The sequence below is a fragment of the Nostoc sp. genome (genome assembly GCF_036917395.1).
GTDB lineage: Bacteria > Cyanobacteriota > Cyanobacteriia > Cyanobacteriales > Nostocaceae > Nostoc.
Genome location: NZ_JBALDI010000003.1, coordinates 1 through 115,343, shown reverse-complemented (window position 1 = coordinate 115,343; position 115,343 = coordinate 1). Strand labels below are relative to the sequence as shown.

The following is a 115,343-nucleotide window of genomic DNA, read 5'->3' as shown; positions in this document are numbered from 1 at the left end:
TTGAAGGATGCATTTAACCGTTTGATGAAAGTCTCTCTAATGGGAGAGGTAATTTCTGAGAAAAAAGTTTTTGCAGATATAGAATCAATCAAGACATTTGAAACTAATCTGCGGGAGTTGCTGCTGTCTGCACCAGCAGGAATGAAACCAACATTGGCAATAGATCCTGGATTTAGAACTGGGTGTAAAGTTGCAGTCCTCGACCAAACAGGGAAATTTTTGGAATACCAAGCGGTTTTTCCCCACCAAGCTGCTGAACAACGACTTAAAGCTGCACAAACTGTCAAAAATCTGATTGAAAAATACAAGATTGCGTTAATCGCCATCGGTAATGGTACAGCGTCCCGCGAGACAGAGGAATTTGTGACGCAAGTATTACAAACTATAGAACGCAAACCAGTTAAGGTGATGGTGAATGAATCTGGCGCATCTATATATTCTGCAAGTACTGTAGCGCTGGAAGAGTTTCCCGATTTAGATATTACCGTGCGCGGTGCTATTAGTATCGGTCGCCGTTTACAAGATCCCTTAGCGGAACTGGTGAAAATCGATCCTAAATCTATTGGTGTGGGACAATATCAGCACGATGTCGATCAGAAGTTGTTGAAAAAGAAATTGGATGACACTATAGAAAGCTGCGTTAACTACGTCGGCGTAGACTTGAACACCGCCTCCAAAGAACTTCTGACTTCCGTCTCTGGGATTACGGCAACAGTTGCCAATAATATTGTCGCCCAGCGCAACCAGCATGGAGCCTTTAAAAACCGCCGACAACTCTTGAAAGTTCCGAAGCTAGGGCCAAAAGCCTTTGAACAAGCGGCGGGTTTTCTGCGGATTCGCGGCGGTGACAACCCATTAGATAATACAGCAGTGCATCCAGAAAGTTATTCTGTAGTAGAAGCGATCGCATCTGATCTAAATGTGCCATTAAATCAGGTCACACAAATTGCTGAAAAACTCAAAAAGACCAACCTGAAGAAATACGTTACCGATAGCGTTGGCGAACCGACACTACGCGACATTCTCAACGAACTAGAAAAACCCGGTAGAGATCCTCGTGCAGAGTTTAAGTATGCCACCTTCAGAGAAGGAATTAAGGAAATCAGGGACTTAAAGCAAGGAATGGAACTAGAGGGAATTATCACGAACGTCGCCAACTTCGGCGCGTTTGTCGATATTGGCGTACATCAAGATGGCTTAGTGCATATATCTCAACTTGCTGATCGATTTGTAGACGATCCCAACAAAGTTGTCAAAGTTGGACAAGTAGTCAAAGTGCAGGTGTTAGAAATCAACGAGAAACTGAAGCGGATTAGTTTGTCGATGAAAGCAGTTAAACAATAATTAGAAACAGCAGATGGTAGTTTATCAAGTTCGATTCATCAATCCTACACTTGGGTTAGATCGCACCATTCAAGTACCAGATGATCAATATATTCTGGATATGGCAGAAGATGCTGGTATCCGCCTACCATCTGGGTGTAAGCAAGGTGAATGTTCTGCCTGTATCGCCAAACTGATTAGCGGTGAAGTTGATCAAAATGAGCAAAAATTTCTGCGCCCAACTGAAATACAGGCTGGTTATGTTGTTACTTGTGTAACTTATCCTTTGTCTGATTGCACTTTAGAAACCCATCAAGAACAAGTCTTGTATAAATCAGCCCTTTACTATAAGCCTGAGTCGGGAAAATCTGAAACCTCGATTCCCCCTAACCCCCCTTTTTAAGGGAGGGAACTAAGAATCGAATGCCCCCTTAAAAAGGGGGTTGGGGTATCTCTTTTGTGTAAGTCCTAACAGAGTAGGGACGCATAGCTGTGCGCCCCTGCAATATATTGCATCTATATAAGAACCGCGATATTTTTATAAATGATCGACCTAATGGTAGAAAGAAATTCTATCTTGCAAGAGAGGTTAAAACGTAGCACATAGTTAAAGATGAGATAAGAAGTTACAAACAAAAAATCTTTAGTGATTAGGTCAGAAAAATGTTAACACCATTATTAACCGCGCTAGCTACAGCTTTGAGCCTGTTGATTGTTGATTTAGTTGTTCCAGGCGTTAATATTGCTAATTTTCCCGCCGCTTTGATTGCCGCTTTAATAATTGGTCTGATTAACGGTTCGGTTAAACCAGTTCTGTCTACTCTTTCCTTACCACTTAACTTTCTATCATTTGGAGCATTTTCGCTCATCGTCAACGGTTTTTGTTTCTGGTTAGCAGCAGTACTAGTTCCTGGGTTCGGAGTTCGCGGAATTATTGGTTTCCTTCTTGGGCCAGTAATTCTAACTTTTGCTAATACCTTCATTAACAACTACTTTGTTGAAAAAAATCTTTTAGCCAGCAGTGGTGATGTAAAAAGCCAAGGTGAATTACCTTCTAGATAAATATTAGAGGGAGTAGAAATACAAATTTCATCACATCTCTACTCCAAAGAAAATATCCGAAGGTGGATTTCCTCATTCGGCATTTTCAAAAAAATGTAACTAAACAAAATCACAAAGTTGTAATATCATGAAAATAGTTCGTTTTCTTCTTGGTTTGTTAGTGCCTCCTTTAGGCGTTTTCCTGACAGTTGGAGTTGGCCCAACCTTGATTATTAACATTGTGCTTACAGTTCTAGGTTGGCTACCTGGTAGTATTCATGCAATTTGGGTGATTGCCAAGCATGAAGAACAAGTTAATGGAGAGGGACGTATTTACTAATTACTAATACGCAAGATTAATTTTAAGAAATCTTAATTAGGGTGCGTTATGGCTTTAGCCTAACGCACCATTTTACTACGAAAACTAGAATTTATAAGCTATTCCAATTTTAACCTGCATAATTAGGGTGGGTATCTTGCACACCTGATTAGAGAATTTAATTCAAGCAATTTAGATGTTTTTCAACTTATCAAGCGGTGCGTTAGCCTTTGGCATAATACACCCTACTAAAACTGAGTCTTTAATAATTATACAAATACGTTGGTAGGGCACGGCAATGCCGTGCCCCTACGAAAAATCATATTTATTAGGGTTTTTGTGAAAAAGCAGTCTAGTCTATTTATGAATAGTATCCCGCTCTTTATCAGCAGGTTGCTTTTCTTTAAACAAGTCAGCCGCCGTTAAGAGTAACTGCCTCAACGTTTGTTTGATTTGGCGCTCTTTTCTCGCTAAAGAGGTACCAGCTTCACCTAGTTGATCTTCTAGTTGCGATCGCTTTTGTTCTACCTGTACAGCCATAGATTCTGCTTGAGGACGAGCTTTATCATACCAGTGTTTAGCCTCGTCAAGATAATCTTGAACTTCCATAGAACGTCCGCCATAGCGTGCAGCTAAGTTAGCTCGGACAATCGCTAGCTGCGCTTGTAGTTGCGCGTAACGCTTCTTTAACAATCCTACTTCTTCACTATCTTTAATAGCATTGACAGCAGAATCAATTGCAGTTTTGGTAGTAGCAGGTTCTTGCTTACCTGTATTTTCAATCTCTGCCAAAATCACATCAATCTCTTGCTGTAGTTCTTCTTCTTCACCATCCAGTTGAGCCTGCAACCGGTTGATATCTGTCTGAGTTTGAGCAATGCTTTCATGTCTTTTGCTATTAATTCCTTCCAGCGCTCCTTCAATCGAAGCTGTCACTTCATCTTTGAGTTCACTACCTTTTTCTTGGAAGTTTTCTATTACAGCAGAAACTGCATCTCTAACAAGGCTACGAAGCTCAGTAGAACCTTGTTTAAACTCAGAACCTACTTGAGAAACTGCGGATTTGACAATTTCTCGAATCCGATCAGTTCTTAATTGTCCCGTTTCTTTAGCTTGTTGCAGGTCTGCTTGAATTTGTTGTTTGATATTGTTAGGCATTTTCAACTCTTGGGATTTAACTAATTTGGATAAAATTTTCTAGGCATGTTCCCACACCCATATTATGGCGTAGGCTGATATAGCTAGGCACTTCCTTTAGATAGAAAATAACTGCCCTAAGGAGGTGATGTGTAGCATGTTGACCATTTGTGAGATGATGAATATTTGTTGGTAATAATTGGGAGTGAAATATGTGGCGAGTAAACATTACTTGTTCAGGGGATGCTTGGAAGCTTTATGGGACTGAATTTAAAGCGATCGCCCAGAAGTATCAAGGTGAATTAATTGGTTCCAAAAAAATGCCAGATGGTACGCGCATCATGTCTTATAAAATTGAGGATGTTAGTGATGCAGAAGCCTTTCAAGAAGATTGTGCAAATTTTGCTGGATTTACAACTGACTTTGAATCCCTATAGTATTGGTTCTGATACTTATACCCACAACCAGTATGTCAAAATCGGGAGAAGTTAATTGAAAAAATTACTCACATTAGTATTAGTAACGTTTTGGTTATTAATCAGTACTTTTACTTTGCCTGCTAGTGCAGCAGATACAGTTAACGGTGAACAAATATTTAGTGTTCATTGTGCTGGTTGTCATATCAACGGCGGTAACATAGTTAGGCGAGGTAAAAATCTCAAAAAGCAAGCGCTGAAAAAGTATGGTATGGATTCAATAGAGGCAGTTACATCTATAGTAACCAATGGTAAAAATAATATGTCAGCCTATAAAGAGCGTCTTACTGAACAGCAAATTCAAGACGTTGCTGCTTACGTTCTCGAACAAGCTGAAAAAGACTGGCGTTAAAAAATTAGGAGTTAGGAGTAGAGACGCGATTAATCGCGTCTCTACAGGAGTTAGGAGTTAAGACTTTAGTAGTTATTAACTTTAGCAGTCTTAAATCATTCATAATAAAGTAGAAAAGTTAAAAAGGCTGTAAAAACCTGCTTGTCAACTCACTAATTATTAACTTTTCTCACTTTTAACTCCTGTACAGACGCGATTAATCGCGTCTCTACTCCTCAGACGCGATTAATCGCGTCTCTACTCCTCACTCCTGACTTGAAAATGAACTTACCCGCAGCTAGCCGTCTCCAATTCACTCCCGATTTTAACATCTGCCGCATATTAAATGGTATGTGGCAAGTCTCCGGCGGACACGGACAGATAAATCCCCAAACCGCTATTGAGACTATGTTCAAATATTTAGATGCAGGCTTTACCACTTGGGATTTAGCAGACCATTATGGGCCCGCAGAAGACTTTATTGGTGAGTTTCGTTGTGAACTAATTGATACTCGTGGTAAAGATGCTTTATCCAAGGTACAAGCCTTTACAAAATGGGTGCCTCGTCCAGGCAAAATGACGAAAAAACTGGTTGAGGAAAATATTGATATTTCCCTGAGAAGGATGAATGTGCAATCGTTAGATTTGATGCAATTCCACTGGTGGGAATATCAGGATAAAAATTACCTGGATGCCCTCAAATATATGGCAGAACTTCAGACTGAGGGTAAAATTAAGCATTTAGGTTTAACTAATTTTGACACAGAAAACTTGAAGATTATTACCGAAGCCGGTATCAAAATTGTTTCTAACCAAGTGCAATTTTCCCTTGTAGACCGCCGTCCTGAAGTTAATATGGTGGAGTTTTGTCAACAGCATGACATAAAGCTTTTTACTTACGGTACACTGTGCGGCGGTTTATTATCAGAAAACTATTTGGGTAAACCAGAACCGCGAGGATTTGATTTGTCCACTGCTAGTTTGAAAAAATATAAAAATATGATCGATGCTTGGGGTGGTTGGCAATTATTTCAAGAGTTGCTGGCTATCTTAAAGGAAATTGCTAATAAGCATGGGGTAAGTATCTCCAACGTGGCAGTGCGTTACATTTTAGATCAGCCAACTGTGGGAGGTGTGATAGTTGGTGCCAGACTTGGTGTATCTGAACATATAGAAGATAACGCCAAAGTATTTAGTTTTAGTTTAGATGCAGACGATCGCGATCGCATCAATGCAGTATCTCGCCAATCACGCGATTTGTACCAGCTAATCGGCGATTGCGGCGACGAATATCGGCGATAATTTCGGGAAAAAGGTGATATACGGTGAAGGTTACTGTGGAAACTACTGCTGTCAGCCATGCCCTTAAACTTCACCTTCGCCCTCAGTCAACAGCAAACTTTTGAATTGCGCTGTGATTATGGCTCACGTCGCCTGGATAAAACGGAGTTGGCAGCGCTGATTGATTTGTGTGAGCAAAATTACTATGCTCAACAAAGAGATTATCTACCCTATCTTACCCAGTTGGGACGGCAACTTTATCAATGGCTGGATGGTAAAGAAGGATGGCTGAGAAGGGCACTGGATGAGGCGGATGAGCAAACGATTCTTCTAGATTTGGTTAAAACCAGCGAAGCAAAGGGCTTGAACCCGGAAACAGAACGGGTAGCGTTGGGATTGGCACATTTGCCTTGGGAATTACTACATGATGGTGCAGGGTTTTTGATAGAACGTCAGAATTTTTCCGTTTTACCAGTGCGTTCTGTGCAGCAGCGTCAAACCCCAGTGATTGGCGTGCAAGATCGTCCATTGCGGTTGCTGTTCATGGCGACTTCTCCTGAAGATCCCAGAGTTCCACCACTAGGGTTTGAGCAGGAAGAAGCGAACATTTTGCAAGCAACTAAGGATCAGCCTTTGGCGTTGATTGTCGAGGAAAGTGGCTCGGTTGCAGAGTTAGCGAACTTGGTGAAATCCTACCCAGAAGACTATTTTGATGTCTTTCACCTCACGGGACACGGGATTATTTATACCCAAAAAGGTTACGGCTATTTGCTGCCAACAGGTGCAACGCTGGCAGACAATACCCCCTGCTTCATCACTGAAGATGAGGTGGGGAATATGCAACTGACTACCGTCAATGATTTAGCTAAAGCCTTTCGCGGACGCTGGCCGCGGGTAACTTTTCTCTCTGGTTGTCATACGGGACAGGTTCCTAACAAGGGGACAGTACCCTCGATGGCGCAGGCATTGGTGAAGGCGGGGGCAGGTATAGTTTTAGGCTGGGCGCGTCCGGTGTATGACCGCACGGGTATTGTAGCGGCACGGGCACTTTATCAAGCTTTGGCGACGGGGGCAACTGTTGAAGAAGCAGTCAAAGCGGCGCAGCAGGAAATGATTGACAAAGAATGCACCGACTGGCATCTGTTGCGGATGTATCGGGATACGCGTCCCATTAACCAACTAGTGACAGCGCTGAGAGGAAGCAAAAATCGTGAAAAGCTGAAGTTGACAGCGCCAGAGCAAGAATTTCTCGATGAGAATAATCAAGTTAAAGTTGCCAGTCGGTTAGAGTTTGTCGGACGCAGACGACCTTTGCAACGGTGTCTCAGGGCATTGCGGGAAACCAGTGACCAAATTGGCGTGTTTATTGCCGGGATGGGCGGACTGGGTAAAAGTACCCTGGCGGCGCGGTTATGTACGCGGGTGCAGACGCAGCGTGACAATTTTGCGCGAGTCGTGTTGATTGGCCCTCTGGATGAGTGGGGTTTGCTGAATAAGCTTTCTAATAAGTTTGAGCGGTTTGCAGATGTGCCCGCACTTTTGAATGGACCAAAGGTGTCTCTTAAAGGGCGGTTGCAAAACTTTTTTGAGGCAATTGAAAAGGAACACAACCAACCTTTGCTGCTGGTGCTGGATGATTTTGAGCAGAATATCCCCACAGCTAATATTGAAGATGGTTCGCTGCGGATGACGGCAGAGGCTTATGAAATTTTAGGGGCGATTTGTGCGGCATTGGAGGAGAACGGGGCAGAAAGTCGGCTGATTGTCACCTGTCGCTATTTGAAAGAAGACACTCTACCACCCCATCGCCTGCACCTGGAACGTCTGGAACAGATGAGCAGCAGTGATATTGATAAAATTTGCTTTCCTTTAGATAAAGAAGTTAGGCAACAGTTAAGAACTCAGCGAATTATTCACATTGCTGATGGTAATCCCCGGTTGCTGAAGTGGCTATTGCAGGTGATTCAGCAGCCGGGATTAGCGGCGGATGAATTATTGAATCGTCTGGAGGAGACTGAGCAGAAATTCCGCGAAGATATTTTGGCACAAACTCTGCTGGATGCTTTGGAACCGGAAGAACAAAAGTTTCTCGCACAGTTGAGTGTGTTTCATCTGCCAGTGATGGAGGATATTGTGAAGGCAATTTCTACCACCGGAGAATTGGCAGTTTTGGGCAAGTTAACCAGCCTTAGCCTAGTCGAGTCTGCCACCACTCACCCCAACCAGCCAGCTAATTATCGAGTGACGACAATTTTAGAACCGTTGTTAAAACCAGTGTTGAGTGAGGAAGAGTGGCAAGCAACGCGACAGCAAGCGGTGAGGGAAATCCATAAAGTTTGGTGTGAGGAGAATGACAACCTCACGGAAGCAGAAGCACTGGAAATTGTACGTTTGGGACTGCTGGCAAAAGAGCAGGAGATTGCTGTCAGCGTTGGAAATAGGATTGCAAGCTCTTGGATCAATAATTCACGGTTTGTAGAAGTTTTAGAGTTATGTGAGCAAATCTTGGCAGTTTATCAAGACTACCGCATCTTGAGAACCATTGCCCGTGCCGAAGAGGTTTTGGGTTTTGTGGAAGAGGCTGTTACCCATTATCAGCAAGTTTTAGACCTTTGCCCTGAAGAGGAATTGCAAGAAAAAGCCACTACCCTCAACAACATGGCACTGGTATTCGCCCAACAAGGGGACATCCCAAAAGCGATCCCACTCTACAAGCAATCCTTGAAAATATCAGAGCAGATTGGCGATCTCAAAGGTAAAGCCACTACCCTCAACAACATGGCACTGATATTCGCCGACCAAGGGGACATCCCAAAAGCGATCGCACTCTGGGAGCAATCCTTGGAAATATCTGAGCAGATTGGCGATGTCAAACTTAAAGCCACTACCCTCAACAACATGGCACAGATAATCGCCCAACAAGGGGACATCACAAAAGCGATCGCACTTTACGAGCAATCCTTGGAAATATCAGAGCAGATTGGCGATGTCCAACTTAAAGCCACTACCCTCAACTACATGGCACAGATAATCGCCCAACAAGGGGACATCACAAGAGCGATCGCACTCTGGGAGCAAAACTTAGAAATATTTGAGCAGATTGGCTATGTCCAACTTAAAGCCACTACCCTCAACAACATGGCACAGGTAATCGCCCAACAAGGGGACATCCCAAAAGCGATCGCACTCTACGAGCAATCCTTGGAAATATCTGAGCAGATTGGCTATGTCCAAGGTAAAGCCACTACCCTGAGCAACATGGCACTGATATTCGCCCAACAAGGAGACATCGCAAGAGCGATTGCACTCTGGGAGCAAAACTTAGAAATATCTGAGCAGATTGGCGATGTCAAAGGTAAAGCCACTACCCTCAACAACATGGCACTGATATTCGCCCAACAAGGGGACATCCCAAAAGCGATCCCACTCTGGGAGCAATCCTTGGAAATATCTGAGCAGATTGGCGATGTCAAAGGTAAAGCCACTACCCTGAGCAACATGGCACAGATAATCGCCCAACAAGGAGACATCGCAAAAGCGATCGCACTCTGGGAGCAAAACTTAGAAATATCTGAGCAGATTGGCGATGTCCAACTTAAAGCCACTACCCTCAGCAACATGGCACAGATAATCGCCCAACAAGGAGACATCACAAGAGCGATCGCACTCTGGGAGCAATCCTTGGAAATAACTGAGCAGATTGGCGATGTCAAAGGTAAAGCCGCTACCCTCAACTACATGGCACAGGTAATCGCCCAACAAGGGGACATCCCAAAAGCGATCACACTCTGGGAGCAAAACTTAGAAATATCTGAGCAGATTGGCGATGTCCAACTTAAAGCCACTACCCTCAACTACATGGCACTGGTATTCGCCCAACAAGGGGACATCAAAAAAGCGATCGCACTCTACGAGCAATCCTTGGAAATATCTGAGCAGATTGGCGATGTCCAACTTAAAGCCACTAACCTCAGCAACATGGCACTGATATTCGCCCAACAAGGAGACATCCCAAAAGCGATCGCACTCTGGGAGCAAAACTTAGAAATATCTGAGCAGATTGGCGATGTCCAACTTAAAGCCACTACCCTCAGCAACATGGCACAGATAATCGCCCAACAAGGAGACATCACAAGAGCGATCGCACTCTGGGAGCAATCCTTGGAAATAACTGAGCAGATTGGCGATGTCAAAGGTAAAGCCGCTACCCTCAACTACATGGCACAGGTAATCGCCCAACAAGGGGACATCCCAAAAGCGATCACACTCTGGGAGCAAAACTTAGAAATATCTGAGCAGATTGGCGATGTCCAACTTAAAGCCACTACCCTCAACTACATGGCACTGGTATTCGCCCAACAAGGGGACATCAAAAAAGCGATCGCACTCTACGAGCAATCCTTGGAAATATCTGAGCAGATTGGCAATGTCCAAGGAAAAGCCACTATCCTCAACAACATGGCACTGATATTCGCCCAACAAGGGGACATCAAAAAAGCGATCGCACTCTACGAGCAATCCTTGGAAATATCTGAGCAGATTGGCAATGTCCAACTTAAAGCCACTACCCTCAACAACATGGCACTAATATTCGCCCAACAAGGAGACATAGCTAGAGCGATCGCACTCTACGAGCAATCCTTGGAAATATCTGAGCAGATTGGCGATGTCCAACTTAAAGCCACTACCCTCAACAACATGGCACAGGTAATCGCCGACCAAGGGGACATCCCAAAAGCGATCGCACTCTGGGAGCAATCCTTGGAAATATCTGAGCAGATTGGCGATGTCAAAGGTAAAGCCACTACCCTCAACAACATGGCACTGATATTCGCCCAACAAGGGGACATCCCAAAAGCGATCGCACTCTGGGAGCAATCCTTGGAAATAAAGGAGCAGATTGGCGATGTCGGTGGTAAAGCCACTACCCTAGCAAGTATGGCTTATTGGGCTAGTGAAACTGGAGATAAAGCTAGGCAGTTAGAGCTAAATCTGCAAGCGGCTTTGGCATTTGCACAAGTTCGTGCTTATGTTGATTTGGTAACAGTTCTGAGTAACTTAGGCGTAGCAGATGAAAGCAACGGTTTAGTTTACCTAGCTCAAGCAGTCTGGCTGACGCTGAAAATTCAAGCCCCCTTAGCAAGTACCATTAAGTTAATCCATGCTTTATATAATGCAGTGCTTCAAGGTGATGAACTAGAAGCTGTGTTAGGAGCAACGGCAATGTTCTTTTGCAATGACCGAGGTGAAGGTCATCCGCAGTTAGAGGAACTCCAAGAGCATAGTAGGGAGATGATATCAGGTGCAGCGAGTGCCCAGGGAATTGAAACAGAGGAAGCGTTTGATAATTGGTTTACTCAGCAACGGCTCAACGAGCCAGATTATTTCCTCCCTCGACTCAATCAACGCCTAGAGGAGATAGTCGGTGATGGGTGGGTGTTTGAGCGTAGTCAGGTTGTGGGTAGATGAGGAGACAAGGGAGACAAGGGGGACAAGGAAATTAGGGAGTGCGATCGCGTTAATCTTAAATTAATTAGCGACAATACCACGTTAGCGAGTATCAAAGACTCATTAAAGGAGTTCAAAGCCTCATTAATGGAGTTCAAAGCCTCATTAATGGAGTTCAAAGCCTAATTAATGAAGCTCAAATACTCGCCCTGGCGAATGGAATATCGCGGCTATACAGACAAAACCCACCTCCGTGGGTTTCAAATTCCTGAGTCCGCGCAGGCGGACGAAAGTTTGTATAGCCGCAATTTATAATTTTTAGGTATATTTATTTACAAAGGTGAGATGCTCTCATACAGTTGTTTATGTTTGGCTAAAAGCTCTTGATATTTCTCGTTTATCTTTGCTTCTACCCACTTGGCTTTAAATATTGCTGCTGATTCCGCTTTAACTGGGTCTACTTCATAGGGAAGAATCTCTTTTTTATCACCTGAAGTTTCCGAATTTTGTTTATATTTCCTGCCGCTTTTATGATTAGCATAACGGCGGGAGCGAGTATAGCCCATTTGGATAAACTTCCTTGCCATATCCGCGCCGACAAAATCATCTTTCTCTAAATAATCAAGAAAAAGCTCGTAGATTTTTTCACTCGACTCTCTAGCAATATCAGGAGTTTTAAACCGCCAGTAAGGAAGAATTTCTGATTTGTATGGTTCAACCAAAAGTACACCCTGCTCACCCTTGCCAACACGATAGAGTTCGGGATGTTGGCGAAAATCGAGATTTTTAAAGTCTAAAGAATAATCAAAAGCCATGCGAAGTGTTTATTATGAATAATAAACTTTAATAAAAAAGTCGAGCTTCTATCTCTGTAGGTAAATTTTGTTTTATTATGCTATCTAGCACCCAATCCGTGAACAGTGTCCTTGCTCCGGGCAATCTGCGTAAAGTGCATCACATTGCCCTCAACGTCCAAGATATGCAAGCTTCCCGCTACTTTTATGGCACAATCCTGGGTTTGCACGAACTGACAGGCGACGAAGTACCCGCAACCCTGGTGGAACTTGTCGCATCTGGGAAAGTAGCCAACTTCATTACCCCAGATGGGACGATACTGGATTTATTTGGGGAACCAGAGTTATCACCACCAAATCCAAACCCAGAAAAGACATTCACCAGAGCGTACCATCTAGCCTTTGACATCGATCCGCAGTTATTTGAGCAAGCGGTGACAGTGATCAGAGAAAATAAAATAGCGATCGCTCATGGCCCAGTCACTCGTCCTACCGGTAGAGGTGTGTATTTTTACGATCCGGATGGCTTTATGATTGAAATTCGTTGCGATCCAGAAGCTAGTTAACTTAGAGGCGATCGCAAAAGTATCTACTATGAGCGGGAAACTTATGCAAATATTTAAACTAATTGAAGAGACGATCACAAAACCACCAATTCCACACGAACCATACAAGCAATCATTGAAAGCTTGGGCGATGTATTGTTTGCGAGACAAAGGTTTTAAAATCGTTTATGCTCAAAATGCTGACTTTGCCATTGAAACTAAAGGCGCAGAAAAGCTGTATTTTAAGGTTTCAAATAGCGCCGATGATTTAGATAATTCTCTTAGCTGGATTGTTTGGGATAGTGTAACCAAAAGCGCCAGTCTCATTCCCAAAAAATAGACTGATGTCAAAAATCGCTGTGACTATCTTCCTTCTCCAGACAACTGCTGCACAAATATTTGATGTTCTTGCGAATTTAATCCCAACTGCAATACAGTCAATACTTGCTGCATATTGCCAGCAAGTAAATCTGACATTGACAACCACAAACCAGGAAATACTTGACTTTTGATAATTCCATCTGTATCCACTTCTAAAGACACATATTCTCCTTGGTGCAGGCGAAACCAATCTAATCTATTTTCAAATATTTGCCAAACAATATATTCTTTTACCCCATTCCGACCATAGACTTTTTTCTTGTCATGTAAATCAATAGCAACACTGCTAGCTGCTATCTCTATTACGAGTTCTGGCGCACCTTCTATGTAATCATCATCGCTGAAACGAGATTGTCCTTTAGCTGTTGGTGTTATTAATAGCACTCCATATGGTTGCGGTTCATTGTCTCGATCTAAGCGGACTGTTGGCTCAATTCCCAATCTCACACCAGGAGTTGATGCTTCATAAACTCCCAACCAAGTGATTGTATGGCCATGTGGTTCAGCATGACTTTCAAAGCGTAATGGGGATGCCAAGTATACAACTCCTTCAATTAATTCTGCCTTTTGATGACGGGGCATTGCTTGATAACGGCGTTCAAATTCGTAGCGAGTGAGGCGATCGCCATTCTCTAAAGGAGGAATTCGCTGCTTGAGTGATAGGTTAACCATGATTTTCTGTTCTGGCAAGGAGTTTTACTTTATTATGGCTTGGTGCATATTTTTCTTGTGATCCACTGCCTAAGCCTCATCTTGTCAATAAATCGCTAGAATCAGGTTTCTCAAATACCATTAAATGCTGTTGAGGTAACAAGTTTTTGGTTTCCCGCCAAACCAAACCAACAGCTTGCATTTCTTTACGCACTTGCTTTTGAGTCATCTTGTGCAAACCTTTAATCAGAATAAAGGGATTTTCACCCCGGTACTCAACCAAAACCACCCTACCACCAGGTTTCAGTGCTTTCACAATCCCTTGCATCACTTCTTGGGGATACTCAAGTTCATGGTAAGCATCCACCATCAGAGCCAAATCGACACTTTTAGGTGGTAGGTTTGGGTCAGTAAGGGTTGCCAAAACAGGCTCAACATTGGTGATGTTTTTCTCTTTTTTGAACAACTCAATGATTTCCAACATTTCTGGCTGAACATCTACAGCCAACACTTTACCTGCTGTTAATAGCGGCGCGATGCGAAAGCTCAAGTAACCTGTACCAGCACCAATATCTGCCACTACATCATTAGGTTTTAGATTGAGGACGTTGACTACCTTACTTGGCTGTTCCTCTGCCTCTCGGCTGGGACGTTCTAGCCAACCAGCGCCTGTGTGTCCCATAACTTGAGCAATTTCTCGCCCCATGTAGTATTTACCAATACCATTTAGATTATGGATTTGTTTTTGTTGATAAACAGTGGCAGATGGAGCAGCTGCAAGTGCTGTAATAGTTGGAGCAAGCAGTAAGCACTCCAGTATTATTAAGAGAATTATTATAAAATTTAACTTTTGCTTATAATTCATATCTTAATCTGATTGAATATAGCTATACTCCCATAGATTGCCAATTCCAAGAGCTATAAATACTTATAAGCTAATAGGTAATAGAATTTTATAATTCTAGAACTACTTATGATACTGAAGAAGGTACGCGCCATCCGCTAGAAGCCAATATTTTACTTGAAACTGTCCCACTTCAAAGTGGACAGAAAGTCCTTGATGTTGGAACCAGAAAGGGTTTAGTTGCGATTCTTGCAGCTTCAAAAGTTGGTTTAAAGGGCTATTTCACCATAAACTTATAAATGTGTTCTGTCTGTTATTAAAGCTCTTTACTAAATTGAGGCTATATTCATGCCTGATATCGTAGATACCGCAATCAATGCGGGAACTTTCAACACGCTCGTAACGGCTATCACAGTTGCTGGTCTTGATACAGCGCTAAAGGGCCCAGGGCCATTTACAGTTTTTGCTCCAACCGATGAAGCTTTTTCCAAGCTACCATCAGGGACTGTTGAATCACTACTAGAAGATATCCTTCAACTCAGAAAGATACTAGAGTATCATGTCGTCTCTGGCAAAGTAACGGCAGCTGAAGTGGTAAAACTGAATTCAGCAACCACAGTAGCAGGTTCAGATGTCAAAATTGATGCCTCCAACGGTGTCAAGGTGAACGACGCTACAGTTGTTACACCAGATGTCGAGGCGGACAACGGTATCATTCACGTTATTGACACAGTGCTGATACCTCAATAAGCACGTTGCTTATTTGTATAGCTTTGTCAAACAGTAGTTTACAGTGTTCGTGGCAGATCAACTCAATGCCTGCGAGTGGTGAAAGTAGAGAAAGCTGAGGGCTGCTGTAGCTTAATAAGTGCAGCAGTTCTAATATCATAGTAATTCGTAATTTGTAATACCTGCGGTCAGTCACCCTTCGCGTATCTACGTAATTTGTAATCAAGGGACGCCAGGCAAGAGTGCCAATACTCAGATTTTATCTGGGTTAACAATATTAAATCTGTAACTTTCTTTTCAAATTACAAATGGTTCAAGCTGACGACTGTACCACTATTGCTCAACGCATTCGGCTACTAACGGTCTAAGATAAACTTAGGTGGACACTTGTACTAGCGCTAATCTCCACCACTAGATCATTAGGTTTTAGATTGAGGACATTGACTATCTTACTTGGCTGTTCCTCTCCCTCTGGCCTTGGACGTTCTAGCCAGCCAGCACCTGTGTATCCCATAACTCTGGCAATTTCTCGCCCCATGTAATATTTGCCGATCCCATCTGGATTATGGATAATCCGTTGTTCGTAAACTGTGGTAGATGAAGACGCAGCTTGTACTGTCAGGTTGGCTTTAGCAGTGAGCAACTCAATATCATAACAAGAGTTACTATAAAGTGGAGAAAATTTGACATTTGGTTATGACTGATCTGGATAGCTATAAGCAGCAACTAAAAGAATTTTATGGTAGTAGAACGACTTATGACTATGAGGAAGGTACTCGCCATCCTCTAGAAGCCAGGCTTCTACTTGAATTTGTACCGCTAAATTCGGGGCAGAAAATCCTTGATGTGGCCACTGGAACAGGTTTAGTTGCGATACCCGCAGCTGAAAAAGTTGGTTCAGAGGGTTATGTGATTGGGATTGACATGACCCCTGGAATGTTGCATCAAGCAAGACTTAAGATTGCAGCAGCAAGATTGCAAAACATCGAGTTGATTGAGGCAGATGCAGAATACTTCAATTTTAGTGATAACAGTTTTGATGTTGTCTTTTGCTGTGAAGCAATTGTACTTTTTCCTGATATCGTTACTACTTTGCAAAAGTGGTACGGTTACTTGAAAACAGGAGGGTATGTGGCATTTACCTGTCCTCCCGAAACTGCTTATATGGCATCTCTTCAGCAGAGGATCTGCGCTAGAGTTTTGGGCGAATCATTACCACATATCCTTGAACCACTGGGGACTCCAGAAAAATGTCGGAATTTGCTCAATCAGGCGGGTTTTAGAGATATCGAAATTAAGATTGAACCATCAGGACGTTATCGCCCTCTTAGGGATAGCAGATTATCTGAGATAGCAATTAATATAAATTTTAAAGGTAATCCTTTGTTGTCAAAATTATCACAAGAACAATTAAATCAGTTGCAAGTTGAGTACAAAGCAGAAATTGAAAAACTAGCAACTGATCAAGGTCTTTGGGAAGACACTACAAAGTTCTTTGTTCGCGCTCGAAAATAAGTTTATAAGCAAAGCTTTAGTCCTAACCTGACCAATGATTACTTGATAGTATAAAGCAAGTGCAATACGCTTGGGTTAAGGCTAAAATCTTTTGTCAAAGTCAATTTTTTTATCGAACCACAGAGGCGCAGAGAACACCGAGAGAAGAAAGAAATGCTTAACTGAACTGTATTGAGACTTGCGGATTTATCCGTGAGGTCAATTCCATTATCCAAAATCTAAAATCCCAAATTGTCTGACAGTTTAACCTCCTAGACTGATGTAGAAGTAAATATTTTTAGGATTTACTTGAAGCAGCCCCATTAAAAATTCGGAATCCAACCTTTGGACGCTTATATGCAAAACCTGTCCCTAATGTTAGTGCCTGTACTCGCTGCACAGAAAGTAGGAGGTGACGGTTTAATTAAACCTCTTGGTCATCATGAGCTGCTGTTGGTGCTGGTGCAACTGTCACTATTGCTTCTGGTAGCGCGGGGATTAGGTGAGTTGATGCGCCGGATTAACCTCCCGCCTGTTGTCGGGGAATTACTGGCAGGTGTGCTGCTGGGCCCTTCTCTATTTGGTTTGCTCCTTCCAGACTTACAGACACACATCTTTCCCAAAAGTCAAGAACAATCTAATTTACTTTCGGTGATTTCTTGGTTAGGCGTGTTATTTTTGCTGATTGTGACTGGGTTAGAGACGGATCTCAAGCTGATTCTTCGTAAGGGTAAAACGGCTCTGCTGATTTCACTGGGCGGAATTATTATCCCGTTTATTACCGGATTTGGACTGGGCTGGCTATTGCCAGATACTTTTTTAGCCGACCCACAAAAGCGACTAGTATTTAGTCTGTTCATAGCCACAGCAATGAGTATTTCGGCAGTACCAGTGATTGCTAAGGTGCTGATGGACTTAAACCTGATTCGCCGTGACATTGGTCAAGTCACCTTAGCTGCTGGTATGACTGACGACACCATCGGCTGGATTTTACTTTCTGTAGTTTCAGGTTTAGCTACTAGTGGCAAATTTGACTTTGGAACAATTTTCCATTCCGTGAGTGCAGCGGTATTATTTCTAGCGATCGCCTTCACAATTGGGCGTACCATTGTAGACCAGATTTTGCGCTGGGTTGATGACTACGTTGGCGGAATCGCCGCTAGTATGTCGGTTGTGCTGATTCTTTCGCTCTCAGCAGCAGCACTTACCCATGCGTTAGGTCTAGAAGCAGCATTAGGTGCTTTCGTGCTGGGGATTTTAGCAGGTCAATCCCGCCGCTTTAGCAATGAAGCTGGACACATGCTAGAAGTCTTCACAGCAGCCTTTCTAGCGCCAATTTTCTTTGCTTCAGCTGGCTTGAAAGTTAACTTGCTAACCCTGTTAGTCCCCCAGACGTTGCTATTTGGCTTGATTGTTCTTGTTGTTGCCTGTGTTGGCAAATTTACAGGTGCTTACATTGGTTCTCGCGTCGGCGGCTTGAGTCATTGGGAAGGTTTAGCGATGGGTTCCGGGATGAATGCTCGTGGGGCGATGGAAATTGTCGTTGCCACGATTGGTTTATCTTTGGGAGTGCTGAATCCACAGATGTACTCGATTATTGTCATGGTGGCGATCGTCACTTCCCTAATGGCTCCACCCCTTTTGCGCTGGTGTTTGTCGAAGGTGGTTATGAGTGAAGAGGAAGCTCGACGTTTGGAACAAGAAGAGCAGGATAGCCGCAGCTTTATCAAGCAAATTCAGCGTGTCTTAATACCTACTAGCGGTGGCCCCAACATTCAACTCGCGGCGCAATTAGTCGGGCACATGGCTCACCAAAACTCGATAGAAGTTACATCTCTATATGCCCTGAGTGACAAGCAGCCCCAAAACAAAGCCCGCCGGACGGCAACCCAGGTAAAAGACACCGCCGCCGAGCAAGCTCTTGCCTCTGTGACTGAGGAAATGCAGCTACCTACTGATACCATTTTGCAAACAAAAACGGAGTCTGGGCGTAGTAAAGCGGAGGTAATTCTGAATGAAGCGAACAAAGGCTATAACTTGATTGTACTGGGAGCCTCTGAACAGATACGCCCCCAGAAAGCATTGTTCAATTTGCTTGTAGACAAGGTAGTACAAGAAGCGCCTTGTGCAACAATGGTGGTGAAGTCGCACCTACCCCAAACCAAAGGCGAGATATGCAAAATCGCTCAACAAAAGCTGACAAAGATTTTAGTGCCAACGGTGGGGACAGAATACAGCAAAAATGCCGTAGAGATGGCAAGTACGATCGCTGCTCAAACAGGGGCATTAGTGATGATCGTTAACGTGATTAATTTGCCGCAGGTCGAGTATATTCTTTACGAACAGCGATCGCTAGCTCCAGTCAAGGAAATTGCCCATGAACTACTCGAACAGCAAGCAGCAACTGGTCGCAATCTCGGTGCTGATGTCAAAACATATATTCTTCAAGGAACCAGCCCAGAAAAGGAAATCCTCAAGTTTGCCCAAACCAAGGAAGTTGACCTAATTATTCTCGGTAGTAGTATCCGAATGGTTACGGGTCGCGTTTTCTTTGGTCACAGAGTGGATGCAATTCTGAGTAAAGCTCATTGCCCAGTAGCGGTAATTACTATACCATAGTTGTATTAATTAGATGCATTCAGTTTGCTTTAATATAGCTATATTCACATAGATTACCAATCTCAGGATCTAAGCAAACTTTTCTTTAATGATTTGACCTTAGCGCGAAGCCCTAGAAGTGACTGATCTTTGCAAATTAGCTAGAGCGCGATTGTAATCTAAAATAGCTGCGACTCGATTACCTTCTGCTCTTGTCAGGTCATTTTCAGCATCAATCACCTCGGTTTGAGTGCCCACACCAGCTTGGAACCTCAGCCTTGCTAAATTCACAGCTTCCCTAGCTTGATTTAAAGCCACACTAGAAGTTTGCACATTATCTAAATTGGATTGCAATTGAGAATAGTACTGTTCTACATCAAAGCGAATTTGGTCGCGCTGGCTAGCAAATTGAGACTCTGCGATCCCAATATTAGCTCTCGACTGATCCGCACGCGCTTTTGCTACTCCCGCATCAAACAAACTTATATTTCCTTGGAGTCCCGCTGAATAACCATCAGTAATGCTGACGCCATCATTATACCGATCTAGCACATTGTAGGTGCCTACCAAACTAATTTGCGGCCCTAGCTGTGAAAGCGCCTGTCGTCGCCGTTGCTCGGAAATATTACGTTGTGCCAAATACTGTGGCAATTCTGGACGATTTTGAAACGCTTGGACAATAGTTTCTTCCAGTGTTGGCTGCCAAAGACCAGCTAGTTGTACGGGATCTGCTGCACTGATATTAACTGACTGCGACAAACTTAACAAGGTGGCAAGCTGACGACGGGCAATTTGCTGCTGTGAGATAGAATTAGTCAGGTTTTGTTGGGCATTTGCTAAATTCACCTGAGCTTGCAGCACATCAAACCGCGTACCCACTCCAGCCTGTTCTCTGGCTTGAGTATCCCGCAAACTAGCCTGGGCATTTGCCACAGCAGACCGATTAATTCTTACTAATTCATCAGCTTGTTGCAAATCGTAATATTGAGTGCTGGTATTCAACCTAATTGTAAGAGACTGAGTTTCAACATCAAATTCATCCACACGTAGTTGTTCTTCAGCTGCTCGGATACTTGCCTCTCGATTACCGGAGGTATAAAGATCATAATTCAGTTGTGCTGAACCATTGAAAGTGGTGCTGCTTTGAGATGAATTGTTAGTAAAACCATTCCCATTATTAGTCACACGACTGTCAAGACCAAGAGTAGGAAACAAGGCAGCTTGAGACTCGCGTAGCGCCGAGCGACTGCGTTCTAACTGTAATAGGGCTATCTGTAAGTCTCGATTGTTGCGTTTTGCTAGTTCCAAAGCCTGTGCCAAACTGATTGGCACAGTTTGCTGAATCCTTACTTCCTCCGGTTTGGTAGGAAATTGGAGAGGATTGGAATTGGGGTTGAGAGAATCGGGAACATTTACAGAGCTTGAGGAATTCTGCGCTTTTGGGGGAGTTACTGCACTTGCTGCATTTGGAAAAAGAATAGCGATACCTGATGGCAAGGCTACCGCCAACGCTACAGTAACCCAGGTAGAATGTACGGAGAATAAGCTGAGATTCATAATAATGATGTAGTCATTAATTAGGTTTCTTTGAGGATACAATCACCTGATTGACCTACAGAGGTTTAAATTTTAAATTCCTCCTCAAAAGGTTGATATTAACAAATTAACCTACAATCAAACCATCCTGAACTCGAATAATCCTGTTGGTTTGAGCAGCGATATCTGGCTCATGAGTGACAATCACAATTGTGATCCCTTGGTCATTAAGTTCTGTTAACAAACTCATCACCTCATAAGATGTTTCAGTATCTAAAGCTCCTGTTGGCTCATCTGCCAAAACTAATGCAGGTCGGTTGACTAAAGCACGAGCAATAGCTACCCGTTGTTGTTGTCCGCCAGAGAGTTGACTGGGACGGTTAGATATCCGTGCGCCTAGTCCTACCTTTTCCAAGGCTTCTAATGCCCTTTGACGGCGTTTTGGCTTGGGCAAGTTAGCGTAAATCATTGGTAACATGACGTTTTCCAGCGCTGTCGCCCGCGCTAATAGGTTAAATTGTTGGAAAACAAAACCTATTCTTTGGTTGCGGATATAGGCTAATTCATCATCATCAAAAGTCGTCAGGTTTCTGCCTTCAAAAATATAGTCTCCAGTTGTGGGACGATCCAGACATCCCAAAATATTCATCAGCGTGGATTTACCCGAACCTGATACACCCATAATCGAGACGTATTCACCTTCCTCTATGGAGAGTTGAATTCCCTTGAGTATTGGAACACTAACTTCTCCCAAGTGATAGGTTTTGGTAATCGATTCCATCCAAATCATAGTTGTCATATTGATTTCGGCTTAATAAATTGTTAGTTGTTGGTTGTGAATTTTTCAAGAATTACATTGACTGTATAACCTGTGAATAATTAAAATTTAGTCCCCAGGTTATTTACAAATAAGCTGCAATATTAGGATGTAGAAATATTAGTAAATAGAATGTATTTCTTGCAATCAAATACCATAATCACCATCTAATTAAAATTGGTAGTTACGAGCCAAAATGCAGTTAGTATATCTGCTGGTGGTGCTTCTGGTTCAACACAGACAAAGATATAGGAATTCTACTTGAATCTTGCTCAGTATACTGAGAAGTCAAGCTTATAGGCCAATACGCTTGGGTTAAGGTTAAAACTCTTTATCAAAGTCAATTTTTTTACCGTAGACGCAAAGCGGCTTACCGCAGGGTACCGCAGAGGCGCTGAGAACACAGAGAGAAGGAAAAATTGCTTAACTGAACTGTATTGGCTTATAAACAGCTTGATTGTTCAAAAATCTAATAGTAGTCCTATATGATCTAGTTCAAGTTGCATATATTCACCTGTTTTAAGAGAAGCTTTTAATTTTTAAATTTTATTTTTTTGAATTATTTAGTCACTACGTAAAGCGGTGATTGGATCTAATTTTGATGCGTTACGGGCTGGAATTACCCCAGCGAGTAAGCCAACGGTTAAGGAGAGTACAAAGCCAGCAATGATCGACAATAAAGAAATTACAAACGGAAATTTGAAAATGTTTGCAGCTACAAAAGCTAATAAAACGCCAGTTGCCATACCAATACCTCCGCCGACAATGGAAATCACGATCGCTTCAGCTAAAAATTGATTAAGTATTGCAGAGTTGGTGGCTCCTACAGCTTTGCGAATCCCGATTTCTCGCGTCCGCTCAACTACAGAAACTAGCATAATATTGGCAATGCCAATTCCACCAACCACCAGGGAAATTCCAGCGATCGCTACCACCATAACTGTAAATAAACCCACAATACTAGTGAAGGTACTAACAATATCAGCTTGATTAGTCAGCCGAAAATCATCAGCTTGCGGCGGATAAATGTTGTGACGCAGCCGTAAGAGATTGGTGACTTGAAACTGAGCGGCTTCTAACTGCTCCTGATTCGCGCCTTTGACTAAAATTCCACTTACAGAAACGCCTACCAGGGCATTGTTACCAACCAGTCTCTTAGACATAGTAGTTAGAGGGATGAAAATCTGGTCATCTCGATCCATCGGCCCCTGAGCGCCTTTAGGTTCCATCACCCCAATTACTTCATAAGCCTCTCCCTGAATCCGAATTCTCTCACCGATCGGATTTACACCCTGTGCAAAGAGTGTTTTTTGAACTGTCGGGCCAAGAATGGCAAGCTGTGCGGCAGTATCTAGTTCTTCCTGAGTAAAATATCTCCCTTGTTGGGGGTGAGTATTTCTGACTTCTGGGTAGTTCAAATCAGTGCCATAAATGGTTGTTGAGGTGTTCTGTCCTGCATATACAACTTGGGCACTGCGTTGGAGATAAGCAGAAACCATCTGTGCTGATGGCGCTTGTGTAGCGATCGCCTTTGCATCTTCCCAAGTCAAGGTGCTGCTAGAACCTACTCCTTGACGGACATTCCCGCTTCTTGCAGCACCCGCTAAGATTTGGATCACATCTGTACCCAATGCTTGTATCTGTTGCTCAACTCCCTTTTGCACTCCCTGACCGACAGAAGTAATGGCAATGACCGAGGAAATCCCAATAATCACGCCCAACATAGTTAGACCTGTGCGTAATTTGTTACTCCACAAAGTCTCTGCCGCCATCGTCAATATTTCCAGCAATGGTACTGTGCGGGTATTCTTAGCTTTGTAAAAGCCCTTAAATATCTTAAACATAAAGTTTTATTTGAAACTCAATACAATTCAGTTAAGCATTTCTTCCTTCTCTTCCTTTGCGTCCTTTGCGTCCTTTGCGGTTCGTTATAAAAGTTGAGCCTTTTTACTCGACAGTTGAGCCTTTTTACTCAACAGTTGAGCCTTTTTACTCGGCAGTTGAGCCTTTTTACTCGACAGTTGAGCCTTTTTACTCGACAGTTGAGCCTTTTTACTCGACAGTTGAGCCTTTTTACTCGGCAGTTGAGCCTTTTTACTCGGCAGTTGAGCCTTTTTACTCGGCAGTTGAGCCTTTTTACTCGGCAGTTGAGCCTTTTTACTCCCCTTTCTGTTCCATCCCCTTGCTCCCTTGCCTCTTTTTAACTAAACCGTATTGATTTAAAACTCACTTTAAGGGGAACCACCAGCAGAACCACCGCCTGAACGACCTCCGCCGCCACTGCCTCCTCTTCCTCCACCTCCACCACCACCTAGACCAGGAAAAACCCCTCCTCGTGGTGTTGATTGCGGACGTGATCCTGGTGGGAAACTGAGCAATACCCTTTCGTTTCCTGTCAATCCAGACTTAACTTCGGTAAAGTTATTCGCGGTGACGCCAGTCTCGATGGGAGTGAACACAGGTCTGTTATTCTTTCCTGCTACAAACACACCTGTGGCATTTTCTTGGCGCACCACTGAGGCTGTTGGCACTACTAGAACATTTTCAACTTGACCGACTTGAAAATCTACTTCCGCATTCATCCCAGACCGCAGTAGTCTTTGAGGGTCCAAAAGTGATACTCTCACTTCAAAACTGGTGACGTTTTGCTCTACTATTGCTTGGGCAGCAATTTGGCTGACTTTACCTTCAAAGGTTTTTCCTGGGTAGGCATCTGCTTTAATCGAGACTTTTTGACCAAGGCGGGTTTTGGAAATATTTGTTTCCGCTAAATTTGCGACAACTTCATTTGTTGAAGCTAGAGACAAGATTGAAGAAGAAGAAGAAGAAGCTACTTCACTACTGGCTGTTGTAGGTGTGACGAAAGCGCCTGGATCAGCAAACTTCTTGGTCACCACACCATCAAAGGGGGCGCGAATTACCGTGTCATTGATTTCGGCTTGGATGTTTTGCAGCGATCCGCGAGCAGATGTTACCTGGGCGCGGGCTGCGTTAATATCTTCTTGGCGCGTTCCGGCTTTCAGAAGCGCCAAAGCTTGCTGTCTCTGCTTCACTACAGCTCGGGCTTGCTCGATGTCTTCTGGACGTGACCCGGCTTTTTGCAATCCCAGTGCTTGCTGTACTTCATTTACACTAGCTTGGGCGCTGTCGCGAGTGGCACGGTTTTGGTTGAGAGTCTGAAGCGAGATACCACCAGCATTGTAAAGTTGCTGATTACGAACAAAATCATCTGCTGCTTGGCGAAGGGTGGCTTGAGCGCTTTGCAAGCGGGCCTGTGCTTGGGCAATATCTTGAGAGCGATTGCCTGCTTGTACCTTTTGCAGATTCGCCTGGGCTTCGTCTAATACTCCTTGTGCTTGAGCAATATCTTGAGGGCGATTGCCTGCGATCGCCTTTTGCAAATTCGCCTCGGCTTGTGCCAATTGTCCTTGAGCGGAGGTAAGCTGCCCCCGCAGGTTGGAATCATCCATGTAAGCTACAATCTGTCCTTGTTTGACGAGATCCCCTTCCTTTACCAGCAGTGTTTTCAAGATGCCGGAATTTTTCGGGCTGAGGTTGATTGACCGCTCAGGCTTCACCGTTCCATTGGCTGAAACTGTGATTGTTAAACTCTGCCTTTCTACAGGCTTTGTCAGCACCCGGCGTCTGGCTTCTTGACGAGAAACAACTGTTACTTGGTGATAAACTCCATAGCCAATTCCACCTAAAAGGCAAAGAGCAATTAGCCAAGAGAGCCAATTACGTCTGCCCTTTTTTCTCTTTACCTCTGGAACCAAAAATGATGAATCTACGGTATTTGGTGTATCAATTTTCATATCCGCTTTGTCTATAAAGAACGGCTACCGAGCTAGTTATTCACGGCTAAAACTATAACCTGGTAGCCCTATACTGACAATGATTTTGAGTTATTGGTGTTTTAAAGGTTTATTTGCAGTACCAATCCACTAGGAAGTCTGTAGTAACCATCACGCTCTCTAACTAATCTCCCAGCAGGAACAATTTCCTGATTGGGAAGAAGAATATCCCCGTTGGGAAGTCTGAAATAACCTTGATTACGCAGTCTGGCTATGGATCTAGCAGGAATAATTTGCCCATTGGGATATCTGATGTCACCATTACCAAGTCTGACTACTCTGCTATAGGGTTCGTTGTCACGGTTCCAATTGCCCCGATCTCTAGAGTTTCTGACTTCTCCAGGATAGGGTCTGCCATCGCGGTTCCAATTACCCCTGTCTCTAAGGTTTCTGACTTCTCCAGGATTGGATCTGCCGTCGCGGTTCCAATTGCGCCTGTCTCCAGGGTTGCTGTCTTCTCTATAGTTGCGTCTGCCGTCGCGATCCCAATCTTGATCACGTTCACCAACTACGTAGACTTTCGTCTGGGCACTTGCAGGCGCAGTTAAGATAGTGGGAACAATGATTAGAGCAGCAGCAGCTAAGACTATCGATACACGGTTTGCTTTTAACATGGAATTGACTCCTTATTTACATTAAAGTTCTATTTTGCTGAGGTTCCAATTCAGTAATTTAAACAGTTGCTTTTGTTTTGGCATCAAGATGTCTAATATTTACTGTTTCGTATAAATTCATACATAATAATTATGGCTCAAAAACTCCCAACCGATGTATGACCAAAGTCACTAGTAATTCCAGACTGATGTATGACGAAAGTCATCAGTTTTTATAATAGGTACTGGGCAAGGGGAGACGCGACTAAATATTTCTACAAATCTCTTTGCGTCTCGGTGTAAGAGCGTCCCGGCGTCGGTTTACTTAATCTTAGCTTGGTGCAATTCCTTGCCAAATAACATCCACAATACCCAGGATAAATACTGATACTTCAATAGTAGGCTCTCCAGAATTTAAGTAACTTCCTATTGTTAATTCGGCAGTTGGCATACTGACTTGGGAGGACATTTGTTCTACGAAAACGTAGTTCATCACCGATCCTAGTAAAATATGAGCCACTGTCTGGGGATCGCAAGGGCGAAGGCGATCTTGGTTGATCTCACGCTCTAGGAAAGCAGTTAGTACTTTGACATCTCGCATGGGTTTTGGTTCTTTACCTCCAAGTTCTGCTCGCGCATTGCCTTGCGATCGCAGCATTATAATCCGAGGCAGCACCTCGCGATAAAATTCCATAATCTGGAGACAAATATTGATTAGGTTTTCTTTAAGATCGCCTTTGCCACAAAGAGATTCCAACTCGTTCATCCACAGGGGTTTTTCTGGAATTCTCATCGCTGCAAAAAATAATTCTTCTTTGGTTGAGAATCGCTTGAAAATTGAAGCTTCAGAAATACCAGCTCGTTGAGCAATTTCTAAGGTTGAAGCACCAAATCCTTGTTGTAGGAAAACTTGCCGAGCCGCTTCTAAGATTTGCTGATTGGTGATTCTGGGTATCCGAGACATAAATAAGTAAGTAGATACTTATTAAATTATTGCCTTTGTGATCGCGATGTCAAGAACTAATGACGTAAGATTTTACTGCCGTCAACAGCGGAGATCGTTTAAGCTAGCTGAAAGATTCTTTGATTAGTGGCTTAAAGGCGGTAGTGTGCCTAAATATGTTCGTTTGATTTCTCTTCTAATGGTTTGTAGTTTGTGGAGTATGCCACAAGCCGCTAACGCGCAGGCATTAATACCCCATACATTGCAAGTAGATTCAGAGAAGCAGGGGTTGAGGTTGGCACAGGAAGCGGCTCAACTCGCTCAGTTTCAACAGGTTGAATTAGCTTTGCCACTAGCGCGGCTGGCTAGTAACCTGGCTTCTAAAAATGAGAAGGTGTGGTTGCTCTTAGGTGGATTGCAGCTACAAACTAAAGAGTTTGACGCGGCGATCGCTAGCCTGAAAAAAGCTCAATCTATCAACCCCAAAAATGGTGAGATTCTGTTTGCTTTGGGTTCAGCTAATTTTCAGCAGAAAAATTACCAGGCATCTGTTGTCAATTATCAAGACGGTTTGAAGTTAAAACCCAATGATCCAGAAGGGTTATTTAATTTGGGTAATGCTTACTTTCTGCTGGGTCGATTCCCAGATGCGATCACACAGTACGATAAAGCCGTCTCCCAAGATAAAAAATTCTGGCCGGCGCTGAACAATATTGGCTTAATCAACTACGAACAGGGTGATACCCCTGGAGCAATTAAGCGATGGCAATCTGCTATAACTCTTGAGAAGCAAGCCGCAGAACCTTTATTGGCCTTGGCAGTGGCACTGTATACTAAAGGCGATCGCCAACAAGGACTAACCTTTGGAGAAGCTGCACTCCGCATCGATCAGCGCTATGCTAGTTTGGATTTTCTCAAAGAAAATCTCTGGGGCGATCGCCTACTGTCTGATACGAAAAAATTCCTAGAATCACCCCGTATTCAAGCAGCCCTACTGCAACGAGATAACTCATCATCAGCCCCTGAACAACAGCCTACCCAATAGGAATGCTGAGTTATGAGTGCTGAGTTAGGAGTTAAAAGTTAAGAGTTAAAAGTTAGGAGTTGGCAGTTCAATATTTCAACTCATAACTCATAACTTTCGGATTACCACTTGCTTAATGGCACCTTTTCGTAGTACATATATACTAACAAAATTCCAGAATACTCGCCCAAAAACGTTTTTGGGCGAGTATTCCTGAAATAAGTCGTTAATTCTCAGTGGTCATCTGTGGGTAGAAGTGCGATGATTTGGTCAACAAACAGTTGATGGTCAACAACTGGCTTAGAAATGTAGCCATCAGCGCCGCTTTGCTTGAGAAAGTTCTCGCGATCGCCTTCCATAGCATGTGCCGTCACCAAAATAATAGGTAAGTTTGCTGTTTTTGGATCAGATTTTAACATTTGTGTAATCTTGATTCCATCAACGGACTTACCTTGGTAAACACTTCTAGACAAAGAAACATCCATCAAAATTAGGTCTGCTTCTCCAGATTGGGCAATTTTTATGACTTCTTCGACATTTTCAGTGTGTTTCACACCTAAACCGCCACGCTTGGACAAAATCTTGGAAAAAACGCGAGCATTAATTAAATCGTCTTCGACAATTAAAACAGTTTTCATGAGAATTTTACTTATAGAGGTGAGGGAATTCAAGAATTCAAAAATTCAAAATTAACAAATCCAATCATGGTAAGTATCATGGCTACTAAGTGTATGTAGATTATACTCGCGTGCATCCTTTTTAATAGTCATCGTCATCAAGGATGATACTACTGCTTTTTCTTCTGTAACCATCAGAATTTTGTTATGAATCCTATTTGATCCGTTATGCTGTGGTTGCTGCAATATTGGGTTCCGCCGGCTTTTGTGTAGTTAAATTTCAGGGAAAAAACTCATGGCAAAACAGTTAAACCTTCTCTCAACGGGACAGGTCATTACAACAGCCCTGCACACCGAGATGCAACGGTCTTATCTAGAATATGCCATGAGCGTGATTGTCGGGCGAGCGCTACCAGACGTGCGTGATGGCTTAAAACCAGTGCATCGTCGCATTCTGTATGCAATGCACGAACTCGGTTTAATACCAGATAGACCCTATCGAAAATGTGCCCGTGTGGTGGGTGATGTGTTGGGTAAATACCATCCTCACGGCGACCAATCAGTTTACGATGCTTTAGTGAGGCTGGTGCAGGACTTTTCTAGCCGCTATCCTTTACTAGCGGGACACGGTAACTTTGGCAGCGTCGATAATGACCCGCCGGCGGCGATGCGCTACACAGAAACGCGCCTGGCACCCATCAGCCATGAGGGAATGCTGACAGAAATTGGCGAAGAAACTGTGGAATTTGTCGGGAACTTCGATAATTCCCAGCAAGAACCAACGGTGCTACCTGCTCAGTTGCCGTTTCTGTTGCTCAATGGCTGTTCTGGTATTGCCGTGGGCATGGCGACAAATGTACCACCGCATAACTTGGGGGAAGTTGTCGATGGGTTAATTGCCTTAATCGACAACCCAGATTTGTCAGATGAAAAGTTATTTGAGTTAATTCCAGGGCCAGACTTTCCCACTGGTGGAGAAATAATTGGTGAGACTGGAATTCGGGAAGCATACACCACAGGTAAGGGTGGGATTTTGCTGCGGGGAGTTGCGACTCTAGAGGAAATTCCAGCAACTAGGGGAAGCAAGCGACGGACGGCAATTATCATTACAGAATTGCCATATCAAGTGAATAAGGCTGCCTGGATTGAGAAGGTAGCGGACTTAGTAAATCAAGGTCGCCTGCAAGGAATTTCTGATCTTCGGGATGAGAGCGATCGCGAAGGGATGCGGGTAGTAATTGAACTCAAACGCGATACCAATCCCCAAGAAGTTCTCCAGCATTTATATCACCAAACTGCTTTGCAAATGACTTTTGGGGCAATTCTCCTAGCAATAGTAGATGGACAACCCCGCCAGTTAAGTTTGCGTCAACTGTTGCAGGAGTTTTTGAGTTTTCGAGAACAGACGCTGAACCGTCGCTACAATTACGAGTTGGGGAAGGCCCAAAGTCGTGTGCAGTTGGTAGAAGGTTTGCTCAAAGCACTGTCTAATTTGGATCAGGTAATTGGAATTTTACGCCAAGCTCCCGATGGAAGTACGGCAAAAATTAATCTTTGTAGCCAACTGGATTTGAGTGAGGTACAAGGAGATGCAATTTTGGCTATGCCATTGCGCCGCCTCACCAGTTTAGAACAGCAAAATTTGCAGCAGGAATTTGAGCAGCTAAGTGAACAAATTAGATTGTTAGAGCAATTGCTGAACGATCGCCGAGAATTACTCAAGGCGCTGAAAAAAGATTTGCGATCGCTCAAGCGCAAATACAGCGATCCCCGGCGGACAAAAATTGGAGAGGAGCAAAAGTTTAGGGCAGAGGAGCAGAAGAACAGAGGATCAGAAGATGATGAAGACAATCCAAAATCCAAAATCCAAAATCCAAAATTAGAACAGCCAGCAGAAGAAGCAGTTTTAGAGTTTACCCAACGGGGTTATGTGCGCCGCACTCAGCCATCTGGGAGAAAGTCAAAAGCTGAAAATGGTCTACATGATAATGACTTCATTATCCAAACTGTTTTAACTGACACAGAGAAAGACTTGCTAATACTAACTGCTGGCGGCAAAGTCTATCCGGTGAAGGTGGGAGAAATTCCTCCAACCACTGGACGTTCTCCACGGGGAAAACCTTTGATTACTATGCTCAGTAGTACTGCTCAAGGCGCTCAAGAAGCTGTGGTCAGCCGCTTTTTGCTGCCGGAAAATCTCGAAACTAAGCAGATGATTCTCTTAACAAAACAGGGACGGATTAAGCGGCTGTCTCTGGGAGAATTTACTGACTTGACTCGGCGCGGAATCACGATTTTGAAGCTCAAAGACGATGATGAATTGTCATTTACCCAGTTCACCACTCCAGGGGAGCATCTGATTTTAGCTAGTTCAGGTGGGCGACTGTTGCGCTTTGCAGTCAATGATGAACAATTAGCGATTATGGGTCGCACAGCGATGGGTTTACAAGCATTTCGGCTATTGAAAAATCAGCAAATGGTTGGCTGTGTGACTGTCGCCAAAGATGACCAGCTGCTGCTAGTTACTCAAGAAGGATATGCCAAGCGAATGGCTGCGAGTCAGTTAAGAGCGGCTAATCGCGGTGATTTAGGCACGCAAGCGCTGAGATTTGCCAGCAAAACTGACAACTTAGCTGGTATGGTCATGGCGATCGCCTCTGGTGAGGTAGCTTTAGTGACGAATAAAGAGCGAGTGGTGCGGATACCTGTGGAAACAGTGCCGATCTTAGGTAGAGATGTCAAAGGTGAAAGCATCCTCCAACTCAACCGCGATGAAAAAATCATCACCGTCGCCGAAGTGCGAACTTAATCAAGGTGAGTTTCTATTTTTGTAGGGTTGCCCTCAAAAAGAAGTCTCCGACTAGAAATGCCTTTTGAGAGGGCTGCCGCCTCCCAAATTGGCAGCATAAAATATTGAGATAGTGCTTACCTAAGCTAGATTTACATCCCCGACTTCTTGAATAAGTCGGGGATCTGGACAGCAACTTTTGCTTAGGGATTTCCAACAAATAAATTATCTAATCTTGTGGGAGATTTTTTTACTTGGAAGTCCCTTAAGTAAACTTGACACTCTGCAGTCTGTTCGCCCTTGGCGTCTCCCCTTCTCCCATTCGTGAAGAGGCTAACGCCTGCCGTAGGATGCCCAAAGGGCTGTAGAGAGAAGACGCGCAGATTCTTTAAAATACCCTTAAAAGAGATAGTCAAATATCCCCCTAGACGCTCAAAACAACTACCAATACGACCAATCCAAACAAATATTTGATAATTAATATCAATAAGCTAATATTGTCTATGACGGGAAAAATTCAAATAGCATTTTTCTACCTCTGTAAATCTAACTGAAGGCAGATGTTTTAATCTGTATAAATCGCTATCTCTATTTATGTCAAGCTATGGAAACAAAAATATCAAAAATGTTGCTTTTACGAAAATATTTGTTATATTAGTTTACATAAAGCAACAAACCTTAAGAATTAAATTTGGAGTCCCAACTATGACAAATGTAAGCACAACAAAAGTAACTACTCCGGTAATTGAAGATCGCAACGCTTGGCGCTGGGGCTTTACCCCACAAGCAGAAATCTGGAACGGTCGCTTGGCAATGATTGGCTTTTTAGCAGCCGTTTTGGTTGAGCTTTTTTCTGGTCAAGGCTTTCTACATTTTTGGGGCATTCTATAAGTTTTAATATTCAAGATGACCTATAAATAAAAAAACCTGGAGTGCTAATTCACTACCAGGTTTTTTTATTTGTTTGTGATTAGTCATTCGCTTTAAACAAATGACTAATGACTAATAATTACCGAATATATTCCTTGAGGACGCTGTTGCGATTTGGATGGCGCAACTTGCGGAGTGCTTTCGCTTCAATTTGACGAATCCGTTCGCGGGTGACGTTGAAAATCTGTCCGATTTCCTCAAGGGTCTTCATCCGACCATCATCCAAGCCGTAACGCAGTCTGAGAACATCGCGTTCACGAGGACTGAGACTGTCGAGGACTTTTTCAAGGTCTTCGCGCAGAAGATTTTTGGAAACTTGGTCTTCTGGCGTCTCACCATCGGATTCAATAAAATCGCCCAATCGAGAATCTTCTTCTTTGCCAATGGGCGTTTCTAGTGAAATGGGTAACTGGGCGGATTTAGCAATAAACCGCAACTTCTCAATGGTCATTTCCATACGAGTGGCGATTTCTTCTTCGGTGGGTTTGCGACCCATTTCTTGAGACAGCAGCTTGGTAGTTTTCTTAATCCGAGAGATGGTTTCGTAGAGGTGAACTGGAAGACGAATAGTGCGGGATTGATCTGCGATCGCGCGGGTAATTGCTTGACGAATCCACCAGGTAGCGTATGTAGAGAATTTGTAACCTTTTTCGTGGTCAAACTTTTCAGCGGCGCGAATCAAACCGAGACTGCCTTCCTGAATTAAATCTTGGAATGACAAACCACGATTCATGTATTTCTTAGCAATTGAAACCACAAGACGTAGGTTAGATTGCACCATCTTGTCTTTCGCCCTGCGACCAACATGCAGGCGATAACGAAAGGCTGGTAGTGGTAGTTGCACCGCTTCTGCCCATTCACTATCTCGAGGATCGCGATCCAATTGTTCTGAGAGTCTTTCCCGCACCCTCTCTAATTCCAGCAAATCGGCTATTTTCCGCGCCAATTCAATTTCTTCGTCTGCCCGCAACAGCCGAATTCTACCAATTTCTTGCAAGTAAAGCCGAATTGAATCTTCAGTGTAGTGCTTTTTCTTGCTTTGTGTCCGACGACGCGATTTAGCGGCTTTTCCAGACTTTGCGTCGTCCTCATCAGACTGAGGCTCTAAAAATTCATCGTCACCTTCATCGATGATCAGCAAGTCCTCTTCATCGTCTATTAAGAGTTCTTCTAACTCGAGCTCAGGCTGATTCATTATTTCTAGGTCAGGCTGATAGCTTTCGAGTACGTTGTTAGCCTGGTTCATGCCGCGTTCCTCATGCTCCTTGCAGAATCAATTACTCAAGATGTGTTTACTGCTCTTTTAAACGAGCTAGTTGTCAATCGAAAATAAGCTTTTTGGCAGATTTGCCAGAAATATTTTCGGACGTTTTGCACCTCCAGTCGGAGGGTTTTTTACTTTAGTTTAAGCAATTACTAAAGGTAACTTACTCCCCTTAGTAAATGTTATATGTGTTGCTATCACATACTGCTTTCAACTAACTGGTCAAAAAAAAGACTCACCTTTATCAAAAAACTTGCCACTCTATACAAACAAATTCAGACTTTTGGCAGATTTCCCTATAAAGACTCTTCCGATTGTAGCCTGTTTCACAGAAATTGCACTTTTTTTGTGTATTAATCATGAACTCCCACAGCAATTGTTAGCCACCATTACCAAAAAGACATTAAAAACGGGAATTATACCCTGAAATTTTTTCTCCACTTTTTGGAATTGCAGTGACGCTCTTATTACATTACGAAGTAAGTACGCTTGCTCTTGCCGAATTTCATGTATTTTACACAACATTAATTACTTAGAAAGAGGGCATTGGATGTTAACTCAGACGACAAGTCTTAATTTATCCATTTTTACATTTCCTTCATAAATTAAGCATTCCTTAGACTAAAGCAGGTCTTGACCTTGGGTAAATACAACAAGGGTGACGGTGCTTGCCTGAAAGCAGTTAACCTTCTGCGTACTAATTACCTTAACTGAGGAGTTGAGGCTATGGCATAATCAACCTGATAGCAGATCAATTTAGGTTTAACTAATTCGGCCTTATTCACAGGTTAGCGCACTGTGGCGATTTCAGCCCTATGAAACTTGACAAACTCTTCTTATTGTATACAAAGATATTTTAATCAATTCAAAAACGATTTGTCTGCAAACTTACCAATATAATCCTATTTAAGACAAAAGTTCATTAGATACATACGATACAATAGCGATCGCGACCGTAGTACATGAAGATATTAACAAGTTTTCAGCCAGATGGTGTCTGCTTCCAACAGCCATCACCCCGAATAGAGAGAACCCAGAAGATTGCCTGATGATTTGGTTACAAAGCTTTTTTTCGTAAATAAATTGTAAAATTAAATACTTTTGTTTCAGTAAGTATTTTTCATTTTATTATGAGAAATCCTCAAGATATTTAATTAATTGTTATTTGATAGATAATATTAAGTTATTTTATTAAAGCATAACAAATGTGTTTATAGCTGGTAAGCGAAATTAATTAGCCAGTCAGTGCAAAGAGTATTGTCTGACTAAATTTCCAATAAAGTTGGTAGTTTCGCTAGCAATAGAAATTGAATTTTTGTAAAATATTGACAATAAGTAAATTATATGGGTATGAGCACTCATCTAACGCGCTTCTTACATTGCCAGAAGCTAGCGCCTGCCGTAGGATGCCGGAACGCAAAAGCGTTTCCTGTCTTGAAAAGGGCTGTAGGGAGAAGACCGTGCCCGTTCCCCTTAAAAAGGCTTGCTCTAATTCCCTCCTTTTTAAGAAGGGTTAGGGAGGATCAAACCTTAACCCAGGCGTATTGAGATATAAAGTCTTTACCAAAAGTCTGTTCCAGGAATCTTAATCAATACTTGAAAGCCACAGATTCCCGACAACTTTTACGAAGTCGGGGATCTTCTTTTTTAGGAATGATTTAGGACTGCTATAGATTAAATGGGGATGTAGACACGATAAAAAAGGTAATGGGTGATACGTTTTCACCCATTACCAATGTCACAAATTATTGGAGTAGTGTTAGGGAATTGATATTAGATATCTAGATCGGTGAAGTTGAGTTTAGAACCATAGGTTTCGATGAATTCTCGTCTGGGTGCGACACGATCGCCCATTAAAATTGTGAAGATGCGATCAGCTTCTGCGGCATCCTCAATTTCGACTTGCTTCATTTTGCGAGTCTCTGGGTTCATGGTAGTGTCCCAGAGTTGTTGTGGCATCATTTCACCCAAACCTTTGAAGCGTTGGATGGTGTAGTTGGCGTTAGCAGGGAATTTGGCGATTGCTTGATTTTTTTCGCGATCGCTATAGCAGTACTCATGATTACGTCCCCGTTCTACTTTATACAGTGGAGGACAAGCAATATAAATAAAGCCTTGTTCGATGAGCGATCGCTGATATCGATAGAAGAATGTTAACAACAAAGTCCGGATGTGCGCTCCATCTACGTCAGCGTCCGTCATGATCACTATGCGGTGATAACGCAGTTGGGTGGAATCGAATTCATCACCTTTGACACCTAAACCGAGGGCTGTAATTAACGCTTGGACTTCGTTATTTTTATAGATTTTAGCATCATCGGTTTTTTCAATGTTGAGAATTTTACCACGTAGAGGCAAGATAGCTTGAGTGCGGCGATCGCGTCCTTGTTTGGCACTCCCACCGGCTGAATCCCCTTCCACGATGAATATCTCAGATTCGCTGGGGTCACGAGAACTGCAATCTGCTAATTTGCCAGGTAATGGCGAAGATTCCAGTACTGATTTGCGTCGAACTAATTCCCGCGCATGACGGGCTGCTTCTGCGGCTTTGAAAGCTTGGATAGCTTTATCTAAAATTGAGTCTGCGATCGCAGGATGAAATTCTAGGTATTCGGTGAGGACTTCTCCCACCAAAGAATCGACAATTCCTCTAACTTCAGTGTTACCGAGTTTGGTCTTGGTTTGTCCTTCAAATTCTGGATCGGGGACTTTAACGGAAATTACGGCAGTTAGACCTTCGCGGACGTGTTCACCACTGAGGTTAGGTTCATTCTCTTTAATTTTATTGCGCTTGCGGGCGATCGCATTTAATGTCCGAGTCAGAACTGCTTTCAACCCTTCTAAGTGCGTACCACCATCAACGGTGCGAATATTGTTGGCAAAACCTAGTACATTATCCGTGTAAGCATCAGTACACCACTGCAAAGAAACTTCCACTTGTACATTGTTCCGTTCCCCCTGCACATAGATAATTTCTTCATGCAGCGGCTGCTTCTCACGGTTCATGTAGGCAATATATTCTTTAATGCCACCCTTGTAATTGTAGGATTCTACTTTTGGTGTATCGCTTTTTAGTAGTTCTAAACGATGGTCAGTAAAGGTAATTTTGACACCTGCATTCAGATACGCCAACTCCCGTAGGCGACCTGATAAAGTGATGTAATCAAACTCAATGCTAATTGTAAAGATTTGCGTATCCGGCTTAAAGGTGACAGAAGTTCCGGTTCTAGCTTCTTTGTAAGACTTGACTTGCAGTTCTGTAACTGGGATACCGCGTTCATAGCGTTGGATATGAACCTTTTTATCTCGCCAAACCGTAACTTCTACAACCTCAGATAGGGCATTAACAACAGAAATACCAACCCCGTGCAATCCTCCAGAAACTTTATAACCACCGCCGCCAAACTTACCACCCGCGTGCAGTACCGTCATCACGGTTTCCAAAGCCGATTTCCCCGTGCGCGAGTGAGTATCGATGGGAATACCGCGACCATCATCTGTTACAGTCACCGAACCATCAGCGTTGAGATCCACCTCTATATGGGTGCAATAACCCGCCAAAGCCTCATCGATTGAATTGTCCACCACCTCGTAAACTAAATGGTGGAGTCCTCGCGGCCCGGTAGTACCGATGTACATTCCTGGTCGTTTGCGGACGGCTTCCAGACCTTCCAGAACTTGAATCTGATCGGCACTGTAACTGCTCGTCATGTAAACTCTCCTGATGCGTGGGGTTGAACTCGCCAAAAGGCAAATAAAAGTCAAAACACTCCAAAATTGTAACACAAAAGCCTTGCTGGCGTCTGTAGGGCATTTTCAAGAGAAGTTTATACAGGGGTTGCACTGCCGTAGAAGAGGGGGAGGATGAGCCGGATAAGGGAGATGGGGAAGAAATGACTAAATTAATTGTGATATGTGGGGCGACGGCAACGGGTAAGTCAGGTTTGGCTTTGGCTTTGGCGATGCGGTTGGGTTCTCTAATTCTCAGTGCCGATTCTCGTCAAGTTTACCGTGAGTTTGATATTGGTACGGCTAAAGCAACTGTGGCTGAACAAAAATTAGTGCCGCACTATCTAATAGATATCTGCGATCCAACAGACATGATGACAGTAGCAGACTACCAACAGCAAACACAAGCTTTAATTGCTTCTGTTGATGTTACACCACTTTTACTAGTTGGTGGTACTGGTTTATATATACGCTCCATTGTCCAAGGGATGAGAATTCCTAGAGTCGCACCGCAAATAGAATTGCGATCGCAACTTGAATCTCTCGGTCAGCCTCAACTCTACGCCATGTTACAACAAGTTGACCCTGTTGCAGCACAAAAAATTCATGCTCATGATTCAGTGCGAACTTTAAGGGGATTAGAGGTATATTATGTTACTGGATATCCAATTTCAGAACAACAAGGGGAGAATCCACCAAATTATCCAATTTTGCAAATTGGTTTGGATTGCGATGTTGAAAAGTTGAGAAATCGGATTAAACAGCGTACCGAGCAAATGATAGCAGATGGTTTGGTCGCTGAGGTAGAATATCTTTGTCAAAAATATGGCGCTGATTTGTCTTTGTTGAATACTTTAGGTTATCAAGAAATTAAGCAATATTTGGCTGGAGATATTTCTTTTGATGAAGCGAAAGAATTAACAATTTTGCATACACGGCAATTTGCCAAGCGACAACGCACTTGGTTTCGAGCATATTCGCAAATTGAATGGTTTGATGCAAATGATCCTGATTTATTAAAGAAAGTTTGGCATCGGATAAATGAGTTTATAAGTTGTACAAGTTCCTGAAAACTTTTTTGCTTATGTAAAGACGCAAAAAAACCTTGCGTCTTTACAGTGAGTCTTCTAGAGAGTGTCGGGATCTACGCCCATAGCCCGTAGCCTATCTGCTAATAATTGGATGCGTTGTTCTGCTTGTTCGGCACGTTGTCGTTCCTGTTCGCCACGTTGTCGTTCCTGTTGGGCGCGTTCATCCCCAGTCAGCAAAACAGTACCATCTTGGTAGCACCAGCGTAACCAAGTATCTTGTCTATCTTCAAATGTACTTTCCCACAAAGTTACGCCTAAACCAACTTGTTCTAACCAATTTTCTGAAGTTTCAAAGTAGCGCCTTCCCCTAAGTTCATAAACGCGTAGTACTTGTTCTCCTAATTGCTGATTTGGATCATATACGATGTAGTAACTTGCCCGTATATGTTCATAAATTTGCAGCTTTTTGCCCAGTTCATCACCTTCTTTGTTAGAGACAATTTCGAGGACAACTTCTGGTGGTTTGCCAAAACGCCAAACCATATAACAACGATTTTGTTTCTCCCACCAATTTTCAGGTACTTGGACATCTAAGCTGAGAAATATATCAGGTACAATTGCAGGTTGTCCGTCTGTATGGTAGATGCCAACATTTGCTGCTGCTAAAAAAGTCTGCTGCTGTAGAGAACTATAAAGAGATCCAACCAAGAGGCGTTGTTGTTTTTCCGAAGCAAAATTGTCTACGGGTGTATCATCTTCAGTCACTAGCTGGTTGGCATCTGGCACATAGTAATCATCATTATTGATTAGAACTTGCTGAACCATGATTTTATCCAGTATTTGAGAGCGTTATTTATAGGTTAGTTTATTGAAGATAAGAGAGTACTTATAACAACAAAGATGCTGTTATTGGATATAATTGTGCCAAAATCTACACAAAGGGGTCTTTAGCAGGCAGGTAAATTAGTTATTCAAGTGCAGTTTGACATAGCTCGCGACTTTTCTGAAGGATGGGCAGCAGTTAATATTGGTGGAAGGGAGAGCTTATTCGGTGGTGAAAAGTGGGGCTATATTGACAAAAGCAGTTCTTGGGTAATTAAACCTATGTTTGATATGGCTTTTTCTTTTAGGGATGGACGAGCAAAGGTCAAAATTAATGGGCAAGAGCGGATTATCGACAAAACAGGTATGTTTCTTAATTAGTATTTTGTCAAGCTTTAAGCACTAATTTGCAATTGATATGATAATCATTTCTTGATATGGCTTAAATGCATATCCTCCATTAATAAATACAAGTGATGCGATCGCCTACTCTCCACCTATCCAAATTATTGCTGAAGATGAGTGCGATCGCACTTACTCTACATCAAATGCGTAGACGCAGAGCGGCTGGTCATCAGACATCGCTTTTTACTCACCCTTAAGTGCTATTTTTGCAACAATAGTAATTAAAGCCCCCCAAAAAAGCAAAAGCCTGCAATACGCCATACATCTACCTTGAACTTTAAAAAACTATGCTTACCCAAGATAAAAAACAACTCAACTGGAAACCGATTCTCAAAGCATTCGAGGCTGTCCTTGGCAAAAATGGTGTTGTCCAACGCCGTGAAGAACTCATTACCTATGAATGCGATGGTTTAACTGGCTATCGCCAACGTCCGGCTGTGGTGGTGTTACCCAGAACTACAGAACAAGTTGCCCAAGTGGTGAAAATATGCAATCAATATTCTATACCCTTTATCGCTCGCGGTTCTGGCACTGGTCTATCTGGTGGCGCTTTACCATTAGAAAACTCTGTTTTAATTGTCACTTCTCTAATGCGGCAAATCCTCAGCATTGATTTGGAAAATCAACGGGCGATTGTTCAACCAGGGGTGATTAATAGTTGGGTAACACAAGCTGTTAGTGGTGCTGGTTTTTACTACGCTCCTGATCCATCTAGTCAAATTATCTGCTCTATTGGGGGTAACATTGCCGAAAATTCGGGTGGCGTCCATTGTCTCAAGTATGGAGTCACGACTAACCACGTTTTAGGATTAAAAATTGTCACGCCGTTAGGAGAAATTATCGATTTAGGCGGACAAATCCCAGAAATGCCTGGTTATGATTTAACGGGTGTGTTTGTTGGTTCTGAAGGCACTTTAGGAATTGCCACAGAAATTACTTTGCGAATTCTCAAAAGTGCAGAATCAATTTGTGTGCTATTGGCAGATTTTACTAGTATTGAAGCTGCTGGAGCAACTGTTTCTGATATCATCAGCGCCGGAATTATTCCTGGTGGTATGGAAATGATGGATAACTTCAGCATCAATGCAGTTGAAGATGTTGTAGCAACTAATTGTTATCCCCGCGATGCTACTGCTATTTTAATAATAGAAATTGACGGTTTAGAAGTGGAAGTTGCAGGAAATAAGCAGCGAGTTACCGAAATTTGTAAAAAGAATGGGGCGCGTAATGTCACTTCTGCTATTGATCCAGAAACAAGATTGAAATTATGGAAAGGACGCAAAGCAGCTTTTGCAGCAGCTGGACATTTAAGCCCAGATTATTACGTACAAGATGGTGTAATTCCTCGGACTCAATTACCCTATGTTTTGCACGAGATTAAGACATTAAGTGAGCAATACGGTTATCGTGTTGCTAATGTATTTCATGCAGGCGATGGCAATCTTCACCCGCTAATTCTTTATGATAATTCTGTACCTGGAGCATTAGAGCAAGTAGAAGAAATGGGTGGGAAAATTCTCAAACTTTGTGTCCAAGTCGGTGGTAGTATTTCTGGTGAACATGGCATCGGTGAAGAGAAAAAGTGCTATATGCCACAGATGTTTAGCCAAGTTGATTTAGAAACTATGCAATGGGTGCGGCAAGTTTTTAATCCTAAAGGGTTAGCAAATCCTGAAAAGATATTTCCTACACCACGAACTTGCGGTGAAGCAGCAAATGCATCGGCACTCAAGCAGTTTGAAGGTGTGGAAAGATTTTAATTTTCTGCAAAGGTGCATTCGCAATTGCTCTCGTTCCCTGGCATAGCCAGGGAATGCACTTATAGGAGGCTCTGCCTCAAGTTAGTATAGCAGCCAGAGCCTCATTACCTGCATTCCCAGTCGGAGACTGGGAACAAGAGTTTGAGGGGTGCGCCTAACGTGGGGAAACCACGCACAGCATGGCCTGTTGTAATACCATTTCTTTGTGAGGCTGCGCCAAATTTTCTTGGCTTCTTATTTCTTTCTTTGTGTCCTTCTCTACGAGACGCTGCGCGTAGCTTGCTTCTCCGTAGGAGTATGCGGTTCGTTCCTCATGTAGTTTGGCGCATCTTCATACAGAATTGGTATAAGTAGATAGACGTAATTAAATGTAAGATAAAACTTTTGTTCATAGTGAGCGATTTATCGCTTGGTATAAGGTTTTAAGGGGCTAGAGCCGCTTACTACGAGCTTTGATTTAATTAAGCTCTTCTACTTATTTCACAGAATTAAAAATAGCGAGAATAGTCTCCTAAGGTACATTTATTAATTTACATTATGGCGTAAAATCATCATTTGTTTACATCATCCGGAGGATTACAAGTTTATTTTGTAGTTATATATATTCCGATCGCACTAGGTCACACTTATAAATGAATCGGGTTGTTCGCCGTTATATTTCTTACTTACTGTGTTTGGGATTAGTAGTCACTTTAACAGTTTTTTCACTCTCTTCAGTCTCTTCACTCCCAGTCTATTACCAAAAAACAAGTCCTTTAACTACAGAAATTCGCGGCGTTTGGCTCACTAATGTTGCTAGTGGTGTACTATTTGTACCTTGGGGTATTAACCGTGCTGTAAATCAATTATCGGCTCTCAACTTTAATACAATTTATCCTGTAGTTTGGAACCGAGGACATACTTTTTATAAAAGTGCTGTAGCTCAAATGACTACAGGCTCAGACACTCAACCTTTGCTCAACTTCATGCACGCTGGACAGGATGTTTTAACAAAGATAGTCACACTTGCTAAAAATAAAAATTTGAAAGTCATCCCCTGGTTTGAATACGGGTTTATGACGCCCCATTATTCACAATTAGCAAGGCGTTATCCCGACTGGTTGACAATTGGGCAACAAGGTATAAAGTCTACCCAAGATGCCCCACCGGAAGAAATTGACAATGTTTTAGTAAGTAAGCTGGCTTGGTTGAATCCCTTACATCCACAAGTACAAGAGTTTATCCAAGGGCTAATTTTGGAAGTAGTTAGGGATTATGATGTGGATGGTATTCAGCTTGATGACCACTTTGGAATGCCAGTACAGTTTGGTTACGATCGCTTCACTATTGAACTCTACCAACAAGAGCATCAAGGCAAAAATCCCCCAACTGATCCTTTTAACTCAGAATGGATGCGTTGGCGAGCAGATAAAATTACTGATTTTATGGCAGGAATCTATCAAGCTGTGAAGGCAGTTAAGCCCAAAGTCAGAATATCACTGTCTCCAAACTATCAAGCTTTTGCCTACAAATACTATTTGCAAGATTGGGAAAATTGGGTAAAAAAAGGTTTAGTTGATGAGTTAATTTTGCAGGTTTATCGAAATGACAAAAACTCTTTTATCGCTCAACTGGAACAACCATCTGTGAAATTAGCTCAAAGTCTAATTCCTGTAGAAATTGGTATATCAACAGGAACGGTGCGTAATCCTGTGAAAATCGCACAAGTTAGAGAACAGGTTCAAGCAGTGCGCGATCGCAATTTTAATGGTATCTCTTTTTTCTACTGGGAGAGTCTGTGGGGTTACATCGTACCGGAATCACCCCAACAGCGACGCAAAGCTTTTTTTGATATGTTTAATACTAAAACTGTCAAATCATTAAAAATAAAGAAAGTTTGATGCCATTCGCGCCAGAAAATCCTAGATTTAGCTTTACATTGCTGTGGACTTTCGCTACTTTTAGCGGTTTTTTATTAAGTTTACTCTTAATTGAAGTCGGCGAAAAACCAGATGTTGGAGTGGTAGAAGCAGCTATCGGCGGATTTGCAATCGCACTTCCTCAAGGTTGTCTTCTCAAAGAACCTGTATTTTGTATCAGGTGGATTTTGTCAAGTCTTTTGGGTTGGAGTATCATCACTGCTATCGGTATTGGTGCAGTGGGTTGGATAGTACCTAGCACTCAGATTTTCCCTGTAAGAATCCTGTCTGGGGCGATTTATGGGGCACTTGGCGGCTTGGGGATTGGATTGGCACAATGGTTGGCAATTCTCCAGCCTATGGCGTGGCGATGGATATTTGTCTCTTCGGCAAGTTGGGCTATTGCTGTCCCTGTGGGTTCTGCTGTGGGGATGATCTTGCGCCACTTGACGCAGTTATTCTTTGGCGAAGTCATGGGATTAGCTATCACTTGGTTGTTGGTTGGTATCCTCACAGGAATGAATGCTCACAAATTGCGATGCCTGCGGCGGGCTACGCCTACATAAGTTCCCATTTCCCTACTTCCAGATATACTCAGGACTTACGCAAAATTATGAATAAACGAACCGCAATCGCGCAGCGTCTCGTTAGAGAAGGACGCATTCGCGCAGCGTCTCCAAGAGTTGGACACATAGACGCAGCAGCGGCTTCCCGCAGGGTAGGAATAAGAGTTTCAGAGAGTTATTGCGTAAGTCCTAATACTAAACAAAAACTTGTTAAGAAATATAAAATTAATTAATGTATACTGATATTTACACTTAGATATATGCAAAAATCCTAAGAAACTGCCAAAAATTAACTTTTAGTAAGTTTGCCCCAACCTGCAAATGTATTTTCGCCTTCAAAAAGCAGGATTTGTTAAGCTGACTCCTATTAGCTTTCCTAGATTTCTGACAATAAGTAGAGAAAGATCCAAATTTCGATGAGCAACAGCTGACAATACTTTGCTGTAGGCGCTAAAGTGCATCTACTACAAGCGTAACGACAAGAGAGCGCCTAGAAGAGTCAGTAATACCAGAAAGGGACTCTCGCATGAACATAAATCCAGCGGAATCAACTATAGAGTTGACAAAATTATCACCACCTCAGATTCTCTTCGGCATCGAAGTAGATAATAAAAGCAGTAGTGAGCAGTTTCTACTAAGCATGTACGATTCTGTGCAGGCATCAATATTTGTAGTAGATGTTCTGGAAGATGGAGATTTTCGGTATGTGGCACTTAATCCCACTCATGAACGGTGGATAGGCATTCGCTCAAATGAGGTTCGAGGCAAAAAACCAGAGGATATTCTCTCCCCCATCGATGCTATTAAGGTGCGTCAGCATTATGCCGAGTGTGTGCACTTCGGTCAAACTATTTCTTACGAACAATGTTTGCAATTCCAGGGGGTTCCTACTTGGTGGAGTACGACTCTCACCCCACTAAGGGATGCTAATAGGATTTATCGACTGATTGGTACTAGTAGCAATATCACCCCCGTTAAGCAAGCAGAACAAGCAGTCGGACTCCAAGTTGAACGGGAACGATTGCTAGAAGCGATCGCTGGACGAATTCATCAATCTGTAGAATTAGAGACAATTCTGCATCAGACAACAATTGAACTGCGGCAGTTTTTGAATTGCGATCGCGTGTTAATTTATCGCTTCGAGGCTGATGGAAGTGGGGTAATCATTGCCGAATCAACTGTGGCTGCGAGTGATCCACTGTTGCGAAAAAAGATCACCGATCCCTGCTTGGGTGGCAAACATCGAAAAGATTACGAGCGAGATTGGATTCAAGTTGTCGAGGATATTTATGTAGCCGGGTTGCATCCTTGCCATATAGATTTCCTGGCATCTTTGCAGATCAGAGCCAATTTAGTCGTGCCAATTTTCAAAGAGCAAGATATGTGGGGACTGTTGATTGCCCAGCATTGCCACCAATCGCGTCAATGGCAGCAAACAGAAACTGACTTACTCAAGCAGTTGGCAACTCAAATCGGCATTGCTGCTGGCCAAGCAGAACTTCATCAGCAGATCAAGGATCTAGAAGCAAAGTTAGAGTTGCAAAAACAGAAGCACATAAATCAGTTGCAGCAGGTGCGAAACTTTGAAGCCTTGGTGCGACGCATGACAGAACAAATCCGCGACAGTCTGGATCAACCTCAGGTGTTGCAGACAGTGACTCAGGAATTAGCAGAGTTACTGAACCTTGCTCGTTGCCAAATCGAACTCTATAGCAGCTGCCAAACCCTGGTAACTATTACTTACGAGCATACCATTAATCTACCCCAGTCTCAAGGATTGACCAGACAGATTGCAGACCGTCTTGAAGTTTATCAGCCGCTGTTACAAAAACAACCATTGCAATTTTTGGAAATTGTGCCGGGATGGCAACCAAATCTATTGGTTATGTCCCAGATGGCTTGTCCAATTTTCGATCCTCAAGGGATTTTGGGAAATATTTGGTTGACAAGACCGACACAAGAGGGCTTTGATAAATTTGAAATCGAGTTAGTGCAGCAGGTAGCAAATGAATGTGCGATCGCTATTCGTCAAGCCCAGCTTTATGAAAAAAACCAGGCACAGGTAAAAGAACTAGAAAAACGCGATCGGCTCAAAAACCAATTTCTCAGAAACCTGTCCCAAGAACTGCGGACACCAATAACTAGCATCAGCCTTGCAGTCCAAACCCTCGAAAGTGTCCTCACACCAGCAGATATATTAGATATAGAAATAGTTCCACAACTCTTGCAAATTCTGCATAACGAGTGTGCGCGAGAAACTAAGTTAATTAACGATCTACTCACACTCACATATCTCGAAGCCGAACCCGATCCCCCAACTTTGATTGCCATTGACTTACAAAGCTGGCTTCACCCCATTGTTGAGTCTTTTCGAGACCTCACCAACTGCCAGGGGCAACAGTTAAACCTGAGTATTGATCATCCACTGCCGCCTTTAGAGACAGATATCACAGATATGGAGAGGATTATCACTGAACTACTCAACCATGTCTGCAAATATACCCCAGCAGGTGAATTTGTCACAGTTTCTGCTCACCTGACAGGGGATGCAGTAGAGCTTAATATTAGCAATTCAGGACTAGAGCTTACCAGCAGTGAACTGTCACGGATTTTTGAGCCTTTCTATCACCTTTCCAAACATGATCCTTGGAAACATAGCGGTACTGGACTGGAATTGGCATTAGTGCAGAAAATGGTCAGACATTTAGGCGGCTCAATTTATGTAGAGAGTGGAGCCGGTCAAACCACCTTCACCATCAAATTTCCCCTTTAATTCGTTTTTTAAGCGTGCCACTAGCTAAATTGTCAGAAGTCTGCTATGATTGTTATTCGTGCGGGTGACTAGCTCAACGGTAGAGCAGTAGACTCTTAATCTATTGGTTGCGGGTTCAAATCCCTCGTCACCCACTCTTTCAGCCCCTAGCTATTTATCGTTGACTAAATCTTGACTAAATTGGTCTTGTACCAACCTCTGAAAGCCCCGATTTTTGGGGATAAACAGCGATAAAGTTTTGACTAATTTAACTAAAAACCCCCTTCTGCTTTTTAGCAGTCCAGTGGACACAGTGAACGTGTCCACTGGAGGCTTTGAATGTGACAAAAAGGGAATTGCAAGTATGAACAACTTGGCTCAGAAATCCTACCAATCTGTTGCAGAAGTTTTGAAAAAATCAAATAAAGTAGTCCCCTCGTGGGAAGAGATGTCTGAATAATTTAGAAATAAATTTGAGGCATAACTCAACGAGGGATTAAGGAAATTAGGGTTGAAGTGACAAAAAGGGAATTATGCATCCAGCAGCCGAGTTAGTAGCTTTAGAAAATAGATGCCCAGAATGTACAGACGATAATTTAATTTTCGGGCGTTGCTGAATCAAAATATGAATCAAGTGATCGCTGCAATCAGGCAAGTATCTCACATCTTCAGTGGCACTGAACCATACTTGATCGCTTGGTCTACCACTACTTGTGACTTAAGTGTATGCTGTTTCTTTTTTCCACTGTAAAACTTTTTTTGTTTTGCAAGGCTTGGCGATCGCACTATCTCTAGCATCTGGTTAAAAGTCTCTGGACGTACACCACACAAGCGTTTAAAGTCTTCCGGCTTTAGGTTCTTTACTTGTTCGTAGGTCATGAATGCTACCCAACTCTAACCTACTTCTCCCACGCATCTGGGACTTTTGCAACAGGTCTCCTAATTTCAGTTACTTCTCTTCAAGATACTGATTAATTTATATTGCTTTTAGAGCGTTCGCATACTTCTCGATTCTGAGTTTCAATGGCCCAAACTATTACTATATCTACTTTCTACACTTTCACTCTTTTGTTAATAAAGATGTGACTAATGCATAGCTTAACAAATGTGCAATTACCTTAACCTCTCACTGATGAGCTTTCTTCCTCCTGCTTTCTCACTTTCCCTATTTGTTGCTCGCTTCTCTAGCGCTCCTTCACCCTTTTTTTGTCCAATTCTCGTATTCTTGGACAAATTTTGATTCACTTGTTAATTCATATGCCACTGGGTTCATTGCCTGCATATCTTCTCTATGTCGATCGCCGACTTTCCATACCCCTTTCTCTTTGCCTCTATTTTCTGCTGCTTTATGCATTGCTGCACTCCTAGCTTCCATTACCTCTTTCATATTCCCTTTTGTTCCTAACGTCTTTTCTATCATATATATCTTGTCGGTCATCCCCTTTATCGCCGTCTTTATTGGATCCAAGTCTAATAAATCAGACTTCGTGATCACTTCATATTCTTTTTGTAACTCATCAATTTCTTTGCTCAGATTTTTTTCTCCTTCTTTTCCGTTCTTTATCTTCCAAGTAAAACCATTAAATCCTAATTTTAATAATTCATATTCCTCTTCCATATTTTTCACGAATGTTTTCATCGTTTTCTGTATGATATTCATAGTCTTTTCCTTGTTCCAATTTTCGACAGTCTGTTCACATATCATCAACGCATATTTTTCGAGAATCGCACAATTTTGCTGCATTCTTAGCTCCCAAGGATCAGCCGTTTCACGTTTATCGTGAAATGAATCCTTCAATAGATTATACTTTCTGTCTCGAAATTCTTGCTCAGTCCAATATTTCTTGCTACCTGTTTTCTCGTAACAGAACTGTCTCTCGTTATCCCTTCCTCGGTCTTCTGACTCTTTATGTTTCTCGCCTACCACATTCAATTTGTTATTACTTAAAGCTCTCCTTACTATCATCTCATTGCCCCCTTTACCTGCCTGTAGCTGTCGCTGTAACATTGGCTTCCTTTGAATTTCTTTCTCTTCAACAGACATTTCCTCTCTGTGTAGTTTTTGTTCTGCCTGCTGAAAAACAGGTGCATGAGTTTCTTTATCTAGTTCTTCTGCGAATTGGTGGGCTTCCTTTTCATACTTATCTCCCGTCTGTCCAATCGTAAGTTTCGTTTGAACCGGAAGCTGTGATGGTGCATCAGGACGACTTATAGGAATATTGGCAAAGTTGCTACCAAAACTTAATGCGTGTTTCAGTCTCCTCTGTAACGAGTCACTCATCTTTGCTTGCAACACAGTCAGCCGTTCTTGTCCCTCAGGCGTTATAGTGTCATACTTCGCCTGGAGCTTTAATCTCGTAGCCTCAAACTTCTGCTGTTGAAATTCTTGATTCTCTATTTGGGTCTGCGTGAGATGCTTTTCAGATTGCGGTTGAGCTTGGGCAATTAAGGGGCGCGACTGCAATTGACTCAGTACTGGGTTTGATGCAGACGAGTCAGCTTTTTTGTGGATGTGCGATCGCTTGTTCATTGCTAACCTCAGAACTCAACTGTGGGTAATCAAAATATTATCTCATCCATCATTGCCTTAATCTATTAGACATTAAGTAAGTCGGCGGAAAAATTTATAGTTATGTAACAAAAAGTTAAAAAGAATGGTTGGAGTAAAATTTAACACGTTCTGTAATGTTTTAATTGCGGATGGTCAGGTAGTATTTCGTTAGCTGACCTTATAGCCAGTGGCTTTCACCCTGAAATATTTGACGATGTAAAAGCTACTCCCCACTAATTGTTAGAGTGAATCCCCAGAGACACAAGTCAAGCAATAATACTCAGCTTATAGTGATAACAAGGGAATTTTACTAAATTGTATGGACAGAAGCAAATTTGAATCTGTAATAGAAGGGCTTTGGAATTACTGCGCTTACCATAAAATAATTTTTATGGCTGAGACTCAGTTAGAAATTGATAGTTCAATTATTTGTCTCCCTCTACAACAAACTTCAACAGGAATTAAAGTCGCAAATACTAAAAAAGGTCAATGATTCTCCTACCAATGAACCGAATCATTGTGAGTTAGAAATAGGCGGGTGAACTGACTACACTCAAGAAGCACCGAAACGATAGCCTTTGCCGTAGACTGTGTGAATCAGCGCAGTTTCTCTACCTACCTCAATCTTACGGCGCAGCAAACGAATTAATGCCGCGATCGCATTACTACTGGGTTGTTCTTCTTGCCACAAATTTTGCATAATCTGGGCATGAGTCATTAGTTGTCCAGTGTGTTCCATAAAGTATTGCAGCAGCTGGCTTTCTTTTTGCGATAGCTCAATTATTCGTCCTTGGCGATAGGCTACTTGATTTTCACAATCGAGTTCTAAATCAGCTACAGTTAGGCGTCCAGTGGTGGTTTCATAGGTTTGGGAAACGGAACGACGCAATAAAGCCCGGACTCTGGCTAGTAACTCCCGCAGTTCAAAAGGTTTAACCAAATAATCGTCAGCACCAGCATCTAAACCCTGTACGCGGTCATCTAGAGTATCTTTGGCTGTGAGAAACAGCACGGGAGTGGTTTTGCCTTGGCGTCGCAATTCCTGACAAATCTCTAACCCCGTTTTTCCTGGCAGCATCCAATCTAAAATTAGTAGGTCATAACTGGTTACTTGTGCATGTTCGCTGCCACTTGTGCCATCGTAAGCAGCATCCACAATGTAACCCTCGCGAGTTAACAAGCGACTCAAAGGTTGAGTTAGTTCAACTTCATCATCAACTAATAAAATTCTCATGCTGCTTGTGGTAAGCATATAGAGATATTCTCAATATTATTCAACTGCCAAGACACCAAGGATACCAATAAAAAGAATGCTGACTGTTGCATTGCCTAAAGGGGAACTACTTAAAAATAGCATCCGCCTGCTACAATCTGTAGGATTAGATTTTAGTGCTTTTTTAGATTCAGGAAATCGCCAACTTCAAATTCCTGACACTAAGGGACTTGCGAAAGGTTTGCTGGTGCGGGCGCACGATGTGCCCGTTTATGTGGAATATGGTCAAGCACAACTGGGTATTGTTGGTTACGATGTGCTGCGGGAGAAGCAGCCACAAGTTGCTCACTTGGTGGATTTGCAGTTTGGGCATTGTCGGATGTCGGTGGCGGTAAAAGCATCTAGTTCTTACCGATCGCCTTTAGATTTACTACCGCATGGTAGAGTTGCTTCCAAGTATGTGAATTGCGCTCGTGAATATTTCCACAGTCTGGATTTACCTGTGGAAATAGTGCCGTTGTATGGTTCAGTGGAACTAGGTCCGATTACTGGAATGTCAGAAGCGATCGTGGATTTGGTTTCCACTGGGCGGACTTTGAGCGAAAATGGTTTGATTGAAATTGCTACTCTGTATGAAAGCACGGCGCGGTTGATTGCCCATCCTCTAAGTTACCGCCTGGATACGGGTAATTTGAGTGATGTGATTGCCAAGCTGCGGTCAACCGTTTTAGTAGGGGTTTAACAGTTCCAGTCAAAGGGGAATTTTGCACATTTGGGATACTCCACAGCTTTTATTAGCAAAATCATGATTTCATCACTAAATTCACGATTTTTTCCTTAAACTCACAATTTTTTCCTTAAATTCACGATTTTTTCCTTAAACTCACGATTTTTTCCTTAAACTCACGATTTTTTTCTTAAAATCATGATTTTTTTCTTAAACTCGTGATTTTTTTCTTAAACTCGTGATTTTTTTCTTAAACTCACGATTTTTTTCTTAAACTCACGATTTTTTTCTTACAACAGAATTCAAGTATTTGAACCACATCTGTCTTAGGGGCGCAAGACCTTGCGCCCCTACGGCGTGGTCTATTTACCTGAAAATAGCTATAAACTCACGATTTTTCTAACGACATTTGGCATAGTGACAACTGACTAGCCAATAGTCTGCAATAACTGAATCTCTTCATGCACAGTGAATATAGCGCTTCTGTGTTGAGTCCAATACAGACCTAACAAGAACAGCCCCAATTGTTGTAGCGTTGGGGAGTAAGATTCAAAGCCTCTCTGCTTTTAAGAGAGGTCAATCGATTTTGGATGCAAGGATTTTGGATTGACCCCATGCATTAATGCACTTGCTCTAGATGATGAAATTTTTTGATTTCACTCGCGTCTGAAGTCGCTTGCTCTGAAACCTTTTAATAGAAGCTAGATTTTAATTTAATCCAAAATCTAAAATCTAAAATCTAAAATTGTCTCGGTCAGAGTTTATTGCATACAAACGAGCGATCGCTATAATATCAGTCCTAAATAGGACTTAGGCACTGTACAAATTACTCATGGTATGCTTGTATAAAAAATGGGTCGTTTCAGCCTTTTATTAATCGTTCCGTTCCTTAATCGCAAGTAAACCCGCGCCGTAGGGGTAAAGCGCATTGCTAAACCCCTACGAAAAATATGTTTGTTTGTCTCGTTTTGTCTCGTTCCCAGTCTGAGACTGGGAATGCCTAATGAGAGGCTCCGCCTCCCTGACTCGCGGCAGAGCCGCAATTGATTTGCATTTCCAGCCAGAGGCTGAAAACGAGGTTTTAAAAGGCTTTGGGTTTAAGTTGACACCTATGAGCAATGTGCTTTACCCCTACGAAAAATATGTTTTTTTAAAATAATACATATTTAGTATTTTCTGTCAATGGGTAAGTTGTACTAAATTTGTTTATACTAAGATTACTGCGATGTCTACGACGGGCTACGCCTACGCAATAACTTTGCGGCGTAAATAGGGAATTAGGCATCGCTTTGAATATGAATGTAGTATTTTAAATAGACTTTCTTGAAAAGCCAAAGGCGGGGGAAAGGACTAATAATTATTAAAAAAGGTTAAGCTATTCTTGAGATAGCCACGCTGCTAACTGAATATTATATTTAGACTTATTAATAAAAGTTAATGAAAGCTGGACACATTGATACAGAAGTGGCAAGGCTAGAAGCGCTTCGCCAGTATCAAATTCTTGACACCGAACCCGAAGAAACCTACGACAATCTTGCTCAGTTAGCGGCATTTATTTGTGGCACTCCCATATCCTTGGTAAATTTTATTGATGAAAACCGTCAATGGTTTAAGGCAAAAGTCGGTTTAGATGTATCAGAAATGCCCCGGAGCGTTGGGTTCTCTTACCTTTGCCAAGAGCAGCGTAACGTTGTAGTAGTTTTGGATACCTTAGCTGATGAAAAATTAGCCAATAATCCAATAGTAACTGGCTATCCATATGTGCGGTTTTATGCAGGTGTACCCCTAATTACTCTGAGGGGAGATATGCTAGGAACTCTGTGTGTAATTGACCAAGTTCCACGGCAATTGAGCCAAAAACAAGTGGAGGCGCTTGTAGCTCTGAGTCGTCTGGTAATCGACCAACTAGAACTCAGGCGTCATGTAGTTGAAGTATCTCAAATTAGCGAGAAACTATTGACGCACGAGCAAGCAGCCCACGCCCAATCTGAAGCCGCCAGAACCCGGATCAATAATCTGCTCGAAAGCATCACTGATGGTTTTTTTACGCTGGATAAACAGTGGCGATTCACCTACATTAATGGTCAAGCAGAACGGCTTTTGCAAAAAACTCAGTATGAGTTTTTGGGTAAAAACATTTGGGAGGTGTTTCCAGAAATCATCGGCACAACATTTGATCGTGAGTATCACAAGGCAATATTAGAACAGGTGAGTGTGGAATTTGAGGAGTTTTATCCGCCACAGAAGTGCTGGCTTCAAGTCCACGCCTATCCTGCAAAAGATGGCTTGTCTGTTTATTTCCAAGACATTACTGAACGACGCAAAACAGTAGAAGCACTACGAGAGAGTGAAGAACGTTGGCAATTAGCATTAGATGGTAATAATGATGGCATTTGGGATTGGAACCTTAAGACTAATGAAGTGTTCTTCTCGACTCGGTGGAAGGAAATGCTTGGCTATAAAGACCACGAAGTTTCCTACGGTTGGGATGAATGGAGAAAACGAATCCATCCCGATGAGCGAGATTCGGTACTTCAAGCTTTCCAAGACCACTTTGCCAAAAAAACACCGTTTTACGTCTATGAATATCGAGTCCAATGCCAAGACGGCAGCTATAAATGGATTCTAGATCGAGGACAGGCACATTGGGACGCATCAAGTGATGTGGTACGGATGGTTGGTTCCTATACTGATATCACAGATCGCAAGCGGGTAGAAAAGGAATTAAAGCAGCAGAATCTCCGATCGCAACTATTTGCCGAAATCACTCTGAAAATTCGAGAATCTTTACAAATAGACGAAATTCTTCAAACCACGGTTACTGAGGTACAAAAATTATTAAAAGCTGACCGAGTTTTGATTTTTCAACTGGAGACTGATGGTTCGGGAACAGTAGTGCAAGAGGCGGTGCTGCCTGGTTGGCCCGTAATTCTAGGAGAAAATATTTTCGACCCCTGTTTTAAAGAAGAATACTTAGAAAGATATCGCCAGGGAAGAATCAGTGCCATTGAAGACATTGAAGCTGCTCATATCCAACCCTGCCATCGAAAATTTCTTCAGCAGTTTGCTGTCAGGGCTAACCTCGTAGTGCCGATTCTTGTCAGAGAAGGTATTTGGGGCTTGTTGCTAGCTCATCAGTGTGCCGCACCTCGACAGTGGAATAACTTTGAAACAGAGTTGTTACAGCAACTGGCTAACCAGATTGGGATTGCTTTATCTCAAGCGCAACTATTAGAAAAAGAAACCCGCCAAAGTCAGGAACTGAAGCGTTCCAATGCGGATTTAGAACAGTTTGCCTATGTGGCTTCCCATGACTTGCAAGAGCCGTTGCGGATGGTAACGAGTTATTTACAACTACTGGAGCAAAGATACAAAAATAAACTGGATGCGAATGCTGATCAGTTTATCACTTACGCAGTAGATGGGGCGCGCCGGATGCAGACGCTAATCAACGATTTGCTGAACTATTCCCGCGTCAGCACTCGTGGACAGCCTTTTATGCTAGTTAATTGTAATGTTGTCTTAGAGGGGGCGATCGCTAATCTTCAACTGGCGATCGCAGATACTAAAGCAGTTGTCACTCATGATCCTCTACCTGAAGTGATAGCTGATGCTACCCAACTGACACAAGTATTTCAAAACCTAATCGCCAACGCGATCAAATTTTGCCAGAATCAGCAGCCACAAATTCACATCGGAGTAGTCAAGGGAGATGCAAATCTAGATGGAGAAAGTTTAAATGTTATCCCGTCGGCAGATGAGTGGTTATTCTGGGTGTGCGATAATGCAATTGGTCTGGAATCTCAGTATGCTGAACGAATTTTTATAATCTTTCAGCGCTTGCACGGTAGAGGCAAGTATCCAGGTACTGGGATTGGCCTGGCAATTTGTAAGAAAATTATAGAACGCCACGGCGGACGCATCTGGGTTGAGTCAAAACCGGGTCAAGGCTCGACTTTCTACTTCACAATTCCAGATAGAGCTCTTAAGCAATGGTGAAAACCATAACAGCAATTATGCCTATTCAGGTTTTGTTAGTAGAGGACAATCCTGGCGATGCCCAACTCACACGCATCGCCCTGGAAGATAGCAAAATCCCAATCCACTTGAATGTGGTCGAAGATGGTGTGGAGGCAATGGCATTCTTGCGAAAACAAGAAAAATATGTCAAAGCAGCCCATCCAGATATTGTGTTGCTCGATTTCAACCTCCCTAGAAAAGATGGGCGGGAGGTATTAGCAGAAATTAAAGCAGATGAAAACCTCAAACGAATTCCTGTAGTAGTTTTGACGACTTCCCAAGCTCAAGAAGACATCCTCAAAGCTTATAATTTATCTGCAAACTGTTACATAACTAAACCAGTAGATTTCGATCAATTCGTTAAAATTGTCCAATCAATAGAAAATTTTTGGTTTGCGATCGTAAAACTGCCACCGGAGTAATGAAAATGGCAGGTACAAATATTAAAGTTTTATTAGTAGAAGATAACCCTGGTGATGTCTTTTTATTACAAGAGTTTTTAAAGGAAGTTACCACAGTTGTAGTTGATTTAATGCCCGTTGTGCGGCTTTCGGAAGCACTCAACTACCTAGCAAAGGAAATTTTTGATGTAATTCTGTTAGACCTATCGCTGCCAGATGGACAGGGACTGGAAACCTTTGTGATCACTCACAATCACGCAAAAGCCACTCCGATAATTGTACTCACGGGTATAGACGATGAAACCCTGGCAATTAGGGCAATGCAGCAAGGAGCGCAGGATTATTTGCTCAAAGGCCAAGTAACTGGCGACTTGCTAGTGCGCTCAATGCGTTATGCGATCGAACGTCAACGGGCAGACAACGCACTGCGACAGAGTGAGGAACGATTTCGGGTTGCCCTGAAAAACTCTCCAATCTTTGTCTACAACCAAGATATGGAGTTACGCTACACCTGGGTTTACAATCCCTCCAATGGATTGACAGTTGAGGAAATGTTGGGCAAACAAGACTTGGATATCATCCCAGTTGAAGATGCTCAACATTTGATCACAATTAAACGTGGGGTGTTAACCACTGGCATAGGAACGCGAGAGGAAGTATCAATTACAATCAAAGATTCAACTAGATATTACGACTTAACTGTGGAGCCATTGCGGAATGAGTCCCAAGAAGTTGTCGGGGTGACTTGCGCCAGTATCGATATTAGCGAACGGCAAGCTGCGCTACGCGAACGCAAATTAGCTGAAGAAAAAATCCGCGAACAAGCAGCATTACTAGATGTCACCACAGATGCCATTTGCGTCCGAGATTTAAACAATCAAATTATCTTCTGGAACAAAGGTGCAGAAACACTTTTCGGGTGGCAAGCTACAGAGGCTTGCGGCAAAAATGCTAGTGAGCTTTTGTTTGACGAACCTTCACCAGAAATCGAAGCGGCTCTGTTGCAAGTTATTAGTAAAGGTAAGTGGCAGGGCGAGTTAACTAAACTTACCAAAATGGACAAAGAAATCCTTGTTGCTAGTCGCTGGAGTCTGGTATGCGATGAACAAGGGAAACCCAAATCAATTCTCACCGTTGACACAGATATTACCGAGAAAAAACTCCTAGAAGCCCAATTGTTTCGCACTCAACGCCTGGAAAGTATTGGCACTCTAGCTAGTGGCATTGCTCACGACCTCAACAATATCCTGACACCGATTCTGGCAGGAGCGCAACTATTACCACTCAAATTTCCCAATATAGATGAACGCACCCGCCATCTACTGGAGATTTTGGAAATCAACGCTAAACGCGGCGCTGATTTAGTCAAGCAAGTGCTGTCCTTTGCGCGGGGTGTAGAAGGGAAGCGGATCACTTTGCAACTCAGACATTTGATAATGGAACTTGCCAAAATTCTCAAAGAGACATTTCCTAAATCCATAGAAATCAGCACTGATGTACCGCAAGATTTGTGGATGGTTTCTGGAGATAGCACTCAATTGCATCAAGTACTAATGAACCTCTGCGTTAACGCCCGCGATGCTATGCCCAGTAGCGGTATTTTGAGTATCTCTGCTGAGAATCTGTTGATTGACGAAAATTATGCCCGCATTAACCTGGAAGCCAAACAGGGCCCATACACAGTGATTACTATCTTTGATACTGGAGTTGGGATTCCTAGAGAAATCTTAGATAGAATTTTCGAGCCATTCTTTACCACAAAAGATGTAGCACAAGGCACAGGGTTAGGACTTTCCACCGTACTTGGGATCATTAAAAGTCACGGAGGTTTTGTGAACGTGTATAGCGAACCGGGAAATGGCACTAGCTTTAAGGTTTACTTGCCAGCAGTGGAGGGAATGGAAACAATTACTCCAGAAGAATTGCTACCACAGAGAGGACATGGAGAATTGATTTTGGTTGTGGATGATGAAGTTGCCATTCAAGAGATTACCAGAACATCACTAGAAGCTCACAACTACAAAACCTTAATTGCCAGTGATGGCATGGAGGCGATCGCGCTATACGCTCAATATAGGGACAAAATTAGTGCCGTACTGATGGATATTATGCTGCCCTCGCTGGATGGTTTAACTGCCATCCGTACCCTGCAAAAAATCAACCCCCAAGTCAGAATTATTGCCAGCAGTGGACTTACGTCTGACAATAAGCTCAGTGCAGTAGCTGCTATTGGTGTCAATACATTTTTGTCGAAGCCCTATACTGTCAATGAATTATTGTTTTCTTTACAGAAAGTACTATCATGAGTCAAGTAATTACGTAAGTAAGCTGATAGCTCGGAGTACAAAAGGCTGCTTTATTGATGTGGGTGCGAATTACCTGGATTTGATATGATTGAGCATCCGCTAACACACTTCTCTAACCGATACTCACAGCTTGGCTAAATCAATATGCCTCGGTTTCTTAAGTTAATCATCAATACAATAATCTTGGGTACATTGTTACTCATATCTGTGCAAGTTTGGGCGCAAGATTGGCGTCCGGTTCGCGGTGGTATTCCTTTTGGTATTGGTGGTATAGCTTCGATACAGCAGCAAAGCAATAGGCTCGATTTTCTGATTGTCCATGACAACAAACAAAAAAACCAAGGTCGTTTAGCAATCATCAGCATTAAGGGTAAGAACCAACCGGAATATTTCCCATTGAACTGGCCAAGTAACATAGAATTACCCATCGACTTAGAAGCTTTAACATCTGTTCCAGAGAAAACAAAATCCTCTTTTATCGCTTTAAGCAGTTCTGGAAAAGCTTATTACATCAGATTAGAGCCTGCTAAGAAGACCATCTCGGTTCTTAAGGAATTCAATCTACCAGGAATTATTCAAGGAAATAATTTTGAAGCATTTGGATTACAAAATATAGACGGCAAATTAGTTGCTATTTGGGGACATCGCGGTGAAGGAGAACAACCAGCAACTATTTTTTGGGGAGTGTTTGACTTAGCTAAATATCAAATTACTCTTGCAGGTTCTACCAATCTGAAAGTACCCTTTCCATCTGGCAACGTGCGTCATATTTCAGATATAAAGGTAGACCCCGTAGGAATTGTCTACATCACCTCAGCAAGTGATGCCGGAGATGATGGCCCATTTCAGTCAGCTGTGTATATCGCAGGTTATCTGGGATTACACGGTGACAAAATTGCATGGCGGCAAAATCCTCAACTTGTTCCCCTCTACCGCTCTAATTACCACAAAATTGAAGGTATAGAACTTGTTCCTGGTGCAGAAGGCGGTGTAGTGGTTGGTACAGATGACGAGAATTTGGGTTCCTATGTATACATTCTGGGTGGAAGTAGCTGAAAAGTATGTCCTTTGATGGCACAGCAAGTCAATCGGTTAGCAGGCACTCAATAGCAGGAGGTTTCGACCTACACGCAGATTTTAGCAGGATTAAAATTTAAGAAAGACTTGATTCGTTGAATATTTCGAGAGGGTATGATGTGCGAACCGGTTTTCTACCAACATGCGATCGCGGATTAAGCATGTTGGCAATGAAAATAAAAACTATTGCGTTGCCGATAAATTTTGGTTATCCCTGATATCGTAATGCGTAAGTAACATGAAACAGAAAAAGACAAACTAACTATTGGCAAAGTTGGTAGTTAGTCTTCCACTTTATAACTCAATACAGTTCAGTTAAGGCTAAAACTCTTTGCCAAAGTCAATTTTTTTAACGAACCGCCAAGGACGCAAAGGACGCAAAGAGAAGAAAGAAATGCTTAACTGAACCGTATTGCTTTATAACTGTCTGGTTTGCCCAACTGGATCATGCGATTGATATCTGCACATTGTAGGAATAATTTGACTCAAACGAATTCTGAAGTTAGTTGTCAGCTTTATTGTCATGAGAACGCAATAACTTTGGCACAGTGATTTCAAAGCTCGAATCTATAATGCAAGCCTAACTCCTTGCATCTTGAATTGAACCAAGCAAAGTTGCTAGTTCATCTAATTTTTTCAAGATGCTATTAATAGCAGCATAATAAAATTATGCTTTCAGGTAGCATGAACGAAGAGGAAAAAGAATACTTAGACTATGAAGATAATAATCCACTACTGTCTAAAGTCATACAACGCAACATTCGCACTCTTATCCGTCTTCGGGCCAAGGCTGCTAATAAGAGAAACTTGCAAGACCGAATTGCCGACGCTATTACCTCTTTTTCAGGACATATAGTTTTTGTTTACGTACATCTTGTCTGGTTTGGTGCTTGGATTATTTTGAACACTGGTAAGTTAGGTGTACATCCCTTTGATCCATTTCCCTACGGATTGTTGACAATGGTGGTATCGCTGGAAGCAATTTTTTTGTCAACATTTGTGTTAATTAGTCAAAACCAACTGAGTCAAGAAAGTGAGTATCGCGCCAACTTAAATTTACAAATTGCACTCCTGACTGAGCATGAAGTTACACGAGTATTGCAAATGCTAGATGCGATTCAAGATAAAATGGGCATTGAAAATGATGAAGACAGTGAACTTGCTGACTTAGAAATGGAAACTAAACCGGAAGATGTGTTAGTTGAGATTGAGCGACTTCAGCAGTTAGCACTTAAGAGAAAAAAGCTGAATAAACTCAACCACAGATCATAATCTACGATTGCAATAAAGTAGTGCGTTTCATCACACAATCGCAATAATTACTCCTTCTAAATGAAGAATATCTTGTGATCATTTTGAGGATTACTGGTTTATTTGCGATCGCCTCGCAACTTCCTCAACAGCAATATGCATATATTGAGTATTTTGTCAAGGTTTTTAGAGCGATCGCAATTTGGTATAAGTTGACCATTATCTGATTGATAACGGCCACTTAATTAATTACCCCTACACGTTAAATCGGAACAACATTACGTCCCCTTCCTGCACAACATACTCTTTTCCTTCACTACGAACTAACCCTTTCTCCTTCGCAGCATTCGTCGAACCAGTAGTTACCAAGTCTTTATAAGCGACTGTTTCGGCGCGAATAAATCCCCGCTCAAAATCACTGTGGATTACACCTGCGGCTTGAGGTGCAGACATTCCAGCATTAATTGTCCAAGCGCGGGTTTCTTTAGGACCGCAGGTGAAATATGTCCGTAAGCCTAGAAGCATGTAAGTTGCCCGAATCAACGACTTCAAACCGCCTTCTTCCACACCTAAAGACTCCAGGAAATCAGCTTTATCTGACTCTGGTAATTCTACTAATTCAGCTTCAACTTGGGCAGAAACTATTACAACTTGGGCATTTTCTGTGGCGGCAATTTGCCGCACTGTTTCCACAAAATGATTACCAGTTGCCAACTCATCCTCAGATACATTGGCAGCATAGATAATTGGTTTATAAGTGAGGAGTTCTAATCCTTTAATAATTACTGCTTCTTCTTCATTCAAGCTCACCTGACGCACCGATTTACCTTCATTTAAAACCGCAGCTAATTTTTCCAAGACTGTGATTTCAAACTGTGCGTCTTTGCTGGTACGAGCTTGTTTGCGAGTCCGGTCAATTCGCCGCTCAATTTGTGCTAAATCTGATAAGCCCAATTCTATATTAATGATTTCAATATCTCGCGCTGGGTCAACAGAACCAGCAACGTGGATAATATCATCATTCTCAAAACAACGTACCACATGGACGATCGCATCAACTTCCCGGATGTGGGACAGGAATTGATTCCCTAGTCCCTCACCCTGACTTGCACCTTTAACTAAACCGGCGATATCTACAAATTCCACCCGCGCCGGGATAATTTGTGCTGAACTGGCAATTTTAGCAAGAACATTTAACCGTTCATCCGGGACTGCGACAACGCCGACATTCGGTTCAATCGTGCAAAAAGGGAAGTTAGCTGCTTCTGCCTTGGCATTAGCAACTACAGCATTAAATAAAGTAGATTTTCCGACGTTGGGAAGTCCGACAATTCCGGCTCTTAGCATTTTGGATTTTAGATTTTGGATTTTGGATTACATTACCAAGGTAATTCAAACGGGTTCCGGTATGGTTTGGGGAATGGGAGCAGGTACTGTTTGAGGAATCGGAGCAGGTACTGGTTCTGGTACAGGTCCCGGTAAAGGTTGGGGTATCGCTGGCCCCGGTACAGGTTCGGGACTAGGTAGCGGATTCGGTTCAGGATTGGGACTAGGTAGCGGGTTTGGGCTAGGATTGGGAATTTGTGGTTCGGGTATAGAAATCGCAGTAGGATTAATCATGGTAAGTCTAAATTAAATTATTTAACCTTTCTAAAGTAGATGACAACCTCATCTGTTGACATCTCCCCAAATGGCTATACCCACGAACACTTCCTTTAATAATTTACCGCTCTTGTCATTACAGTTCTCTGTGTCCCTCTGCGCGACGGCAGTCGCTACAACGGGGGGAACCCCCGCAACGCGCTGCCTCCCCTCTGCGCGACGGCAGTCGCTACAACGGGGGGAACCCCCGCAACGCGCTGCCTCCCCTCTGCGTTTAAATTTCAACCCTCAATTCACTACGATTTACGCAAAGCTGTACTAAACTACTGCTCTTTTACCTTTTCTACCATTTCTGGCACTGGATCGTAACCACCTGGATGAAACGGATGACAGCGCAAAATCCGCCGAGTTGCCATCCACCCACCACGCAACACTCCAAATCGTTCAATAGCTTGAATGGCATACATCGAACAAGTTGGTTGAAAACGACAAGTCGGGAGAAACAACGGCGATATAAACATTCGGTAGCCCCGAATCAGCCAAATAAATAATAGTTTCATTGCAGTTACCCAAATCTTATAAATTAGTAACAGGTGTAAAAATTTTCATTTTGTCGCATCTTTGTTAATTACATTTTCTGACTTCACCTCAATTCCGGTTTTCTGGCTGCAAATTGCGTCGGCTGCAATTTGGGTGCTACTCATCCTCCTGATTGCATGGGTGGTAAACCGCTTCGCCGACAAGCCAGAAATCGTGCGGAAGATAGTTCATATTGGCACTGGGAATGTGATTTTAATCGCTTGGTGGCTCGATATCCCCGCCAGTGTAGGGATTACAGCTTCTATTTTAGCGAGTGTAATTACCTTATTATCATACCGATTGCCCATTCTTCCTGGTATTAATAGCGTCGGACGCCAAAGTTTAGGGACTTTTTTTTACTCTGTCAGTTTCGGTATTTTAGTTGCCTGGTTCTGGTACTTGCAACAACCCCAGTACGCAGCCCTCGGAATTTTGATAATGACTTGGGGAGATGGATTAGCAGCCTTAATTGGGCAACGCTTTGGTACACACAAGTATAAAGTTTTTGGGACGCAAAAAAGTTGGGAAGGCTCCCTAACTATGATGCTCGTTAGCTATCTCGTCAGTAGTTTGATTTTAGTTGGAACTCAAGGAAACAGTTGGCAAACTTGGGCGATATCCCTGTTAGTTGCATTTATCGCTACTGGTTTAGAAGCTGTTTCATTTTTAGGTATTGACAATTTGACAGTTCCCTTAGGCAGTGCAGCACTTGCCTTCTTTTTAACTCAGTTAGTTTTGTTGAATTAGTAATTGCCTTGAGTGCTATTTCAAACAATGTCTTAAAGAAAGTAGCACTACATTTTAGATTTAGAAAGGAAATTGGACGATATCTTTGAACTTAACAATACTTATCATTATGTCAAAATTTTATTCTAGAAGCAAAAAATGATGCTTATAAATCGATTATTTAAAGGACTAGCTGTTGTATTGACAGTAATGGGAGGCATAGTAATTATTTGGTTATTAGTTAACTTGGTACAGTCGCAGCTAATAATATCGTCCGCTCGTCAAGGCGGTTCTTTAGCAAGGCTTTATTTATTCGGTTTACAGGCTCCAAAAATTGAACTAAATTTCAGACTTGTGTTCATTGCTAGCGCAGTTGAGATTGCCTTATTCTGGCTACTAGTACTTCTTGATGTTGTCTCTCGACATCGTGGTTTAATAGCTACTTTAGTCCTCTTTATTTTCGTTGGAATTGTCGTCTTTATTGTTTACAGTCAGTATGCAAGTGTTTTTTAGCTGATTGACAAAATTTACACTATTCTAACTTCTCACAGATGATTACCGCGATCGCTCCAAAATCCAATCGAGTAAAATCGGATTGACTAACTCCGGCGCTTCATCTTGGGGACAATGCCCCACTCCCTCTAAAGGAATAAACTTTTCTACTTGCGGAAAGTTAGCTAATTCTCTACCTAAGTTTATTGGTTCCCACGGATCAGCCGTTCCCCACAAAATAATCGCAGGACAAGCTAACAGTGGTAAAAGGTCTTCTGGTAATGGCCCTGTGGAATAAGAAGTAAAAGCAAGAAAAACAGCCCCAGCCCCCGGATCACTTGCTGGTGAAGTGAGAATATCTACCAACTCATCTGTCACCATCTCAGCATTCGCATAAGCTTGCAGCAGAATTTTTCGCACTGTTTTCGGTTTGGCGAGTTGATTGAAAAAGAAATCGCCAACTGGTTTAATAGATAGTAAGCGTTGCAGCAAAGGCGCTCCGTAACGACGAGATAAAGGTAAAGTTACCCGTTTGCGATCGTGCAACAGCCGCAAAGAACAGTTGAGCAAAGCAACTCCCAAGGCAATATCTGGATTGCTTACTGCTGCTTGCATGGCTACAATACAGCCAATAGAATTTCCGACTAAAAAAGCTGGCTCACCCACAACTTCGCGGCAAAAATCTGCCACTTGCTGTCCCCAGGTTTCTAATGTGTAGGCAATTTTTTCACCAGGTTGAGGTTTTGCGGAACCGCCAAAACCAATCAAATCAATAGCATAAACACGGCAATTTTGTGCTAACACAGGAATATTTTTTCGCCAGTGCCACCAAGAAGCACCAAATCCATGCACGAGGATAACAGCTGGCCCTGTGGTTCCTTGGGTTTGATAGCAGATAGGGAAATCTTGCCAAAGCCAGGTTTTTGTAGGGCTAAGTGCTGTTTTTGAACTTGAGGTTGTCATGGGAAATTTGATGAATGCAAGGGTAAAAGCCTTTCAGCAGCAGGGTGTAAGGAAAATTGTTTGGGATTTGGATAAAATTTATCAGATTTTAAAAATAAATCTTTTGCTCTACTGATAGCTTAGACGTATACTACGAAAGCTTCTAGGCTGAAAACACTAGCATCAAGCTGATAGTTTTATCCAGCATAGAGAGTTTTAATCTTGTTGAGAGAGGTAATTTACTCACAACTTAGATTATGTCAGTATTAGGAATTATAACTCTTATAATGCGAGTACTATTTTCGCTATTTTTGATGTGGGCTAATTAGCATCAGTGTTAGATTCAGTAGTTTCACAATTTACGACAGCCAATACAAGTCTATAAGATTGTCGAATATGAGGCATCGGCTAAAGGGTGGTTTGCAACTGGAAACTGACGCTGAATCTAACAATATTTTTCTTGTTCCTAGTTCTGCGATCCAGAAAACATGAATATATTAGAAACAATTGATACTCCTGTTGGGAGCTACGCACCAGATTTTGAACTGCCAGGTATTGATGGTCAAGTACACCATCTCAGGCGTTATCTTGAGAAGTTCCGAGCAGTGGGCGTTATTTCCATGTGTAACCACTGTCCTTATGTAGAGTGGTATATAGACAGGTTGAAAAACATTCAAGCCAAATTTGCCCCAGAAGGCTTCACACTAATTGGCATGAATGGTAGTGATGGTAATTACCATACTAGGTCAAGCTTTGAAAATATGAAAGCTTTTGCTCAGTATCACCACTTGAACTTTCCCTACCTCTGGGACTCGACGCAAGATGTGACCCGCAGTTTTGGTGCTACAAAAACACCAATGGCCTTTTTAATAGATACTAATGGTATAGTACGCTACAAAGGACAAATTGACAATCATCCTCAAGATGCATCAGCAGTGGGAGAAGATTATTTAAAAACTGCGATCGCTTCTCTGTTTCTTGCTCAAGAAATAGACATACCACAAACAGAAGCAATAGGTACTACATTAATTTGGCGTAACTAGACATAGATAGTCCCTGTAACTGCTATCTTAAATTGGAGGCAATTGCAACTTTTTTGATAAAGCGTAACTTCATGGGAACGAATTACCGACGGGTTTTACTCAAACTGAGCGGTGAAGCCTTAATGGGCAACATGGGCTATGGCATTGATCCAGAAGTGGTCAAAGGAATAGCACAAGAGGTAGCAGAGGTGATAGCCACTGGGACTCAAATGGCCATCGTTGTTGGCGGCGGCAATATTTTTCGTGGCGTCAAAGCGGCGTCGGCGGGGATGGACAGGGCAACTGCTGACTACATAGGGATGATTGCCACGGTAATGAACGCCATGACGCTGCAAGATTCGCTAGAACGTATAGGGGTACAGACGCGGGTGCAAACTGCGATCGCTATGCAAGAATTAGCGGAACCGTATATCCGTCGTCGTGCCATCCGCCATCTTGAAAAAGGACGGGTGGTAATTTTTGGTGCTGGTTCTGGAAACCCCTTCTTTACTACAGACACCACTGCGGCATTAAGAGCCGCAGAAATTGATGCTGAAGTGATTTTTAAAGCCACCAAAGTAGACGGAGTGTATGACGCTGATCCTCATATTTATCCTGAGGCGAAGCGTTACAATAGCCTCACCTACGCGCACGTTTTAGCCAAAGATTTGCGGGTGATGGATAGTACTGCGATCGCCTTGTGTAAAGAAAATAATATTCCAATTCTGGTATTTGACCTAACGGTGCGAGGAAACATCCACCGAGCAGTCTTGGGAGAATCCATCGGCACCCTTGTGGGAGGTTCTTGTGAAATTAGCTGAAGCTGAAAGTACGATGCAAAAAACCGTTGAGTCAACTCAACGATCTTTTAACACGATTCGCACTGGTCGCGCCAATGCGAGTCTATTAGATAAGGTATCAGTGGACTATTACGGTTCGCCTACGCCCTTGAAATCACTGGCAAACATTAGTACACCAGATGCTACGACGATTTTAATTCAACCCTATGATCGCAAAAGTTTAAATATAGTCGAAAAAGCGATTTCCCTCTCAGATGTGGGTTTAACCCCCAGCAATGACGGTTCCGTGATTCGGCTGAATATTCCGCCCTTGACAAGCGATCGCCGGAAAGAATTCGTCAAAATGGCATCTAAATATGCTGAAGAGGGTCGTGTTGCTATTCGTAACATTCGCCGCGAAGCCATAGACTCGATTCGCAAACAGGAAAAAAATACTGAAATTTCTGAAGATGAGGCACGAGATCAGCAAGACAAACTACAAAAACTGACAAACAAATACACTGCAAGAGTAGATGAATTGCTGGCAGAAAAAGAAAAAGACATTACGACTGTTTAAAGTCTAAAGTCTGAAGCATAAAGGCTGAAGGATGATGGATAAATTCTTCAGCCTTTATCATTTCTTAGGTATCTAACAAAAATTGATCAAGTATTTCAATAGAAAATAAACTAATTCCGGAGCAAAAATTCAGCCATATGTACGACTGCATCATCGTCGGTGCTGGGCCAGCTGGTGGAACAGCTGCATATCATTTAGCCAAGCAAGGTCGCTCAGTATTAGTGTTAGAAAAAGAATCCCTGCCAAGGTATAAACCTTGTGGCGGTGGTGTATCTCCAGCGATCGCTCAATGGTTTGACTTTGATTTTAGCCCAGCGATTTCTGTCAAAGCCGACTCCCTTCGCTTTACTTGGAAATTGGGCGACCCCGTGGAAGCAAAAATCGCCACAAAAGAACCAGTCTGGATGGTGCGACGAGATATTTTTGACCATTTCCTAGTGCAGCAAGCACAGAAGCATGGGGCTGAACTACGAGATAATACTGAAGTAACGGGTATTGAGTTTAAAAGTGACCATTGGCAAGTTAACACAGCCAATGGGCCAGTTATAGGTCGCTACTTAATCGCGGCTGATGGTGTCAAAGGTCCAATGGCAAAATGGCTAGGCTTCAAAGAACGTAAACGTCGTTTAGCAGGAGCTTTGGAAGCAGAAGTTGCCGCAACTGTGAAGGACAAATCCACAATTCACTTTGAGTTTGGCTTGGTGAAAAATGGCTATATTTGGAACTTCCCAAAAGCTGATGGTTATTCCATTGGTGTCGGTACATTTATCGGTGGCGAACCTCAAGACTTTAAGAAGATTTTAGATGAGTACGCGCGATCGTTTAATCTAGATATCAAAACTAGCAAGCAGTATGGTTATCCCCTTTGCTTGTGGGATGGCAACCAAAAGTTGCATACTCAAAATGCAGTTTTGGCTGGGGAAGCTGCTTGTGTAGTTGATCCAATGACAGCAGAAGGCATTCGCCCTTCAATTTTTAGCGGTTTGATTGCAGCAGGAGCCATTAATGAGGCTCTTTCTGGTGATACCAATGCTTTAGAAAAATATAGTGAAGCCATTAATGAAGAATGGGGTACTGAGATGGCTTGGGCGCAAAAATTAGCTGGAGCATTCTATCGCTTTCCAGGCATTGGCTACAAAGTTGGTGTTAAGCGCCCTTCCGGTGCCCAAATCATGGGTAAGATTCTGTGCGGAGAACTGCGCTATGGTGATGTTGCCGGTCGCGCTCTCAAGCGTTTAATCCCTGGTTTTGGAGGTTAGGGATTAGGTAACGAATCTCTAAGGTAGGAGATGCCCACCTCACAAAATCAATCATCTTTTGTCGGGTGGGCGTCTACCCGCCCTATTTTCACTTTATTTATGCCTATCTACTTCCCATTTATCTAAACTAAGGTTTTAGATAAGGAACTTTCAAAGGTGTGCAATATAATTCCCAGAATCTGAGCGACTGCATTAACATAGTATTCAATTGAGTCAATGCAAACAATATTCTGTTCTAAAGTTAAGAATTTCCAAGCGGTTCCACTTGTCACTACTCCATAGATGACTGGAATCTCATTTCCTGCCCTTTGATTAAATATCTGAGCAGCAATCATTGTGGCTGCACATTGCCCCAGCCCTGCAATAATATTTTCGTTTTTCGCCTCAATTATTGTCACCACTGGAGCACTGATAAAATACTGTTCACCAGATGCACTGAGGATGAAGTCACAAAAACCTGAGAGTCCTTGAGCAGGATCAATATTGAACTCTGTACCTGAAAATAAGCTGATCTGATAATTTAACTGTCGCCTTACCTCAGACAGAATAGGAGCGATTAAGAATTCAGAACGAGCTTTTTCGCTGTTAATGGCAGTTGCTAAAATTAGGTTTTCATCCAGCAACCGCTTTAGCAGGTCAGAGGGCTGCACCCCGCCTACAGTCAGAAACAGATTATGTGTCTCTTGCAAAGTTAAGCCAAAGGCATCTCTGACTTTAACGAGACTAAAATCACTATATGCCATAGACTCATGCTCCAGTTCTATTTTAATTGTGCATGGCTTGCCCGTCTTTGCAAGATATTATTTGAAAGCCAAGCTTGGTTAGCAGGCTCGCCTCTCAAATATTGCACTTTAACGCGAGCAAAATTAAAAATACCTAGAGAAAAACCAGATAATTACTCCAGTTCCCAACACACAAATAATTCCTGCCAAGCCAGCTAGGGGTTTTTTATTCTTACCTGTAAACCAGTCAGAGACTTTACCTGTGTAAGTAATTAGTTCTGCTGTGTCCAGGGTAGCGATCGCCCATACCCATCCCGCGTGCAGTCCCCAAGCTAAACCTAAATTGCCGTTCCCAGCAAAGCGTGCCAATACCAGCACCATTCCCATCAGCCACAATCCAGGAAGTTGGGGTGCGGTTTCGCGTTGCTCCCAAACTAGGTGTAGCAAGGCAAAAATCAAGCTAGAAATTGCTGCTGCTATCCAAATTGGGTAATCCTGCGCTAATTCAGTGAACAGGAAACCGCGAAAAACTAACTCTTCTATCCCACCGACTAATAACGCTATCAAAAAAATCGGTAGCAAGATGGGTAGTAGTAACTTGAAATTCGTCTTTTCAAAAGAACACCAACCTAACCCAAATTGCCCACTAAATACAATAGCTAGGCTCACCACTCCCAAACCAAAACCTAGTGCTAAAGAACCAAAAGTTGAAAGATTCCCAACAAAGCCGTAATCTGAAAAAGATTTATTGGTTAGCCAACTAACTCCCCACAGAATCAGGGGAGCTAATAGGTAAAGTGACGCCAATAATGGTATTTTTTGCTCTGGCTGCAAAGGTTTGGGAGGTTGCCAATTGAGCAATATTGCTGATCCTGTTGCGATCGGCAACCAACAAACTATCCAGAAAATGAAAAATGCCATCACTACAACTAGTGCTGGTGCATTTTCCATAAACGCCAGTAAGGCGTTGACCGAAGGCTCAAAGAAAGTTATCAAAATAAACAAAAAAAACACGATAGACTTCTTGCACTATAGATTTCTTGCTGATTAATCAAGACTCTACTAAATTTGGTGACTTCTGCAAGGGGTCTAATCGTATTTTTTACCTGGGGCAAAATTTTTTAAATAGAGCTATTAGTGTGCTGTCAGGGTAAGGACAAGTTATCATCACCTGAAACTTATCCCTACCATCAGCAAATTTAGTCTTCGTCTTCCAAATCTTCGTCTGATTCGTCAGAATCTACATCTTGTGAGGTTAGTTTTTTATCAGTTTCACCGAGTTGAATCAAGTGAATATGCTTGTATCCCAGCCTAATTTCAAACTCATCGCCAGGTTTTAAACCCATTGCTTTGGTATATGTAGCACCAATCACAATTTGACCATTTTGATGGACGCTAACCCGATAGGTCGGTTCACGACCACGACCATCTTTAGGTGCTTCTGGACTTAGAGGAATTCCTCTAGCTGATAGCAAAGCGTCATAAAAATCGGTGAGATTGACACGAACCTGGTTATTCTTAGTAACAGTGTAATAGCCGCACTGTTTAGCTCTTTCTCGGCGTGGTAAAGTGGAAAGTTCTTTTACTTTAGCAAGTAGTGCTTTTCCAGTTAATGGTGCGGTTGCAGTTTCAGTCATTATGCTCAAATTTTCCTTACTCTCTCCAAACTGATAAACGATGTAGTCTTATGCCAGCATTTAGCTTTTTAGCATTTGCATAGAGCTACTGAAGACCCTAATGTAACGGGTGAATTCCTGCCGATAGGAGCCAAAAGCACTTCTATTATGGTTGTCTACAACCAACTAAAGGCCATAGTTGCCACAGACATTAATTTTTGTGATATTACGGCACTTTTAACCATTCTTCGCCATCAGAAAGAAAACTATTTTCTCCTTTGGCGCTACTGTAGCGGTGTAACTTTCAGCCACCTTTACAAATTGTGTTGGTTCTACTGCAAATAAGTCGTAGACCCAATAAATTGCAGGTTTTTCACTTTCAGTGCTTGCCTTTCTTGCCAATGAGCAAGTAGAGTTTTCTCTACTCGTCCTCTCAAGCTTTGGATAGCATAGTATTTCAATAGAGTCCTACGGGCTTATGCCCTTTTGTCCTGCCAGTAGAGACGCGAATTCTCTTGTCTCTACATTACGAATCAACAAAGCAGTAGTAACCGCGCTGATACGGCTCTTGATTCTGGTTTTGTCACTTCGTAATTTTATATCAAATACTAGCATGGACTAATAATAGCAAAATAGTTGTTTAATTTTGAATTAAAGTTGCTAGTAAATTTTTATTTAAATTTCTGGACTTAAAGAAGAAAAAAGCAGTGACGATTTTCGCAACCCTTTATTGCAAGCGTGAGTATTGGCCTATGGCTTTTATAAAAATTTATATAATTGAGACGAGCAGTTTTGACCAATGAGTTCAATCCAAGATTTTCTTGATTGAGAGGAAGCCAAAAAGCGAAAAGTCTCGTATATCCGGGTTTTTCGGTGCAAAAACTTTTATTTAAAAGTGGTGAGGATTTTTCCTCGGTTTATTATCCTAAGGTCAAAAGCGGTCAGAGGATTTTGTACGTCTGTCTATGGGAAGAATAAATTTCTTAACATCTGCCTAGCGCTTGATTGCTACTACTATATATTGAACATGTGGTTTCACACTTCTATATAATCAAAAAGTTCCGCCTTCGTTACCGCTTGACCGAATTTTCCAGCTAGGACTGCTTGACTCAAGTTGACATCAAGACGTGTTGCTAACCTAACATGCATTTAATTTGCATATTATCACCAGGTCAGAGATGAACGTAAGTCCCTCTCTCAGCAAACACTCTTTCCTTTACATTCCTAAACAGGTAAATTCAATGCAAAGCTACAATTACATTTTTGGCGTTTTATCTCAGATTTTGACACAAATATTGCTTACATCGGTGCTACAAGTTAAATTTTAATGGTTATCCTTAAACTAGAATCACTCGCTTTTTTGTCGTCGGCCAATTAACACCAGGGTTTTAATTAAAGGCAAAAAGAGGATAGCTTACTTTTTGCAACTACCTGCGTTGACTGATGATTGTTGAGGCTGGGAAAGCAATTTTAAAATTTTAGTTAGTGATTATGGAAGTCATTTTTAAGGTCATTCGACAGCAACAAAATTCCTCCCCTGTTGTGCAAACCTACCTTGTAGAGGCAGAACCAGGTAATACAATCCTAGATTGCCTGAATCATATTAAGTGGGAGCAAGATGGAACTTTGGCGTTTCGCAAAAATTGCCGCAATACCATTTGTGGTAGCTGTGCTATGCGAATTAATGGGCGTTCGGCTTTAGCTTGTAAGGAAAATGTTGGCAGCGAACTTGCTAGATTACAACAAATACCATCATCCCAAAGTAAAGTAAATGCCATTGCCGAAATCACGATCGCCCCTCTCGGCAATATGCCTGTGATTAAAGATTTAGTTGTAGATATGAGCAGTTTCTGGAATAATTTAGAGGCAGTTGCTCCTTATGTGAGTACAGCAGCCCGACAAGTTCCAGAAAGAGAGTTTTTGCAAACACCCCAAGAGCGATCGCGCCTCGATCAAACTGGCAACTGTATTATGTGTGGTGCTTGTTACTCGGAATGCAACGCCCGTGAAGTTGATCCAAACTTTGTTGGCCCCCATGCCCTTGCCAAAGCTTACCGGATGGTAGCAGACTCCCGCGATAGCGACACCCAAAATCGTTTAGCAAGCTACAACGAAGGTACTAAAGGCGTATGGGGTTGCACCCGTTGTTTGTACTGCGATTCAGTTTGTCCAATGGAAGTTGCACCATTAGAACAAATCACCAAAATTAAACAAGAAATTCTCACCCAAAAACAAGTCAGCGACAGTCGTTCAATTCGTCACCGGAAAGTATTGGTGGATTTAGTTAAAGAAGGTGGTTGGATTGATGAACGTCAATTTGGTTTACAAGTTGTCGGTAACTACTTTAAAGATTTAAAAGGATTACTCAATCTTGCACCCCTCGGTTTGCGGATGATCATCCGGGGTAAATTCCCCCTATCATTTGAACCTTCAGAAGGGACGCAACAAGTGCGATCGCTCATTGAATCTGTGCAACAGGTAGAAGGGAGTAGGGAGTAGGGAGTGGGGAGTGGGGGGCAGGGGGCAGGGGGACAAGGTGACAAGGCGACTTGAGTGAGAACTTGCAACAAGTCTTTCTCCTTGTCCCCAAGTCCTCTTACCCATGCCCAATGCCCCATCCCGCATTCCCCACTCCCCATTCCCCACTCCCCATTCCCCACTCCCCATTCCCCACTCCCCATTCCCCACTCCCCATTTTTCAACGTGGTTCTTGAGGGATATTCAACGGTTGTCCATAACGGTCATATACTAAAACATCCCACTGCCCATTGTTACTAGATTCAAAAGCAATCCTACTACCATCAGCGCTAATTGTAGGGTTGCGGACTTCCGCTTGCAGATTATTAGTCAAATTCCGTGATTGACGTGTTTCCCGGTCGTAGAGAAAAATGGCCGATCGCCCCTGACGACTAGCACCAAACACAATATAACGACCATCTTGTGAAACGCTAGGATGAGTTGCGATCGCATCAAAGGAGTTTAAACCTGGCAAATCAACCAAATCACGAGTCACCGTATCAAACATATAAACATCTTGGCTACCGCGTCGGTCAGTAATAAAAACAATGTATCTCCCAGAGATTTGGGGATTTAATTCTGATGCTAAACTATTGAGACTTCGACCCCCCGGATCAAAGGGATAACTCAAAATGCGAGGGTAGCCAAAACACCCAGTCAATAAACTTAAACATATAAATACAGGTATAAAAAAAATACGTTTCATATAATTAGTCATTAGTCATTAGTCATTAGTCAATAGTCAATAGTCTCACAACTCCTAACTCATAACCGGAGGCGGAGCGTCTCCGGCTTTGCTCCTAACTCCTAACTCTTAGGGAGGTGAACCTACAGTTGCACCATTAGGAATATCTAACTCAATATTTGGCCCCCGGTCTAGGACTTCAATATCCCACTGACCACGGCTGGCGGTTTCAAAAACAACATAACGTCCATCTGGGCTGATATTTGGTTTTCTCACCCAGCCGCGATAGATTGGCGTGACGATTTGTGACTGTTGCGTAGCGCGATCATAAAGCGCCACTACTGGTCTACCTTGGTCACTAGTAAGATAAGCAATGTAACGCCCGGTGTAGCTCAAACTGGGACTTTCAGCAATTGTTTCCTGTCGATTTATGCCCGGTGTGCCAATAAAGAGTTGCCTCTCCAAATCGTAGACTAGTAGCTGCTGATTACCATTTCGATTAGATACAAACGCTAAAAAGCGCCCATTTCCACTCAAAGCAGGCTGCTCCTCGGTGTAGCGACTATTGAGGGAAGTAGGCCCTATGGGAATATCGTTAGAACCGCAAGATACAAGCAAACTTGTTAAACTAAAAACCAGGCTCCAATGAATAGGTCTTTGGAGCCAAAATATAGGCGTAAATTTTTTCACCTCAACTGTTTTCCGTCGCCTCTAAAATTACCTCCACACCAACTGTTTTAAACATCGTCATCAAAATCGGTCGAATTATCTAGCCCCTCATTTGGCTTTTCAACCGGGTTGTATGGTACATAATCAGTTGGGATCGCCTCATCATCTTCGCGCCCTCTTCGAGGAGTTGAGTCAGTGGGTGGACGACGCCTTCTTGGTCTGGGAGCGACATCATCTTCACGACTTTCTGGACGCGCAGACCCGTTATTACTACGCCGAGAAGGTTTTCTGACCTCCCCTGCTGAACTTTCCCAATCATCAACTTGCCTAGATGAAGAACCCCAATTCTCTTCTTCAGAGCTTTCAGAAGGGCGATTCACAGTCCGCCCAGAAGTCCGCCGCCGCGTTTTATCAGTTGGAGCCTGTTTTTCACTACTGCTGCTGTTACGGCGTTCTGAACGACGGGGGGGTTGCTCCTCGTAGTAATCATCACGAGTTGAAATCTCATCCCTGCTACCCCGAATCCGGGGACGCACAGGGCGCTCCTCTTCTTCATAAGGTAATGGATCTAAGTCTGCATCCATCTCAGCTTGATACTTTCTGCGATCATTGTACGAATAGCGATCGCTAATCGGTCGGTCTTCATCCACAATCGGAGTGTTACGTTTTGCTTGCTGGGTAGCTATACTTCGCAGGCGGATACTTTCAACTGCAAAAAATACAGTTGTGCCAACTAAAAGCAATTGACCAAATTGTAGAATCGGGTCTAGCCGCCATCCTTGAAACACGAGAATGAAGCCGCAGAGCAAGCCGACTGCTGCAAAAAAGATATCTTGATCCCGTGACAATTCTGGACGCACAGTGCGGAGAAAATACAGTGCTGCCCCAGCCACAGCCAGGAAAATTCCTAGAATACTGGCTGAGTTTGCCCCAAAATTTACCTGAGCCAGAAAACTGGCTGAGTTCAGCCCAAAATTTATCATTGCTGTTTTCCCAATATCAAATCTATGTTAGCGAGTCACAATTAAAATCACTACTCTAATTAGTCACGATATATTGAAGCTTCAAAGCCTCTGGCAAAGAAGCTCTGAAGCCGTTGACCGAAAAATAAAAACACCTACTTCTATCAGCTACAACTGCTCCTAGCGGTAAACACTGCTGTTTTTGGTGCAATTAATCTAGATAGCTGACAGATAATCGATTATGAGAGTCAATTCAACTTTCATAAGCATTATGAACGCTGAATTTTATCTCTTTGGCTAATGAAAACTAGACCAACTATAACGGGTATCACAACAATTGCAGTACCCCATAGCAGACTCCAAAGAAAATTTGCTAAAGAAGGCGTCATACTTCTCAACCTTTTTTTACACACTTCATCCTAATTTTAATAGTGTATTACTTTCTTGAGAAGCCTCTAACTCGGAACTACTAAACTTGTTAACTGCTTTCACCAGTTGTTGAGTTAACCGCGTGAGCTAGTTCGCTTTTCTATTTCAGAAGGAAGTGACAGCATTTGGTTAAAATGATCATGAGAGTGCTTTACAAAGCTTAAAATTTTGTGGCAATGTCTACGACGGGCTACGCCTACGCGAACCTGAAGGGCTTGCCGTTGCCTAAATTTAGATAGATAGTAGCTTAAACCGATGACTGGTGTTGACCTGACTGCTTGGATTCTTGGCCCTGTGTTAGGGCTGATGACATTTTTATTTATATTTCGGATCATTCTCACTTGGTATCCGCAAGTGGATCTGAATCGTTTGCCCTTTAATTTAATAGCTTGGCCTACTGAACCATTTTTAGTGCCCTTGCGAAAGCTAGTCCAACCTTTAGGCGGGGTGGACATTACACCTATTATTTGGGTTGGTATCTTCAGTCTGCTGCGAGAAATCCTGCTAGGTCAGCAAGGATTGCTGACTATGCTGTCTCGTGTTAATTAAGGATGGGGCATGGGGCAGAAGAATTTTAGATTTTGGATTTTGGATTCAGCGTAAAGCCTTCTCTACCAGAGGCTGCGCCTAAGCGTAGCTATGCCGTAGGCTTTACGGCATGGCAACTCTTATAGACGCTCTTGCGTTCGCTTAGAGCAACTGTGCGTAGCGTCTGACTCGAAGAGGCAAATCCAAAATTGAGGAGGCATAGGGCATTGGTTATTTCCCCCCTGCTTCCCTGCTCCCCTGCTCCCCCTGACTTCCCACTCTCCACTCCCTTAACTGTTCATTTCCTGCACAAAATTTGTATAGACATTACCCTGCAAAAACTGTGGAGTTTCCATAATTTTTTGATGAAACCCGATAGTAGTGGGTAGTCCAGTGATAGCACATTCCCGGAGTGCGCGTTTCATGCGGTTAATAGCAGTGGGTCGATCTGGGGCCCAAACAATTAACTTGCCGATCAAGGAATCGTAGTAGGGCGGGATTTGGTAATCTGTGTAAACGTGCGAATCAATCCGAACACCAGGCCCTCCAGGGGGAAGATAGCCACTAATCCGTCCAGGAGAAGGGCGAAAGTCGTGATCAGGATCTTCAGCGTTGATCCGGCATTCGATCGCATGACCCCGCAAAACTACTTGCTCTTGGGTAAGCTTGAGTCTTTCCCCTTGAGCAATCCGAATTTGTTCGGCAACCAAGTCTATTCCAGTAATCATCTCTGTTACAGGATGTTCTACTTGAATCCGGGTGTTCATTTCCATAAAGTAGAATTTACCCGATCTATCCAAGAGAAACTCGATAGTACCCGCCCCACTGTAGTTAATGAATTGGGCAGCTTTGACAGCAGCTTGTCCCATTTTCTCGCGCAGGTCTTGGTCGAGAGCCGGACTTGGTGCTTCTTCTAGTAGCTTTTGATTCCGGCGCTGAATAGAGCAATCCCGTTCGCCCAAGTGGATAACATTACCATAATTATCCGCCAAAACTTGAAATTCGATGTGGCGGGGACGTTCAATAAATTTTTCTATGTAAACGCCAGAATTCCCAAAAGCTGCTCCTGCTTCCCCTTGGGCCGCCAGGAAAAGTTTGACAAATTCATCTTCAGAACGAACTAAGCGCATACCCCGTCCGCCGCCACCCGCTGTGGCTTTGATCATCACTGGATAGCCGATATCTTTGGCGAATTTTAATCCTTGTTCCTCAGATTCTACTAACCCCTCAGTACCAGGTACTGTCGGGACTCCAGCTTTTTGCATGGTTTCTTTGGCAGTGGATTTATCCCCCATCAGCTTGATAGCTTCTGGAGTTGGGCCAATAAAAGCAATATGATGATCAGCACAGATTTCCGCAAACCGGGCATTTTCTGCCAAAAAGCCATAGCCTGGATGAATGGCAGTCGCATTGCGCGTCAGTGCGGCAGCAATAATATTGGGAATATTCAAATAACTTTTACTGCTAGCAGGTTCACCAATGCAAACCGCTTCATCAGCAAGTTGGACGTGAAGAGCATTACGGTCAACGGTGGAGTGAACTGCAACTGTCGCAATCCCCATTTCTTCACAGGCGCGGAGAATGCGAAGGGCGATTTCTCCCCGATTGGCAATTAATATTTTGTCAAACTTCATTTTTTAGTTTCGATATCATTACCAGTAGATTGACATTTTCTCGCTATCCAACTTGAAACGACGCTTTCGCATTATTTCAAATTATCACAGGAGATTCGCCACCCTGATTCTAAGCAAACTTTCATATTGCAAGCTTGCTGCCTCTATGGATCTTAATTACTGTAAGTCTTAGCTAGCTTGGCAAAATGGGCTTTTGCGTAGGCGTAGCCCGTCGTAGACATCGCACCGCACCTCCTACAGTAGCTCTACCCTTTTTAATATCACTTGTGCAGAGGCTAGATTTCTGTCAGTCTGATACCGCCTTGAGGAAATTTATATTTTTGAGAAATATAATTTAGATATCACCTTACTATAATTATTTTCTTATGCTATAGTCTATGTTTAGACAACCCGTGCGGATGTGGCGGAATTGGTATACGCGCACGCTTGAGGTGCGTGTGGGCAATGCCCTTGCGAGTTCGAGTCTCACCATCCGCATATTTTGTTTATTAGTCAAGGGTCAATAGTTAAGGCTCAAAACACCTTAGATTGTTGACCCTTAAATCTGGGTAGAGCTAAGGTTTTTTATGCTTTTATAGAGATAGGTGAAGTTTTGTAAAAAGCATTGAGTATTACTTTTACGCCCACAAACAACTTAACATTGCCAGCAGCTTGGCATCGCCTCACTCCGATTTGGCAAGGAGGGGAGGAAATAATTCAACAAAGTTTACCTCATACTCAGTTAGCACCTGCTTGGCAACTAATGCTTTTGGGTGACGGCTCTCCAACACGTCACCTAGAATTGCTTACAGGTGAGCCTGTAGAAGTAGATGTGATTGATATGTCATTGATTGGCATGGATTTGGATGGTGCGCCTGAATTAATCCAAACTGTCCCAGGGCCACGACTACGGCGACAAGTATGGCTGCGTACAGCTTCAGGTCAACGATTAGCTTACGCCACTTCGTGGTGGGAAGCCAGTCATGTAGATGAATATTTGCAAAACCGTTCATTACCAATTTGGGCTAGTTTGGCTCGTCTTCGCACAGAGTTGTATCGGGATGTTCGAGGAATTTACTACGGTGACTCATCGGCGCTAGAGTCTGGTTTTGATGTAACTGGGCCTTTTTGGGGTCGCCATTACTTGTTTTGGCATCATGGACAACCACTGACTTTAATTTATGAAGTTTTTTCGCCTTATTTAACCAAATATTTGGGAGCTATGCAATTAAATTCAAAAAATCAGTAAAAAGCCTGAAGAGAATATTGCTTTTGAGTTTTGATTGCTATTTAGATAATTCAGGACTTATACCAATTCACAATTCGCAATGACGCTCGTTCGCTCTTAGCGTCTCCCCTTCTCCCAAAGGGAGAGGCTAACGCCAAGGGAGAAGACTCGCTCTAAGCGAAGCTATGCCGTTGGCGCAGCCTCTCGTAGAGAAGGCTTTACGCTGCGCTAACGCAATTCGTAATTAAAAAACTTAGATGTAGCAAGACTTTCATGGTTTACATCTGTTTCATTATTTTAGTGAATTGGTATTACGCAAAAATCGCCGAAAAGCTTAATTTAGCGTAGACACGTAGTGGCTTGCCGCAGGCTACCGCCAAGATGAGAAGTAACTGGCAGCGGTATCGTAAAAGACCTATGAGTAATTTACCTACACAAGCGATGCCTACGGCAACCCGTACCCCTTCTCCTTCTCCTGACAGAGAGGCTGCGCCAACAAAGACGCTAGCACGAACGTGGAAGCAAGCTACGCATAGCGTCTTTGACAAAAGAAGCGGGAATGCCTAAAAGTAGAAACAGGAAATCCCAGATGAAGTATTTGAGATCGGTAAAAATCTAAAATAGAGTCATCCCCCAAAACCAACCATGATTCAACTCAAAACCCAACTCACCCTCGAAGAATTTCTCGCACTTCCCGAAGGAGACATCATCTCCGAACTCATTGATGGAGAAGCTGTTCCCAAATTCAAAAACGATGTAATGTCACCAAAATTTTTTCATAGTTCTATAACAGGTGCGTTATTTCTACTATTGTCTGCATGGGCGCAAGGAAAGGGAAGAGTTGTAATTGAATGGGCAATTAAGCTAACACGAAATCAACAAGACTGGGTTCCTGTACCAGATTTAACATATATTTCTTATAACCGTCTTTCTACTGATTGGTTGCAAGATGAGGCTTGTCCTGTTGCGCCCGAATTAGTCATTGAAATTATCTCCCCTGGTCAAACTTTCGGAGAAATGACAGAAAAAGCAACTGATTATCTAAAAGCTAAAGTTCAACGAGTTTGGATTATTGATACTAGAGCAAAAACTATTACTATTTTATATCCTGATATTCTCCCTCAAACTAAACGCGGTAGTGATAGGTTAGAAGATTCCTTATTTGAAGGGCTAGAAATTACGCCTCAACAAATCTTCCAACAAGCAAGAATTTCCGACTGATGTTAGCAACAAAGGCACGAGGATAGGTTTAATGAATACTGTTGTGCTAAATCTAGAACCGATTGCTCATTTAACCGATGAGCAATTTTATCAATTGTGTATTGCCAATCGTGATTTAAGCCTGGAAATGAATGCAGCCGGAGAATTAATCATTATGCCACCAGTAGGAGGAGAAAGCGGAAATCAAGAAGCTGGACTGATCGCTGATTTAGAAATTTGGAATCGTCAAGCTAAATTAGGGAAAGTTTTTAGTTCTTCAACTATCTTTATACTTCCCAACGGTGCAAAACGTTCCCCTGATGCTGCTTGGGTAAAATTGGAGCGCTGGGAAGCTTTAACGCCAGAACAACGAAAAAAATTTCCGCCACTTGTACCCGACTTTGTGATTGAACTGCGTTCAGAGACAGATCGGCTTGCATCGATTCAAGAGAAAATGCAGGAATACATCAAAAATGGTCTACGTTTGGGTTGGCTGATTAATCCTCAAGATGCAAAAGTGGAAATTTACCGACTTTTGAAGGCTGTAGAAGTTCTGCAAATGCCAGCGATTCTTTCTGGAGAAGATATATTACCTGAATTTGAGTTGCAAGTATAGGTAGGCAATAAGCTTTCAGAGCATAGCCTTGCTTGCCGCATTCTCCCAAAAAATACTGCACTTATGATGTGGCGCGTAGGCGCAGCCCGCCGCAGGCATCGCTACCGAGCAAAACCAAGTAGCTGAAATCATACAATTAAATTATCAAAGGAACGTTGAATTATTGTTACAGCGATCGCCTCTGGTAGGAATGCCGTTAAATTAATGAGTTTTCGGTGATGATTTGCCGTTATTAGGCGAAACCAAGCGTGGTACTTATAGGTTAGAAGATTCCTTATTTGAAGGGCTAGAAATTACGCCTCAACAAATCTTCCAACAAGCAAGAATTTCCGACTGATGTTAGCAACAAAGGCACGAGGATAGGTTTAATGAATACTGTTGTGCTAAATCTAGAACCGATTGCTCATTTAACCGATGAGCAATTTTATCAATTGTGTATTGCCAATCGTGATTTAAGCCTGGAAATGAATGCAGCCGGAGAATTAATCATTATGCCACCAGTAGGAGGAGAAAGCGGAAATCAAGAAGCTGGACTGATCGCTGATTTAGAAATTTGGAATCGTCAAGCTAAATTAGGGAAAGTTTTTAGTTCTTCAACTATCTTTATACTTCCCAACGGTGCAAAACGTTCCCCTGATGCTGCTTGGGTAAAATTGGAGCGCTGGGAAGCTTTAACACCAGAACAACGAAAAAAATTTCCGCCATTTGTACCCGACTTTCTGATTGAACTGCGTTCAGAGACAGATCGGCTGGCACAGATTCAAGAGAAAATGCAGGAATACATCAAAAATGGTCTGCGTTTAGGTTGGCTGATTAATCCTCAAGATGCAAAAGTGGAAATTTACCGACTTTTGAAGGCTGTAGAAGTTGTGCAAATGCCAGCGATTCTTTCTGGAGAAGATATATTACCTGGATTTGAGTTGCAAGTATAGGTAGGCAATAAGCTTTCAGGGCATAGCTTTGCTTACCACATTGTCAATCTAAAAGATGCGATCGCTGATTAAAAATTATAGCCAAAGTACTTCATATTCCTTTTTCTGGAACGAACGGAAGCTTTGCCAACTCAGAGTAATGTCAGCTAATCATGACTTGCGGCTTTGTCCAGTTAGTTATATTCTCAAATTGCTTGGACTAACGGATTTACTTGCGGAAACTTTCCGACTGAGGAATTAATCTTAGGGAAACGTCCGACGAAATTCAACAAACCGTGTTAAAAATGGTAACTGAGCCAAAAACATAGCTTTTTAAAGACTTGGGAAGGTTTATTACAGAAATATCATCTGTGTCTAGGATGGAGAAATTTATGCAGTTAACTGCCCTAGATAACGAGAAAGTTTTTGGTTAACTTAACCAATCAAACAAGTAATGAGTTTGCAAGTATAAGGTATAGGTTTCAATGGCACCGCCTCTTGTGTCTGTTCCGATGAAGAAAAATAAGAAACCGTCTTTGGTGCTGACGCTCTCGGCTGCTGGGTTATTGATTGGTGCAGGGAGCGTGGCATACTGGTTGTTAAGCCAGAGACAACCACTTTCCAGCGAGCTAGTAGGTGCAAATATTATTCCTAGTGATGCCCTGTTTGCGGTTTCTCTGACAACAGATCCCCAGCAGTGGCAGAAATTGCGGCAGTTTGGGACAAAAGAAACCCAAGCAGAACTGGATAAAAATTTAGTACAATTGCGCGATCGCTTTCTGACTAATAATGGTTACGACTTCCAGAAAGATGTCGCTCCTTGGGTAGGCGATGACGTCACAATCGCATTTCTTGCCCCAGACACAGCGAGTAAACCTACACCCAAACCAGTTGCTACCACCGATGAAGATACTGCTAACGATCAGCAGTCGATGGTAATAGTATTGCCAGTGAAAGACCCAGAAATCGCCAAAAACATTTTGGCACGACCGAAAACCCTTAAACAAGGCAAATGGATTGACCGTACTTATCAAGGAATCGCCATCAAACAAAGTGAGGGACAAGCAGGGGAGAACTTCTCAGCGGCATTACTAGATGGGCGTTTTTTAGTCATAACTGATAGTTCCAAAGCCACAGAACGAGCAATTGACGCCTACAAAAATAAAACATCCCTAGCGACAACAGGGGGCTTTGCTGAGAATTTTCCGAAAATTGCCAATTACCAACCCTTTGCCCAGTTTTACGTAAATGTGCCAACAGCAGCCAAAATAGCCGCAGCTTCTCCAAACCGTCCTTTACCTGCTCAAGTTTTAGCTCAACTGCAAAATAACCAAGGTTTAGCGGGGACAATGACCTTAGAGCCAGAAGGAATTCGCTTAAAGGGCGTTTCTTGGCTAAACCCTAATAGTCAACGGGTGCTGGCGGTGGAAAACAAAGCTGGGAAAATGCAAAGCCGTGTCCCAGCGGAAACCTTAATGATGCTCTCTGGCGGTAACTTGCAGCGGTTGTGGGGAGATTACGTTTTAACATCTCAGGGAAATCCCCTCTCGCCGATCGCACCAGAACAGATCAGAGGTAGTATAAAATCTCTTACCAATCTCGATTTAGATAAGGATTTGCTCAATTGGATGAAAGGCGAATTTTCCTTATCAGTGATTCCTACCACTCCAAAACAAGGTTCACCGGATGATTTTCGTGCGGGTTTAGTGTTCATGGTACAGGCAAGCGATGCCGACGGCGGGCAAAGCCTACGCCAATCAGCTGAAGCATCGATAAAACAGCTTGATGAAGTGATGAGAAATCAATACCAGTTCCAAGTCCAATCGGCAAAAGTCGCAGGTCAACCCGTTGTTAACTGGGTTTCACCTTATGGTACGTTAACTGCCACCCACGGCTGGTTAGATGGAGATATCGCCTTTTTAGTAGTGGGCGCTCCGATCACTGATAAAATTGTTCCCCAACCCAACAACACACTAGCTAGCACTCTTCCCTTCCAACAAACAGTTCCTACAGAACCAAACCCGACAAATGGTCAATTTTTCTTGGATGTGGAACGAACTGTGAAAAATTTCCCTTTACCAACTCTAATTCCCAATCAAGAAACTTTGCTAGATGCAACGCGCTCAATTGGGATGACATCTGCTGTCAGCGACAGTCGCAGTAACCGTTATGACATTTTTATTGCACTCAAAAAAGTTACCAACATGACTACATTGCCTAGTCCAGAAAGGAGTAAGAGCAGTTCTGCTACACCATCTACAATTTCTCCATAACAGCAATTGGAAAAGACGCGATTAATCGCGTCTGTACTCCTAACTCATAACTCATAACTTTTCCCTGTTTCATGACCCTGTAAGCATATAGGATCAGAACAGTCAGAATCCATATTTAAAATCATCCACGGAGAGAACACTTTATGAATTTAGTTGTACTCCAGAACTGGCTGGACAATGCCTCCTTTGCCATATTATTCCTGACAATGCTGGTGTATTGGGGAGGAGCGGCTTTTCCAAATCTGCCTTATCTAGCCGCTTTGGGGACAGCTGGGATGGCGATCGCTAATTTGTGCATGGCTACTCTACTAGGGGCACGATGGATAGAAGCTGGTTACTTTCCCTTAAGTAATTTGTATGAATCTCTGTTTTTCTTAACTTGGGGAATTACCACAGTCCATCTAATTGCTGAAAGTAGTAGCCGTAGCCGCTTAGTAGGAGTTGTTACAGCTCCTGTGGCAATGGCGATCGCTGCTTTTGCTACTATGACATTACCATCCCAGATGCAAGCGTCAGAACCCCTAGTACCTGCCTTGAAATCAAATTGGTTGATGATGCATGTCAGCGTCATGATGTTGAGTTATTCTGCTTTGATGGTGGGCGCGTTATTAGCGATCGCTTTTTTAGTTGTCACTCGCGGTCAAAACATCCAACTACAAGGTAGTTCTGTAGGTACTGGTGGCTATCGCAGCAACGGCTACCGCTTACACAAAGCATCTGAACTAATTTCTCAACCACCAGCCCCTTCTGCTGAAAATAACGGCTTTGCTCGTTTTGAAACTAGTAGCAACGGCAACGGTAACGGTAATGCTAACACCGCTGTTTTGAATTTAGTATCTACCTCTGAGCCTCAAATAGCAGCATCTGCCGAACCCCTTTCACCCCAGCGCCTTAGCCTTGCCGAAACCCTTGACAACATCAGCTATCGCATCATTGGACTAGGATTTCCCCTGCTGACAATTGGGATCATTGCCGGTGGCGTTTGGGCTAACGAAGCTTGGGGTTCCTACTGGAGTTGGGACCCTAAAGAAACTTGGGCATTAATCACCTGGTTAGTGTTCGCCGCCTACCTCCACGCCCGAATCACTCGCGGTTGGCAAGGGCGTCGTCCTGCAATTTTAGCCTCAACGGGCTTTGTTGTTGTTTGGGTTTGCTATCTCGGTGTGAATCTGTTAGGTAAAGGTTTACATTCTTACGGTTGGTTCTTTTAGTAACCGTTTAAATAAAACTACCTCATCCACGATACCGCGCACCCTCCCCTTGGTAAGGGGAGGGGTAACGCGAGAATTATAGGCTAATTTACTGGACATTAAATTATTACTGAATTGTTATTTGAGCAGTATTAAATCTATAAAATCATCATTTTGTTTCGGATGAACTGTTATATCTCTGGAAAATATAGATTTATTGACAGGAGATTTTTATGGAAGATGGATTTCAGAGACTAAACCATGATGAAGTTGTGTCTATAGAACCGGACACTTTTAATAAGTTAAATATTGCTAAAACCTTTAAAGTCCGTGATTTGATTACAGCAATTAAGGAATTTATTGGAGCAGAAGAGACAGATGAAGTAAATTTATATACCCAAGGATTAAATTGTGAAGTTTTGCAATTTAGTACTTTGGGATGGAAAAAAGGAAAAGTTAGACTTGCTTTAGAATTTTGTCCTGATGAATCTGAGTCACCACTTGATGAAATTTTTCAAAAACTCAAACAAGTAGAAAACGAATACCCAATTAGCGATCACACTAAAGTCTGAGAACCTTAGTCACTTTCTGTTAGTCTACGGTGTAAACACAAGTCTTCTAGAGTTGCCTTATAAGTTTTTGATCCCCCCAACCCCCTTTAAAAAGTTACGGTGTACAAACAAGTCGGAAATATCTTACGAACCTGGGTTTGGACTCTCGTATTACCCCACCCTAACCCTCCCCTTAGAAAGGGGAGCCACTGCGTTGGGCGGGCAATGCCCGACTTGTTCGCGCAGCGTCTCCCCTTCTCCCAAAGGGAGAGGCTAACGCCAAGGGAGAAGCATGTGGCGTGAGGGAACCAGATTTCCGATCTCCCCCAATACATCGGGGGGATTAAGGGGGGTAATACGACTTGTGTATACACGGTAGCCTTAAAAAGGGGGGCAAGAACAAGCACAACTTGCCCAACAACAAGCTCAATTATTAGCAGAACAATTGCGTAAACGCGCAACGGCTTGTCGTTAGACATCGCTTGGCATAGATCCTGATTTAATCTAAAAACCTTCTGCTATATTAACAAAGTCTACACTAATAGAAAGTCAAGTAATCTATGAATATAAAAGTAGTATTAGAACCAAGTGATGAAGGTGGTTATACAGTTTTCGTTCCTACACTTCCAGGATGTATTAGTGAAGGCGAAACTGTTGATGAAGCGGTAGAAAATATTCGAGAAGCGATAAAACTTTACTTGGAACCACTGGAAGAAGAATTGATAATTGAACAGGGAGCAATAGTGAAGGAATTAGTTTTGTGACTAAAGTTCCCAGTTTGTCATACATTGAGATTATTACAGCTTTAGAGCGAGATAGATGGACAGTTGTACGTCAAAGAGGTAGTCACATTAGACTGCAAAAAAAAATCCCGGATGAAGTTTTGAAATTGACTGTTACTGCACATCGACCAGTCAAACGCACTACATTGGCTAAGATATTAAAACAAGCTCGGATCGACTTAGAAAAGTTTTTAGATTTGTTGTAGAGTCCAAACATTTAAATATTTTTATCGTTAGACATCGCTCGGTGTAGATCCTGATTATCTGTCCTGAATTGCATAGCATTTCACTAAAACCCTGATACATATAGATTTCGCGTAGGGGCACGGCATTGCCGTGCCCCTACCAACGTATTTGTATCATAATTCAAGTCATACAGTATAAAGACTCATTAACGAAGCTCAAAGGTTCATCAACAAAGCTCGGAGGTTGATTAACGAAGCTCTGAAGTTCATTAATGGAGTTCAAAGACTCATTCACGAGTATAAAAGACTCGTCCGCGAGTATAAAAGACTCGTCCGCGAGTATAAAAGACTCATTCACGAGTATCAAAGACTCATCCACGAGTATCAAAGACTCGTCCACGAGTATAAAAGACTCGTCCACGAGTATAAAAGACTCGTCCACGAGTATAAAAGACTCATTCACGAGTATAAAAGACTCATCCACGAGTATTAAAGACTCATTACAGCAGTTTTCATTTACTTAAACCGCACTCTTGCATTCTTGTCTGTGACAAAAAATCTTTCGGTATTCTTTCAACACCAAGCTGTAATTAAGAATTACGAATTAGTTGTAATAACCGCCTCAGAATTTATTCTGAGGCTAATAGTTAAAGTCGTCTAAAGACGACTGGTAAAAAATTACAGTCCACTTGAGTGGACTTAGGCTATTAGCACAGAAATTTATTTCTGGGCGGGCGATGGTGCTAATCGAGAATCGTGCAAAATATAAGCTAATCTTCTTCACTCTCTGCTTTGTGCTGCACTCTGGCAAGACTTGCACTCAACCTTTCAGCGTCTGGTGACTTCAATCGCTGCAAAATCTCTAAAGCTGGTTGTAAATAGGATATCGCTTTAGTGTATTCACCCTGCTGTTGTGCCAAATGTCCTAACCACCACAGAGTTATTGCTTTACCTTGGACATTTCCAATGCCTTCCTTTATTTCCAAAGACTGATTGAAAAGTGCGATCGCTTGTTCCACTTCCCCTTTGTTGGCGTAGATTATTCCCAGATTGTTCAACGTCGCCGCTTTGCCTTGGACATTACCAATGCGTTCTGCTATTTCCAAAGACTGATTGAACAGTGCGATCACTTGCTCCACTTCCCCTTTTTTGGCGTAGATTATTCCCAGATTGTGCAACGTCGCCGCTTTGCCTTGGACATCTCCAATGCGTTCTTTTATTTCCAAAGACTGATTGTAGAGTGCGATCGCCTGATTCACTTTCCCTTTATCGGCGTAGATACTTGCCAGACAGTGCAACGTCACTGCTTTACCTCGGATATGTCCAATGTGTTCTTTTATTTCCAAAGACTGATTGAACAGTGCGATCGCTTGATCTACTTCCCCTTTATCGGCGTAGATACTTGCCAGATTGTTTAACGTTGTCGCTTTGCCTTGGACATTACCAATGCGTTCATCTATTTCCAAAGACTGATTGTAGAGTGCGATCGCTTCATCCACATCCCCTTTGTTGGCATAGATACCTGCCAGACAGTGCAACGTCGCCGCTTTGCCTTGGACATTACCAATGCGTTCAAATATTTGCAAAGACTGATTGTAGAGTGCGATCGCTTGCTCCACTTCCCCTTTCTTGGCGTAGATACCTGCCAGTTGGTGCAACGTCGCCGCTATGCCTTGGACATTTCCAATGCGTTCTTGTATTTGCAAAGACTGATTGTAGAGTGCGATCGCTTCATCGACTTTCCCTTTGTTGGTGTAGATACCTGCCAGGTTATGAATTATTGCAGCTTTTTCTGTTTCGTCCGTTTCCAAACAAAATTCAAGCGCTTGCTGATAATACTGCTGTGCTTGTTCAACTTCACCGAGTTCTGCTTGAGAACAAGCTATTTGATGTAAAACGCGGTAGTTTGAAGTGAGTTCTAAGGTAGATTTGCACAGTTGCACTGATTCCCGAAATCGGCTTTGATTGTTCCAGCTATTTGCTAATGAACTAGCTATTTTCGCCGCAATTCCTTTATCCTTCCCCAACAAAGCCAAGCGATGAATTTCTAACCTTTGTGCTTCCATAGAACTTTCCACCTCTTCCCACCACAGACGATACAAAATTTGTGCAGCTTGTTTATACAACTCTTCACCCTTGGGGTTTTCTGGAAACTCTAGCAACGGTGACAAAATCCGGGGAACACGATACAACCTCTCTGTGTTGTTGGTAAGCGTAACTTCCAACAAACCCAAAATTTCAGCGCGTTGAATATGACTTTCCCAACTTGAGATATCCTCACAAATCGGGGAAATAGCAGCTAGAGGCACAGGTAACTCATACACCAACAACTTCCCCAGCATTTGACGCAAAGCTGGAGTTTGCTGTTTCAGCAATTCCTCTGCCAAAATATCCTCACGAAATTCCTTTTCCTTATCTGCCATCTTTTGCAGAATCATCTCAACTCCCCTCTCCGCTTCCGGCGACTTCGGGGAATTTTGCAAAATCTTATCTAACCATTCCAACAGCCGAGGATTTCCATCTGCTGCTTTTTTGGCACGTTCGGGCAAATCTGGCTGAAATTGCCAACTGCCATTAAACGAATCCAGACGATTATACTTTTTAATTAAATCTGCCCCACCCAAAGCCGCCAGAGGTTCGCGGTAGAGACGATGATTCAGTTCCGACAATGTGAAATTGTAGCGACAGGTAATAATTACCTTGTGGGGAAGTTGGGAATTTTGCATCGCCTTCAGCAACGCCAGCAGTACATCCACAACTTGTGGTTGCAAGACATAAACCCCATTTCGTAATTCCAAATTAGCCTCAAAGTCATCCAGCACAAAGGCAAAGCGCTGTTCTTTGGTATTCAGTCCTTCAGTGAAAAACTTGGTGAGGCGCTGCATCAAGTGTAACTTGCCATTGAGAATTTCATGCCCCCGTTCCGAGGTACATTGTTCAGCAAGGGTTTTGAGCAGTTTGTCCTCATCCAGTTGCCGAAAGTTCACCAGCCTGTCATAGCCAACCATCCTTTCCAGAAGTCGCGCCGTCACAGTACTCTTACCCACACCCCCCAGTCCGTGAATTAGTACCCCTAATGAAGTGCGAATAGCTTTGAGACAACGTTGCAAAGTCCGCCGTCTCCCAACAAACTCAGAGGGTTTCGCCACCCGCACCTGTTGGGTATCGGGATCTAAAAACTGTTCATAAGCAGGTTCCGGCGCAGAGGGTGGCACATCTCCCAACACTTCCACCAACGCACCCGGACATTCTCCCTGGATATATAACCGCAACAAATGCCAGTCACTCACTTTTTGTTTAAACAACTGCTGGTAAGTGCTAGCGAGTGCTTGGGCTAATTCATATCCGGCTGCCAATTTGCCGTAGAGGTGCGCGGCGGCGGCTGTGGCTGTCCGATCTTCCACAGGCCGTCCCCAACTTAAAACCGCCCTAGCCCCTTGGGCAATTAGTGCCTCAGCCATTGACGGGACAGCCCCTTTATCTGGTGCTTGTCCAGTCCGACACCCAGACAAAAACACCAATTTGGGAAAGCGAAACCGGAAGACTTCAGCAAGTTCTACGGCTGTGGTTTCGTGGCGTTCCCCGATTTCCGTCTCAGTGATAAAGTAAGGCGTGTAAGGTGCTTCATCTTTAATTGAGGCGTGTCCTGTGAGGTGAAACACATCAAAGTCATTAATATAGCGACTCCACACCTTACCCAACTCGCTAACGCAACCGCTTTCTTCCACCCGCAAATCTACAGCAAAATCTCGCGTATCAGCCAGAATTTTCGCTTCTTCTTGTTCAAACTCTAACTTTGGTTCCACGTCTTCCGGGTCGGTTGCCATAAACAATACTCGCAATTGTCGTGGTTCCACAGAAAACCCTTCCGTTTCTTTCTCAATCCAGCGCAGAGGTAACACCACTGGATTAACGCGCTTTACCAAAAAATCCTCACCATCATGCAGCACTTCCCAAGGTAGATGTGCCAGTTGTTTATCAGTATCAATGGCAATTACCAACCCCTCACCGCGACAGTCAGTAATTCCCCGACTCAACCACCGTCCATCCCCATCCAACCAAAAAAATAACTGCTGCCCGATTCCTGGTAAATTGGGCAGCAGTTTATAGTAATCTCGTTCTCCTTGCTTGAGGAAATCAGCGATTTCTGCTAATTTCAGACGACGTGATTCATAGTGATTTTTTTGAGGTAGCCAATATCTGAGTTCAACTGTTTCTTGCGTACTTTCCCGAAGTTGAATGCGGATAGTTTGCACTTATTTGCTGATAGATTTGAGGATTTCCGTGATTTCCTCTATGGTAGCTTCTTCAAGTAAAATCCTGTTTCCAGTAACAGGGTCAAGAATTATCACATCAAATTGCTTTCCTGGATGGGATTTCTGCCATTCTTGATACCATTTGCGGATTTGTTCACCTAAAGCAGCAGCACCACCCACAATGGTAATAATAGTTGCGATCGCAGCCAGAGTCCCCTCTCTTTGCGTCGGTACTTCGTAGCTTCCCGATATTCCGGGAATTTCTAGCAAAGCCTCGGCTGCTGCTGGTGCGTTTTCGCCTTCAATACCAACTTGAATTTCAGCCATTAAATTACCTACGAATTTATCCAAGATTCCGTATATTATCCATTGAATTGGGGATAAGATTCACGCACAGACGCAGAGAGGATTAAAATTAACTGTTTAAGAAGTTATAGCTGCAAGTCAAATCCAAAAACTATGAGAAGTTCCAAAAATGGTATGGACTCCCCTACATGCAAAAATACATCGCACCATCCGATCGCGCCACTTATTTGAGCGTAATCAGCGTCTATTAATCGCTGTCTCCGGCGGACAAGATTCTCTGTGTTTAATAAAATTACTTTTAGATTTACAATCCAAATGGGGATGGTATTTAGGTATTGCTCACTATGATCATCGCTGGCGTTCTGACTCCGAAGCTAATGCTAATCACGTCGAAAACTTAGCTAAAAGTTGGGGTATATCCTTTTATTTAGAAACAGCGAACCAACTTATAAATAGTGAAGCTACTGCACGCGATTGGCGCTATCAAGCTTTAAGTGCGATCGCCAAAGCAAATAATTATCAATATATAGTCACAGGACACACCGCCAGCGATCGCGCCGAAACTCTTCTCTACAACTTAATTCGCGGTACTGGTGCTGATGGCTTACAAGCTCTGACTTGGCAACGCCCCCTAACTACTGGCATTATGCTAGTGCGTCCACTTTTAGAAATCACCCGCTTACAAACAGAGCAATTTTGTCAAGAGTTTAAATTACCAATTTGGGAAGATTCTACCAATCAAGATTTGCAATATGCCCGCAACCGCATTCGCCAAGAGTTATTACCATATTTGCGGCATAATTTCAACCCCCAAGTAGAATCAGCCTTAGCCCAAACAGCAGAACTTCTCCAAGCAGAAGTGGAATATTTAGAAAAAGCTGCCCAGCAGTTGCGAGAAAAGGCGATGTCATGGGGAATGGGGGATGAAAAAGATTCCCTTACTCTTCTTCCCTTACGGTTAAATCGTCGGGTATTGCAAAAAGCACCATTGGCACTGCAACGTCGAGTGATGCGTCAGATATTGCAGCAAATACTGACTGATGCCCCCAGTTTTGAACACATCGAAAAATTAACGGCTTTAATTATAGCGCCAAACCGATCGCAAACTGATCCATTTCCTGGTGGTGCGATCGCTCAAGTAGAAGGCGACTGGATCTGCTTGAAATAGTTATTTGAAGTCTTTTTGTTATCAGGGACGATGCACATTATTAGTTTTAGAATCTTAAGAGAATATGCAGAAAACCATTCAGATTGTCAGGAAGCATTAAGCAATTGGTATAAAGTTGCCACTAAAGCGAAATGGACAAATTTAGTTGAAGTACAGCAGGTTTTTTCTAAAGCTGAAGCTGTTGGTAATTTTACAGTTTTCAATATTAAAGGAAATAAATATCGCTTGATTGTTAGTATAGATTATGAAGGGCAGTTAATTTATATTAAGTATATCCTCACCCATGCAGAATACGATAAGGATAACTGGAAAAATGACCCTTACCTTTAATCCAGATAAATACAAAGAATTATTAACAGCTTATCTTCCCAAGCTGATAAAAAGTGAAGCTGAAAATAATCAAGCTTTAGGGATAGTGGAAGAATTAATGCACCGGGAACGCACCCCAGAAGAAGACGAACTTTATCAGTTATTAATTACTTTAATTGAAAAGTTTGAACAAGAATATTATCAGCCAAGCCAGCAGAATAATCCTGTATCTATGTTGTTATTTATTTTAGAGGAATCTGAAAGAAGTAGAGATGATTTAGTAGCGGTTTTAGGGACAGAAGATTTGGTTGATAATATTTTCAATGGACAAGAGAAGATAAATACGGAACAAGCGCGTAAGCTGGGAGAGTTTTTTCATGTAGAATCTAGTTTATTTATGGAATAATAACTGTCCAAATACTAGACATAGGAGTGAAAATAGCGTAAGTACAATTCATGAATTATACCTATCAAGGATTTCGGTTAATTTCACTCCTATGTCTACTGATTACCTATGAGGTTGCATAGAACTAGTTGCTCAGAGCAAGTTGTCTCACCAAAGCCCTAGAACTTGTTAAGACGCTAACAATTCTGGCTGAGATATTAAACTTTGGAGAGTATGGCGCAACTGGGCGATCGCTTGGAGTTGATAATCACCAGTTTCCTGAAATTGCTCCAAAGATTCTCCAATTTCTTGCAGCTTTTGCCGTAATCCATCAAGTGAATCCTGAATTGGTTGTAGTGCTTCTTGATACAGATTCACCCGACCCCGGTACTCAGCAGTTGTTCTTTGCAGGGACAGCAAGTTTTCCTCGATCGCTTTGAGTTCTTGGCGCTTTTCATCTAGATCATGAGTTTGATTGTCAATCATTCCCTGATTTAGCTCAATACCAGAACGAATCTGCTCAATTTCCCGTTCCAGTTTTGGGATTTCCTGTGAATATTGTTGCCGCTGGGTTTCAATTTGTAACAGAATCGGTTCTAAATTAATTTTGTTGTTATTTTCTTTTTCATCAGTAATAGTATGTCCTTGCCGCCGCAGCAGTACAGCTTGGTGTTGCTTGAGAAACTTCTGATGCTGTAGCATATTGCGGCGTTGTCCCACCAAACTGGAGTTTAGCATCTGGTAGAGGTCTTTTTCATCCGTTAGTTCCAGTTCCAAATTGATGTGATCATGGTCAGATGCGTGATTTCTTTTAGTTTGGAGTTCTTCTATAGCTTCTTGTTTATATGTCAGTTCTTGTTCTTGATCGTGAACAAAGCTAGCGTCTATTTCCAACTTATATTGCAAGTCTTGCACTATTTTTTGTAGTTCTTCTAAAGGCATTTTCTCCAAAGCTTCTACATTAGCTTGCTGACCGAGAACTACATCACCAGATGTTGCAGCCAAAGAATGAATCTGTTGATATAACTCTTCGGCGTTTCGTAACTGCTCTTTGATTATCCGAGCATACTCTTGCTTGCTAGTAAGGTCTGCTGTATTTATCTGCAATTGGGCTGTTTGCTGAACTAGAGAATTTTGTGCTTCAAGACATGCATTTTGGCGATCGCTAAAGGTTTGTGACAAACGCTCAACTTCTTCTTGCTGTTGAGCGATCGCAGTTTTTTGCTCCTCCAGTTTTTGCCAGTGGGGGGTAAGAGTAGCTTGCTGCTTTTGAACCAATTCAAAAGCCAGATGCAGGTGTTCTCTGACTGTTTCCGTGGGAGCAACACGACTAGATAAGCGATCGAGTAACTCACTCATTACCCGACTTTGCTCCTCATCTAAAACCGTCCCCTGTTGGAAATCCGCTTGACGCTCCTCCAGGCGACGCTGCTCACCATGCAAATGCTCCCAAGCGCCTTCCAATTCCTGGCGATTGCGCTCAACTTCTGTTTGTAACCGTTCAATTTCTTGGCGGGATGTGTCAACTTTCTGTTTTTGCTCCTCTAATTGTTGCAGCTCATCCTCCAATTGTTGCAACTGTTCTGAGCGTACTTCCATGTCCATTTCACGACGATTCAACTCTTGCGCCTGAAACGTCAGCGACTGCTTCCACTGATCAATCTCATCTTCCTTGAGCTTAAATTTCTCCAATTGCCGAGAAAAATTCTGCAAAATGTTGACTAGTGGACGCCCTGCTTCTTGAATCCGCTGCACTTGACGATTCGGATTTAGTTCAACTAGTACCAAAGCACCATCATTTAATTTGCTTGCGTCCTCAGCAGCAATCACTTCTTCTGACACAGTACTCCAATTCTGGTCAGTTCGCTGACAAGCTAGCAGTTTCAGTTCGGTTTTGGCACCGCCACTAAGTAAACCACCTTTCTGTTTTTGTACTTCTGCTAAATACAGCACACCGTTAGTCCTTATTGATGCACTTCAAGTTCATGTTTTGGGATATACCTTAAATAATTCTGTTAACTTGTCTCACTGAACTGAAGTTTAGGAGAACAAGACAGACAAAACTATAGACGCGAGATGTTACGTCTTGATACTTATAAAAGCGAATTGGTCGCGCCTTTATATTTTGTACTGATGACAGTGATGATGACTTCCGTGTTAACACTAGCTTTGTCGAAGTGTATTACGAAAAATTAAGGTTTATGGCTTAATGTATTCTCGGATAAGAATAAAGAACAGGGTAAAAATCTTTCCAGTACTCCATAATCAATACTTAAAGAACAAGTCAGAATTCACAATTTAAAATTCAGCAATACTTAAGGAGCACTTTTTAGCTAAATGCAGGGAAATTTAAATGAAATTGATATTTGCAGTATCTTGCAATTGATTGAGTTGGGACAGCGAACTGGGCAACTATGGGTGGAAGCTCATAGCTCTCACCATAACAACAGACTGGGTGGAGATGGAGCAAGCATTTATCGTCTCCAACAACAGTCTTGGTTCGTGTTTTTCCTCAATGGTGAAATTATCTATTGTCAAGAAGGTGAGAGTAGTTTATCCAGAATTAGCGATTATTTACATCATTACCGAGTAGAGATGCGACTTACCGACAAACAAATTGCCTCCCTACCATCAACCGACGCGCCAGAGTATGCCTATCTTTGGGCACTCTTGGAGCGGAATATCATTAACCCAAAGATAGCTGGTAGTATTATTCACGGCTTAGTGCATGAAACTCTCTTTGACCTGCTGAGTTTACACCAAGGTAACTTTATTTTCCATCAGGGTGCGGCACTTGCCCCGCAATTAAACACTTTCGAGATTGCTCCATTTGTTACAAAAATTACGAAGCAAGTGCAAGAGTGGAAGCAACTGTATCCACACATTCAGTCTCCAGAACAATTGCCAGTGCTATCTGACAAAGTTCAGCTACAATCCTCGCTACCAGAAGCAACCGTAAATAAGCTACAACATTGGGCTGATGGTAAAACATCCTTGCGTCAACTGGCTCGCTATCTCAACCGAGACATTTTGACAGTCGCTAAGGCAATATATCCATATGTGCAACAGAGTTGGCTACAACTAGTATATTCAGAGACGACTAAACCAGATACCCACACGGATAGCTGGGAATTGAAGGGAAAACAAAAGGGGCGGATAGTATGTATTGACGATGCGATCGCCATCGGTGAGACTGTAAATTCCATCTTACAACCACAAGGTTATGAAGTGATCGCTCTCACCAATCCTTTAGAGGCACTGAGTCTGGTATTTCAACTCAAGCCGGATTTAATTTTATGCGACATTGCCATGTCGGAATTGGAGGGGTACGAGGTTTGCGCCATGCTGCGACATTCAACAGCATTTCGGCTCATACCGATTATCATGCTTACTGGTAAAGATGGATTTATTGATCGAGTCAAAGCTAGTATGGTCGGGGCAACAGATTATTTAACAAAACCGTTTACAAACACTGAGTTACTTATGCTCGTCCAGAAATATATCAACAACCAATGAAAATTGGGCAAACAGGGCACTTGTACTAAGCATCTCGACTTCTCTACGAGACGCTCTTGCGTTCGCTCGATGGAGCCGGCGTCGTAAAGCCTACGGCATAGGTACGCTTAGGGCGCAGCCTCTCCAAGAGTTGTATGGGGCAGAGAAATTTTAGATTCTGGATTTTGGATTTTAGATTATTCAATCTAAAATCGCATTAATCCAAAATTGAGAGGGCATGGGCACATGAACAGATCGAAGATTTGTTGATCTATTAAAAGATGAGTTAAAAGATGTTATCACAGAGTCAGCCAACTCAGTGAAACGTCAATATACGGGAAAATAGTGAAAACATAGAATTAATTTATACAGTTAATCCTTGCGGAGGAATCAGGGAATGTTCCAAGTAGGAACGTCTACATCAGGAGGTAAATAGACACTTATGAGTACAGTTCTGATTGTGGAAGACAGTATCGCGCAAAGGGAGATGATTACAGACCTCCTGAAAGCGACTGGACTAACAGTGACCCATGCCAGTGACGGATTAGAAGCATTGGAGGCAATTCAAATAGCACCTCCCGATTTAGTAGTATTGGATATTGTCATGCCCCGGATGAACGGCTACGAAGTTTGTCGGCGGTTAAAATCCGATCCAAAAACCCAAAATGTCCCTGTGGTTATGTGTTCTTCCAAAGGCGAAGAATTTGATCGTTACTGGGGCATGAAACAGGGTGCAGACGCCTACATAGCCAAACCGTTTCAACCAACCGAGTTGGTAGGAACAGTCAAACAACTGCTGCGAGGATAAGGATAAAAGCAATATGGTCAGCAAACCGGACTTTTTAAGTGGCAGTGGTCAAGACCATTTCCGACCTGAATTACAAGTAGAAAGTCCTGAAGGTGAGTTACATTTAAGGTTTTACATTCCCTCGCATCAGGAGTTTGCACTACAAGCAACTGGTATTCGGGAGGTAATTGAACTAAGTCCTGATAGAATCACCCCGATTCCTAATGCTTCTCCTTTACTTTTGGGTACTCTAAATTTACGAGGTCGAGTTATTTGGGTGGCTGATTTGGGTCAATTTCTTGGGGAAGCAAGTGCATTAAACACGGATAGAGCGGAAATTCCGGTGATTGCCATTGAAGAGCAAGACACGATAGTGGGTTTAGCAGTAGAGGAAATTGGTGGTATGGACTGGTTGGATGTCCAGAATCTCATGCCATCAATTAGTGTTCCAGATACTATGGCTCCCTTTTTACGTGGAGAGTGGTTATTAAGTGCTAAAAACAAACAGTGTCTGCGACTGCTCGATCAAATGGCAATTTTACGAAGTGCGCGGTGGGCAGGATGAAATTGGAGGAGGAAATGGCAGCAAGTATTGATAATTACGAGCCAACATATCAACAGGCGATGACCGCCTATGTTCAAAGGAATTATGAGGTTGCCGCCACTTTAGTTGACCAAGTGGTGCAAAATTTACCAAATGACCCCAATTCCCATTTGTTAAGGGGTCACATCTACTATGTTTTGCAGCAGTATGATGTAGCAAAAGAAGAATATCAACACGTATTACGCTTGACTAATGATCAAGAAATTATTGGTTTTGCCAATAATGGAATTGAGAATATAAATCAATACCTCCAGTCATTCAGTGGAGAGATTGATACATCAGGAAGTCAAGAGCAAATAAATTCCCCAAACATATCTGATGCACTGGCATATAACGAACAAGAATTAGAAGATTTGGGCGCTAATGAGGAGTTTGACAGCAAGAGCCTTGATTTGAACTTTTTTGGTGAGCATGAAGAGACTATGAATGGCGTTGAAGAACTATCTTCAAATAGTCCATTTGACATCCCCACAGAAGATAGTATTGGAAAGGGAAAAATATCAGATTCTTTTACAGCTTTTGGTGATGATCCTTTTGCCTTGGATGAAGAATCAGAGGAACAATCAAATAGCAACTGGGAGGAGAAAACAGAATTAGAGTTGCCTGCTTTTTGGCAGGAAGATATGTCAGAAGAATCATTAGTAAATAGTCAGTTTTCAGATAATAGAATAAATTCTGATCACGGAAGTTCAGCTATTGAAAATAATAAATCTTCATTTTCTAATCCACAAACTGGTCATGGTGAGAATGATTTGCCTGATTTGTTGAGTGATCCCAAATCTCCAGAGCTTCGGATTGGAAATTTAGAATATAAAAAATCTGATTTTGAAGACGCAACTTTACTAATTGTTGGAGAAGAACTTAGAAACAGTTCGTCAACAAAAAACTTGGAATACAAAAATCAAGATAACTTGTCTGAAACAGAAGCAGATGATTGGTTGAAGTCAAAAAAGTTGGAAAACAAAGAAGATTTTCTGCCAAATTTATCTGATAATTATTCATCTGTTAGCCGCAATCTACCTCTCGAAGAAAAGCAGTTAAAATCAGGTGAAATAAACGGTAAAAATAGCTTTGATGACGATGAAAGTTTTGATATGGAAGCATTTGAGTCTGCCTTTGGTTCAGAGGGTTTAACCTCTTATGAAGACTCAAACAATAACAATATACTGAATGGAGAAAATTCTAGGAGTAATATCGAGTTTTTAGATGATTTTGAGGAATTTGACGATTTAGGCAACATTCCAGGGTTTGACCTGATCGAAGGAGATTCTAACATCGGTGATGCCGCAATGCATTCTGCTCCAGCAGAAACTAGTGGTAGTGGACGCCCTCAAAGCGCGGAGGCTTTTTTAAGTGATGCAGCTAGCGATCGCGAAGAGGAACTATTCTCGATGACTGGTTCGCATGAAGCAGTTCCAGTCTTTAGCCAAACAGATGTCTCGAAACTAGAACCCACCGTTAGCGTCGAGCAAGGCTGGTTAGCACCATTAGAAAATGCCTCTATAGAAAGGAAACAATGGTTAATTGCTGGAAGTGTGGGCATTGTCTCAGCGCTGGTTGTAGCCACAGTTAGCTTTGTCGCCACTACATTTTCTCCACCCCAACAACGAGAATCAGTACGAAACACAGGTTGGGCAATGTCACTAGCTGCTGGAATTGCAGGTTTTGCTACCGCAGGCTTCATGGGAAATCTTGCACTCAAACAAATTCGCCGCACAACCAATGATTTGCAAGCTCAGTTTGAGGCTGTACGCCAAGGAAATTTGAATGCTCAAGCCACAGTGTTTTCTGAAGATGAATTGGGGCACTTAGCCACTGGCTTTAATGAAATGGCGCGGGTAGTTTTCACGACTACAAGTGAAGCCCAACGAAAAGCCGATGAACAAGAGGAAGCCAAAGAAAACCTGCAACGTCAGGTGATTCGCCTGTTGGATGATGTAGAAGGAGCTGCTAGAGGAGATTTAACAGTCCAAGCTGAAGTGACAGCCGACGTACTGGGGGCTGTAGCTGACGCCTTTAACCTGACAATTCAAAACCTGCGGGATATCGTTCAACAAGTAAAAGTGGCAGCGAAGGATGTGACAAAAGGTGCAACCAACTCTGAAACCTTTGCTAGAGCCTTATCTGGTGATGCTTTGCGCCAAGCAGAAGAGTTGGCAGTGACGCTGAATTCTGTACAGGTAATGACCGATTCGATTCAGCGGGTAGCAGAGGCGGCGCGGGAAGCCGAAACCGTTGCCCGTGATGCTAGTACGATCGCTCTCAAAGGTGGGGAAGCAGTAGAAAATACTGTGGCGGGGATTTTGGAAATTCGAGAAACCGTTGCCGAAACCACTCGCAAAGTGAAACGGTTGGCGGAATCTTCCCAAGAAATTTCTAAAATTGTGGCGTTGATTTCCCAGATTGCTTCGAGAACAAATTTGTTAGCACTCAATGCTAGTATTGAGGCGGCAAGAGCGGGAGAAGCTGGACGCGGGTTTGCGATCGTCGCAGACGAAGTGCGTCAGCTAGCAGATAAATCTGCCAAATCTCTCAAGGAAATTGAACAAATTGTGATGCAAATCCAAAGCGAAACAGGCTCGGTGATGACCGCGATGGAAGAAGGCACACAACAAGTAATTAAAGGGACAAAATTGGCAGAAGAAGCCAAGCGATCGCTCGAAAACATTATTCAAGTGGCGAATCGCATCGATATTCTTGTGCGCTCAATTACTACCGACACTGTGGAACAAACTGAAACTTCCCGCGCCGTCGCTCATGTAATGCAATCAGTAGAACTCACCGCGCAAGAAACTTCCCAGGAAGCCCAGCGAGTTTCCGGTGCCCTACAACACTTAGTAGGTGTATCCCGTGACTTGATCGCCTCCGTTGAACGTTTCCGAGTGGAAACTATGGAAACCAGGTAACAAAGTTAGGAGTTAGGAGTGAGGAGTTAGAAATAAAAATCAAAACTCACAACAAAGTTAGGAGTTAAGAATGAGAAGTTAGAAATAAAAATTACAACTCATAACTCATAACTCATAATTCATAACTCATAACTCATAACTCATACCTCACAACTCATAACTCACAACTCATAACTTTTGCTATGCTGCCGGAACAACAACAGCGGATTTTGGGTTACTTTATCGAAGAAGCCAGGGATCACCTGAATACCATTGAGCAGGGGTTGCTGAATTTAGAGGGGACTCTGAACGACCCGGAAATAATTAGCGAAGTCTTCCGGGCGGCTCACTCCATCAAAGGAGGAGCGGCGATGCTTGGATTGACTAGCATCCAGCATACCTCCCACCGTCTGGAAGATTGTTTCAAACTCCTCATAGAGCATCCGGTTCAGGTTGACCAAAAGTTAGAGTCTTTATTTCTCGGTGTATCTGATACCCTGAAAGCGCTGTTAGAGCATTTGAGCGGGCCATTTGGTCTTTCTGAAGATGCAGCTAATACTTTGATGTTAGAAACTGAGCCAGTCTTTCAATGGCTGAATCAGCATCTGGAATTACTTGTAGAACAAGGGAACAGTGGAGTAGCCACCAGTCCTTCGGCAACAGAACTACACACAACCTCTGTAGAGAACGTTTCCACACTTACTGAACTTTTTCTGCGCCAAGATATTCCCAGTTTGGCAGAAGACACCGATCAGGAATCTCCAGAAATATCCTTCTCTGTAGCACCCCAGGAGATGCCAGACGCTCCCGGACACGGTTTAGCTGCGCTATCGCCAGTCATCGCCAAAGAAAATAATAATTGGGGCAAGTTTCAAGCCCAGGTACTGCAAACACTGCGGGAAATGTTGCAACTGTTTAAGCAAACAACAACACCCTCAACTCGACAAAACCTTCAGCAATCCTGTTACCAGTTAGTCAGACTTGGTGAGACTTGGAATTTGTCCAAGTGGTGTGGTTTGTGTCAAGCAGCAGCCAGTGCGATCGGCAATCCCGAAAACACTTATCTGACTCTAGCTAAAATTGTCATTACCGAAATCAAGCAAGCTCAAGAATTAGTCCTGCAAGGTAAGGAAGCCGAAATTGCAATTAGTCAGCACCTAGAAGCACTTTTGAGCTTTGCAGAAATTGAGTTGTTAGAAATTACCCCCGATTTGTTTGACGAACAGCCTACAGCTTTGACAGAACCATCAACTGCGCCAAAGCTAATTTTATCCGTCAACACTCCAGAAATTGCGAAAACTGAGCAGTTAGTCATAACTAACCTATCTGAGCCAATTGAGGAATTTAATCTAGATGAGGATAGTAGCGAACGCCCTGATCTTCAGTTACAAGGGATACCATTAAACGCTGCAATTCACAATAGTTTTTCTTTTACCACACATGACGAAGCACATCCAATCAGTAGCAATCTTGACCCCAATGGTCCAGAGGTAGGAATAGCTGAGTTAAATACCCTTGCCGATTTATTTGAAGGCGAAACTCCCGAACTCGATGAAACCTGGCATCAAGAACAAACCTTAGATATTGTCGCCACCGATGACTTTGGAATTGATTTCAGCAGCACTGACGTTGAGGCTGCTGATGGCGACTTATCCGATTTACTCTCCTTTGATGAAGACACAACCAACGAGCAGCATCCCGCAATCACAGCTACGACAGAAGACTTATCCTTGTTATTTGGTGACAACTTCCTAGAAAAAGAGAATTCAGAACCGCAAAATCAACAAACATCCGCTACGACTGTAGAGTTGAGCGATATTAACGTAATTAATCTAAATTTAGACTCTTACCCTGACGAAAATTTACAAGAATTTACTGAGATTACTAGTAATCCGCAGCAGCCTCTTGGAGAGATTGTCCAAAATAGTGTCAACAAAAACGATGTGGTTGAAGATTTATTGACACTGACACTAAATGATGATAAAGAGGAACTATTGCCTACAGGCGAAGTGACTCAACCGGAAACTGAGGCGTTCGCCAGTGTGGAACTATCTACTAGTCAACAAAACAGTTTTGATAACTTATTCTTAGAAACCAAAAAGGCAAATTGGGTAGAAGAAATTATCCCTAGTGACTACGTAGAATTACCCCAGCAAACAGGCTTGTCTTCGGACAACCTGTTTGCTGAAATGGAAGAACATCCACTACTGCCTACAAGTGAACCAGAAATCGGTGATTTATTTGATACATCTCCAGCAATAGCACCTGAGTTTTCTCAATCAGAAAATGATCTTAGCAACTTCTGGAATCAGGAAACCATAGAGGAACAGGACGAATTCGATTCCTTAATTGAGCAGAATGTGGAAAGGGGGTTAGAGGAAAGTTTGTTTGCTGAGGAGGCTGATGACATTTTTGCCGACAGTCAGCAGCCCATACCTTCTTCTATAGCCAGTTTTGACATAGAAGAAGATTTTGATATCAATTTCCAGCACCAAGAGCAGCTAGATTTGGTATTCTCATCAGATTCTGGAGATGATTTATTTGATGAGTTAGCACCGAGTAACTCAACTATTTCCCCGACAATCAGCGATCGCATCCAACCATCCCCGCCAGAAACGCCATTGTTCGCGCAGCATCCAGGGGAAGAAATTCTCAGGCGATCGCAACAACCAGAAGCTTTAGATTTTGTTCCAGAATTTACCAATCAGCCCCCAGAGATATCTGCTGTTGATCTGGAACTTAATTCATTCGGTTCTTTTGAAGAAAATCCGCAATTGCTGTTTGAAGATGAAGCCACAAATGACTCCACCTATATTCAGATGGAAACCACAGATAATACTGTGGATAAACAAGAAGCTACAGAAACTTCCTTAGATATCAATTTTGGGGAAACTTCAGATTCACCCCCAGCACAGCCAGGTGATTTGTTCGGCTCTTTCCATGAAAATCCGCAACTGCTGTTTGAAGATGTAGCTACAGATGACTCCACCTATATTCAGATAGAAACCACAGATAATACTGTGGATGAACTATCGCCTAGAGAAACTTTTTTAGATATCAATTTTGGTGAAACTTCAGATTCAGCCCTAGCACAGCCAGATGATTTGTTCGGCTCTTTCGATGAAAATCTGCAACTGCTGTTTGAAGATGTAGCTACAGATGACTCCACCTATATTCAGATGGAAACCACAGATAATACTGTGGATAAACTATCGCCTAAAGAAACTTTTTTAGATATCAATTCTGGTGAAACTTCAGATTCAACCCAAGTACAGCCAGGTGATTTGTTCGGCTCTTTCGATGAAAATCTGCAACTGCTGTTTGAAGATGTAGCTACAGATGATACCTATATTCAGATGGAAACCACAGATAATACTGTGGATGAATCATCGGCTACGGAAACTTCTCTAGATATCAGTTTTGGGGAAACTTCAGATTTACCCCAGACAAGCCCAGAAGTTTTAGCTACTGAGCCGAACAATAAGTTAGAAACTGCGTTTGAGTTCACAGAAAATACAGATTTTGAGGGTACTGAGCCTAGTTTGGCAAATGATTTATTGCTTACAGAAACTACTCTCTCAGAATCAAAAAGCCAGAAAAAATTAGAAGAAAACGCGGCAATAATTGACTCACAAGCTGTTAATGATTTCACCCAAACGGTTATTCAGGAAGATGTAGAAACTGATTTATGGGATCAAGGAGAGACATCTGAAGCTGCACCAGTGTTAGAGGAAGAAAATGCTATTGTTACCTCAACTGAAGAATTAGTAACGACAGAAACCATTGAAGTAGTTGCTCTAGAAGATGAATTTGCATACTTAGAAGCATTACTAGAAGAGGAAGTAGCACTTAATCCCAAAGCTACTTCAATACCAGAAGTAGATTTTGCAGCCCTGGAAGAATTGCTAGGTACAGATAACGACAGCGATGCCTACGACGGGCTACCCCAACGCCAGCCCTTCGATATTCAGCCAGTCTTGGCTAATAATCCCATTCCATCACCAGCCAGAAAAGATGAATTTGGTGATTTGGAGAAGTTGCTGGCAGAAGCAGATCAAACAATATCCCATTCACCATTACTAAAATCTAACACCAGCAAAACTCCCCGCCCCTCTACTCGTCGGGCTACGAGATTTGAAGAAACGATGAAGGTTCCAGTTAAGCAACTGGACGATATGAGTAATTTAGTTGGGGAGTTGGTGGTAAATCGCAATACCTTAGAGCAGGATCATGAACGGCTGCGGCAGTCATTAGATAACTTGCTGATTCAGGTACAACAACTCTCAGATGTGGGCGCAAGGATGCAAGAGTTGTACGAGCGATCGCTTTTGGAAGCTTCTCTGTTAGCTGGACGCAAAAAGAAAGACTCCGGCTTTCAAGCGCCTGATTCCAATGCCGATAGGGGTTTTAGCGAGTTAGAAATGGATCGTTTTACTCCCTTCCATACACTCTCACAGCAAATGATTGAGCGGATTGTGCGAGTGCGTGAGTCGGCAAGTGACATTGATTTTGTCACCGAAGAAACTGAGCGAGTAGCAAGGCAGTTCCGCCAAGTAACTACCCAGTTACAAGAGGGATTAACAAGAGCGCGAATGGTGCATTTTGCCCAAACTATTGATCGCTGGAGGCGAGGAGTGCGCGACAACGCCATTAAGTGTGGCAAACAAGTTGAGTTGGTGATCGAAGGTGGTGATACCTTAATTGACAAGATGATTTTGGATCATCTGACCGATCCGTTAACTCATATGCTGAATAATGCGATCGCTCACGGTATTGAAACGCCAGAAGAACGACAAGCTGCTGGTAAACTACCCGTGGGAATCATTACTATCCGTGCCTTTCACCAAGGCAACCAAACGATCATTTCTGTAGGCGATGATGGTGCAGGTATAGATTCAGCAAGGATTAAGGCTAAGGCAGTGAAGATTGGCATGATTACGGAAGCGCAGGCAAAAGCCATGTCTCGCCTGGAAGTCTACGATCTGCTGTTCCAGTCTGGTTTTACGATCAAAGACCAAGCAGATGAAATTTCTGGTCGTGGTGTGGGTATGGACGTAGTGCGTTCCGAGATTAGCGAAATTCGGGGGACAGTGAACACCGATTCTACGCTCGGTAAGGGAACCATCTTCACCATTCGTCTGCCACTGACTCTGAGTATTTGTAAAGCTCTCTGCTGCGTCTCTGATCGAGCTAGAATTGCCTTCCCGATGGACGGTGTTGAAGATACGTTGGATATACCAGTCAAAAATATCCAGCACGATGGCAATGGGCAATCGTTTATTTCCTGGCGCGATACAGTACTGCCATTCCGACCTCTAAAGGAACTTTTAACCTTCAATCGCCAGATCAGTCGCGGTAATGTCTATGGCGGCACCAGAGATGATGATATGGTTTCTGTGGTTGTAGTGCGATCGGCAAATACCCTAATTGCTCTACAGATTGACTTGGTGTTGAGCGAACAAGAAATTGTAATTAAGCAATTTGAAGGGCCAGCACCTAAACCAATTGGTGTAGCTGGTGCTACAGTCCTGGGTGATGGTCGCATTATGCCTATTGCTGACGTGCTGGAAATAATTGACATTTTCCAAGGACGGATTTCTACACAAATGGGTGGCAATTCTTGGCAACAGAAAGGGGTTCCCACCAACACCTCTCCTACGAAGATTGATCCAACAGTGCTGATCGTCGATGACTCAATTACAGTCCGAGAATTGCTATCCTTGACATTTAACAAAGCAGGTTATCGCGTAGAACAGGCGCGTGATGGCCAGGAAGCTTGGGATAAACTCCGCTCCGGTCTGCCTTGCGATATTGTATTTTGCGACATCGAAATGCCCCGCTGTGATGGTCTGGAGTTACTCTCTCGCATCCAGAAAGACTCTAACCTCAACCACCTACCCATCGCTATGCTCACCTCACGCGGTGCAGACAAGCACAGACAAATTGCAGCTCAACTCGGTGCTAGTGGCTACTTTACCAAGCCTTATCTCGAAGAAGCTCTCCTCGAAGCTGCGGCGCGGATGTTGAAAGGGGAAAAACTTGTTAGCACTACAAGTAATGTTTCGTGACACTAATATTAAACGTTGAGTGAACAGCATTGTTGGCAAAATACAATCAAAATAGCTTGTCTGTTGACTTGGTTTTTGCTTGTTTGAGTAATGCGATCGCTCTTTGTGTCCAGTAATTCTCAGGATAACGATCAACAAAAATATGTTTCTTGTCTTCGTAGAGAATATGGGGTGTCTGGGGATGTTCCAATCCATATTAAGAAGCCAAAGAAATGTTCAAACCCCGTTATAACGGCCAGGAATTGAATGAAGCGGTGGCGGTGCGATGGCGTAACCGCCCGCCGTAGGCGATCGCAAGTCTGAGTCAAATGCCACTTACCTGTCACTAGGGTAGAATAGCCATTGCTACGTAAAATCTCTGTGCTTTGGTTGGTACAACTTTTTGAGCCAAAATAGCTGAAAATATTGCCTAAATGGCAACATTGCTCTGCTGAGTTTAGGTATTGTCAGTGTTTAGTTGATCCATTGTGGATTTTACACTTAGACTTGTCTATTAATTACATGAGGTAAACTCTGTATAAAGGACTATACTTAATCTAGTTTTAGTACTGGATCTAAAATTTCCACTGTCATCTGCTCAACTTTATGTATACGGGAGGAACGAATTTGGTATACTTAATCATTTATCTATATAAAATCTACTTAGAAAAAGAACATATCAAACATCTGAAAAGACACTATAACGATGTAAAATTACGTTTTAGCCTCTACTAACACTGAATTTGGCTCTACGTTGCTTATAAAAGCGAAATATGTTGCTTTTCCGTACTTGACTATTGCAAGATTTAAGTTACCCTAAAAGCTGATCGCTTCTTGTAAGAATATATCCTGGCAGAAATGTATAAAGATATAGTTAAATTTAGCAATTCTGTCCGATATTTTGAATTTGCAAACTGAATAGTTTGATACGGCGCTCAAAATCCCGATCCACTACCCTAAACAAGGTAGTCAATTAACGACTCAATATCATTTGTCTGGTAATTGTAATGAATAGTCTACAATACCAGTGGATGAGAAAATCTAAAGAAAATATAAAAGAGACTCAACTTACTGTGGTGTCTGGAGGACAAAAGTGTTTCTGAGACTAGCACATCAACATCGACAATTCGTCCAAGACTTGGTAATGAATCTGCAAGCTTTGGCGACTGTACTAGAGCGGCGTGGGTATCTTGCATCCTGCTATACCTGTGGCGACCAAATGAATAGTGCATCGTTTATGGTTGGCTTGGGTGATAACCATCTAATTCGGTTTTTAGTGTCTGATTACGGGATTACTTGGACGGAAATGCGGGATGACCGCGAATTAATGAAGTTAGAAGGTGCGGAGGCAATTAGCCAATTAGATGAACTGGCTAATCTTGTCAAGCAATCTATGCAAACTGATACAGGCTCTAAAACTCTTGCCAAGAAGTATTAAGGTTCCAAAGGTCGATCGCTTTCTTAGAAATTGATTATCGATAATTGGTAATGGTGGCTTAGTTGGCGATCGCTCTTACCTATTCTCCATTACCATTAAGTGATTAGCTCGTGGCTGGACGATCATATATTTTTGTATCTGCCAAAACCTCACGAGCCGGATTTTGAGCCTTTAGCTGGAAGGTGTTAAAACACACCAAAGTCAGAGGTTGGGTAGTTGGGCGCTTGTCTTTGCCCAAAATATCATCAAAAATTGATAACTTCTCTTCTCTACGAGAGGCTGCGCCAACGAGACGCTACGCGTAGCTTGCTTCTCCGTAGGAGTACGTTAAGCTCCGCTAACGCAGTTTTCGTTAGGGCTATGTAAAAAGATTCAGTAATGGAATCTCGTAGGTGTTGCGCGTTACTAAGGTCAGATGGTGAATCTAGGCAGTAGCAACTATCATTATATTTGCTTGACTGTGTATTTTCCCTAATTATAAATTTTTATTTCTATTGTCCATTACCAATCAAAATAAAAGGTGCCCAATAGTACGGATGACTAAAGTCATTAACTGCTGCTGCGGGTAGATTATGACTTATTGCCTTCCAGTCTCCAGTAATTAATGAGACTTGAGCTTTTCGTAAAGCTTCAGTTTTACTCAACTTCTCAGTAGATAGTATACTATAAAAAGCACTCATAAGTGCTTGTGTACCACCATCATCCACTGACCACAGCGAGGCGATCGCGGCTCTAGCGCCGGTTTGTTGCATCTGATAGCCAAAGCCCAAAATTTCCTCACCGTTACCCAACTTGCCTCCCAAGCCGGTTTCACAGGCGCTTAACACTACCAAATCTACATGGGGGAGTGACCAAGTGGCGACATTTCTAAAATTAACGCGATCGCCATTCCCGAATAAAATAAACGAATCTTCTGGTTTACCCACCACAAAGGCTGCATGAGTAGCTAAATGGACAATTGTATAATCATCCATTTGGGGTACAGCAGCTTTGGGGCTAAAGGCATCGTCTAAAAGCTTCGTAGTTTCAGGAACTGTAGCGGCTAAGTTTTCCACTTCCCGCGATGCAAAGGGCAAACCAGCAAAAGCAACCTGTCGATTTCCAACTTTAATTTGATAATTACCTTTAGTAAAAGCACCAACTAAAACCCGCAAAGTAGATTGTTGTGGGGTATTTAAGTTAGTTAGGCTGGCAGATGTAATGTGATTAACATTGAAACGCTGCACTAGCCATTGTTTGCCATCATATAAAGCAGTTAAAGGAATATAGCGTAACTGGTCATCTGGAGCGTAAATCAGAGTTTGTGTACCTGATAGCTTCAGGTCTTTTTCTATTGGTTTAATTAGCCAGTCGTACAATTGGCGTGCAGGTGCTTTGATATTTCGACTGGGATTGATTAAAGCTTGGCGGAAAGCACCAATTGTCTGATGAAGGGTTTCGCGTTTTACAGCAACGGTGCGATGAATTGGTGGAGAATCAGGAGTTACTAATACCAATTCCAAGCTATCTTTTAAAATCAGTGGGTAGAGGAGTGCAGATTTTTGAGGTAATCGCGCCAAATTATCCCGAAGTTCGTTGAGACTCTGCAAATCCAAATTTTGCTGCCTAGCCGTCCGGCTAATTTGCTCTACCTGTTCTTTCACTGAAGGACTATTGATAAATTCGTTAAATCCATCCAGGAGTTGCTGTTGATTTAAGACTAATTGCTCAATCCGTTGTTTCTGTTCAAGCGATCGCTCTTTGGGGGAAATTTTCCGCAGTGTTGTCAGTTCTTTACCCAGCACAACAGCATTATTCAGGGTTTGCTCTAACTTTTGTTTAATTGGTTTTTCTGTTGCCGCTATATTAATACCTTTGACAGTACGTTGATTACCTGGCACACTCTGGAGATATTCCTCTAGTTCTTCAACTTTGAGTAAATCTATTGTCCTTTGTGCTTCAGCAACACGTTCCTGTTTGAGTAATCGTTCACCCAAAATACGATATGTCTGGCTAACAGTTATGCTATAAGCATTTGGTTGTGGCGCACTAAGTGCTGATGGATTCAAGCGAGCTTTCTCACGATTAATCAAGCAATGCTTATAGAAAAAAATTGCTAACTCTGGTTTATTTTGGATATCGAATAAGTAACCTATGTTACTGTAGGTTTTGCCAAGTCGAACGAGATCCCCAAGTTCTTTGTTAATTAATAGGGCTTGCTGATAGGATTGAAGTGCTTCAGGATACTTTCTTTGACTTTGGTAGATTCTGCCGATGTTATTGAGTGTTACGGCTTCCCAAGAGCGTTCTCCAAATTCTCTGCTGATGGCTAATGCTTTTTGTAATCTCTGCAACGCTTCTTTCGATTGGTCTTGCCGAAATTCTTTGATCGCCTCTTCGTTGAGCCTTTCAATTTCTAAGAGCTGATTATTCTTGGGTAAAGCTTGAGCTTTTTCTCCGAAATCATACCTCAACTTTAGATTTGTGCTTACCTGATTATTTTCTGGGTAAGCCATCCCAAAACTTAGTAAACTAAGTAAAGTCAAAGTAACAAGATTAACATACTGAAGATTAAGCTGCATAACAAAACACTCCCTATACTCGGAAGTGTAAATATTAAATCAAGAAGTCCTACAACGCAATTAATTTTTATGCTATTTCAGATATGGACAATTTATAGATGCTTAGAAACTTGAAGATGTCAGAAGAAAAACCCCCTCAACCAAAACTACCACCAACCAGCGCCCTTGATAATCCATCAAGTCATGAATTTGGGAATTGGTTTGAATATCCTGTCAGAGTGCAACCCCACCACACTGACTATGCCGGTCTTGTCTGGCACGGTTCCTATATAGCTTGGATGGAAGAAGCGCGGATTGAATGCTTGCGAACTATAGGGATTGAATTTGCTGATTTAGTTGCTATAGGCTGCGATTTACCAGTTGTAGAACTGTCTGTGCGCTATCACCGTTCAATTCAATTGGGTATGGCAGTGGTGGTAAAAACGCGCATGGCTGAAGTAACTGGCGTCCGGATCAATTGGGATTATGCTATTGTCTCAACTGATGGACAACAATTGTACGTCACTGCCAAAGTGACTTTAGTAGCTTTAGATCGCGAAAGAGGCAAGATTATGCGTCAGTTGCCGCCGAGTTTTAAGGATGCGTTGGCTAAGATTTCAGCATTAAATAATAATTGACCAAGAAAGGTTGTAAACACCACAGAAACTTTGACAGCACTTGCATCAAAGTTAAAAATCTTGTCATTTCATATTTTATACTTCACCTTTCATTAGCAAAAGTGAAGTATCGATTTTCACTTGCCACTTTGGATTTGTGACAGATTTTCAGCCAACTGCGTTACGTAATGCCAAATATCTTGTGGAGTAATGCCAAAACCAATATTTAATAAAACAAGGATTGCCGCAACAGTTAATGCATTGCTCACGGTTGCTTTCAGCAGCTTCCACAATATTATGAAGACTATCCAAGCTACAATCAGCGTAGCAATCATACATTAATTCCTTAATAATTGCCCTTATCTAAGAGTGTGTTTCTTCAGAAAGGGTAAGTTTTTGTTTTGGTAACAATCATTGGTATAAAAGATGCTCAACCCAATTTTTAATATCTACTCTGATGGGGTTTTTTGTGATAATTAGCCTGGGCATATTTTACCTAAAAATAAGAGAATTATTGATGTGAAATGCCGCTTTTTTTGCAAAGTTTCTGTAAATATTTTTAATTTTTGTTTGGAGATAAATTATAAATATACATAAAACTGATGGCTGATCCGGAAGCCACTGACTATCTTCAATTTGTTAACTTTTTTTTAGTTTGGTGACTATGTTTTTGCCATAAGGTGAAATGATTTCCATATTAATTGGATTAGACGCTGGGGATTAAAGATTAGGGACTAGGCATCAAATTCTGATCCCCAGTCCAATCTGAACTAAAGGTTTTTATCGCAGAGAAATTATCCGCGAGTCAGTTTCTAACTTTTCAGTTGCAGTTAAAACTTCTTGTCTTGCCCATTTATCTGCTGCCAAAATGTCATCTAAAGAGGGATTAGCACGGTTATCATTTTGATGGCGATCACACACCGATTCGATACACCGGGGAATATCTAAAAACCGAATTTTTTCTGATAAAAATAAAGCCACAGCTTGCTCATTTGCGGCATTTAACACAGCTGGCATCGAACCACCAGCTTTACCCACAGCATAAGCTAACTGCATACAAGGATACTTCTGGTGATCTGGTTCACTGAAGGTTAAATTTCCAGCTTTGACTAAATCTAGTGGTTCCCAGTTGGTGTAGATGCGATCGGGCCAAGATAGAGCATAGAGTAAGGGTAAGCGCATATCTGGCCAACCGAGTTGGGCTAAAACTGAAGTATCTTGCAGTTCAATCAGCGAGTGAATAATGCTCTGGGGATGAATGACAATTTCGATATTGTCATAATCCAACCCAAACAGAAAGTGAGCCTCAATTACTTCCAGTCCTTTATTCATTAAAGTAGCAGAGTCTACCGTGATTTTCCGCCCCATCGACCAATTAGGATGCTTGATGGCATCAGCAACGGTGACTTCTGCTAACTTTTCTACATCCCATTCCCGGAAAGCCCCACCAGATGCAGTGAGCAAAATTTTCCGTAAGCCGGACTTTGGCACACCTTGGAGGCATTGAAAGATTGCGGAATGTTCGGAATCGGCTGGGAGTAATTTTACACCGTGTTTTTCAACTAGGGGTAGAACCACAGGGGCCCCAGCAATCAGGGTTTCTTTGTTCGCTAAGGCAATATCTTTACCAGCTTCAATAGCTGCGATCGTGGGTAACAAACCAGCACAACCAACGATACCAGTGACAACGGTTTGGGCATCGCCGTAGCGAGCGACTTCTATCACTCCGGCATCACCTGCCAGTAAAATCGGTTGGGGATCGAGGTCAATGAGAGCTTCTTTGAGCGCTGGTAATTTATCTTCTGAGGAGATTGCTGCTATTTTCGGTCGAAACTGCCGAATTTGAGCAGCCAACATCTCTACATTGTTCCCAGCTGCCAATCCCACAATCCGAAACTGATCTGGGTACTGAGTAACAATATCTAAAGTCTGAGTACCAATAGAACCAGTGGAACCAACGAGAGTAATCGCTTTCACAATTGCTTAAGGATTTACAGACAACTCTCACTATAAATTGCTTGGGACTCTTTAATAACAGCAATCACTATAATCGATACACTGACGCAAAGAAGGGGAGACGTGGAGACGCAAAGAAAATATCCCCCTGTCTTCTATCCTCCTCCAAAGTAGCGATTATCATTTTTATGAGCAATATTTTGAGTATTTAAACTGGTTGACAAAAGGCACTTTATCTTAATTTTTTACTGATCCTAATGGACTGTCCGCTTGCCAAACAATGGCGGCTCGATCAACGTCAACCTTGAGCAATCATCAGAGTGTTCTTTAAATTACGTTTGGTTTGCGGATATTTTACGCAAAGCACTCTTTTTTGTCCAAAGTTCAATAGTCGGGAACATTTATTATTTCTTCTCTCCGACCAAAATTCAAAATTTATTTGCTTTTTTAAGATTGACTCAATATCATTTCATCAATCATATCTAATATATCCGGGTCTATAGTCATATCAAACTTCCTGGCAAATAATTTTTCTGAGTCTATAATTTTATCAAAATCATTTTTTTCTAAAATTTGGGGGTGAAGGGCATTAACGTTAGACCACTCTACATATGTCAAGCAAGTGTTAATAATTTTATCCTTAAAAGGTGAATTTACAATTAGGATGTGGTAAAACAATTCATCTGGACAATAAGTGTAATTAAAACGATTAACAAACTTAGGGTTTTGCTTAACAAAATCATTTATCCATTTTATGGATTCTCCTGTTAAGCACCAAAATGCTGAACCTCCATAAAGAGCAAAGCCTTCAGGAAATTTATGTCTTTTCGGTAAAAACAAAATCAACAATGAATATAAAAAAGAGTTAATGCGAGATTTAAACTCACGCTTTTCTGGTATCCAAAAATCCTTATCTTTCCAACGAATATACCAAGATTCTAATCTTGTTAAACCTCCACGATACCATTTATTACAAGGTAGTGGAAAATACTCTAAAAATTCTTTACCTTTATTTTCTTGGAGAAACTTCTTAATCTGTTCATTTGACTTGACCAAATAGTCTTGACCCGATAAGTATATAACATAATCGAAGTAAGTACCTGTTTCAACTATTAATTTTATTCCTTCAAGACTAGCTCTGACAATATCAAAACTTCCCCATGTTAAATGGTATCTTTTTATGAAAGAGACATTTGGAAAATCCTTGAGTTGAGTCAATATGTGATGATAAATTTTATAATCCACTTTTTTATCTATATGTATAAAAAATGAAACATCATCTGTGTTTAATTTACAAATAAGACGTACTAATTGTTGCGGATATTTATGTGCCAAAATTATATATGCTATTTTCATAAAAACTGCCTTATTAAATAAATCAAGGTTCTTTGTTTACAAGCTGTTTTTGTGTCACCTCTAATTTAGCCAGGTTCAAAGCATTGCCTGTTTAATTACTCGCCGATTTAATTCCACAAACTCAAAGCCTTGGCTAAACTGTCGTCGGTAGGTCTTCTCCAAGATTTGACTGTAGCAACTTATACCAATTCTTTATGAAGCTGCGCTAAATAAAGCTTCAAGAATAAAGTCGTAAGAGGTGAGAGAAACAATCACCTCTGGTGTAATATTTT

At 42.5% G+C, this 115,343-nt stretch carries 93 protein-coding genes, 2 tRNA genes and 4 pseudogenes (1 of these 99 running past the window's edge); 60 read left to right on the top strand and 39 right to left on the bottom strand.

Going from position 1 to position 115,343, the window contains the following annotated elements:
• The 4 genes from V7K46_RS01805 to V7K46_RS01790 all read left to right on the top strand — a co-directional run.
• A protein-coding gene (locus tag V7K46_RS01805) for a Tex family protein (protein WP_335110462.1) crosses the window boundary here: on the top strand, positions 1-1,344 show its 3' portion. The gene continues 816 nt to the left of window position 1, outside the view; only the last 1,344 of its 2,160 coding nucleotides appear in the window; its start codon lies off the left edge, out of view; the stop codon is at positions 1,342-1,344.
• 13 nt (positions 1,345-1,357) lie between these two features.
• Positions 1,358-1,726: a 2Fe-2S iron-sulfur cluster-binding protein gene (locus tag V7K46_RS01800; protein ID WP_335110460.1), complete on the top strand. Its 369-nt coding sequence runs from the start codon at positions 1,358-1,360 to the stop codon at positions 1,724-1,726.
• A 260-nt stretch (positions 1,727-1,986) separates the two neighbouring features.
• Positions 1,987-2,385 carry a phage holin family protein gene (locus V7K46_RS01795; protein WP_298904809.1) on the top strand — a complete coding sequence of 133 codons (399 nt, stop codon included), beginning with the start codon at positions 1,987-1,989 and terminating at the stop codon, positions 2,383-2,385.
• Between the two features lie 127 nt (positions 2,386-2,512).
• A complete protein-coding gene (locus tag V7K46_RS01790) occupies positions 2,513-2,704 on the top strand; it encodes a YqaE/Pmp3 family membrane protein (RefSeq protein ID WP_335110458.1) in 192 nt (63 codons plus the stop codon).
• Between the two features lie 336 nt (positions 2,705-3,040).
• On the opposite strand, the gene V7K46_RS01785 is transcribed toward V7K46_RS01790, so the two are convergent.
• Positions 3,041-3,841 (bottom strand): histidine kinase, encoded by an 801-nt coding sequence (locus tag V7K46_RS01785; protein WP_335110456.1) that lies wholly within the window; start codon positions 3,839-3,841, stop codon positions 3,041-3,043.
• A 191-nt stretch (positions 3,842-4,032) separates the two neighbouring features.
• Here V7K46_RS01785 and V7K46_RS01780 point away from each other — a divergent pair, with 191 nt between their 5' ends.
• From V7K46_RS01780 to V7K46_RS01765, 4 genes are all read left to right on the top strand, one after another.
• A complete protein-coding gene (locus V7K46_RS01780; RefSeq protein WP_273766817.1) occupies positions 4,033-4,257 on the top strand; it encodes a hypothetical protein in 225 nt (74 codons plus the stop codon).
• A gap of 55 nt (positions 4,258-4,312) precedes the next feature.
• On the top strand, positions 4,313-4,648 hold the full coding sequence (gene petJ / locus V7K46_RS01775) for a cytochrome c6 PetJ (protein WP_335110454.1): 336 nt from the start codon (positions 4,313-4,315) through the stop codon (positions 4,646-4,648).
• A 261-nt stretch (positions 4,649-4,909) separates the two neighbouring features.
• A complete protein-coding gene (locus V7K46_RS01770) occupies positions 4,910-5,929 on the top strand; it encodes an aldo/keto reductase (protein ID WP_335110452.1) in 1,020 nt (339 codons plus the stop codon).
• A gap of 57 nt (positions 5,930-5,986) precedes the next feature.
• A complete protein-coding gene (locus V7K46_RS01765; RefSeq protein ID WP_335110450.1) occupies positions 5,987-11,377 on the top strand; it encodes a tetratricopeptide repeat protein in 5,391 nt (1,796 codons plus the stop codon).
• A gap of 311 nt (positions 11,378-11,688) precedes the next feature.
• On the opposite strand, the gene V7K46_RS01760 is transcribed toward V7K46_RS01765, so the two are convergent.
• Positions 11,689-12,171 (bottom strand): DUF4385 domain-containing protein, encoded by a 483-nt coding sequence (locus V7K46_RS01760; RefSeq protein WP_335110448.1) that lies wholly within the window; start codon positions 12,169-12,171, stop codon positions 11,689-11,691.
• Between the two features lie 77 nt (positions 12,172-12,248).
• On the opposite strand from V7K46_RS01760, the gene V7K46_RS01755 reads away from it, so the two are divergent.
• Positions 12,249-12,716 carry a VOC family protein gene (locus V7K46_RS01755; RefSeq protein ID WP_335110446.1) on the top strand — a complete coding sequence of 156 codons (468 nt, stop codon included), beginning with the start codon at positions 12,249-12,251 and terminating at the stop codon, positions 12,714-12,716.
• A 43-nt stretch (positions 12,717-12,759) separates the two neighbouring features.
• Positions 12,760-13,035 (top strand): hypothetical protein, encoded by a 276-nt coding sequence (locus tag V7K46_RS01750; protein ID WP_335110444.1) that lies wholly within the window; start codon positions 12,760-12,762, stop codon positions 13,033-13,035.
• A 23-nt stretch (positions 13,036-13,058) separates the two neighbouring features.
• On the opposite strand, the gene V7K46_RS01745 is transcribed toward V7K46_RS01750, so the two are convergent.
• Both V7K46_RS01745 and V7K46_RS01740 read right to left on the bottom strand, forming a co-directional pair.
• Complete coding sequence (locus tag V7K46_RS01745; protein WP_335110442.1) at positions 13,059-13,748, bottom strand: Uma2 family endonuclease; 690 nt, start codon at positions 13,746-13,748, stop codon at positions 13,059-13,061.
• 76 nt (positions 13,749-13,824) lie between these two features.
• Positions 13,825-14,592 (bottom strand): class I SAM-dependent methyltransferase, encoded by a 768-nt coding sequence (locus V7K46_RS01740; protein WP_335110440.1) that lies wholly within the window; start codon positions 14,590-14,592, stop codon positions 13,825-13,827.
• A 327-nt stretch (positions 14,593-14,919) separates the two neighbouring features.
• On the opposite strand from V7K46_RS01740, the gene V7K46_RS01735 reads away from it, so the two are divergent.
• On the top strand, positions 14,920-15,321 hold the full coding sequence (locus V7K46_RS01735; RefSeq protein WP_335110438.1) for a fasciclin domain-containing protein: 402 nt from the start codon (positions 14,920-14,922) through the stop codon (positions 15,319-15,321).
• A 367-nt stretch (positions 15,322-15,688) separates the two neighbouring features.
• Here V7K46_RS01735 and V7K46_RS01730 read toward each other — a convergent pair.
• Positions 15,689-15,954 (bottom strand): annotated as a pseudogene (locus V7K46_RS01730) (SAM-dependent methyltransferase); the annotation flags it as partial.
• A 42-nt stretch (positions 15,955-15,996) separates the two neighbouring features.
• Here V7K46_RS01730 and V7K46_RS01725 point away from each other — a divergent pair.
• Positions 15,997-16,815 (top strand): class I SAM-dependent methyltransferase, encoded by an 819-nt coding sequence (locus V7K46_RS01725; RefSeq protein ID WP_335110436.1) that lies wholly within the window; start codon positions 15,997-15,999, stop codon positions 16,813-16,815.
• A 336-nt stretch (positions 16,816-17,151) separates the two neighbouring features.
• Entirely contained in the window at positions 17,152-19,413 is a 2,262-nt protein-coding gene (locus tag V7K46_RS01720) for a cation:proton antiporter domain-containing protein (protein WP_335110434.1), read from the top strand.
• Between the two features lie 99 nt (positions 19,414-19,512).
• Here the strand turns inward: V7K46_RS01720 and V7K46_RS01715 are convergent, their stop codons facing one another.
• The 6 genes from V7K46_RS01715 to V7K46_RS01690 all read right to left on the bottom strand — a co-directional run bounded on the left by V7K46_RS01715 (position 19,513) and on the right by V7K46_RS01690 (position 27,156).
• Positions 19,513-20,949: a TolC family protein gene (locus V7K46_RS01715; RefSeq protein WP_335110432.1), complete on the bottom strand. Its 1,437-nt coding sequence runs from the start codon at positions 20,947-20,949 to the stop codon at positions 19,513-19,515.
• Positions 20,950-21,055: 106 nt separating this feature from the next.
• A complete protein-coding gene (locus V7K46_RS01710; protein WP_273766836.1) occupies positions 21,056-21,727 on the bottom strand; it encodes an ABC transporter ATP-binding protein in 672 nt (223 codons plus the stop codon).
• Positions 21,728-22,308: 581 nt separating this feature from the next.
• Complete coding sequence (locus V7K46_RS01705; RefSeq protein WP_442939790.1) at positions 22,309-23,589, bottom strand: ABC transporter permease; 1,281 nt, start codon at positions 23,587-23,589, stop codon at positions 22,309-22,311.
• A 387-nt stretch (positions 23,590-23,976) separates the two neighbouring features.
• Positions 23,977-25,560 (bottom strand): efflux RND transporter periplasmic adaptor subunit, encoded by a 1,584-nt coding sequence (locus V7K46_RS01700; RefSeq protein WP_335110430.1) that lies wholly within the window; start codon positions 25,558-25,560, stop codon positions 23,977-23,979.
• 101 nt (positions 25,561-25,661) lie between these two features.
• Positions 25,662-26,213 carry a hypothetical protein gene (locus V7K46_RS01695; RefSeq protein WP_335110428.1) on the bottom strand — a complete coding sequence of 184 codons (552 nt, stop codon included), beginning with the start codon at positions 26,211-26,213 and terminating at the stop codon, positions 25,662-25,664.
• A gap of 310 nt (positions 26,214-26,523) precedes the next feature.
• Complete coding sequence (locus V7K46_RS01690) at positions 26,524-27,156, bottom strand: TetR/AcrR family transcriptional regulator (RefSeq protein WP_335110426.1); 633 nt, start codon at positions 27,154-27,156, stop codon at positions 26,524-26,526.
• Between the two features lie 145 nt (positions 27,157-27,301).
• Between V7K46_RS01690 and V7K46_RS01685 the strand changes: the two genes are divergently transcribed.
• Positions 27,302-28,180 (top strand): tetratricopeptide repeat protein, encoded by an 879-nt coding sequence (locus tag V7K46_RS01685; RefSeq protein ID WP_335110424.1) that lies wholly within the window; start codon positions 27,302-27,304, stop codon positions 28,178-28,180.
• 212 nt (positions 28,181-28,392) lie between these two features.
• Here the strand turns inward: V7K46_RS01685 and V7K46_RS01680 are convergent, their stop codons facing one another.
• The gene (locus tag V7K46_RS01680; protein ID WP_273766843.1) at positions 28,393-28,797 is read right to left on the bottom strand and encodes a response regulator; all 405 of its coding nucleotides are present in this window, start codon (positions 28,795-28,797) and stop codon (positions 28,393-28,395) included.
• A 274-nt stretch (positions 28,798-29,071) separates the two neighbouring features.
• Between V7K46_RS01680 and gyrA the strand changes: the two genes are divergently transcribed.
• Both gyrA and V7K46_RS01670 read left to right on the top strand, forming a co-directional pair.
• Positions 29,072-31,585, top strand: a complete 2,514-nt coding sequence (gene gyrA, locus V7K46_RS01675; RefSeq protein WP_335110422.1) for a DNA gyrase subunit A — start codon at positions 29,072-29,074, stop codon at positions 31,583-31,585.
• 684 nt (positions 31,586-32,269) lie between these two features.
• Positions 32,270-32,455, top strand: a complete 186-nt coding sequence (locus tag V7K46_RS01670) for a chlorophyll a/b-binding protein (RefSeq protein ID WP_335022805.1) — start codon at positions 32,270-32,272, stop codon at positions 32,453-32,455.
• Between the two features lie 118 nt (positions 32,456-32,573).
• On the opposite strand, the gene rpoD is transcribed toward V7K46_RS01670, so the two are convergent.
• Both rpoD and gyrB read right to left on the bottom strand, forming a co-directional pair.
• Entirely contained in the window at positions 32,574-33,740 is a 1,167-nt protein-coding gene (gene rpoD / locus V7K46_RS01665; RefSeq protein WP_273766849.1) for an RNA polymerase sigma factor RpoD, read from the bottom strand.
• Between the two features lie 1,791 nt (positions 33,741-35,531).
• Entirely contained in the window at positions 35,532-37,469 is a 1,938-nt protein-coding gene (gene gyrB, locus V7K46_RS01660; RefSeq protein ID WP_335110420.1) for a DNA topoisomerase (ATP-hydrolyzing) subunit B, read from the bottom strand.
• Positions 37,470-37,651: 182 nt separating this feature from the next.
• Here gyrB and miaA point away from each other — a divergent pair, with 182 nt between their 5' ends.
• Entirely contained in the window at positions 37,652-38,557 is a 906-nt protein-coding gene (gene miaA / locus V7K46_RS01655; RefSeq protein WP_335110418.1) for a tRNA (adenosine(37)-N6)-dimethylallyltransferase MiaA, read from the top strand.
• Positions 38,558-38,614: 57 nt separating this feature from the next.
• Here the strand turns inward: miaA and V7K46_RS01650 are convergent, their stop codons facing one another.
• Entirely contained in the window at positions 38,615-39,343 is a 729-nt protein-coding gene (locus tag V7K46_RS01650; RefSeq protein WP_335110416.1) for a Uma2 family endonuclease, read from the bottom strand.
• Between the two features lie 141 nt (positions 39,344-39,484).
• Here V7K46_RS01650 and V7K46_RS31915 point away from each other — a divergent pair.
• From V7K46_RS31915 to V7K46_RS01620, 7 genes and pseudogenes are all read left to right on the top strand, one after another.
• Positions 39,485-39,541: pseudogene (locus V7K46_RS31915) on the top strand (hypothetical protein); the annotation flags it as partial.
• Between the two features lie 3 nt (positions 39,542-39,544).
• Entirely contained in the window at positions 39,545-39,721 is a 177-nt protein-coding gene (locus V7K46_RS01645; protein ID WP_442939796.1) for a WG repeat-containing protein, read from the top strand.
• Positions 39,722-40,032: 311 nt separating this feature from the next.
• Positions 40,033-41,505 (top strand): glycolate oxidase subunit GlcD, encoded by a 1,473-nt coding sequence (gene glcD, locus V7K46_RS01640; protein ID WP_335110414.1) that lies wholly within the window; start codon positions 40,033-40,035, stop codon positions 41,503-41,505.
• Between the two features lie 632 nt (positions 41,506-42,137).
• A complete protein-coding gene (locus V7K46_RS01635) occupies positions 42,138-43,385 on the top strand; it encodes a glycoside hydrolase family 10 protein (RefSeq protein WP_335110412.1) in 1,248 nt (415 codons plus the stop codon).
• Positions 43,385-43,969 (top strand): hypothetical protein, encoded by a 585-nt coding sequence (locus V7K46_RS01630; protein ID WP_335110410.1) that lies wholly within the window; start codon positions 43,385-43,387, stop codon positions 43,967-43,969. Before V7K46_RS01635 ends, V7K46_RS01630 begins: the two co-directional genes overlap by 1 nt.
• Before the next feature lie 526 nt (positions 43,970-44,495).
• Entirely contained in the window at positions 44,496-46,742 is a 2,247-nt protein-coding gene (locus V7K46_RS01625; RefSeq protein ID WP_335110408.1) for a GAF domain-containing protein, read from the top strand.
• A gap of 62 nt (positions 46,743-46,804) precedes the next feature.
• A tRNA-Lys gene (locus V7K46_RS01620) sits at positions 46,805-46,876 on the top strand.
• A gap of 541 nt (positions 46,877-47,417) precedes the next feature.
• Here the strand turns inward: V7K46_RS01620 and V7K46_RS31910 are convergent.
• From V7K46_RS31910 to rppA, 3 genes and pseudogenes are all read right to left on the bottom strand, one after another.
• Positions 47,418-47,520 (bottom strand): annotated as a pseudogene (locus tag V7K46_RS31910) (IS5/IS1182 family transposase); the annotation flags it as partial.
• A gap of 396 nt (positions 47,521-47,916) precedes the next feature.
• On the bottom strand, positions 47,917-49,251 hold the full coding sequence (locus V7K46_RS01610) for a hypothetical protein (RefSeq protein ID WP_335110404.1): 1,335 nt from the start codon (positions 49,249-49,251) through the stop codon (positions 47,917-47,919).
• A 574-nt stretch (positions 49,252-49,825) separates the two neighbouring features.
• Positions 49,826-50,506 carry a two-component system response regulator RppA gene (gene rppA / locus V7K46_RS01605; RefSeq protein ID WP_335110677.1) on the bottom strand — a complete coding sequence of 227 codons (681 nt, stop codon included), beginning with the start codon at positions 50,504-50,506 and terminating at the stop codon, positions 49,826-49,828.
• A 76-nt stretch (positions 50,507-50,582) separates the two neighbouring features.
• On the opposite strand from rppA, the gene hisG reads away from it, so the two are divergent.
• The 7 genes from hisG to V7K46_RS01570 all read left to right on the top strand — a co-directional run bounded on the left by hisG (position 50,583) and on the right by V7K46_RS01570 (position 60,494).
• On the top strand, positions 50,583-51,227 hold the full coding sequence (gene hisG, locus V7K46_RS01600) for an ATP phosphoribosyltransferase (protein WP_335110402.1): 645 nt from the start codon (positions 50,583-50,585) through the stop codon (positions 51,225-51,227).
• A 1,422-nt stretch (positions 51,228-52,649) separates the two neighbouring features.
• A complete protein-coding gene (locus V7K46_RS01595) occupies positions 52,650-55,211 on the top strand; it encodes a GAF domain-containing protein (protein ID WP_335110400.1) in 2,562 nt (853 codons plus the stop codon).
• Positions 55,205-55,654, top strand: a complete 450-nt coding sequence (locus tag V7K46_RS01590) for a response regulator (protein WP_442939789.1) — start codon at positions 55,205-55,207, stop codon at positions 55,652-55,654. Before V7K46_RS01595 ends, V7K46_RS01590 begins: the two co-directional genes overlap by 7 nt.
• A gap of 5 nt (positions 55,655-55,659) precedes the next feature.
• Complete coding sequence (locus tag V7K46_RS01585) at positions 55,660-57,939, top strand: hybrid sensor histidine kinase/response regulator (protein ID WP_335110398.1); 2,280 nt, start codon at positions 55,660-55,662, stop codon at positions 57,937-57,939.
• 144 nt (positions 57,940-58,083) lie between these two features.
• Positions 58,084-58,995: a hypothetical protein gene (locus V7K46_RS01580; RefSeq protein WP_335110396.1), complete on the top strand. Its 912-nt coding sequence runs from the start codon at positions 58,084-58,086 to the stop codon at positions 58,993-58,995.
• A 705-nt stretch (positions 58,996-59,700) separates the two neighbouring features.
• The gene (locus tag V7K46_RS01575; protein ID WP_335110394.1) at positions 59,701-60,288 is read left to right on the top strand and encodes a DUF1003 domain-containing protein; all 588 of its coding nucleotides are present in this window, start codon (positions 59,701-59,703) and stop codon (positions 60,286-60,288) included.
• A 74-nt stretch (positions 60,289-60,362) separates the two neighbouring features.
• Positions 60,363-60,494 (top strand): hypothetical protein, encoded by a 132-nt coding sequence (locus tag V7K46_RS01570; RefSeq protein WP_335110392.1) that lies wholly within the window; start codon positions 60,363-60,365, stop codon positions 60,492-60,494.
• Positions 60,495-60,522: 28 nt separating this feature from the next.
• Here the strand turns inward: V7K46_RS01570 and ychF are convergent, their stop codons facing one another.
• The 3 genes from ychF to yidD all read right to left on the bottom strand — a co-directional run bounded on the left by ychF (position 60,523) and on the right by yidD (position 62,429).
• Positions 60,523-61,614 carry a redox-regulated ATPase YchF gene (gene ychF / locus V7K46_RS01565; RefSeq protein WP_335110391.1) on the bottom strand — a complete coding sequence of 364 codons (1,092 nt, stop codon included), beginning with the start codon at positions 61,612-61,614 and terminating at the stop codon, positions 60,523-60,525.
• Between the two features lie 45 nt (positions 61,615-61,659).
• Positions 61,660-61,887, bottom strand: coding sequence for a hypothetical protein (locus V7K46_RS01560; RefSeq protein ID WP_335110388.1), 228 nt, complete (start codon positions 61,885-61,887; stop codon positions 61,660-61,662).
• Between the two features lie 305 nt (positions 61,888-62,192).
• Positions 62,193-62,429, bottom strand: coding sequence for a membrane protein insertion efficiency factor YidD (yidD, locus tag V7K46_RS01555; protein ID WP_335110386.1), 237 nt, complete (start codon positions 62,427-62,429; stop codon positions 62,193-62,195).
• 61 nt (positions 62,430-62,490) lie between these two features.
• Between yidD and V7K46_RS01550 the strand changes: the two genes are divergently transcribed.
• Both V7K46_RS01550 and V7K46_RS01545 read left to right on the top strand, forming a co-directional pair.
• Positions 62,491-63,195 carry a diacylglycerol/polyprenol kinase family protein gene (locus V7K46_RS01550; protein ID WP_335110384.1) on the top strand — a complete coding sequence of 235 codons (705 nt, stop codon included), beginning with the start codon at positions 62,491-62,493 and terminating at the stop codon, positions 63,193-63,195.
• A gap of 138 nt (positions 63,196-63,333) precedes the next feature.
• Complete coding sequence (locus V7K46_RS01545; RefSeq protein ID WP_335110382.1) at positions 63,334-63,687, top strand: hypothetical protein; 354 nt, start codon at positions 63,334-63,336, stop codon at positions 63,685-63,687.
• A 42-nt stretch (positions 63,688-63,729) separates the two neighbouring features.
• Here V7K46_RS01545 and V7K46_RS01540 read toward each other — a convergent pair whose 3' ends face one another.
• A complete protein-coding gene (locus V7K46_RS01540) occupies positions 63,730-64,629 on the bottom strand; it encodes an alpha/beta fold hydrolase (RefSeq protein WP_335110380.1) in 900 nt (299 codons plus the stop codon).
• Positions 64,630-65,096: 467 nt separating this feature from the next.
• Here V7K46_RS01540 and V7K46_RS01535 point away from each other — a divergent pair, with 467 nt between their 5' ends.
• The 4 genes from V7K46_RS01535 (at position 65,097) to V7K46_RS01520 (ending at position 68,245) form a co-directional block, all read left to right on the top strand.
• Positions 65,097-65,651 (top strand): thioredoxin family protein, encoded by a 555-nt coding sequence (locus tag V7K46_RS01535; protein ID WP_335110378.1) that lies wholly within the window; start codon positions 65,097-65,099, stop codon positions 65,649-65,651.
• Positions 65,652-65,722: 71 nt separating this feature from the next.
• Positions 65,723-66,451, top strand: a complete 729-nt coding sequence (pyrH, locus tag V7K46_RS01530; protein ID WP_334872975.1) for a UMP kinase — start codon at positions 65,723-65,725, stop codon at positions 66,449-66,451.
• Positions 66,438-66,986 carry a ribosome recycling factor gene (gene frr, locus V7K46_RS01525; protein ID WP_335110376.1) on the top strand — a complete coding sequence of 183 codons (549 nt, stop codon included), beginning with the start codon at positions 66,438-66,440 and terminating at the stop codon, positions 66,984-66,986. Before pyrH ends, frr begins: the two co-directional genes overlap by 14 nt.
• 137 nt (positions 66,987-67,123) lie before the next feature.
• A complete protein-coding gene (locus V7K46_RS01520) occupies positions 67,124-68,245 on the top strand; it encodes a geranylgeranyl reductase family protein (RefSeq protein ID WP_335110374.1) in 1,122 nt (373 codons plus the stop codon).
• Between the two features lie 122 nt (positions 68,246-68,367).
• On the opposite strand, the gene V7K46_RS01515 is transcribed toward V7K46_RS01520, so the two are convergent.
• The 3 genes from V7K46_RS01515 to V7K46_RS01505 all read right to left on the bottom strand — a co-directional run bounded on the left by V7K46_RS01515 (position 68,368) and on the right by V7K46_RS01505 (position 70,604).
• Positions 68,368-68,988 (bottom strand): hypothetical protein, encoded by a 621-nt coding sequence (locus V7K46_RS01515; RefSeq protein ID WP_335110372.1) that lies wholly within the window; start codon positions 68,986-68,988, stop codon positions 68,368-68,370.
• Between the two features lie 123 nt (positions 68,989-69,111).
• Positions 69,112-69,981, bottom strand: coding sequence for a CPBP family intramembrane glutamic endopeptidase (locus V7K46_RS01510; protein WP_335110370.1), 870 nt, complete (start codon positions 69,979-69,981; stop codon positions 69,112-69,114).
• Positions 69,982-70,166: 185 nt separating this feature from the next.
• Positions 70,167-70,604, bottom strand: a complete 438-nt coding sequence (locus tag V7K46_RS01505) for an AbrB family transcriptional regulator (protein ID WP_335110368.1) — start codon at positions 70,602-70,604, stop codon at positions 70,167-70,169.
• A 1,470-nt stretch (positions 70,605-72,074) separates the two neighbouring features.
• On the opposite strand from V7K46_RS01505, the gene V7K46_RS01500 reads away from it, so the two are divergent.
• Complete coding sequence (locus V7K46_RS01500; RefSeq protein ID WP_335110366.1) at positions 72,075-73,082, top strand: succinate dehydrogenase/fumarate reductase iron-sulfur subunit; 1,008 nt, start codon at positions 72,075-72,077, stop codon at positions 73,080-73,082.
• Positions 73,083-73,281: 199 nt separating this feature from the next.
• Here V7K46_RS01500 and V7K46_RS01495 read toward each other — a convergent pair whose 3' ends face one another.
• The 4 genes from V7K46_RS01495 to psbX form a co-directional block, all read right to left on the bottom strand.
• Positions 73,282-73,806, bottom strand: a complete 525-nt coding sequence (locus V7K46_RS01495) for a TolB family protein (protein ID WP_335074352.1) — start codon at positions 73,804-73,806, stop codon at positions 73,282-73,284.
• Between the two features lie 108 nt (positions 73,807-73,914).
• A complete protein-coding gene (locus tag V7K46_RS01490; RefSeq protein WP_273766882.1) occupies positions 73,915-74,475 on the bottom strand; it encodes a TolB family protein in 561 nt (186 codons plus the stop codon).
• A 47-nt stretch (positions 74,476-74,522) separates the two neighbouring features.
• Positions 74,523-75,437: a Ycf66 family protein gene (locus V7K46_RS01485; RefSeq protein WP_335110363.1), complete on the bottom strand. Its 915-nt coding sequence runs from the start codon at positions 75,435-75,437 to the stop codon at positions 74,523-74,525.
• 248 nt (positions 75,438-75,685) lie between these two features.
• Positions 75,686-75,805 carry a photosystem II reaction center X protein gene (gene psbX, locus V7K46_RS01480; RefSeq protein ID WP_335110361.1) on the bottom strand — a complete coding sequence of 40 codons (120 nt, stop codon included), beginning with the start codon at positions 75,803-75,805 and terminating at the stop codon, positions 75,686-75,688.
• Between the two features lie 295 nt (positions 75,806-76,100).
• On the opposite strand from psbX, the gene V7K46_RS01475 reads away from it, so the two are divergent.
• Positions 76,101-76,394: a YggT family protein gene (locus V7K46_RS01475; protein ID WP_335110359.1), complete on the top strand. Its 294-nt coding sequence runs from the start codon at positions 76,101-76,103 to the stop codon at positions 76,392-76,394.
• A gap of 269 nt (positions 76,395-76,663) precedes the next feature.
• On the opposite strand, the gene accC is transcribed toward V7K46_RS01475, so the two are convergent.
• The gene (accC, locus tag V7K46_RS01470; RefSeq protein WP_335110357.1) at positions 76,664-78,007 is read right to left on the bottom strand and encodes an acetyl-CoA carboxylase biotin carboxylase subunit; all 1,344 of its coding nucleotides are present in this window, start codon (positions 78,005-78,007) and stop codon (positions 76,664-76,666) included.
• Between the two features lie 394 nt (positions 78,008-78,401).
• Here accC and V7K46_RS01465 point away from each other — a divergent pair.
• Both V7K46_RS01465 and V7K46_RS01460 read left to right on the top strand, forming a co-directional pair.
• Positions 78,402-78,484 (top strand) — tRNA-Leu (locus V7K46_RS01465).
• A gap of 127 nt (positions 78,485-78,611) precedes the next feature.
• On the top strand, positions 78,612-79,235 hold the full coding sequence (locus tag V7K46_RS01460) for a chorismate lyase (protein ID WP_335110355.1): 624 nt from the start codon (positions 78,612-78,614) through the stop codon (positions 79,233-79,235).
• A 290-nt stretch (positions 79,236-79,525) separates the two neighbouring features.
• Here the strand turns inward: V7K46_RS01460 and V7K46_RS01455 are convergent, their stop codons facing one another.
• The gene (locus tag V7K46_RS01455) at positions 79,526-79,762 is read right to left on the bottom strand and encodes a hypothetical protein (RefSeq protein ID WP_335110353.1); all 237 of its coding nucleotides are present in this window, start codon (positions 79,760-79,762) and stop codon (positions 79,526-79,528) included.
• 97 nt (positions 79,763-79,859) lie between these two features.
• On the opposite strand from V7K46_RS01455, the gene V7K46_RS01450 reads away from it, so the two are divergent.
• The 9 genes and pseudogenes from V7K46_RS01450 (at position 79,860) to V7K46_RS01410 (ending at position 86,943) form a co-directional block, all read left to right on the top strand.
• Positions 79,860-80,435 (top strand): Uma2 family endonuclease, encoded by a 576-nt coding sequence (locus V7K46_RS01450; RefSeq protein ID WP_335110351.1) that lies wholly within the window; start codon positions 79,860-79,862, stop codon positions 80,433-80,435.
• Positions 80,436-80,466: 31 nt separating this feature from the next.
• Positions 80,467-81,030: a Uma2 family endonuclease gene (locus V7K46_RS01445; protein ID WP_335110349.1), complete on the top strand. Its 564-nt coding sequence runs from the start codon at positions 80,467-80,469 to the stop codon at positions 81,028-81,030.
• A 232-nt stretch (positions 81,031-81,262) separates the two neighbouring features.
• Positions 81,263-81,367, top strand: a pseudogene (locus tag V7K46_RS01440) (Uma2 family endonuclease); the annotation flags it as partial.
• Positions 81,368-81,398: 31 nt separating this feature from the next.
• The gene (locus V7K46_RS01435) at positions 81,399-81,962 is read left to right on the top strand and encodes a Uma2 family endonuclease (RefSeq protein WP_335110347.1); all 564 of its coding nucleotides are present in this window, start codon (positions 81,399-81,401) and stop codon (positions 81,960-81,962) included.
• A 464-nt stretch (positions 81,963-82,426) separates the two neighbouring features.
• A complete protein-coding gene (locus tag V7K46_RS01430) occupies positions 82,427-84,214 on the top strand; it encodes a DUF3352 domain-containing protein (protein ID WP_335110345.1) in 1,788 nt (595 codons plus the stop codon).
• Between the two features lie 143 nt (positions 84,215-84,357).
• A complete protein-coding gene (gene ccsB, locus V7K46_RS01425; protein WP_335110343.1) occupies positions 84,358-85,425 on the top strand; it encodes a c-type cytochrome biogenesis protein CcsB in 1,068 nt (355 codons plus the stop codon).
• A gap of 212 nt (positions 85,426-85,637) precedes the next feature.
• Positions 85,638-85,976 (top strand): KGK domain-containing protein, encoded by a 339-nt coding sequence (locus tag V7K46_RS01420; protein ID WP_335110341.1) that lies wholly within the window; start codon positions 85,638-85,640, stop codon positions 85,974-85,976.
• 539 nt (positions 85,977-86,515) lie between these two features.
• Complete coding sequence (locus V7K46_RS01415) at positions 86,516-86,719, top strand: type II toxin-antitoxin system HicB family antitoxin (protein WP_335110339.1); 204 nt, start codon at positions 86,516-86,518, stop codon at positions 86,717-86,719.
• Positions 86,716-86,943 (top strand): type II toxin-antitoxin system HicA family toxin, encoded by a 228-nt coding sequence (locus V7K46_RS01410; protein WP_335110337.1) that lies wholly within the window; start codon positions 86,716-86,718, stop codon positions 86,941-86,943. Before V7K46_RS01415 ends, V7K46_RS01410 begins: the two co-directional genes overlap by 4 nt.
• A 749-nt stretch (positions 86,944-87,692) precedes the next feature.
• On the opposite strand, the gene V7K46_RS01405 is transcribed toward V7K46_RS01410, so the two are convergent.
• Positions 87,693-91,178, bottom strand: a complete 3,486-nt coding sequence (locus V7K46_RS01405) for a tetratricopeptide repeat protein (protein ID WP_335110335.1) — start codon at positions 91,176-91,178, stop codon at positions 87,693-87,695.
• Positions 91,179-91,505 (bottom strand): hypothetical protein, encoded by a 327-nt coding sequence (locus tag V7K46_RS01400; protein WP_335110673.1) that lies wholly within the window; start codon positions 91,503-91,505, stop codon positions 91,179-91,181.
• A 148-nt stretch (positions 91,506-91,653) separates the two neighbouring features.
• Between V7K46_RS01400 and tilS the strand changes: the two genes are divergently transcribed.
• Genes tilS through V7K46_RS01385 form a run of 3 tightly spaced genes read left to right on the top strand, consistent with a single transcriptional unit; the run spans position 91,654 to position 93,367 of the window.
• On the top strand, positions 91,654-92,652 hold the full coding sequence (gene tilS, locus V7K46_RS01395; RefSeq protein ID WP_335110333.1) for a tRNA lysidine(34) synthetase TilS: 999 nt from the start codon (positions 91,654-91,656) through the stop codon (positions 92,650-92,652).
• A gap of 30 nt (positions 92,653-92,682) precedes the next feature.
• Positions 92,683-92,982 (top strand): type II toxin-antitoxin system HigB family toxin, encoded by a 300-nt coding sequence (locus tag V7K46_RS01390; protein WP_335110331.1) that lies wholly within the window; start codon positions 92,683-92,685, stop codon positions 92,980-92,982.
• Positions 92,966-93,367 carry a helix-turn-helix domain-containing protein gene (locus V7K46_RS01385; RefSeq protein ID WP_335110329.1) on the top strand — a complete coding sequence of 134 codons (402 nt, stop codon included), beginning with the start codon at positions 92,966-92,968 and terminating at the stop codon, positions 93,365-93,367. Before V7K46_RS01390 ends, V7K46_RS01385 begins: the two co-directional genes overlap by 17 nt.
• Positions 93,368-93,535: 168 nt before the next feature.
• Here the strand turns inward: V7K46_RS01385 and hmpF are convergent, their stop codons facing one another.
• Positions 93,536-95,299, bottom strand: a complete 1,764-nt coding sequence (hmpF, locus tag V7K46_RS01380) for a pilus motility taxis protein HmpF (RefSeq protein ID WP_335110327.1) — start codon at positions 95,297-95,299, stop codon at positions 93,536-93,538.
• Between the two features lie 384 nt (positions 95,300-95,683).
• Between hmpF and V7K46_RS01375 the strand changes: the two genes are divergently transcribed.
• The 5 genes from V7K46_RS01375 to V7K46_RS01355 all read left to right on the top strand — a co-directional run bounded on the left by V7K46_RS01375 (position 95,684) and on the right by V7K46_RS01355 (position 107,185).
• Complete coding sequence (locus V7K46_RS01375) at positions 95,684-96,862, top strand: response regulator (RefSeq protein WP_335110325.1); 1,179 nt, start codon at positions 95,684-95,686, stop codon at positions 96,860-96,862.
• A 421-nt stretch (positions 96,863-97,283) separates the two neighbouring features.
• Positions 97,284-97,649, top strand: a complete 366-nt coding sequence (locus V7K46_RS01370) for a response regulator transcription factor (RefSeq protein ID WP_069073698.1) — start codon at positions 97,284-97,286, stop codon at positions 97,647-97,649.
• A 13-nt stretch (positions 97,650-97,662) separates the two neighbouring features.
• Positions 97,663-98,193 (top strand): chemotaxis protein CheW, encoded by a 531-nt coding sequence (locus V7K46_RS01365; protein ID WP_273766906.1) that lies wholly within the window; start codon positions 97,663-97,665, stop codon positions 98,191-98,193.
• Positions 98,194-98,207: 14 nt separating this feature from the next.
• Complete coding sequence (locus V7K46_RS01360) at positions 98,208-101,138, top strand: methyl-accepting chemotaxis protein (RefSeq protein WP_335110323.1); 2,931 nt, start codon at positions 98,208-98,210, stop codon at positions 101,136-101,138.
• A 182-nt stretch (positions 101,139-101,320) separates the two neighbouring features.
• The gene (locus V7K46_RS01355) at positions 101,321-107,185 is read left to right on the top strand and encodes a hybrid sensor histidine kinase/response regulator (RefSeq protein ID WP_335110321.1); all 5,865 of its coding nucleotides are present in this window, start codon (positions 101,321-101,323) and stop codon (positions 107,183-107,185) included.
• Between the two features lie 46 nt (positions 107,186-107,231).
• Here V7K46_RS01355 and V7K46_RS01350 read toward each other — a convergent pair whose 3' ends face one another.
• Complete coding sequence (locus tag V7K46_RS01350) at positions 107,232-107,375, bottom strand: hypothetical protein (protein WP_335110319.1); 144 nt, start codon at positions 107,373-107,375, stop codon at positions 107,232-107,234.
• Positions 107,376-108,257: 882 nt separating this feature from the next.
• Here V7K46_RS01350 and V7K46_RS01345 point away from each other — a divergent pair.
• Complete coding sequence (locus V7K46_RS01345) at positions 108,258-108,602, top strand: DUF1815 family protein (protein ID WP_273766912.1); 345 nt, start codon at positions 108,258-108,260, stop codon at positions 108,600-108,602.
• A gap of 491 nt (positions 108,603-109,093) precedes the next feature.
• Here the strand turns inward: V7K46_RS01345 and V7K46_RS01340 are convergent, their stop codons facing one another.
• Positions 109,094-111,163, bottom strand: coding sequence for a CHAT domain-containing protein (locus V7K46_RS01340; protein WP_335110317.1), 2,070 nt, complete (start codon positions 111,161-111,163; stop codon positions 109,094-109,096).
• A gap of 116 nt (positions 111,164-111,279) precedes the next feature.
• Between V7K46_RS01340 and V7K46_RS01335 the strand changes: the two genes are divergently transcribed.
• The gene (locus tag V7K46_RS01335) at positions 111,280-111,780 is read left to right on the top strand and encodes an acyl-CoA thioesterase (RefSeq protein ID WP_335110315.1); all 501 of its coding nucleotides are present in this window, start codon (positions 111,280-111,282) and stop codon (positions 111,778-111,780) included.
• A gap of 116 nt (positions 111,781-111,896) precedes the next feature.
• On the opposite strand, the gene V7K46_RS01330 is transcribed toward V7K46_RS01335, so the two are convergent.
• The 3 genes from V7K46_RS01330 to V7K46_RS01320 form a co-directional block, all read right to left on the bottom strand.
• Positions 111,897-112,094, bottom strand: a complete 198-nt coding sequence (locus V7K46_RS01330; protein WP_335110313.1) for a hypothetical protein — start codon at positions 112,092-112,094, stop codon at positions 111,897-111,899.
• 445 nt (positions 112,095-112,539) lie between these two features.
• Positions 112,540-113,736, bottom strand: coding sequence for a 1-deoxy-D-xylulose-5-phosphate reductoisomerase (dxr, locus tag V7K46_RS01325; protein WP_335110311.1), 1,197 nt, complete (start codon positions 113,734-113,736; stop codon positions 112,540-112,542).
• Positions 113,737-114,162: 426 nt separating this feature from the next.
• On the bottom strand, positions 114,163-115,071 hold the full coding sequence (locus V7K46_RS01320) for a beta-1,6-N-acetylglucosaminyltransferase (protein ID WP_335110309.1): 909 nt from the start codon (positions 115,069-115,071) through the stop codon (positions 114,163-114,165).
• Positions 115,072-115,343 lie beyond the last annotated feature (272 nt).

Coding starts and splice junctions, on each gene's coding strand:
- V7K46_RS01800 (WP_335110460.1), top strand. CDS start 1,358: ATGGTAGTTTATCAAGTTCGATTCATCAATCCTACACTTGGGTTAGAT.
- V7K46_RS01795 (WP_298904809.1), top strand. CDS start 1,987: ATGTTAACACCATTATTAACCGCGCTAGCTACAGCTTTGAGCCTGTTG.
- V7K46_RS01790 (WP_335110458.1), top strand. CDS start 2,513: ATGAAAATAGTTCGTTTTCTTCTTGGTTTGTTAGTGCCTCCTTTAGGC.
- V7K46_RS01785 (WP_335110456.1), bottom strand. CDS start 3,841: ATGCCTAACAATATCAAACAACAAATTCAAGCAGACCTGCAACAAGCT.
- V7K46_RS01780 (WP_273766817.1), top strand. CDS start 4,033: ATGTGGCGAGTAAACATTACTTGTTCAGGGGATGCTTGGAAGCTTTAT.
- V7K46_RS01770 (WP_335110452.1), top strand. CDS start 4,910: ATGAACTTACCCGCAGCTAGCCGTCTCCAATTCACTCCCGATTTTAAC.
- V7K46_RS01765 (WP_335110450.1), top strand. CDS start 5,987: ATGCCCTTAAACTTCACCTTCGCCCTCAGTCAACAGCAAACTTTTGAA.
- V7K46_RS01760 (WP_335110448.1), bottom strand. CDS start 12,171: ATGGCTTTTGATTATTCTTTAGACTTTAAAAATCTCGATTTTCGCCAA.
- V7K46_RS01755 (WP_335110446.1), top strand. CDS start 12,249: ATGCTATCTAGCACCCAATCCGTGAACAGTGTCCTTGCTCCGGGCAAT.
- V7K46_RS01750 (WP_335110444.1), top strand. CDS start 12,760: ATGCAAATATTTAAACTAATTGAAGAGACGATCACAAAACCACCAATT.
- V7K46_RS01745 (WP_335110442.1), bottom strand. CDS start 13,748: ATGGTTAACCTATCACTCAAGCAGCGAATTCCTCCTTTAGAGAATGGC.
- V7K46_RS01740 (WP_335110440.1), bottom strand. CDS start 14,592: ATGAATTATAAGCAAAAGTTAAATTTTATAATAATTCTCTTAATAATA.
- V7K46_RS01735 (WP_335110438.1), top strand. CDS start 14,920: ATGCCTGATATCGTAGATACCGCAATCAATGCGGGAACTTTCAACACG.
- V7K46_RS01725 (WP_335110436.1), top strand. CDS start 15,997: ATGACTGATCTGGATAGCTATAAGCAGCAACTAAAAGAATTTTATGGT.
- V7K46_RS01720 (WP_335110434.1), top strand. CDS start 17,152: ATGCAAAACCTGTCCCTAATGTTAGTGCCTGTACTCGCTGCACAGAAA.
- V7K46_RS01715 (WP_335110432.1), bottom strand. CDS start 20,949: ATGAATCTCAGCTTATTCTCCGTACATTCTACCTGGGTTACTGTAGCG.
- V7K46_RS01710 (WP_273766836.1), bottom strand. CDS start 21,727: ATGACAACTATGATTTGGATGGAATCGATTACCAAAACCTATCACTTG.
- V7K46_RS01705 (WP_442939790.1), bottom strand. CDS start 23,589: ATGTTTAAGATATTTAAGGGCTTTTACAAAGCTAAGAATACCCGCACA.
- V7K46_RS01700 (WP_335110430.1), bottom strand. CDS start 25,560: ATGAAAATTGATACACCAAATACCGTAGATTCATCATTTTTGGTTCCA.
- V7K46_RS01695 (WP_335110428.1), bottom strand. CDS start 26,213: ATGTTAAAAGCAAACCGTGTATCGATAGTCTTAGCTGCTGCTGCTCTA.
- V7K46_RS01690 (WP_335110426.1), bottom strand. CDS start 27,156: ATGTCTCGGATACCCAGAATCACCAATCAGCAAATCTTAGAAGCGGCT.
- V7K46_RS01680 (WP_273766843.1), bottom strand. CDS start 28,797: ATGAAAACTGTTTTAATTGTCGAAGACGATTTAATTAATGCTCGCGTT.
- gyrA (WP_335110422.1), top strand. CDS start 29,072: ATGGCAAAACAGTTAAACCTTCTCTCAACGGGACAGGTCATTACAACA.
- V7K46_RS01670 (WP_335022805.1), top strand. CDS start 32,270: ATGACAAATGTAAGCACAACAAAAGTAACTACTCCGGTAATTGAAGAT.
- rpoD (WP_273766849.1), bottom strand. CDS start 33,740: ATGAACCAGGCTAACAACGTACTCGAAAGCTATCAGCCTGACCTAGAA.
- gyrB (WP_335110420.1), bottom strand. CDS start 37,469: ATGACGAGCAGTTACAGTGCCGATCAGATTCAAGTTCTGGAAGGTCTG.
- miaA (WP_335110418.1), top strand. CDS start 37,652: ATGACTAAATTAATTGTGATATGTGGGGCGACGGCAACGGGTAAGTCA.
- V7K46_RS01650 (WP_335110416.1), bottom strand. CDS start 39,343: ATGGTTCAGCAAGTTCTAATCAATAATGATGATTACTATGTGCCAGAT.
- glcD (WP_335110414.1), top strand. CDS start 40,033: ATGCTTACCCAAGATAAAAAACAACTCAACTGGAAACCGATTCTCAAA.
- V7K46_RS01635 (WP_335110412.1), top strand. CDS start 42,138: ATGAATCGGGTTGTTCGCCGTTATATTTCTTACTTACTGTGTTTGGGA.
- V7K46_RS01630 (WP_335110410.1), top strand. CDS start 43,385: ATGCCATTCGCGCCAGAAAATCCTAGATTTAGCTTTACATTGCTGTGG.
- V7K46_RS01625 (WP_335110408.1), top strand. CDS start 44,496: ATGAACATAAATCCAGCGGAATCAACTATAGAGTTGACAAAATTATCA.
- V7K46_RS01610 (WP_335110404.1), bottom strand. CDS start 49,251: ATGAACAAGCGATCGCACATCCACAAAAAAGCTGACTCGTCTGCATCA.
- rppA (WP_335110677.1), bottom strand. CDS start 50,506: ATGAGAATTTTATTAGTTGATGATGAAGTTGAACTAACTCAACCTTTG.
- hisG (WP_335110402.1), top strand. CDS start 50,583: ATGCTGACTGTTGCATTGCCTAAAGGGGAACTACTTAAAAATAGCATC.
- V7K46_RS01595 (WP_335110400.1), top strand. CDS start 52,650: ATGAAAGCTGGACACATTGATACAGAAGTGGCAAGGCTAGAAGCGCTT.
- V7K46_RS01590 (WP_442939789.1), top strand. CDS start 55,205: ATGGTGAAAACCATAACAGCAATTATGCCTATTCAGGTTTTGTTAGTA.
- V7K46_RS01585 (WP_335110398.1), top strand. CDS start 55,660: ATGGCAGGTACAAATATTAAAGTTTTATTAGTAGAAGATAACCCTGGT.
- V7K46_RS01580 (WP_335110396.1), top strand. CDS start 58,084: ATGCCTCGGTTTCTTAAGTTAATCATCAATACAATAATCTTGGGTACA.
- V7K46_RS01575 (WP_335110394.1), top strand. CDS start 59,701: ATGAACGAAGAGGAAAAAGAATACTTAGACTATGAAGATAATAATCCA.
- ychF (WP_335110391.1), bottom strand. CDS start 61,614: ATGCTAAGAGCCGGAATTGTCGGACTTCCCAACGTCGGAAAATCTACT.
- V7K46_RS01560 (WP_335110388.1), bottom strand. CDS start 61,887: ATGATTAATCCTACTGCGATTTCTATACCCGAACCACAAATTCCCAAT.
- yidD (WP_335110386.1), bottom strand. CDS start 62,429: ATGAAACTATTATTTATTTGGCTGATTCGGGGCTACCGAATGTTTATA.
- V7K46_RS01545 (WP_335110382.1), top strand. CDS start 63,334: ATGATGCTTATAAATCGATTATTTAAAGGACTAGCTGTTGTATTGACA.
- V7K46_RS01540 (WP_335110380.1), bottom strand. CDS start 64,629: ATGACAACCTCAAGTTCAAAAACAGCACTTAGCCCTACAAAAACCTGG.
- V7K46_RS01535 (WP_335110378.1), top strand. CDS start 65,097: ATGAATATATTAGAAACAATTGATACTCCTGTTGGGAGCTACGCACCA.
- pyrH (WP_334872975.1), top strand. CDS start 65,723: ATGGGAACGAATTACCGACGGGTTTTACTCAAACTGAGCGGTGAAGCC.
- V7K46_RS01520 (WP_335110374.1), top strand. CDS start 67,124: ATGTACGACTGCATCATCGTCGGTGCTGGGCCAGCTGGTGGAACAGCT.
- V7K46_RS01515 (WP_335110372.1), bottom strand. CDS start 68,988: ATGGCATATAGTGATTTTAGTCTCGTTAAAGTCAGAGATGCCTTTGGC.
- V7K46_RS01505 (WP_335110368.1), bottom strand. CDS start 70,604: ATGACTGAAACTGCAACCGCACCATTAACTGGAAAAGCACTACTTGCT.
- V7K46_RS01500 (WP_335110366.1), top strand. CDS start 72,075: ATGGAAGTCATTTTTAAGGTCATTCGACAGCAACAAAATTCCTCCCCT.
- V7K46_RS01495 (WP_335074352.1), bottom strand. CDS start 73,806: ATGAAACGTATTTTTTTTATACCTGTATTTATATGTTTAAGTTTATTG.
- V7K46_RS01485 (WP_335110363.1), bottom strand. CDS start 75,437: ATGATAAATTTTGGGCTGAACTCAGCCAGTTTTCTGGCTCAGGTAAAT.
- psbX (WP_335110361.1), bottom strand. CDS start 75,805: ATGACGCCTTCTTTAGCAAATTTTCTTTGGAGTCTGCTATGGGGTACT.
- V7K46_RS01475 (WP_335110359.1), top strand. CDS start 76,101: ATGACTGGTGTTGACCTGACTGCTTGGATTCTTGGCCCTGTGTTAGGG.
- accC (WP_335110357.1), bottom strand. CDS start 78,007: ATGAAGTTTGACAAAATATTAATTGCCAATCGGGGAGAAATCGCCCTT.
- V7K46_RS01450 (WP_335110351.1), top strand. CDS start 79,860: ATGATTCAACTCAAAACCCAACTCACCCTCGAAGAATTTCTCGCACTT.
- V7K46_RS01445 (WP_335110349.1), top strand. CDS start 80,467: ATGAATACTGTTGTGCTAAATCTAGAACCGATTGCTCATTTAACCGAT.
- V7K46_RS01435 (WP_335110347.1), top strand. CDS start 81,399: ATGAATACTGTTGTGCTAAATCTAGAACCGATTGCTCATTTAACCGAT.
- V7K46_RS01430 (WP_335110345.1), top strand. CDS start 82,427: ATGGCACCGCCTCTTGTGTCTGTTCCGATGAAGAAAAATAAGAAACCG.
- ccsB (WP_335110343.1), top strand. CDS start 84,358: ATGAATTTAGTTGTACTCCAGAACTGGCTGGACAATGCCTCCTTTGCC.
- V7K46_RS01420 (WP_335110341.1), top strand. CDS start 85,638: ATGGAAGATGGATTTCAGAGACTAAACCATGATGAAGTTGTGTCTATA.
- V7K46_RS01415 (WP_335110339.1), top strand. CDS start 86,516: ATGAATATAAAAGTAGTATTAGAACCAAGTGATGAAGGTGGTTATACA.
- V7K46_RS01400 (WP_335110673.1), bottom strand. CDS start 91,505: ATGGCTGAAATTCAAGTTGGTATTGAAGGCGAAAACGCACCAGCAGCA.
- tilS (WP_335110333.1), top strand. CDS start 91,654: ATGGTATGGACTCCCCTACATGCAAAAATACATCGCACCATCCGATCG.
- V7K46_RS01390 (WP_335110331.1), top strand. CDS start 92,683: ATGCACATTATTAGTTTTAGAATCTTAAGAGAATATGCAGAAAACCAT.
- V7K46_RS01385 (WP_335110329.1), top strand. CDS start 92,966: ATGACCCTTACCTTTAATCCAGATAAATACAAAGAATTATTAACAGCT.
- V7K46_RS01375 (WP_335110325.1), top strand. CDS start 95,684: ATGCAGGGAAATTTAAATGAAATTGATATTTGCAGTATCTTGCAATTG.
- V7K46_RS01370 (WP_069073698.1), top strand. CDS start 97,284: ATGAGTACAGTTCTGATTGTGGAAGACAGTATCGCGCAAAGGGAGATG.
- V7K46_RS01365 (WP_273766906.1), top strand. CDS start 97,663: ATGGTCAGCAAACCGGACTTTTTAAGTGGCAGTGGTCAAGACCATTTC.
- V7K46_RS01360 (WP_335110323.1), top strand. CDS start 98,208: ATGGCAGCAAGTATTGATAATTACGAGCCAACATATCAACAGGCGATG.
- V7K46_RS01355 (WP_335110321.1), top strand. CDS start 101,321: ATGCTGCCGGAACAACAACAGCGGATTTTGGGTTACTTTATCGAAGAA.
- V7K46_RS01340 (WP_335110317.1), bottom strand. CDS start 111,163: ATGCAGCTTAATCTTCAGTATGTTAATCTTGTTACTTTGACTTTACTT.
- V7K46_RS01335 (WP_335110315.1), top strand. CDS start 111,280: ATGTCAGAAGAAAAACCCCCTCAACCAAAACTACCACCAACCAGCGCC.
- V7K46_RS01330 (WP_335110313.1), bottom strand. CDS start 112,094: ATGATTGCTACGCTGATTGTAGCTTGGATAGTCTTCATAATATTGTGG.
- V7K46_RS01320 (WP_335110309.1), bottom strand. CDS start 115,071: ATGAAAATAGCATATATAATTTTGGCACATAAATATCCGCAACAATTA.